The organism is Bacillus sp. AK25 (genome assembly GCF_048270685.1).
In the GTDB taxonomy this organism is placed as follows: Bacteria; Bacillota; Bacilli; order Bacillales; family Bacillaceae; genus Bacillus; species Bacillus altitudinis.
On sequence record NZ_JBLUWC010000001.1, the window covers coordinates 1,195,545 to 1,310,887 of the forward strand.

General features: G+C 41.1%; 120 protein-coding genes, 1 pseudogene, 7 riboswitches and 1 other annotated feature (1 of these 129 only partly in view). Of the genes and pseudogenes, 96 read left to right on the top strand and 25 right to left on the bottom strand.

Features of this window, described 5'->3' with window-relative positions; all coding sequences use genetic code 11:
• The 12 genes from ACNO7B_RS06160 to ACNO7B_RS06215 all read left to right on the top strand — a co-directional run.
• Nucleotides 1-449 carry the end of a PTS galactitol transporter subunit IIC gene (locus ACNO7B_RS06160; RefSeq protein WP_007498866.1) on the top strand. Its footprint begins 925 nt before the window's first position, so the window shows 449 of its 1,374 coding nt (coding positions 926-1,374); the start codon falls outside the window, past its left edge; the stop codon is at nt 447-449.
• A 19-nt stretch (nt 450-468) separates the two neighbouring features.
• Nucleotides 469-747, top strand: coding sequence for a PTS sugar transporter subunit IIB (locus ACNO7B_RS06165; protein WP_008346262.1), 279 nt, complete (start codon nt 469-471; stop codon nt 745-747).
• Nucleotides 748-809: 62 nt separating this feature from the next.
• Nucleotides 810-1,256, top strand: a complete 447-nt coding sequence (locus ACNO7B_RS06170; RefSeq protein WP_008346260.1) for a hypothetical protein — start codon at nt 810-812, stop codon at nt 1,254-1,256.
• Nucleotides 1,253-2,284, top strand: a complete 1,032-nt coding sequence (locus ACNO7B_RS06175) for an alcohol dehydrogenase catalytic domain-containing protein (protein WP_017367078.1) — start codon at nt 1,253-1,255, stop codon at nt 2,282-2,284. The genes ACNO7B_RS06170 and ACNO7B_RS06175 overlap by 4 nt, the downstream gene beginning before the upstream one ends.
• Before the next feature lie 180 nt (nt 2,285-2,464).
• A complete protein-coding gene (gene pdhA, locus ACNO7B_RS06180) occupies nt 2,465-3,448 on the top strand; it encodes a pyruvate dehydrogenase (acetyl-transferring) E1 component subunit alpha (protein ID WP_041092295.1) in 984 nt (327 codons plus the stop codon).
• Between the two features lie 31 nt (nt 3,449-3,479).
• Nucleotides 3,480-4,460: an alpha-ketoacid dehydrogenase subunit beta gene (locus ACNO7B_RS06185; RefSeq protein ID WP_026050078.1), complete on the top strand. Its 981-nt coding sequence runs from the start codon at nt 3,480-3,482 to the stop codon at nt 4,458-4,460.
• A gap of 18 nt (nt 4,461-4,478) precedes the next feature.
• The gene (locus ACNO7B_RS06190) at nt 4,479-5,801 is read left to right on the top strand and encodes a dihydrolipoamide acetyltransferase family protein (protein WP_268357730.1); all 1,323 of its coding nucleotides are present in this window, start codon (nt 4,479-4,481) and stop codon (nt 5,799-5,801) included.
• 12 nt (nt 5,802-5,813) lie between these two features.
• Complete coding sequence (gene lpdA, locus ACNO7B_RS06195) at nt 5,814-7,196, top strand: dihydrolipoyl dehydrogenase (RefSeq protein ID WP_250026558.1); 1,383 nt, start codon at nt 5,814-5,816, stop codon at nt 7,194-7,196.
• 31 nt (nt 7,197-7,227) lie between these two features.
• Nucleotides 7,228-7,923 carry an SDR family NAD(P)-dependent oxidoreductase gene (locus ACNO7B_RS06200; RefSeq protein ID WP_417901307.1) on the top strand — a complete coding sequence of 232 codons (696 nt, stop codon included), beginning with the start codon at nt 7,228-7,230 and terminating at the stop codon, nt 7,921-7,923.
• Nucleotides 7,901-8,686, top strand: a complete 786-nt coding sequence (locus tag ACNO7B_RS06205; protein ID WP_193804325.1) for an SDR family NAD(P)-dependent oxidoreductase — start codon at nt 7,901-7,903, stop codon at nt 8,684-8,686. Before ACNO7B_RS06200 ends, ACNO7B_RS06205 begins: the two co-directional genes overlap by 23 nt.
• Nucleotides 8,687-8,779: 93 nt before the next feature.
• A complete protein-coding gene (locus ACNO7B_RS06210; protein ID WP_007498849.1) occupies nt 8,780-9,736 on the top strand; it encodes a sugar-binding transcriptional regulator in 957 nt (318 codons plus the stop codon).
• A gap of 63 nt (nt 9,737-9,799) precedes the next feature.
• Nucleotides 9,800-10,129: a hypothetical protein gene (locus tag ACNO7B_RS06215; RefSeq protein WP_024719605.1), complete on the top strand. Its 330-nt coding sequence runs from the start codon at nt 9,800-9,802 to the stop codon at nt 10,127-10,129.
• Nucleotides 10,130-10,142: 13 nt separating this feature from the next.
• On the opposite strand, the gene ACNO7B_RS06220 is transcribed toward ACNO7B_RS06215, so the two are convergent.
• Nucleotides 10,143-11,468, bottom strand: a complete 1,326-nt coding sequence (locus ACNO7B_RS06220; RefSeq protein WP_035392321.1) for an APC family permease — start codon at nt 11,466-11,468, stop codon at nt 10,143-10,145.
• A 329-nt stretch (nt 11,469-11,797) separates the two neighbouring features.
• Here ACNO7B_RS06220 and ACNO7B_RS06225 point away from each other — a divergent pair, with 329 nt between their 5' ends.
• Nucleotides 11,798-12,748 carry a ring-cleaving dioxygenase gene (locus ACNO7B_RS06225; protein ID WP_025207212.1) on the top strand — a complete coding sequence of 317 codons (951 nt, stop codon included), beginning with the start codon at nt 11,798-11,800 and terminating at the stop codon, nt 12,746-12,748.
• 42 nt (nt 12,749-12,790) lie between these two features.
• Here the strand turns inward: ACNO7B_RS06225 and ACNO7B_RS06230 are convergent, their stop codons facing one another.
• Complete coding sequence (locus ACNO7B_RS06230) at nt 12,791-14,110, bottom strand: S1C family serine protease (RefSeq protein WP_407968854.1); 1,320 nt, start codon at nt 14,108-14,110, stop codon at nt 12,791-12,793.
• Nucleotides 14,111-14,279: 169 nt separating this feature from the next.
• Between ACNO7B_RS06230 and proG the strand changes: the two genes are divergently transcribed.
• The 10 genes from proG to ACNO7B_RS06280 all read left to right on the top strand — a co-directional run bounded on the left by proG (nt 14,280) and on the right by ACNO7B_RS06280 (nt 24,875).
• Complete coding sequence (gene proG / locus ACNO7B_RS06235) at nt 14,280-15,104, top strand: pyrroline-5-carboxylate reductase ProG (protein WP_338335412.1); 825 nt, start codon at nt 14,280-14,282, stop codon at nt 15,102-15,104.
• 189 nt (nt 15,105-15,293) lie between these two features.
• Entirely contained in the window at nt 15,294-16,118 is an 825-nt protein-coding gene (locus tag ACNO7B_RS06240; RefSeq protein WP_417901308.1) for a M55 family metallopeptidase, read from the top strand.
• Between the two features lie 18 nt (nt 16,119-16,136).
• Nucleotides 16,137-17,072 carry an ABC transporter permease gene (locus tag ACNO7B_RS06245; protein WP_008346233.1) on the top strand — a complete coding sequence of 312 codons (936 nt, stop codon included), beginning with the start codon at nt 16,137-16,139 and terminating at the stop codon, nt 17,070-17,072.
• A complete protein-coding gene (locus tag ACNO7B_RS06250) occupies nt 17,069-18,031 on the top strand; it encodes an ABC transporter permease (protein ID WP_008346230.1) in 963 nt (320 codons plus the stop codon). Before ACNO7B_RS06245 ends, ACNO7B_RS06250 begins: the two co-directional genes overlap by 4 nt.
• Nucleotides 18,032-18,038: 7 nt before the next feature.
• A complete protein-coding gene (locus ACNO7B_RS06255) occupies nt 18,039-19,052 on the top strand; it encodes an ABC transporter ATP-binding protein (RefSeq protein ID WP_025207216.1) in 1,014 nt (337 codons plus the stop codon).
• On the top strand, nt 19,049-20,668 hold the full coding sequence (locus ACNO7B_RS06260) for a peptide ABC transporter substrate-binding protein (protein WP_417901309.1): 1,620 nt from the start codon (nt 19,049-19,051) through the stop codon (nt 20,666-20,668). Before ACNO7B_RS06255 ends, ACNO7B_RS06260 begins: the two co-directional genes overlap by 4 nt.
• A 314-nt stretch (nt 20,669-20,982) precedes the next feature.
• Complete coding sequence (locus ACNO7B_RS06265) at nt 20,983-21,924, top strand: S66 peptidase family protein (protein WP_417901310.1); 942 nt, start codon at nt 20,983-20,985, stop codon at nt 21,922-21,924.
• Complete coding sequence (locus ACNO7B_RS06270; protein WP_417901311.1) at nt 21,921-23,000, top strand: dipeptide epimerase; 1,080 nt, start codon at nt 21,921-21,923, stop codon at nt 22,998-23,000. Before ACNO7B_RS06265 ends, ACNO7B_RS06270 begins: the two co-directional genes overlap by 4 nt.
• The gene (locus ACNO7B_RS06275) at nt 23,000-23,917 is read left to right on the top strand and encodes an NlpC/P60 family protein (protein ID WP_417901312.1); all 918 of its coding nucleotides are present in this window, start codon (nt 23,000-23,002) and stop codon (nt 23,915-23,917) included. The genes ACNO7B_RS06270 and ACNO7B_RS06275 overlap by 1 nt, the downstream gene beginning before the upstream one ends.
• The gene (locus ACNO7B_RS06280) at nt 23,907-24,875 is read left to right on the top strand and encodes an ABC transporter ATP-binding protein (RefSeq protein WP_039963374.1); all 969 of its coding nucleotides are present in this window, start codon (nt 23,907-23,909) and stop codon (nt 24,873-24,875) included. Before ACNO7B_RS06275 ends, ACNO7B_RS06280 begins: the two co-directional genes overlap by 11 nt.
• A gap of 62 nt (nt 24,876-24,937) precedes the next feature.
• Here ACNO7B_RS06280 and ACNO7B_RS06285 read toward each other — a convergent pair whose 3' ends face one another.
• Nucleotides 24,938-25,798, bottom strand: coding sequence for a dimethylarginine dimethylaminohydrolase family protein (locus tag ACNO7B_RS06285; protein ID WP_417901313.1), 861 nt, complete (start codon nt 25,796-25,798; stop codon nt 24,938-24,940).
• Between the two features lie 179 nt (nt 25,799-25,977).
• On the opposite strand from ACNO7B_RS06285, the gene ACNO7B_RS06290 reads away from it, so the two are divergent.
• The 5 genes from ACNO7B_RS06290 to ACNO7B_RS06310 all read left to right on the top strand — a co-directional run bounded on the left by ACNO7B_RS06290 (nt 25,978) and on the right by ACNO7B_RS06310 (nt 29,059).
• On the top strand, nt 25,978-26,499 hold the full coding sequence (locus ACNO7B_RS06290) for an acyl-CoA thioesterase (RefSeq protein ID WP_008346212.1): 522 nt from the start codon (nt 25,978-25,980) through the stop codon (nt 26,497-26,499).
• Nucleotides 26,500-26,614: 115 nt separating this feature from the next.
• Complete coding sequence (locus ACNO7B_RS06295; protein WP_417901314.1) at nt 26,615-26,941, top strand: PadR family transcriptional regulator; 327 nt, start codon at nt 26,615-26,617, stop codon at nt 26,939-26,941.
• A gap of 4 nt (nt 26,942-26,945) precedes the next feature.
• Complete coding sequence (locus tag ACNO7B_RS06300) at nt 26,946-27,698, top strand: HAAS domain-containing protein (protein WP_411237962.1); 753 nt, start codon at nt 26,946-26,948, stop codon at nt 27,696-27,698.
• Nucleotides 27,699-28,008: 310 nt separating this feature from the next.
• Nucleotides 28,009-28,497, top strand: a complete 489-nt coding sequence (locus tag ACNO7B_RS06305) for a small multi-drug export protein (protein WP_410684739.1) — start codon at nt 28,009-28,011, stop codon at nt 28,495-28,497.
• 16 nt (nt 28,498-28,513) lie between these two features.
• Nucleotides 28,514-29,059: a GNAT family N-acetyltransferase gene (locus ACNO7B_RS06310; RefSeq protein ID WP_410684738.1), complete on the top strand. Its 546-nt coding sequence runs from the start codon at nt 28,514-28,516 to the stop codon at nt 29,057-29,059.
• Here ACNO7B_RS06310 and ACNO7B_RS06315 read toward each other — a convergent pair.
• A complete protein-coding gene (locus ACNO7B_RS06315) occupies nt 29,054-30,112 on the bottom strand; it encodes a bifunctional transcriptional activator/DNA repair enzyme AdaA (protein WP_098680928.1) in 1,059 nt (352 codons plus the stop codon). The genes ACNO7B_RS06310 and ACNO7B_RS06315 overlap by 6 nt on opposite strands.
• A gap of 200 nt (nt 30,113-30,312) precedes the next feature.
• A riboswitch (guanidine-I (ykkC/yxkD leader) is annotated at nt 30,313-30,421 on the top strand.
• Between the two features lie 66 nt (nt 30,422-30,487).
• Between ACNO7B_RS06315 and ACNO7B_RS06320 the strand changes: the two genes are divergently transcribed.
• Together ACNO7B_RS06320 and ACNO7B_RS06325 are read left to right on the top strand one after the other, a co-directional pair.
• Complete coding sequence (locus tag ACNO7B_RS06320; protein WP_017367095.1) at nt 30,488-30,817, top strand: DMT family transporter; 330 nt, start codon at nt 30,488-30,490, stop codon at nt 30,815-30,817.
• Nucleotides 30,814-31,128 (top strand): DMT family transporter, encoded by a 315-nt coding sequence (locus ACNO7B_RS06325; protein WP_017359126.1) that lies wholly within the window; start codon nt 30,814-30,816, stop codon nt 31,126-31,128. Before ACNO7B_RS06320 ends, ACNO7B_RS06325 begins: the two co-directional genes overlap by 4 nt.
• A gap of 33 nt (nt 31,129-31,161) precedes the next feature.
• Here the strand turns inward: ACNO7B_RS06325 and ACNO7B_RS06330 are convergent, their stop codons facing one another.
• The gene (locus ACNO7B_RS06330) at nt 31,162-31,347 is read right to left on the bottom strand and encodes a hypothetical protein (protein WP_017359125.1); all 186 of its coding nucleotides are present in this window, start codon (nt 31,345-31,347) and stop codon (nt 31,162-31,164) included.
• 163 nt (nt 31,348-31,510) lie between these two features.
• Between ACNO7B_RS06330 and purU the strand changes: the two genes are divergently transcribed.
• From purU to ACNO7B_RS06360, 6 genes are all read left to right on the top strand, one after another.
• Nucleotides 31,511-32,413, top strand: a complete 903-nt coding sequence (purU, locus tag ACNO7B_RS06335; protein WP_007498809.1) for a formyltetrahydrofolate deformylase — start codon at nt 31,511-31,513, stop codon at nt 32,411-32,413.
• 43 nt (nt 32,414-32,456) lie between these two features.
• Nucleotides 32,457-32,675 (top strand) — a binding site (T-box leader).
• A gap of 56 nt (nt 32,676-32,731) precedes the next feature.
• On the top strand, nt 32,732-33,829 hold the full coding sequence (gene proB, locus ACNO7B_RS06340; protein WP_417901315.1) for a glutamate 5-kinase: 1,098 nt from the start codon (nt 32,732-32,734) through the stop codon (nt 33,827-33,829).
• A 12-nt stretch (nt 33,830-33,841) separates the two neighbouring features.
• The gene (locus tag ACNO7B_RS06345) at nt 33,842-35,089 is read left to right on the top strand and encodes a glutamate-5-semialdehyde dehydrogenase (protein WP_048002072.1); all 1,248 of its coding nucleotides are present in this window, start codon (nt 33,842-33,844) and stop codon (nt 35,087-35,089) included.
• 125 nt (nt 35,090-35,214) lie between these two features.
• Nucleotides 35,215-36,351 (top strand): tetratricopeptide repeat protein, encoded by a 1,137-nt coding sequence (locus tag ACNO7B_RS06350; RefSeq protein ID WP_072367674.1) that lies wholly within the window; start codon nt 35,215-35,217, stop codon nt 36,349-36,351.
• Nucleotides 36,341-36,475, top strand: coding sequence for a hypothetical protein (locus ACNO7B_RS06355; protein ID WP_008346190.1), 135 nt, complete (start codon nt 36,341-36,343; stop codon nt 36,473-36,475). The genes ACNO7B_RS06350 and ACNO7B_RS06355 overlap by 11 nt, the downstream gene beginning before the upstream one ends.
• Before the next feature lie 176 nt (nt 36,476-36,651).
• Entirely contained in the window at nt 36,652-37,080 is a 429-nt protein-coding gene (locus ACNO7B_RS06360; RefSeq protein WP_007498801.1) for an organic hydroperoxide resistance protein, read from the top strand.
• Between the two features lie 33 nt (nt 37,081-37,113).
• Here ACNO7B_RS06360 and ACNO7B_RS06365 read toward each other — a convergent pair whose 3' ends face one another.
• The gene (locus ACNO7B_RS06365) at nt 37,114-37,560 is read right to left on the bottom strand and encodes a MarR family winged helix-turn-helix transcriptional regulator (RefSeq protein ID WP_008346188.1); all 447 of its coding nucleotides are present in this window, start codon (nt 37,558-37,560) and stop codon (nt 37,114-37,116) included.
• Nucleotides 37,561-37,721: 161 nt separating this feature from the next.
• Here ACNO7B_RS06365 and ACNO7B_RS06370 point away from each other — a divergent pair, with 161 nt between their 5' ends.
• Nucleotides 37,722-38,141, top strand: coding sequence for an organic hydroperoxide resistance protein (locus ACNO7B_RS06370; RefSeq protein WP_268381661.1), 420 nt, complete (start codon nt 37,722-37,724; stop codon nt 38,139-38,141).
• 65 nt (nt 38,142-38,206) lie between these two features.
• Here ACNO7B_RS06370 and ACNO7B_RS06375 read toward each other — a convergent pair whose 3' ends face one another.
• From ACNO7B_RS06375 to ACNO7B_RS06385, 3 genes are all read right to left on the bottom strand, one after another.
• Nucleotides 38,207-38,677, bottom strand: coding sequence for a nucleoside deaminase (locus tag ACNO7B_RS06375; RefSeq protein WP_008346184.1), 471 nt, complete (start codon nt 38,675-38,677; stop codon nt 38,207-38,209).
• A 142-nt stretch (nt 38,678-38,819) separates the two neighbouring features.
• Nucleotides 38,820-41,108 carry a 5-methyltetrahydropteroyltriglutamate--homocysteine S-methyltransferase gene (metE, locus tag ACNO7B_RS06380; RefSeq protein ID WP_417901316.1) on the bottom strand — a complete coding sequence of 763 codons (2,289 nt, stop codon included), beginning with the start codon at nt 41,106-41,108 and terminating at the stop codon, nt 38,820-38,822.
• 155 nt (nt 41,109-41,263) lie between these two features.
• Nucleotides 41,264-41,456: riboswitch (cobalamin riboswitch) on the bottom strand.
• A gap of 113 nt (nt 41,457-41,569) precedes the next feature.
• The gene (locus tag ACNO7B_RS06385; RefSeq protein ID WP_025207227.1) at nt 41,570-42,529 is read right to left on the bottom strand and encodes a S8 family peptidase; all 960 of its coding nucleotides are present in this window, start codon (nt 42,527-42,529) and stop codon (nt 41,570-41,572) included.
• Nucleotides 42,530-42,989: 460 nt separating this feature from the next.
• On the opposite strand from ACNO7B_RS06385, the gene ACNO7B_RS06390 reads away from it, so the two are divergent.
• From ACNO7B_RS06390 to ACNO7B_RS06430, 9 genes are all read left to right on the top strand, one after another.
• Nucleotides 42,990-43,292 (top strand): hypothetical protein, encoded by a 303-nt coding sequence (locus ACNO7B_RS06390; RefSeq protein WP_035392292.1) that lies wholly within the window; start codon nt 42,990-42,992, stop codon nt 43,290-43,292.
• A 1-nt stretch (nt 43,293) separates the two neighbouring features.
• Complete coding sequence (locus ACNO7B_RS06395; protein ID WP_008346178.1) at nt 43,294-43,497, top strand: helix-turn-helix transcriptional regulator; 204 nt, start codon at nt 43,294-43,296, stop codon at nt 43,495-43,497.
• Between the two features lie 199 nt (nt 43,498-43,696).
• Entirely contained in the window at nt 43,697-44,383 is a 687-nt protein-coding gene (locus tag ACNO7B_RS06400; protein ID WP_008346176.1) for a response regulator transcription factor, read from the top strand.
• 3 nt (nt 44,384-44,386) lie between these two features.
• The gene (locus ACNO7B_RS06405) at nt 44,387-45,736 is read left to right on the top strand and encodes a sensor histidine kinase (RefSeq protein ID WP_417901317.1); all 1,350 of its coding nucleotides are present in this window, start codon (nt 44,387-44,389) and stop codon (nt 45,734-45,736) included.
• Between the two features lie 66 nt (nt 45,737-45,802).
• A complete protein-coding gene (locus ACNO7B_RS06410; RefSeq protein ID WP_417901318.1) occupies nt 45,803-46,492 on the top strand; it encodes a PepSY domain-containing protein in 690 nt (229 codons plus the stop codon).
• 93 nt (nt 46,493-46,585) lie between these two features.
• Nucleotides 46,586-47,104, top strand: coding sequence for a PepSY domain-containing protein (locus ACNO7B_RS06415; RefSeq protein WP_129548249.1), 519 nt, complete (start codon nt 46,586-46,588; stop codon nt 47,102-47,104).
• Between the two features lie 76 nt (nt 47,105-47,180).
• Nucleotides 47,181-47,324 (top strand): hypothetical protein, encoded by a 144-nt coding sequence (locus tag ACNO7B_RS06420; RefSeq protein WP_008346168.1) that lies wholly within the window; start codon nt 47,181-47,183, stop codon nt 47,322-47,324.
• 131 nt (nt 47,325-47,455) lie between these two features.
• Nucleotides 47,456-47,619: riboswitch (M-box (ykoK) riboswitch) on the top strand.
• A gap of 208 nt (nt 47,620-47,827) precedes the next feature.
• Nucleotides 47,828-49,186 (top strand): magnesium transporter, encoded by a 1,359-nt coding sequence (gene mgtE, locus ACNO7B_RS06425; protein WP_007498785.1) that lies wholly within the window; start codon nt 47,828-47,830, stop codon nt 49,184-49,186.
• Nucleotides 49,187-49,287: 101 nt separating this feature from the next.
• On the top strand, nt 49,288-49,686 hold the full coding sequence (locus ACNO7B_RS06430; protein ID WP_007498783.1) for a hypothetical protein: 399 nt from the start codon (nt 49,288-49,290) through the stop codon (nt 49,684-49,686).
• Nucleotides 49,687-49,806: 120 nt separating this feature from the next.
• Here ACNO7B_RS06430 and ACNO7B_RS06435 read toward each other — a convergent pair whose 3' ends face one another.
• Nucleotides 49,807-50,670 (bottom strand): LysR family transcriptional regulator, encoded by an 864-nt coding sequence (locus ACNO7B_RS06435; RefSeq protein ID WP_039170301.1) that lies wholly within the window; start codon nt 50,668-50,670, stop codon nt 49,807-49,809.
• A 204-nt stretch (nt 50,671-50,874) separates the two neighbouring features.
• Between ACNO7B_RS06435 and ACNO7B_RS06440 the strand changes: the two genes are divergently transcribed.
• Nucleotides 50,875-51,237 carry a cupin domain-containing protein gene (locus ACNO7B_RS06440; protein ID WP_007498780.1) on the top strand — a complete coding sequence of 121 codons (363 nt, stop codon included), beginning with the start codon at nt 50,875-50,877 and terminating at the stop codon, nt 51,235-51,237.
• A 247-nt stretch (nt 51,238-51,484) separates the two neighbouring features.
• Here the strand turns inward: ACNO7B_RS06440 and ACNO7B_RS06445 are convergent, their stop codons facing one another.
• Nucleotides 51,485-51,814, bottom strand: coding sequence for a MerR family transcriptional regulator (locus ACNO7B_RS06445; protein WP_008361347.1), 330 nt, complete (start codon nt 51,812-51,814; stop codon nt 51,485-51,487).
• Between the two features lie 192 nt (nt 51,815-52,006).
• Between ACNO7B_RS06445 and ACNO7B_RS06450 the strand changes: the two genes are divergently transcribed.
• The 3 genes from ACNO7B_RS06450 (at nt 52,007) to ACNO7B_RS06460 (ending at nt 53,186) form a co-directional block, all read left to right on the top strand.
• Nucleotides 52,007-52,162 carry a hypothetical protein gene (locus tag ACNO7B_RS06450; protein WP_008346151.1) on the top strand — a complete coding sequence of 52 codons (156 nt, stop codon included), beginning with the start codon at nt 52,007-52,009 and terminating at the stop codon, nt 52,160-52,162.
• A 38-nt stretch (nt 52,163-52,200) separates the two neighbouring features.
• Complete coding sequence (locus ACNO7B_RS06455; RefSeq protein ID WP_008346148.1) at nt 52,201-52,365, top strand: hypothetical protein; 165 nt, start codon at nt 52,201-52,203, stop codon at nt 52,363-52,365.
• A 356-nt stretch (nt 52,366-52,721) separates the two neighbouring features.
• Nucleotides 52,722-53,186, top strand: coding sequence for a MarR family winged helix-turn-helix transcriptional regulator (locus ACNO7B_RS06460; protein WP_088004396.1), 465 nt, complete (start codon nt 52,722-52,724; stop codon nt 53,184-53,186).
• A 30-nt stretch (nt 53,187-53,216) separates the two neighbouring features.
• Here ACNO7B_RS06460 and ACNO7B_RS06465 read toward each other — a convergent pair whose 3' ends face one another.
• Nucleotides 53,217-55,640, bottom strand: a complete 2,424-nt coding sequence (locus ACNO7B_RS06465) for an EAL domain-containing protein (protein ID WP_417901319.1) — start codon at nt 55,638-55,640, stop codon at nt 53,217-53,219.
• Nucleotides 55,641-55,888: 248 nt separating this feature from the next.
• Between ACNO7B_RS06465 and ACNO7B_RS06470 the strand changes: the two genes are divergently transcribed.
• The 4 genes from ACNO7B_RS06470 to ACNO7B_RS06485 all read left to right on the top strand — a co-directional run bounded on the left by ACNO7B_RS06470 (nt 55,889) and on the right by ACNO7B_RS06485 (nt 59,737).
• Nucleotides 55,889-56,503: a DedA family protein gene (locus tag ACNO7B_RS06470; RefSeq protein ID WP_007498772.1), complete on the top strand. Its 615-nt coding sequence runs from the start codon at nt 55,889-55,891 to the stop codon at nt 56,501-56,503.
• Nucleotides 56,504-56,581: 78 nt separating this feature from the next.
• Nucleotides 56,582-56,688: riboswitch (yybP-ykoY riboswitch) on the top strand.
• A gap of 96 nt (nt 56,689-56,784) precedes the next feature.
• Nucleotides 56,785-57,576, top strand: coding sequence for a TerC family protein (locus ACNO7B_RS06475; protein WP_060781003.1), 792 nt, complete (start codon nt 56,785-56,787; stop codon nt 57,574-57,576).
• Nucleotides 57,577-57,791: 215 nt separating this feature from the next.
• Nucleotides 57,792-58,547, top strand: coding sequence for an RNA polymerase sigma factor SigI (gene sigI, locus ACNO7B_RS06480; RefSeq protein ID WP_008346139.1), 756 nt, complete (start codon nt 57,792-57,794; stop codon nt 58,545-58,547).
• Nucleotides 58,544-59,737: an anti-sigma factor domain-containing protein gene (locus ACNO7B_RS06485; RefSeq protein ID WP_417901320.1), complete on the top strand. Its 1,194-nt coding sequence runs from the start codon at nt 58,544-58,546 to the stop codon at nt 59,735-59,737. The genes sigI and ACNO7B_RS06485 overlap by 4 nt, the downstream gene beginning before the upstream one ends.
• A gap of 39 nt (nt 59,738-59,776) precedes the next feature.
• Here ACNO7B_RS06485 and ACNO7B_RS06490 read toward each other — a convergent pair whose 3' ends face one another.
• Nucleotides 59,777-59,971, bottom strand: coding sequence for an alpha/beta-type small acid-soluble spore protein (locus ACNO7B_RS06490; protein ID WP_008346135.1), 195 nt, complete (start codon nt 59,969-59,971; stop codon nt 59,777-59,779).
• Between the two features lie 123 nt (nt 59,972-60,094).
• Entirely contained in the window at nt 60,095-60,811 is a 717-nt protein-coding gene (locus ACNO7B_RS06495; RefSeq protein ID WP_058213831.1) for a DUF1836 domain-containing protein, read from the bottom strand.
• Between the two features lie 279 nt (nt 60,812-61,090).
• Here ACNO7B_RS06495 and htpX point away from each other — a divergent pair, with 279 nt between their 5' ends.
• From htpX to ACNO7B_RS06520, 5 genes are all read left to right on the top strand, one after another.
• The gene (gene htpX / locus ACNO7B_RS06500; protein WP_007498762.1) at nt 61,091-61,990 is read left to right on the top strand and encodes a protease HtpX; all 900 of its coding nucleotides are present in this window, start codon (nt 61,091-61,093) and stop codon (nt 61,988-61,990) included.
• A 143-nt stretch (nt 61,991-62,133) separates the two neighbouring features.
• Nucleotides 62,134-63,480 (top strand): TrkH family potassium uptake protein, encoded by a 1,347-nt coding sequence (locus ACNO7B_RS06505; RefSeq protein WP_007498761.1) that lies wholly within the window; start codon nt 62,134-62,136, stop codon nt 63,478-63,480.
• Nucleotides 63,481-63,778: 298 nt separating this feature from the next.
• Nucleotides 63,779-64,306 (top strand): DUF421 domain-containing protein, encoded by a 528-nt coding sequence (locus ACNO7B_RS06510; protein ID WP_417901321.1) that lies wholly within the window; start codon nt 63,779-63,781, stop codon nt 64,304-64,306.
• Nucleotides 64,303-64,467, top strand: a complete 165-nt coding sequence (locus tag ACNO7B_RS06515) for a hypothetical protein (protein WP_008346124.1) — start codon at nt 64,303-64,305, stop codon at nt 64,465-64,467. The genes ACNO7B_RS06510 and ACNO7B_RS06515 overlap by 4 nt, the downstream gene beginning before the upstream one ends.
• Nucleotides 64,460-64,642, top strand: coding sequence for a hypothetical protein (locus ACNO7B_RS06520; protein ID WP_008346122.1), 183 nt, complete (start codon nt 64,460-64,462; stop codon nt 64,640-64,642). Before ACNO7B_RS06515 ends, ACNO7B_RS06520 begins: the two co-directional genes overlap by 8 nt.
• A gap of 32 nt (nt 64,643-64,674) precedes the next feature.
• On the opposite strand, the gene ACNO7B_RS06525 is transcribed toward ACNO7B_RS06520, so the two are convergent.
• Nucleotides 64,675-65,694 carry an acyltransferase family protein gene (locus ACNO7B_RS06525; protein ID WP_007498757.1) on the bottom strand — a complete coding sequence of 340 codons (1,020 nt, stop codon included), beginning with the start codon at nt 65,692-65,694 and terminating at the stop codon, nt 64,675-64,677.
• Nucleotides 65,695-65,987: 293 nt separating this feature from the next.
• Between ACNO7B_RS06525 and ACNO7B_RS06530 the strand changes: the two genes are divergently transcribed.
• From ACNO7B_RS06530 to ACNO7B_RS06540, 3 genes are all read left to right on the top strand, one after another.
• A complete protein-coding gene (locus tag ACNO7B_RS06530; RefSeq protein ID WP_410684716.1) occupies nt 65,988-68,183 on the top strand; it encodes a PAS domain S-box protein in 2,196 nt (731 codons plus the stop codon).
• Nucleotide 68,184: 1 nt separating this feature from the next.
• Complete coding sequence (locus ACNO7B_RS06535) at nt 68,185-68,676, top strand: methylated-DNA--[protein]-cysteine S-methyltransferase (RefSeq protein ID WP_410684715.1); 492 nt, start codon at nt 68,185-68,187, stop codon at nt 68,674-68,676.
• An 89-nt stretch (nt 68,677-68,765) separates the two neighbouring features.
• Nucleotides 68,766-68,900, top strand: coding sequence for a hypothetical protein (locus ACNO7B_RS06540; protein WP_017359454.1), 135 nt, complete (start codon nt 68,766-68,768; stop codon nt 68,898-68,900).
• A 24-nt stretch (nt 68,901-68,924) separates the two neighbouring features.
• Here the strand turns inward: ACNO7B_RS06540 and mtnA are convergent, their stop codons facing one another.
• Both mtnA and mtnK read right to left on the bottom strand, forming a co-directional pair.
• Nucleotides 68,925-69,986 carry an S-methyl-5-thioribose-1-phosphate isomerase gene (gene mtnA, locus ACNO7B_RS06545; protein ID WP_417901322.1) on the bottom strand — a complete coding sequence of 354 codons (1,062 nt, stop codon included), beginning with the start codon at nt 69,984-69,986 and terminating at the stop codon, nt 68,925-68,927.
• Nucleotides 69,987-69,992: 6 nt separating this feature from the next.
• Nucleotides 69,993-71,186, bottom strand: coding sequence for an S-methyl-5-thioribose kinase (mtnK, locus tag ACNO7B_RS06550; protein WP_417901323.1), 1,194 nt, complete (start codon nt 71,184-71,186; stop codon nt 69,993-69,995).
• Nucleotides 71,187-71,265: 79 nt separating this feature from the next.
• Nucleotides 71,266-71,429: riboswitch (SAM riboswitch) on the bottom strand.
• A 163-nt stretch (nt 71,430-71,592) separates the two neighbouring features.
• Between mtnK and ACNO7B_RS06555 the strand changes: the two genes are divergently transcribed.
• From ACNO7B_RS06555 to ACNO7B_RS06580, 6 genes are all read left to right on the top strand, one after another.
• Nucleotides 71,593-72,783, top strand: coding sequence for a pyridoxal phosphate-dependent aminotransferase (locus ACNO7B_RS06555; RefSeq protein ID WP_417901324.1), 1,191 nt, complete (start codon nt 71,593-71,595; stop codon nt 72,781-72,783).
• Nucleotides 72,784-72,827: 44 nt separating this feature from the next.
• Nucleotides 72,828-72,929: riboswitch (SAM riboswitch) on the top strand.
• Between the two features lie 99 nt (nt 72,930-73,028).
• On the top strand, nt 73,029-74,246 hold the full coding sequence (gene mtnW, locus ACNO7B_RS06560; protein WP_417901325.1) for a 2,3-diketo-5-methylthiopentyl-1-phosphate enolase: 1,218 nt from the start codon (nt 73,029-73,031) through the stop codon (nt 74,244-74,246).
• On the top strand, nt 74,247-74,942 hold the full coding sequence (locus ACNO7B_RS06565; protein ID WP_017367123.1) for a 2-hydroxy-3-keto-5-methylthiopentenyl-1-phosphate phosphatase: 696 nt from the start codon (nt 74,247-74,249) through the stop codon (nt 74,940-74,942).
• On the top strand, nt 74,906-75,538 hold the full coding sequence (locus ACNO7B_RS06570; RefSeq protein ID WP_025207241.1) for a methylthioribulose 1-phosphate dehydratase: 633 nt from the start codon (nt 74,906-74,908) through the stop codon (nt 75,536-75,538). Before ACNO7B_RS06565 ends, ACNO7B_RS06570 begins: the two co-directional genes overlap by 37 nt.
• Nucleotides 75,539-75,554: 16 nt before the next feature.
• Nucleotides 75,555-76,085 carry a 1,2-dihydroxy-3-keto-5-methylthiopentene dioxygenase gene (locus tag ACNO7B_RS06575; protein ID WP_024719646.1) on the top strand — a complete coding sequence of 177 codons (531 nt, stop codon included), beginning with the start codon at nt 75,555-75,557 and terminating at the stop codon, nt 76,083-76,085.
• Between the two features lie 301 nt (nt 76,086-76,386).
• Nucleotides 76,387-76,629 carry an aspartyl-phosphate phosphatase Spo0E family protein gene (locus ACNO7B_RS06580; RefSeq protein ID WP_008346101.1) on the top strand — a complete coding sequence of 81 codons (243 nt, stop codon included), beginning with the start codon at nt 76,387-76,389 and terminating at the stop codon, nt 76,627-76,629.
• A 52-nt stretch (nt 76,630-76,681) separates the two neighbouring features.
• Here the strand turns inward: ACNO7B_RS06580 and ACNO7B_RS06585 are convergent, their stop codons facing one another.
• Entirely contained in the window at nt 76,682-78,181 is a 1,500-nt protein-coding gene (locus tag ACNO7B_RS06585; protein WP_008346092.1) for an ATP-binding protein, read from the bottom strand.
• 204 nt (nt 78,182-78,385) lie between these two features.
• Here ACNO7B_RS06585 and ACNO7B_RS06590 point away from each other — a divergent pair, with 204 nt between their 5' ends.
• Nucleotides 78,386-78,841, top strand: a complete 456-nt coding sequence (locus ACNO7B_RS06590) for a MarR family winged helix-turn-helix transcriptional regulator (protein WP_003211701.1) — start codon at nt 78,386-78,388, stop codon at nt 78,839-78,841.
• A 186-nt stretch (nt 78,842-79,027) separates the two neighbouring features.
• Here the strand turns inward: ACNO7B_RS06590 and motB are convergent, their stop codons facing one another.
• The 3 genes from motB to ACNO7B_RS06605 form a co-directional block, all read right to left on the bottom strand.
• Nucleotides 79,028-79,792: a flagellar motor protein MotB gene (gene motB / locus ACNO7B_RS06595; protein WP_017367125.1), complete on the bottom strand. Its 765-nt coding sequence runs from the start codon at nt 79,790-79,792 to the stop codon at nt 79,028-79,030.
• Nucleotides 79,785-80,579 (bottom strand): flagellar motor stator protein MotA, encoded by a 795-nt coding sequence (gene motA, locus ACNO7B_RS06600; protein ID WP_008346088.1) that lies wholly within the window; start codon nt 80,577-80,579, stop codon nt 79,785-79,787. The genes motB and motA overlap by 8 nt, the downstream gene beginning before the upstream one ends.
• A 563-nt stretch (nt 80,580-81,142) precedes the next feature.
• Nucleotides 81,143-83,248 (bottom strand): AAA family ATPase, encoded by a 2,106-nt coding sequence (locus tag ACNO7B_RS06605; protein WP_417901326.1) that lies wholly within the window; start codon nt 83,246-83,248, stop codon nt 81,143-81,145.
• A gap of 245 nt (nt 83,249-83,493) precedes the next feature.
• Here ACNO7B_RS06605 and ACNO7B_RS06610 point away from each other — a divergent pair, with 245 nt between their 5' ends.
• The 6 genes from ACNO7B_RS06610 to ACNO7B_RS06635 all read left to right on the top strand — a co-directional run bounded on the left by ACNO7B_RS06610 (nt 83,494) and on the right by ACNO7B_RS06635 (nt 87,624).
• Nucleotides 83,494-84,537: a hypothetical protein gene (locus ACNO7B_RS06610; RefSeq protein WP_410684704.1), complete on the top strand. Its 1,044-nt coding sequence runs from the start codon at nt 83,494-83,496 to the stop codon at nt 84,535-84,537.
• 71 nt (nt 84,538-84,608) lie between these two features.
• Nucleotides 84,609-84,653: riboswitch (PreQ1 riboswitch) on the top strand.
• A 159-nt stretch (nt 84,654-84,812) separates the two neighbouring features.
• On the top strand, nt 84,813-85,469 hold the full coding sequence (queC, locus tag ACNO7B_RS06615; protein ID WP_008348090.1) for a 7-cyano-7-deazaguanine synthase QueC: 657 nt from the start codon (nt 84,813-84,815) through the stop codon (nt 85,467-85,469).
• Nucleotides 85,470-85,910, top strand: a complete 441-nt coding sequence (gene queD, locus ACNO7B_RS06620) for a 6-carboxytetrahydropterin synthase QueD (RefSeq protein WP_366963252.1) — start codon at nt 85,470-85,472, stop codon at nt 85,908-85,910.
• Complete coding sequence (gene queE, locus ACNO7B_RS06625; protein ID WP_024719652.1) at nt 85,903-86,634, top strand: 7-carboxy-7-deazaguanine synthase QueE; 732 nt, start codon at nt 85,903-85,905, stop codon at nt 86,632-86,634. The genes queD and queE overlap by 8 nt, the downstream gene beginning before the upstream one ends.
• 15 nt (nt 86,635-86,649) lie before the next feature.
• The gene (gene queF, locus ACNO7B_RS06630) at nt 86,650-87,147 is read left to right on the top strand and encodes a preQ(1) synthase (protein ID WP_003211403.1); all 498 of its coding nucleotides are present in this window, start codon (nt 86,650-86,652) and stop codon (nt 87,145-87,147) included.
• Between the two features lie 258 nt (nt 87,148-87,405).
• Entirely contained in the window at nt 87,406-87,624 is a 219-nt protein-coding gene (locus ACNO7B_RS06635; RefSeq protein ID WP_025207245.1) for a hypothetical protein, read from the top strand.
• A 124-nt stretch (nt 87,625-87,748) separates the two neighbouring features.
• Here the strand turns inward: ACNO7B_RS06635 and ACNO7B_RS06640 are convergent, their stop codons facing one another.
• Nucleotides 87,749-87,937 carry a YkvS family protein gene (locus tag ACNO7B_RS06640; protein WP_003211747.1) on the bottom strand — a complete coding sequence of 63 codons (189 nt, stop codon included), beginning with the start codon at nt 87,935-87,937 and terminating at the stop codon, nt 87,749-87,751.
• Nucleotides 87,938-88,104: 167 nt separating this feature from the next.
• On the opposite strand from ACNO7B_RS06640, the gene ACNO7B_RS06645 reads away from it, so the two are divergent.
• From ACNO7B_RS06645 to ACNO7B_RS06725, 17 genes and pseudogenes are all read left to right on the top strand, one after another.
• A complete protein-coding gene (locus ACNO7B_RS06645; protein ID WP_008348081.1) occupies nt 88,105-88,299 on the top strand; it encodes a hypothetical protein in 195 nt (64 codons plus the stop codon).
• A gap of 306 nt (nt 88,300-88,605) precedes the next feature.
• The gene (locus tag ACNO7B_RS06650; RefSeq protein WP_417901327.1) at nt 88,606-89,265 is read left to right on the top strand and encodes a cell wall hydrolase; all 660 of its coding nucleotides are present in this window, start codon (nt 88,606-88,608) and stop codon (nt 89,263-89,265) included.
• A 113-nt stretch (nt 89,266-89,378) separates the two neighbouring features.
• Nucleotides 89,379-90,695 (top strand): polysaccharide biosynthesis protein, encoded by a 1,317-nt coding sequence (locus ACNO7B_RS06655; protein WP_417901328.1) that lies wholly within the window; start codon nt 89,379-89,381, stop codon nt 90,693-90,695.
• A gap of 54 nt (nt 90,696-90,749) precedes the next feature.
• On the top strand, nt 90,750-91,238 hold the full coding sequence (gene stoA, locus ACNO7B_RS06660) for an endospore biogenesis thiol-disulfide oxidoreductase StoA (protein ID WP_060781633.1): 489 nt from the start codon (nt 90,750-90,752) through the stop codon (nt 91,236-91,238).
• Between the two features lie 294 nt (nt 91,239-91,532).
• On the top strand, nt 91,533-93,452 hold the full coding sequence (locus tag ACNO7B_RS06665; protein WP_417901329.1) for a heavy metal translocating P-type ATPase: 1,920 nt from the start codon (nt 91,533-91,535) through the stop codon (nt 93,450-93,452).
• A gap of 103 nt (nt 93,453-93,555) precedes the next feature.
• Nucleotides 93,556-94,650 carry a M24 family metallopeptidase gene (locus tag ACNO7B_RS06670; protein WP_060781014.1) on the top strand — a complete coding sequence of 365 codons (1,095 nt, stop codon included), beginning with the start codon at nt 93,556-93,558 and terminating at the stop codon, nt 94,648-94,650.
• A 292-nt stretch (nt 94,651-94,942) separates the two neighbouring features.
• Nucleotides 94,943-95,932 carry a LacI family DNA-binding transcriptional regulator gene (locus ACNO7B_RS06675; protein ID WP_417901330.1) on the top strand — a complete coding sequence of 330 codons (990 nt, stop codon included), beginning with the start codon at nt 94,943-94,945 and terminating at the stop codon, nt 95,930-95,932.
• A gap of 55 nt (nt 95,933-95,987) precedes the next feature.
• Nucleotides 95,988-96,842, top strand: coding sequence for a glucose PTS transporter transcription antiterminator GlcT (glcT, locus tag ACNO7B_RS06680; RefSeq protein WP_017359435.1), 855 nt, complete (start codon nt 95,988-95,990; stop codon nt 96,840-96,842).
• A gap of 202 nt (nt 96,843-97,044) precedes the next feature.
• Nucleotides 97,045-99,144, top strand: a complete 2,100-nt coding sequence (gene ptsG / locus ACNO7B_RS06685; protein WP_417901331.1) for a glucose-specific PTS transporter subunit IIBC — start codon at nt 97,045-97,047, stop codon at nt 99,142-99,144.
• A gap of 93 nt (nt 99,145-99,237) precedes the next feature.
• Nucleotides 99,238-99,504, top strand: coding sequence for a phosphocarrier protein HPr (locus ACNO7B_RS06690; protein WP_003211078.1), 267 nt, complete (start codon nt 99,238-99,240; stop codon nt 99,502-99,504).
• The gene (gene ptsP / locus ACNO7B_RS06695; RefSeq protein ID WP_417901332.1) at nt 99,504-101,222 is read left to right on the top strand and encodes a phosphoenolpyruvate--protein phosphotransferase; all 1,719 of its coding nucleotides are present in this window, start codon (nt 99,504-99,506) and stop codon (nt 101,220-101,222) included. The genes ACNO7B_RS06690 and ptsP overlap by 1 nt, the downstream gene beginning before the upstream one ends.
• A gap of 98 nt (nt 101,223-101,320) precedes the next feature.
• Entirely contained in the window at nt 101,321-101,563 is a 243-nt protein-coding gene (locus ACNO7B_RS06700) for a transcriptional regulator SplA domain-containing protein (RefSeq protein WP_034646394.1), read from the top strand.
• Nucleotides 101,564-101,643: 80 nt separating this feature from the next.
• Complete coding sequence (gene splB, locus ACNO7B_RS06705; RefSeq protein WP_007498710.1) at nt 101,644-102,672, top strand: spore photoproduct lyase; 1,029 nt, start codon at nt 101,644-101,646, stop codon at nt 102,670-102,672.
• A 115-nt stretch (nt 102,673-102,787) separates the two neighbouring features.
• Nucleotides 102,788-103,810: pseudogene (locus tag ACNO7B_RS06710) on the top strand (cache domain-containing protein); the annotation flags it as partial.
• On the top strand, nt 103,802-104,749 hold the full coding sequence (locus ACNO7B_RS06715; RefSeq protein WP_370529227.1) for a methyl-accepting chemotaxis protein: 948 nt from the start codon (nt 103,802-103,804) through the stop codon (nt 104,747-104,749). The pseudogene ACNO7B_RS06710 and the gene ACNO7B_RS06715, both read left to right, overlap by 9 nt.
• A 76-nt stretch (nt 104,750-104,825) precedes the next feature.
• Nucleotides 104,826-105,611: an SDR family oxidoreductase gene (locus tag ACNO7B_RS06720; RefSeq protein ID WP_007498705.1), complete on the top strand. Its 786-nt coding sequence runs from the start codon at nt 104,826-104,828 to the stop codon at nt 105,609-105,611.
• Nucleotides 105,612-105,624: 13 nt separating this feature from the next.
• Nucleotides 105,625-106,497 carry an NAD(P)-dependent oxidoreductase gene (locus ACNO7B_RS06725; RefSeq protein ID WP_074042060.1) on the top strand — a complete coding sequence of 291 codons (873 nt, stop codon included), beginning with the start codon at nt 105,625-105,627 and terminating at the stop codon, nt 106,495-106,497.
• A gap of 114 nt (nt 106,498-106,611) precedes the next feature.
• On the opposite strand, the gene ACNO7B_RS06730 is transcribed toward ACNO7B_RS06725, so the two are convergent.
• On the bottom strand, nt 106,612-107,409 hold the full coding sequence (locus tag ACNO7B_RS06730) for a CAP domain-containing protein (RefSeq protein ID WP_017359431.1): 798 nt from the start codon (nt 107,407-107,409) through the stop codon (nt 106,612-106,614).
• A gap of 336 nt (nt 107,410-107,745) precedes the next feature.
• Between ACNO7B_RS06730 and ACNO7B_RS06735 the strand changes: the two genes are divergently transcribed.
• Entirely contained in the window at nt 107,746-109,869 is a 2,124-nt protein-coding gene (locus tag ACNO7B_RS06735; RefSeq protein WP_138825662.1) for a peptidoglycan D,D-transpeptidase FtsI family protein, read from the top strand.
• 156 nt (nt 109,870-110,025) lie between these two features.
• Complete coding sequence (locus ACNO7B_RS06740; RefSeq protein WP_284725183.1) at nt 110,026-111,852, top strand: PAS domain S-box protein; 1,827 nt, start codon at nt 110,026-110,028, stop codon at nt 111,850-111,852.
• 25 nt (nt 111,853-111,877) lie between these two features.
• On the opposite strand, the gene ACNO7B_RS06745 is transcribed toward ACNO7B_RS06740, so the two are convergent.
• A complete protein-coding gene (locus tag ACNO7B_RS06745; protein WP_019743910.1) occupies nt 111,878-113,050 on the bottom strand; it encodes an aminotransferase A in 1,173 nt (390 codons plus the stop codon).
• A gap of 297 nt (nt 113,051-113,347) precedes the next feature.
• Between ACNO7B_RS06745 and ACNO7B_RS06750 the strand changes: the two genes are divergently transcribed.
• Nucleotides 113,348-114,232, top strand: a complete 885-nt coding sequence (locus ACNO7B_RS06750; RefSeq protein WP_017359428.1) for a cation diffusion facilitator family transporter — start codon at nt 113,348-113,350, stop codon at nt 114,230-114,232.
• A 65-nt stretch (nt 114,233-114,297) separates the two neighbouring features.
• Here ACNO7B_RS06750 and ACNO7B_RS06755 read toward each other — a convergent pair whose 3' ends face one another.
• The gene (locus ACNO7B_RS06755; protein WP_008348040.1) at nt 114,298-114,450 is read right to left on the bottom strand and encodes a hypothetical protein; all 153 of its coding nucleotides are present in this window, start codon (nt 114,448-114,450) and stop codon (nt 114,298-114,300) included.
• 300 nt (nt 114,451-114,750) lie between these two features.
• Here ACNO7B_RS06755 and ACNO7B_RS06760 point away from each other — a divergent pair, with 300 nt between their 5' ends.
• On the top strand, nt 114,751-115,290 hold the full coding sequence (locus ACNO7B_RS06760; RefSeq protein WP_417901333.1) for an RDD family protein: 540 nt from the start codon (nt 114,751-114,753) through the stop codon (nt 115,288-115,290).
• Nucleotides 115,291-115,343 lie beyond the last annotated feature (53 nt).

A 115,343-nucleotide genomic window follows, 5' to 3' on the forward strand; every position in this document is an offset into this window, starting at 1 on the left:
TAGCCCTTTTGATGGTGCCAATCACCATTTTGCTCGCTGTCGTTCTTCCCTACAATGGTATGCTGCCGTTTGCAGACTTATCGGTTCTGCCATTTACAGTGGTATGGGCAGTAGCTGCCGCTCGTGGGAATATTATTCGCGGCCTCATTAACAGTATTTTTACTTTAATGATTGTTTTCTTCATTGCAACGAACCTTGCACCACTCGCCACAACAATGGGAAAAGCAGTTGGTTTCGACTTCCCAGAAGGGGCAAATATGATCTCTGGTATTGATCTTGGTTCACACGTCATTCCTTGGATCATGGTGAGACTTCTTGATCCGAGCAACCCTTACTTCATTGCAGCGATTGTCTGTGCACTGGCATATGCGCTTCTTTGGTACTGGGTGCGAAATGATATTAAAAAGCAGTATGCAAAAGAAATGGGCTTAGATCAGAAAGATCAATAAATGAGCTGGAGGGATTCTCATGGCAAAAAAAATATTAGTATCTTGTGGAACGGCAGTTGCTACGTCAACGGTTGTAGCAAAAAAGGTAGAAGAGACATTAAAGGAAAAAGGATACGATGTCATCGTTGAACAGTGTAAGGCATCTGAGGTTCCGCAGAAAGCGGAGGGTGCTGATTTAATTGTGACGACAACGCCTGTTAGTGATACAAAAGGAACGCCTGTGATTCAAACGTTGTCTTTTTTAACGGGATTTGGCATTGAAGAGGATATTGAAAAAATTATCGATCATATTAAGTGAACGATGGTTGCGTGGAGGAGCTGCGAAAGCTCCTTCCATGTCATTTGAAAGGAGGAGCTCTCATGCAGCAGCATGCTTATAGCCGAACGTCTGCCATGTTTTCTATTTTCCTTCCGGCCTTGTTAATATGTGTGTTTTTTCTCTGGTCTCTTTATACGTTGATGTCGGCAGGACCTGAGCCATTAGCTGTGTTAGGTGTCTATACGCTGCCTATCCTTATGCTTTCTAGCATCACTGGCCTGAATCAGCCAACGAATATCATGATTAGTGAAGATGAGCTGAAAATAGGTGCTTTTGGCAGGTGGCACACATATGCCGTGTCCGATATTAAAGGAAAATTGTTTTTAAAACCATATCCTCATATCGGGAAAGTATATGTCAGAGTGGGACCTGCGCGAATATTTGGCGGACGCTACTGGATTTCAAGTGAGATGAGTGAGTACAAGCAGCTCGTTCAATCCTTGCAGAGTCTTGCGACATGTGATGAAAAGGAGGATGCGGCTAAATGAAATCAGCTGTCTTTTATTCTTCAGAGGACATTCGTTACGAGGAGCGGAAGCGGCCAGCCATTGGTGATGATGAAGTATTATTAAAAATGCGTGCCTGCGGCTTATGCGGGACGGATATTTATAAAGCAACACATGAGACGGTACCTCCTGGCACAGTGCTAGGGCATGAAATCGCTGGTGACATTATCGAAACAGGCCGTCACGTCACACATGTTCAAACGGGAGACAGGGTGTATGTAGCGCATCATGTCCCTTGTTTCACTTGTGACTTTTGTCAAAGAGGATTTTATACAATGTGCCCGCAATTTGCAGCCACAAATGTAGAGCCGGGCGGTTTTTCGGAATATATTCGTGTTCCTGCTTTACATGTGAAGCATACAATGGGCAAGCTCCCACATGACGTCTCATATGAACAAGGAGCGATGGTCGAACCGGTTGCCTGCTGTCTTCACGGCTTTGAAAGGGCGCCCGTTCATCCTGGAGATTCGGTCTTGATTCTTGGAGCGGGGCAAATTGGCTGCATTCAATTACAGCTTGCCAAATATTATTTGGCTGGAAAAGTGATGATCACAGACGTAAATGAGAACAGGCTCCTTCAAGCAAGAAATCTTGGGGCGGACGTCGCTTTTCATCCAGCATCTGAGCCAGTAGAAAACCGCGTCATGAAAGAAACAGATGGAAAGGGAGCGGACCTTGTCATTATTTCTGTGGGGAGCAGTGCGCTTTTAAAAGAAGCATTTCAAGCTGTTGCAAGAGGCGGAACGATTTTGGTCTTTGCTCACTTTCCGAAAGGGGATGTCTCCATTCCAGCAGAACGTTTTTTCCATGATGAAGTAAAAGTAGTCGGAGCTTATTCCTCGCATCCATACCATTATCGTGAAGCGCTAGAGCTCTTAAAAGCAAAGGTCGTTCATACAGAAAAAATGGTGACGCATCGATATCCATTAAGTCAGCTTCGTCAGGCGATAGAATGCGCTAGGCATCCAGAAGGTGAAAGCGTCAAAATCATGATGTATCCAGATGAATGAGAATGTACGAGATGGAGAGAAAGAGAAGGTCTTTGGAAAAGGGCTTTGCCTTTCTCTTTTTTTCTGAAAAAAGATGAAAACGCTTAAAAAATAAACGGAAATACTTGACTTCAATGAGAGTTAAACGTATGATAATTACAAATGTAACACATAAGAACAAATGTAAAGGGGAGAGAAGAAATGCAAAAACAAATCACTTTGCCTGAACAGATTAGTCATGAGAAATTAGCAGATTTATATAAACAAATGTGGTTAGTAAGATATTTTGATGAAAAGGTCGATCAATTCTTTGCTAAAGGATTAATCCATGGAACGACCCATTTATGTGTTGGACAGGAAGCATCGGCTGTTGGGTCTATTGCTGTGTTAAAGGATGAAGATAAGATTGTCAGTACACACCGCGGACATGGTCACTGTATTGCAAAAGGTGCAGAGGTCAATAAAATGATGGCTGAACTATTCGGACGTGAAACAGGTTACTGCAAAGGAAAAGGCGGTTCCATGCATATTGCCGACTTAGAAAAAGGAAACCTTGGGGCAAATGGAATTGTTGGCGGCGGTATTCCGCTTGCAACTGGTGCGGCGCTCACGTCCAAGATGAAAAAGGAAGGCTTTGTGGTCCTTTGTTTCTTCGGAGACGGCGCTACAAATGAAGGCAGCTTCCATGAAGCGCTGAATCTTGCTTCCATTTGGGATTTACCTGTTGTGTTTATTTGTGAAAACAACCAATACGGCATGTCTGGTCCTGTGAAAGAAATGATCAACATTGAAGACATCTCAACGAGAGCCAAAAGCTACGGAATGCCAGGGAAAACAGTTGATGGAAATGACATGGTTGAAATCATGAATACAGTAGATGAAGCGGTAAGCCGTGCAAGAGCTGGAGAAGGGCCATCACTCATTGAAATGAAAACGTATCGCTGGAAGGGTCACTCAAAGAGTGATGCGAAAAAATACCGTACACGTGAAGAAGAGACAGAATGGAGACAAAAAGACGGAATTAAACGCTTTAAGTCACTCTTAATGGAGCTAGATGTTCTGACAGAAGAACAGGCTGCTCGTTTACAAGAAGAAGCGAAGCAAGAGATCGAGGCATCTGTTGAATTTGCGAAAAATAGTAAAGAACCATCAATTGACACACTATTAGAGGATGTATACGCCTAATTAGGAGGGGAATCACGTGACAAACACGACAGTGAGAGAGATTTCATATTTAGAAGCCGTTCGAGAAGCAATGAGTCAGGAAATGAGAAAAAATCAAGATGTCTTCATTTTAGGTGAAGATATCGGCGTATACGGTGGCGCATTTGGTGTCACGCGCGGGATGATCGAGGAATTCGGTCCAGAACGCGTCCGCAATACGCCGATTTCAGAGGCTGCCATCGCAGGAGGCGCAGTCGGAGCGGCTTTGACAGGGATGCGTCCGATTTTAGAACTACAATTCTCTGACTTTATTACAATTGCAATGGATCAGCTTGTAAACCAAGCAGCGAAAACACGTTACATGTTTGGCGGAAAAGGGAAAGTGCCGCTTGTTGTCAGAACACCAGCAGGTTCCGGGACAGGTGCCGCAGCGCAGCACTCCCAAAGCTTAGAAGCGTGGATGGCTCATATTCCTGGACTAAAGGTGGTTCAGCCTTCAACAGCTTATGATGCAAAAGGACTTTTAAAAGCAGCAATGGATGATGACAACCCTGTCATTTTCTATGAACACAAGCTTTTATATAAAACAATTGGTGAAGTACCAGAAGAGCAGTACTCGATTCCTTTAGGGAAAGCGGATGTGAAGAGAAGCGGAAAGGACGTCACAATTGTCGCAACAGCCATTATGGTGCACAAAGCGCTCGAAGCAGCGAAGGAACTAGAAGCGGAAGGAATCGATGTCGAGATCATTGATCCGAGAACGCTCGTCCCATTAGATGAAGAAACCATTATTGAATCTGTGAAAAAAACAGGCAAATGTATCGTTGTGCATGAGGCAGTGAAACGAGGCGGCTACGGCGGAGAGATTGCGAGTATGATAGCGGAAAGTGAAGCCTTCGACTATTTAGATGCACCTATTAAACGACTTGGCGGTCTTGCCGTCCCAATACCGTACAACCCAACGCTGGAAAAAGCAGTCATTCCACAAGTGCCAGATATTATTGAAGCAGCAAAAGAGCTCGTGCGCTCTTAAGTAAAGGGGGAGAAGATCATGCCAAAAGAGATATTTATGCCGAAGCTAAGCAGTACGATGGAGATCGGTACCTTGCTTCAATGGTTTAAAGAAGAAGGAGATTCGGTTGAAATCGGTGAGCCTCTATTTGAGATTATGACAGACAAAATCAATATCGAGGTTGAAGCCTATGATGATGGCGTTTTTCTAAAGAAATATTACGAAGCAGATGATCAGATTCCAGTCAATGCTGTCATTGGATATATCGGAGAGGCAAATGAGCAGGTACCGAGCGAGCCGCCAGCGCAGTCAGATGAAGCATCTTCTGAAGACAGCGGAACGTCATCACCATCTGAACCATCTGTTTCGACTGACGTTGAACCAACGGTGAGTGAGAAAGTACGCGCAACACCTGCAGCGAGAAAAACGGCAAAAGATCACCAAGTTGCCATTCACGAAGTATCTGGTACAGGACCAAAAGGCAGAATTCAAAAACGGGATGTCGAAGCGGCCCTTCATACGAACGAGGAAGGCCAGCGCGTATCACCACTTGCAGGAAAAGTGGCTGCTCGTGAAGGAATCGACTTAGCGAATGTTGCTGGTTCTGGCGCTCACGGCAAAATCATGAAGAGTGATGTGACAGCAGCAGGCGCACAAAAGGCAGAAGCTGCTCCAGTGAGAACACAAAAACTAGCCGGGATGAGAAAAGTGATCGCAGATCGCATGTCACAAAGTGCCTTTACAGCACCGCACGTCACATTAACAAGTGAAATTGATATGACAAAAGCAAAAGAAGTGCGCAAACAGCTGCTCCCAGCGATTGAAAAAGAGATAGGCTACAGATTGTCGTTTACAGAAATCATCATCCATGCGGTCAGCAGTGTCCTCACGCGCCATCCGCAAATCAATATGACGTTTGAACAAAATGAGCTCCATTTCCATGAGGATGTGCACATTGGTCTTGCGGTTGCTGTGAAAGACGGCTTAATGGTTCCGGTCATCTCTCATGCAAATCAAAAAGGGCTGAAACAGCTCACAAAAGAAGCAAAAGAAATTGGTCGAAATGCACGCGATCAAAAGCTGCTGCCAGACCAGTTGAAAGGGTCTACATTTACCATTAGTAACTTAGGGATGTATGCCATTGATACGTTTACCCCAATTATTAATCAGCCGGAAGTGGCGATTTTAGGTGTTGGACGCATTCAAGAAAAACCTGTAGTGATCGATGGAGAAATTCAGGTGCGGCCAATGATGGGTGTCAGCTTATCATTTGATCATCGAGTGGTAGATGGTGCACCAGCAGCGGCCTTTTTAACAGACCTTAAAAAAGTGCTTGAACAACCATTTGAATTGCTAATGTAGGAGATGAATCGGATGACAAAAACGTATGATCTGACAGTCATTGGCGGAGGGCCTGGCGGATACACTGCCGCCCTTCAAGCCGCTGAACGTGGACACAAGGTTGCATTGATTGAAGAGGATTTTCTAGGGGGGACTTGTTTAAATCGAGGCTGTATCCCTTCAAAGACACTGCTCAAACATGCAGAAGTCATTGAATCCATTGAGAAAGCAAAAAGCTGGGGAATCGAAACAGGTGAGATGGTTCTTTCCTTCGATAAAATGAGAAAACGTAAAGATGATGTCATCGAAAAACTCAGGGGCGGAATCGCCTTTTTATTAAAGCAAGGAAAGATTGATGTATATAACGGCAGAGGCACAGCTGTCACAAAAAATCGCATTGACATTGAAAAACAAGATGGGTCAGAAACGATTGAAACAAAAGAGCTGATCATTGCCACTGGCTCATCACCTGCTATTCCGCCTATTCCAGGGCTCAAAGAGATTCAATTTGACACAAGTGATACGATCTTTGACATCCCAGATATTCCTGCATCTGTCGTCATTATTGGCGGGGGTGTAATTGGTCTTGAGCTGGCCTGTATCTTCCAGAGTCTCCAATCAAAAGTCACCATTATAGAAGCCGCTCCGTCGATTATTCCGCAGGAAGATGAAGAAGCGTCGAAATTACTAGAAAAAGAATTGAAGAAAAAAGGCATCCATATCGCAAAGAAAACGACGGTGACAGAGGTAACAGAAAGCGAAGGAGTCAAAGCGATTCATGCGACAGACGATAAAGGAGAGACGCACATCTTTACGGCTGAAAGACTGTTAGTTTGTGTCGGAAGAAGACCAAATGTATCTGCTGTCAGTCAGCTGGATCTTCAGCTGGATGGCCCTTTTATTAAAGTAAACGACGAGATGAAGACAAGTGCTGAAGGTATATATGCAATTGGCGATGTAGCCGGCGGCTATCAGCTCGCTCATGCGGCGATGGCAGAGGCAGCCGTTGCAGTTAGCAATATATGCGGCGAGCCTGAAAGAATGAATCACGACATCGTTCCTAGATGTATTTATACATTGCCAGAGGTAGCGAGTGTTGGGTTGACTGAGAAAGAGGCGAAAGCGAAAGGGCTGAACGTGCGGGCAGAGCGATTTGATTTAGCTGCAAGCGGAAAAGCGTTGGCAGCAGGTGTTCAAACAGGTTTTATTAAACTCGTGTACGATACCGTTTATGGTGAAGTCATTGGCGCTACAATGGTTGGTCCGCATGTAACGGAGATGATATCAGAGGCTTCCTCATTTATGTATTTAGAAGGAACAGCTGAAGAGATGGCCAAAATGATTCACCCGCATCCAACCATCTCAGAAGGCTTTTATGAAGCAGCTCTTGATATTGTGAGTAAGCTGAGAAAATAAATGCCAAACAAGGGATAGGGAGGAGATCCGTGTGCACGTCCAGCTTCATCAGAAAGTGGCACTTGTGACAGATAGCACAGATGGATTTGGAGAAGCCATCTGCCTGGCTTTGGCCCGGGCAGGTGCACATGTTTTCATACACGCTTTTCGTGATGAATCAAAAGCAAAGTCGATAAGCGAAGACATTGAAAAATTAGGCGGCCAATCGACTGTTGTCATCAATCCGCTTGTGACACCGCGTGATGCCACGCTGATGCTAAGACAAGTCATCGATACATGCGGCAAACTTGATATTTTAGTCAATCAAGCCGAGCAAACAGCAGATGGGGAGATTGATGACGTAAGTCCTGAGATATGGGTCGATGAAGTGGAAAGGTCCGTAAATACAGTCTTTCTTTCCAGTCAAGCCGCAGTGTGGCATATGGTGGATCAGAAGAAGGGCTGCATCATTAATATTTCCTCATCAGGCAGCATAACAGGTGATGGCGGGATCTCACATGCTACATCAAATAGTATGTTGAATGCCATGACAAAAGGATTAGCGCGCGAATTTAAAGACAAAGGCATCCGGGTATTGGCACTACTTCCGCCGCCTCTCCATTTGCTTCCTGACAAAGAGCAAATCAAGGAGACGGTGGCTCATATGACGGTTTTCTTAAGTACATCGTACGGTGCATTTACAGATGGAGCAGCGATTATGCTCGATGGGGGTGAGAGCGCTGGCTAATCAACAAAAACCAGTTCTCATCGTAGGTGGCGCCCAAGGAATCGGCAAAGAAATTGCTCAGCGTTTTTTAAAAGAAGGGCATCGTGTAGCTGTGTCAGATATAGATGAACAGGGACTTTCGCTTTTAAAACAACAGCATCCTCAGCTGCTGACGTTCCAAGCTGACGTTTCATCGTGGGAAAGTGTTCAGCAGATGGCGTCAGCAGCTGAAAGGGAGCTGGGCGGCATTGGGCATCTTGTCTATTCAGCAGGAATGACGAAATCCCTTCCTTTTTTAGAAGTTGATTTTTCACTTTGGAAAAAAACACTGGCTGTGAATCTATATGGTCTTTTCTATTGCATCAAAGCATTAGCACCCTATCTATGTGAGCGGAAAGAAGGCAGCGTCGTCATTATTGGATCAGGATCTGCGATAACAGGCTCTGGCGGCGGCATCCAGTATTACGCGTCAAAAGCCGGGGCATTTGGTCTCATGCGTTCGCTTGTAAAGGAATTGGGTTCCCATCATGTCCGCATCAATGTCATTGCACCACGCGTCATTGAATCTCAGATGCTTGATACGCTCTATCCGACTGAGCTTGAGAAAAGTCAGCTTCGATCACTTATTCCTATCGGGAGATTAGGAAAACCAGAAGATATTGCTGGAGTCACTTTATTTCTCGCAAGTGACGAGGGAAGCTATTTGCACGGACAGATACTCTTATTAGACGGCGGGAGAACGTATCAGCCTAAATATAGCGAGGGAAAAAGAGCGGAGCGTTAATCGCTCTTTTTGTCATTTTCATAACAATTGTTCCAATTAGAAACGAATGTTTGGTATACTGGTAATCATAGTATATTAAAAGGATGATGTCACATGCTGAATTGGGAAGAAAGACGACAGCTCGTCAAGGTTGCTCATCTTTATTATACAGACGGGTGGACGCAGCAGGAGATTGCAAAAAAGCTCAATGTCTCAAGACCAGTCATTTCAAAGCTCTTACAAAAAGCAAAAGATGTGGGAATCGTTGAAGTGTACATTAAAGACGAAAGTATTCATACAGTGGAACTTGAAAAGCAGCTGGAAACGACTTTTCAATTAACGGATGCTGTCGTTGTCCCAAGTGTCGGGACAATGTCTGAGATGGTCAAACGGGCAGTTGGTCAAGCGGGCGCCTATTATCTTTCTAAAAACATGAAAGGCGCTGAGAAAATCGGTATTTCATGGGGAACCACACTTGCCGAGCTCGTGAAGGAATATCCATTTGAGCGAAGAAACGATGTCAAAGTCATTCCTTTAGAGGGCGGAATGGGCAGGCAGGCAGTCGACATTCACGCGAATCAGCTGGCATATGAGCTGGCAAAGAAGATGAATGGTACGTGCTCCTATTTATATGCACCTGCGATTTTAGAAACAGAAGAATTAAAAGAGCGGCTGATGGCGATGCAGGACATAGAAGCTGTGCTTGAAGAAGGCAGAAATGTTGATATTGCCCTGATTGGTATTGGGAATCCGCATAAAGGCTCTACATTGAAAACAGTCGGTTATTTAAAAGAAGAAGATTTGTCTGGTTTAAGGCAATCAGGAGCTGTTGGTGATATTGGTTTTCGTTTCTTTGACGGGGAAGGGAAACCAGTCCAAGATGAGCTGAACCAAAAGGTGATTGGATTATCGTTAGAACAATTAAAGAGCGTGAAAAAAGTCATCGCAGTTGTGGAAGGAACCCATAAGGCTGAAAGTATTTTAGGGGCCTTAAACGGCGGCTTTATTCAGGTGCTCGTCACCGATGAATTGACTGCGGCAGCTATTTTAAAGGAAGCATCTGTCCAATAAACAGCTGACAGCCATCGTATTGTATAAAAAGAGCAACATCAAACGAGAAAGGAGCTGTGTATCTTGAAGCAAACCGAAATGGAAGCAAACCTACACTGTACTCGGTGCCAAGAAGAGACCCTCCACAGCATCGTTTATGTGAATGATCAGATGAAAAGCGTTGAGTGTACAGAGTGTCATCAGAAGATCAGTGTGCAAGTCGACATCATGAAGGAATTTTACAAAGAAGTATATGAAAAAATTGCGACAAAGCCGAAGCGGATGACGCAGGAGTATAAGGCGAATCTGAATGGATTTATTTCAAGACTCCCCATCCGGGTTTTAAGTAAGCCATACCGGCTGATGAGATATTTAAACGAATCTTATAAGGTCATTAAGCAATATAAAAAATAAAGCAGAGGCTGTCTTAGCGCTCTGCTTTATTTTGTGTTTTTTTCATGTAGTAATAAATCGGCAGTCCGGCAATGCCGATCAGCATGGAGATCAGGCAGCTTTGCCAATCGGTGATCATGGTGCTGATTAAGACAAAGAAAGAGCCGATAATCGCAATGATCGGTGTGAGCGGGTAAAGTGGTACGCTATAAGTGCGCTTCATTCCCTTGTTTTGTTTTCTTAGCTTAAAGACAGCGAAAAAGGCCATCACATAAAAGATGTAAATCATGAAAATCGAAACCTCTGACAGCTTCTCAGGATTACTGACGATCATAAACACAATGGCAATCAAAATCTGTACAAATACAGCGATCCAAGGTGTTTGAAAAGTAGGATGAATGCGTGAAATGGCTTTGGCAAACGGAATTTGTTTTCGTTCTGCCATTGCAAAAATGACACGCGGGAACGAAAGAACCTTTCCATTCAAACAGCCAAAGATACTAATGATGATTCCGATACTAATAATTTTACCGCCAATGGGACCAAAGAGCATTGTAGCAGCTGTGCTTGTGGCATTTTCACCTAGTTGAACGATTTGATCAGCTGGTAACACATGCAAAAGGGCGATGTTAATAAAGAGATAACATGCTGTGACAATTAAAATACCTCCTGCCATCGCGCGAGGAAGCAGTTTCTCTGGATTTTTCATTTCACCACCAAGCGCTGCAAGCAAAATCCAGCCATCATAGGCGAATAATGTTGCCAAAATTGCTGCACCGAAGTTCATCTGAGCGATACTCTCATTGACGGCTGTGAAAATATGTTCATTTCCTTTCCATAAGCCAAACACAATAATTGCTGCAATTGGAACAAGCTTTCCGATCGTGGTCAGTCCTTGGACAAAACCACCGTATTTCGTTCCCATGATGTTGATCACACATAAAAAAAGAACGGTGATAATGCCAATGGTTGTAGCCCATATAGATGAAAGAGAAAATAAATTAGCTAATAATGAACCAAAATAAAGACCAAGAGCACCAATAATCGCTGGTCCGTAAATAATAATTTGCACCCAGCCACATAAGTAGCCCCAAAATTCACCGTATACTTCTTCAAGATAGGCATATAAACCGCCAGTACGCGGGATTTGTGTACCAATTTCAGCGACTGTGAGTCCGCCTGCAAGGGTTAAGATCCCGCCTAACAGCCATGCGAATAAGGCGATGCCTGAGCTTCCTGAATAAGAAAGGACGTTGCCAGGCTTCATAAAAACGCCCGATCCAATAATTGTTCCGATGACAAGAGATAGGGCAAAAAATAAGCCGATGTCTTGTTTTAACGCTGGTTGTTCTTTGTTCATTACACACGACCTCCTGCATCACTTTCGTACGTTACTGTGACATGTATTTTGTTCATTGTAATACGATTTTAGGAAAACAAGAATTAAAAAAATTTTCTGATTTTCGTATTTGTATTTAAAAGTGTTCGTTTATTGGAGATATTAGGATGAATGTTATCTTAAAAACGAACAATATAATAATATTTTCGATTTAATGTTAATTTAATAGGTGAAAGCCGAACATCCAATAAAGATGCAGCCGAATGGTTGACTTTTCTTCTAAAATGACCTATTTTATTCATAAGGATATTATCTTGAATTCGAGATATTTTATAATAGGAGTGAACACAATGAAAATAAATGGGATTCACCACGTATCAGCACTAACAGCAAATGCTCAGAAAAACGTTGATTTCTACCGCCAAATCCTTGGCTTAAAACTGGTGAAAAAAACAGTCAATCAAGATGATCCATCGATGTATCATCTATTTTATGGAGATGAGGTCGCCTCACCTGGTACAGAGCTGACGTTTTTTGAAATACCGATGCTCGCCCGCCGGCTGGACGGAACAAATGCGATCTCACGCACAGGTTTGATTGTCACTTCAGAGGAGGCACTCACCTTTTGGGAAAAGCGCTTTGAAGAAAAAGGTGTAAAGAAAGAAACAGCTTCTTTAAGAGGCGGCAGACCTGCCTTGAAATTTACAGATCCAGAAGGACAGCAGCTGTTTTTGACTGTAGAACCAAGCGTGCAAGATGGAGCGAAGCCGCCAGTGCATGATGAGATTCCTGCTGATTTTGCGATCAGAGGTTTGGGACCAGTAGAATTAACAGTCGCAGAAGCAGATAAAACGATCAGTGTGTTAACGAGCATTCTTGGTTTCACAGAAAAAGCACGTGAACAATCAAATGATGGGGAAATCGTGACGATTTTTGAATCAGGACAGGGCGGAGCTGGAACAGAGATTCATGTCATTGAAAAAGCAGAAGGACCTGCTGAGCGATCTGGCAGAGGGAGTGTTCATCACGTAGCCTTTCGTGTAGCGGACGCAGAAGAGCTTGAAAAATGGCATGATAAAATAGCCAAAGCCGGTTTCACCAACTCTGGTGTTGTAGAACGTTTTTATTTTAAAGCCCTATATTTTAGAGAGCCAAACGGCATTTTGTTTGAAATCTCAACAGACGGTCCGGGATTTACAGTGGATGAAAGCGTGGATGAGCTTGGTGATCAATTAGCACTTCCACCATTTTTAGAGCACAAACGAGCAGAAATTGAACAAAGATTAGTCCCAATCAAGTGAACATGAAAAAAGCAGCTCATAAAAATTGAGCTGCTTTTTTCGTTAAGAGCTGACTTGCTTTGATTCAGATTGTGTTAATGTCACTTGTTTTGTTTCTTCTGTTCCATTACGAACGAGTGTGATGCTGACGGTATCTCCTACTTTTGCATTCGTGTAAAGCTCGTGACGTAATTCACTGCCGGTTGTCACTTTTTTACCATTGATGGCGGTGATGACATCCTCTGTCTTTAATCCAGCTTTGGCAGCAGGTGAGCCAGCAGCGATTTCTTTTACGTACACGCCTTTATCCAGCTGACTGCTTGTCAGTCCAAGCGTTTCCTTCTGATAAGCATCTGGTACTTGTTCGAGATCCAGCATGCTGATACCGATATAAGGTCGTTCGATTTTTCCTTTTGTGAGAAGCTGCTCTGCAATTGGTTTGACATCATTGATTGGGAGCGCAAACCCGATACCTTCCACACCTGTTTCAGAAATTTTCATACTGGTGATCCCCACAACCTTTCCGTCTGTTGTTAAAAGCGGCCCGCCGCTGTTGCCGGGGTTAATGGCGGCATCTGTTTGAATGACATTAATACTGCTTTCGCCAGCTGATGTATCCATAGACACTGTTCGATCGACACCGCTGACAATTCCTTGTGTCACTGTTCTTGATAAATCTTCACCAAGCGGATTTCCGATTGCAATGACGGTTTCTCCTGCACGAAGGGATGAGGAGTCTCCAAGTTCAGCGACTTTTGTAACGCCGTTGCTGCTAATTTCGACGACAGCAAGATCAGTCAGCGGGTCAGAACCGACCACTTTTCCTTCCACCGTCTTGCCATTATGCAAGGAGACTGTTAATTTATTTGCTCCTTCAATCACATGGTTGTTTGTTAATACATAGGCTTTACTGCCCGATTTTTTGAAAATAACCCCTGATCCGGTACCGCTTTCTTGCTCTTGACTGCTGCTGTTTTGATTTTGCTGTGATCCATCAAAAGGTGAGTTCATATCACCAAAATCTGTGGTTGTTTGACTTTGTGTTTGATAGTTTGTAATGCCGACGATGGCTGGTGATACGTTTTCGACCATACTGGAAATACTGCTGGTCGAATTGGATGTTTGTGACGCTGTTGTTTTTGACGAATTTGTACTTGTATCATTTGTCGATACAGCGGCTGTTTTCGTTGACGAATCAGTTGAATGATTTTCTGAATGCTGAGCATATGGAGTTAGAACGTAAACACCTAACGCTAACGTACCGCCCACAATCCCGCTGACAAATGGCTTCAGCCAGCCACTTGGCTTCTTCTGTGTTTTTTTCGGCTGTTCAATCGTTTGTAATTCATAAGAAGTGTGTTTTTCATCTTTGTGTTGTGTCATTAAGATCACTCTCTTTCATCGATTTTTACATGTATGTGTTCAAGATGTTTGACCGTATGTGGTGGATACTGACTTTATCGTAAGAAAAAAGTGTGGGATAAAAATGAAAACATTGTGGGAAATTGTTAAAATAAGTAGTGAATCTAAGCAAAATAGAGGAGATTAAACTGTGGAGACTATTGGAATCATTGGATATGGAAGCATGGCAGATATGATGGTGCAAAAATGGCTGGACAAAGGAGTACTTCATGCCAGTCAGTTTATGATCCATACAAGAAGTGAAACGGAGCGGCTGCAACAGCTGAAAGAGAAGAACCAGCATGTCAACATTTGCTCTTTAGATGACATCTCTGCATCATGTGATGTCGTGTTTGTTTGTGTACCACCGCTTGCTGTACTTGATGTCATAGATCAGCTGAGCCCCGCAAAGACATCTCTTCATATCGTATCAGTGGCAGCGGCTGTCACGTTAGACAAATTAATGCAACATACGAATCAGCCGGTTTCTAGATACATTCCCACTTTGACATCAGCCGTAGGGACGGGTGTATCCCTTGTGGCGCATGGTGAAACCGCTGGGCAGGAGGCGCAAGAACGGCTCCACCACCTGCTTTCAGCTTTTAGTATCGTCAGGGAAGTGGAAGAGGACCGGTTTGATGCGGCGAGTAATTTGACAAGCTCTTCTCCGGGCTTTATTGCAGCAATCTTTGAAGAAATGGCGAGAGCAGCTGTTCGGAATAGTGAGCTTTCTTTAGAAGAAGCCTATGAATTTTTAACATATGCGCTGCTCGGTACAGGACAAGTTCTTGTTGAACACGGACTGACATTTGCTGAAACGGTGAACAGGGTCGCAACAAAAGGCGGGATTACAGGAGAAGGCGCTGCAGTCATCCAGCAGCAGGCACCGCAAATGTTCGATGACTTGTTTACACAAACGATGAAAAAATATGCGCAGCTAAAATCGCAAATTGATGAAGCAGACAAACACCACTAAAGACATAGCTAGTGGTGTTTTTTCTGTAAAATAAATCCTTTATCATCAATTCTTTTGACCTGTATTACCTGAGTCTAATTTCCTTATTTTCAGACATTGTATTGAAAAATCAATCAAGTTCTCATATAATTTTTTAGAAAATTTAGAAAAATATACACAAATTTTAAGTTTAATTAAAGGGGGATGGGGATGAAGCTCTATTTATCAGTCGATATGGAGGGAATTACTGGTCTAGCTGATCATACATTTGTTGATAGCCGCCAGCACAATTATGAGCGCGGGAGAAAAATCATGACAGGTGAAGTGAACGCCTGTGTAGAAGCTCTTCTTACACATGGGGCGACCGATATTTTAGTGAATGATAGCCATTCTAAAATGAATAATCTGTTGATTGAAGAATTGCATGAGGAAGCATCTCTCATATCAGGTGATGTAAAGCCTTATTCAATGGTTCAAGGATTAGATCAAACGTATGATGCCGCTGTTTTTTTAGGCTACCATGCGAGGGCATCAATGAAAGGTGTGATGTCTCACAGTATGATTTTTGGTGTCAGACATTTTTACATAGATGATCATCCAGTTGGTGAAATGGGCTTTAATGCGTATGTCGCAGGCTATTATGGTGTTCCGGTCATTCTTGTATGCGGAGACGATCAAGCGGCACTTGAAGCAGAAAAGCTAATGCCTGGCGTGAAAACAGTGGCGGTGAAAGAAACCATTTCAAGATCTGCTGTGAAATGCTTAACACCAGCGAAAGTGAGCACCCTCATCTCTCAGCAAGTGGAAGCTGCCATGAAACAAATTCATCAAATGAAGCCGCTCACGCCTCCTGAGCAGCCAGTGCTGAAAATCGAGTTTGCCAATTATGGACAAGCTGAATGGGCGAATTTAATGCCGGGTACGGCCATCATTGAAGGGACAACAACGGTGACGTACCAAGCGGAGAATATATTAGCAGCCTACCAAGCGATGCTTGTCATGACAGAGCTTGCCGCACGTACAACATTTTGTTAAGCGAGGGGGAGACAGCAGATGGCCAGCTTTTTGCTCAAGCGTTTGATTGCGATGATTGCCACGATTTTAACGATTACGACGTTAACGTTTATTTTAATGAAGGTCATCCCAGGATCGCCCTTCAATGAAGAACGAAATACAAACGAAACTGTCCAGCGAAACCTCGAAAGCTACTATCACTTAGACGAACCACTCTATGTTCAATATATGATCTATTTAAAATCCATCGTTACTTTTGATTTTGGTCCTTCCATTAAAAAGCCTTCTGAAAGTGTCAATGATTTATTGGCGAGAGGTTTTCCAGTCTCATTAGAACTTGGTCTTATCTCTATTTTGATTGCTGTCATCTCCGGCATCTTGCTCGGAATCATGGCTGCCCTCCGGCATAATGGCTTGATTGATTATATCGCCATGACGATTGCTGTTTTCGGTATATCCATACCAAACTTTATCTTTGCTACCTTATTAATTCAGCAGCTTGCTGTGAATGTAAAACTCTTTCCTACAGCGATGTGGACAAGTCCAATGCATATGGTGCTTCCTACCATTGCACTGGCGGTAGGTCCAATGGCGATCATTGCCCGGTTAACGAGATCGAGCATGATTGAAGTGCTGTCGCAGGACTATATTCGAACTGCAAAAGCGAAAGGACTTTCCCCTTATAAAATTGTGTTTAAACATGCCCTGCGGAATGCGCTTTTACCTGTCGTCACGATCCTCGGCACACTTGTCGCAAGTATTTTAACAGGCAGTTTTGTCATTGAAAAAATATTTGCGATCCCTGGAATGGGAAAATACTTTGTCGAGAGTATTAATAACCGTGACTATCCTGTCATCATGGGAACCACTGTTTTTTACAGCATCATCTTAATTACCCTTCTTTTCATTGTAGATGTGACGTATCGTCTGCTTGATCCAAGGATCCAGCTGCATCAGAAAGGAGGAAAGGCATGAGTATACACCTTCAGCATGATCAAATGAATCAAGCGCATGAAGTGCCAGATGAATGGTTTGCGCCTAAAGAACAAAAGACATCTGAAGTCCATGCCATTAAAAGACCCTCACTTTCGTATTGGGCAGATACTTGGCGACGGTTAAAACAAAATAAACTCGCTATGTTTAGTTTATCGGTGCTGATTTTTCTTTTCGTCATGGCTGTATTAGGCCCACTTCTTGCGCCGAATAGTGTGACAGAACAGCGGCTTTCTATGCAAAACTTGCCGCCGTCAGCTGCTCACTGGTTTGGAACAGATGAACTTGGACGTGATGTGTTTACACGTACTTGGTACGGCGCACGCATTTCATTATTTGTGGGCGTGATGGCCGCTCTCATTGATTTTGCAATCGGTGTCATCTATGGCGGTATTGCAGGCTATAAAGGCGGGAAGTATGACCATGTCATGATGCGGATCGTCGAGGTGCTTTACGGTCTGCCGTATTTACTCGTCGTCATTTTATTGATGGTCCTGATGGGGCCTGGGCTTGTCACTATTATTGTGGCGCTCACTGTCACAGGGTGGATCGGGATGGCAAGAATCGTGAGAGGTCAAGTCCTTCAGCTGAAAAGCCAAGAATATGTCCTTGCCTCGAAAACCTTTGGCGCAAAAAGCTTGCGCATTATCCGCAGAAATTTACTGCCGAATACGATGGGACCGATTATTGTCCAGATGACGCTAACTGTACCGACAGCGATATTTGCTGAAGCATTCTTAAGTTTTCTTGGTTTAGGGATTCAAGCCCCGTTTGCAAGCTGGGGTGTGATGGCCAATGACGCCTTGCCGACAGTGCTGTCAGATAATGGTCACTGGTGGCGTTTATTCTTTCCGGCATTTTTTATTTCGCTGACGATGTTTTGCTTTAATAATTTAGGTGATGGCCTGCAAGATGCGCTTGATCCGAAGATGAAGAGGTGATGGCGTGATGAAAAAAATGCTTCGGATTATCGATCTGCATGTTAGCTTTCGGACATATGGCGGTTCTGTTCAAGCGGTACGCGGGGTGAATGTGGATGTGTATGAAAAAGAAACCCTCGCCATTGTAGGAGAATCAGGCTGCGGAAAAAGTGTGACGTCTCAATGTATCATGCGGCTTCTCCCTGCATATAGCGCACAAGTCGATCAAGGGGAAATTTGGTTTCGCGATCGCAACTTGCTGTCATTATCTGAAAAAGACATGCGAAGCATACGTGGTGTCGATATCTCCATGATTTTTCAAGATCCTATGACGGCACTCAACCCGACACTGACAATTGGAGATCAGCTGATGGAGGCTGCAAAAGTGCATCAGAAGCTGACAAAAAAAGAAGTGAAAGAAGAGGCGCTTCGTATGCTTGATTTGGTGGGGATACCGCAGCCGAAAGAGAGGCTGAAGCAATATCCGCATCAATTCAGCGGCGGCATGAGACAACGGCTCATGATTGCAATGGCTCTTATTTGTGAGCCGAAGGTGCTGATTGCAGATGAACCGACAACTGCACTAGATGTCACCATACAGGCGCAGATTTTAGAACTATTTAAAGAGATTCAGAAAAAAACAGGCGTGACGATTATTTTAATCACACATGACCTAGGGGTCGTAGCACAAGTCGCTGATCGAGTGGCTGTCATGTACGGGGGGAAAATCGTTGAAGTTGGGACAAGGCGAGATATCTTTTACAGTCCGCAGCATCCCTATACAAAAGGGCTGCTGCAATCCGTTCCAAGGCTGGATATGAAAGATGAACTCATTCCTATTGAAGGAAGCCCGCCTGATTTATTTGCCCCGCCAAAAGGATGTCCATATACCGATCGATGCCCGTCTGCGATGAAAGTGTGTGATCATATCATGCCGCATGAAACGCAGCGTTCACCTACACATGCAGTACATTGCTGGCTTCAAGATGAACGAGCGAAGCAAACGGTTTTATCTTCAACACAAAGGGGGAGTTTTTCATGAGAAAAACAGGTTGGATTCTCAGTATGTGCATTATCACAGTGATGCTGCTTGCAGGATGTACAGCCAATGAGCAAGCAGGCAAAGGATCTTCAAGCAAGGGCGAAGAGAAAGTTTTAACATTAAATAACGAAAACGAACCGACATCATTTGATCCGCCCATTGGTTTTAATAATGTGTCCTGGCAAGGGCTCAATAACTTAATGGAAGGATTAACAAGACTGAATGAAAAGCACGAACCATCTGCTGCCATGGCGGAAAAATGGGACATCTCAAAGGACGGAAAAACGTACACGTTCCATTTAAGGGACGGGATAAAGTGGTCAAATGGTGATCCAGTCAAAGCAAGTGACTTTGAATATGCGTGGAAGCGGCTGCTAGATCCAAAGACGGGCTCTTCTGCGGCATTCTTAGCTTATATGATTGAAGGGGGCGAAGCGTTTAACAGCGGAAAAGGGAAGAAAGAAGATGTAAAAGTCAAGGCTGTTAATGATCAAACTCTAGAGGTCAAGCTAGCATACCCGCAGAAATCTTTCTTAAATATGACCGCAAACCCTGCCTTTTTCCCGGTGAATGAGAAGGTAGCGGAGAAGGACCCGAACTGGGCCAAGGATGCGAAAACCTTTGTCGGTAATGGACCGTTTAAGCTGACAGAGTGGAAGCATGATGAAAGCTTTACAATGGAAAAAAGTGACACGTATTGGGACAAACAAACGGTCAAGCTAGACCAAGTGAAATGGCTCATGATCAGTGATCGAAACACAGATTACCAAATGTATCAATCAGGAGATTTAGATACGGCCTTCGTTCCGGCAGAACAAAGTGAAGACCTGTTAAAAAGCAAAGATGTGCAAATTGAAGATCAAGCAGGGCTGTTTTTTTATCGCCTAAATGTCAACATGGAGCCTTTTCAAAATAAGAACATTCGCAAAGCCTTTCAAATGGCGATCAATCCTCAGGATATTGTAGAGTATGTGACGAAAAATGAAGAGAAGCCAGCACGTGCCTTCGTTTCACCAGGAATTTTAGATTCAAAGGGTGAAGATTTCAGAGAAGCTGGTGGCGACCTTGTCAAACATGATACGAGTGAAGCTGTAAAACTATTAGAAAAAGGGTTGAAAGAAGAGAACTATTCAAAGCTGCCGTCCGTCACATTAACATATAGTACAAAGCCTGAAAATAAGAAAAAAGCAGAAGCCATTCAGCAGCAATTAAAAGAAGCGCTAGGGGTAGATGTGAAGCTTGCAAACATGGAAGCAAATGTGTTTGCAGAAGATCAAAAGGCACTCAAATTCCAATTCTCGCAAAGTTCATTTCTAGCTGACTATGCAGACCCAATCAATTTCTTAGAGAGCTTCCAAACAGGAAATGCGATGAACCGGACAGGTTGGTCAAATGATACGTATGATCAGCTGATCAAAAAGGCGAGTCAAGAAGCAGATGAACAAAAGAGAAATCGTATGCTGCATGATGCCGAGGCACTTCTGATGGAAGAAGCACCGATCATTCCCATTCATTTTTATAACCAAGTCTATTTACAAAAAGAAGGCGTAAAGGGCATTGTCCGCCATCCTGTTGGTTACATTGATTTGAAATGGGCACAGGTAGATGGAGAGTAAATGAAAAGAATGAGAGAACGGGACGCTTTGAAAAAAGCGTCTCAGCGTGTAGACAAACCCTCGCATTCGGTGTCAGTCCTGCGCTTCGGTGCTCACGAATGTCAAATTCGCTCCGCGCCGATGCTCGTCCTTCCTAGGGCTGCAAAGGTTTTCTATCACGCTGAAAAAGAAGACAAAGGGTTAAAATAAAGTTCATTTTAACCCTTTGTCAACAATCTGGGACGCTTTGAAAAAAGCGTCTGTTCCTTTATTCGTTCATGTTATGAAGAAGATGCCCATAGATTGAAAGAAACGAAGAGAAAGAGGGGATTGGCATGAACCATCTGCCAGTGGCACTTCAAACAGGAGATACAGTGGGAATCATTGCACCAGCAAGCCCGCCTGATGAGCTGAAATTAGCAAGAGGTATTTCTTTTTTAGAAAGCTTAGGGCTAAAGGTGAAAAAGGGGAAGTATATCGACTCCCAGTATGGTTATTTAGCAGGTCATGATCATGAACGAGTGGAAGATATTCATCACATGTTTCAAGATCCAGACGTGAAGGCAGTGATTTGTGCTTGCGGAGGATACGGAACAGGAAGAATTGCAGAAGCCATTGATTATGACCTCATTCGCCGGAACCCCAAAATTTTTTGGGGATACAGTGATATTACGTTTTTACATACAGCGATTCAGCAGCAGACGGGTCTTGTGACCTTTCATGGTCCAATGCTCTCCTCTGATGTGGGACTTGAGGAGGTTCATCCGTATACAAAAGATACCTTTTTACAGCTATTCACTCCGAAAGCCTTTTCGTATACGAACCACCTGTCACCTCTTCATACTTTTTATCATGGCACGGCTTCAGGCGAAATCACCGGAGGAAATCTTGCCCTTATTGTCACGACACTTGGTACACCTTTTGAAATTGATACAAAGGGGAAGCTTTTATTGATAGAAGATATTGATGAAGAACCATATAAAATCGATCGAATGATGCAGCACTTAGCATCTGCAGGAAAATTACGTGATGCGGCTGGATTTATCATTGGTGATTTTCATCAATGTGAGCCGAAAAAGAAAGAGCAGTCCTTAACGCTCGATCAGCTATGGGAGACGTATATTGTCCCGCAACAGAAACCTGCACTTGGTGGTTTTCGGATCGGTCATTCATCTCCAAACTTCGCCGTTCCAATCGGCGTGCACGCTACATTAGATGCTACAGGGAAAAAACTTCATATTTCCCCAGGTGTTGCAGCGAAAGAGGCGATCAAATGAAAATCGTAGATGTTCGCACATGCAGAACGAATGTACCGCTAAAGAAGCCTTTCAAAACAGCATTAAGAACGGTGTATGACGCCGCATCTCTTATTGTGATCATCACCTATGATCAAGGTGATGTCAGCTATGGAGAGGCAGTGCCGACATCGGTCATTACAGGTGAAACACTGGAAAGCATCGACTATGCTATTTGCGCTGTGATGAGGCCGATCTTGATTGGGGCCTCATTGTCACAATATGAACAAATCTTTTCAGCGATCGACCGTGTACTTGTAGGAAACACGAGTGCAAAGGCTGCAATAGATATGGCGATTTATGATGGTTTAGCGAAGCAGGCTGGCCAGCCGCTTTATCAATATCTTGGTGGTTATCGTGATCAGCTGGAAACGGATTATACGGTCAGTGTCAACCGTCCGCTAGAAATGGCAGAGGATGCGAAGCAATATGCAGCTGAAGGCTTTCGTACCTTAAAGATCAAAGTGGGAAAAGATGATATAGATACGGATATTCAGCGGATCAAACGGATTCGAGAAAAAGTAGGGCCGGATATTCAAATCAGGCTTGACGCCAATCAAGGCTGGACATGGAAGGAAGCGGTTGTGGCCATTCGAAAAATGGAGGCACTCGATATTGAACTAGTCGAGCAGCCAGTGCCTAAAGAAGACATCGAGGGTCTGCGCCGGGTGACGGAAGCAACAGACACATTGATTATGGCAGATGAAAGTATTTTTAGCTTCCATGATGCCATCAAGGTGTTAGAAACGAGAAGCTGTGATCTCATCAACTTAAAATTAATGAAAACAGGCGGTATCAAAAAAGCGCTGAAAATCAATAGTTTAGCAGAAGCATACGGCGTCAAGTGCATGGTTGGCAGTATGATCGAATCAAAACTAGGGATTACCGCAGCCGCTCATCTTGCTGCAAGCCAGCCGAATATTACCCGTTATGATTTTGATGCGCCGCTTATGCTCAAAGAGGACTTAATAGACGGAGGAATTATCTATCAAGGAAAAGATATTCTCTTTCCGCCGCATCATGGGTTAGGCATTCAAAGAGTGAAAGGGGTCTTATGATGTTATATGAATCAAAGGTTCCAGTCGCAAATATATGGACAGCACCGCAGTCGCCGAGAGAAATGGATCGACACGTTCTTCAAAGCTCCGTCCAGATCAAAGAATGGATTGATGAGCAAACATATGAACAGAAATTGGCCTTATGTGAAGAAAACCTTATTCAAACCCAAGTACTGCTTGGCGAACGAGTCATTGGGCTGGAGGAAACAGATGGCTGGATGAAAGTTGTCATCCCGCAGCAGGCAAGCCGGAAACACCCGCAAGGCTACCCAGGTTATATCCCTGTAAAGCAATTAAGTGAAGTATCAGAGAGTGAACCACCTGCTAGTCCCTTGATTGTTTGTCAGAAAAAAGCGGTTTTATATCAAAACGGAACACCGGATATGGAGGTTAGTTTTTTAACAGAACTAGCACCTGTTGAAGAAATGAGCGATTTCTTTGATGTTCTAACTCCAGTAGGAAGAAGAGAAATCAAAAAAGAAGATGTGCGCCGCGCTTCATCACCTTCTTCTATGAGCGGTAAGGATGCCTTAGCCATAGGAAAACAATTTATTGGACTGTCGTATTTGTGGGGCGGCATGAGCAGCTATGGCTACGACTGTTCGGGTTTTGTTTACAGCATGTACAAAGCGTGTGGATGTTTATTACCGAGAGACGCAAGTGACCAAGCAGTTCAAGGAACTCCAGTCGCATCAAATCATTTGGCGCCAGGTGATCTCATGTTTTTTGCCAATGACAATGGGAAGGGAGCAGTTCGTCACGTAGGGATGTATGCTGGAGATGGCATGATGCTTCACTCGCCTAAAACGGGCAGACAGATTGAACTTCTTACTCTTTCTGGTACGTCATATGAACAGGAATGGGCAGGAACAAGGCGGTATTTGAAAGCTGAGAGGGGGAGATGTGATGGGAAGTGATCCACTTCTGCAAGTCAACAACTTAAAAAAGCATTTTCATCTATCGAAAGGAAGAACGCTAAAAGCATTAGATGGTGTCACCTTTCAGCTGAAACAAGGCGAAACCTTTGGTCTTGTTGGTGAGTCAGGTTGCGGTAAATCTACACTTGGAAAAGTACTCATGCGGCTTTATGACCCGACAGAAGGTGAAGCTTTGTATGAAGGGAAAAGTCTCCATCACTTATCGAACCGAGAATCATTTGATTTCAATAGACAAATTCAAATGGTGTTTCAAGATCCGTATTCTTCTTTAAACCCTAGGCTCTCTGTAAAAGATATTATGCTAGAACCGATGGAGATTCATCAATTGTATGGCAGTCAAAAGAAAAGACTCGAGCGTGTGAAGGAACTGCTTGAAGCGGTGGGGCTAAGTCATGATTTTGCTACACGCTATCCTCACGAATTCAGCGGAGGACAAAGGCAAAGAATAGGGATTGCTAGAGCACTCGCCTTATCGCCAAAGTTTATTGTGGCAGATGAGCCGATTTCTGCACTAGATGTATCCGTTCAAGCTCAGGTCGTGAATTTGCTGAAAAAACTGCAAAAAGAAGAAGGATTGACGTTTTTATTTATTGCCCATGATTTATCAATGGTTAAATATATTAGCGATCGAATCGGTGTCATGTACTTAGGACATCTCGTGGAGATGACGAGCAGTGATGCTTTATATAAAACACCGCTTCATCCATATACACAAGCACTGCTGTCTGCTATCCCGATTCCAGATCCTGATGTGGAAGATAAACGCAAGCGGTTTATTTTAAAGGGAGAAATTCCAAGTCCAGTGAATCCGCCAAGCGGCTGCGTATTCCGGACAAGATGTCCTGCTGCAATGGATGTATGTGCGGACAAAAAGCCAGTATTACAAGCAGTCGAAGATGGGCATGAAGTGGCCTGTCATTTATATGATAGGAAATAGATAAAGGGAAGTAGACAAGCGTTTAAAAAGCCAGCGAGTAAAACAAGCTGGCTTTTTGGTTTTTATGAACGCCTAATAGGTAATGTACAGCATCTAAAAGAGCCGCCTGATTTAATGATTTCTGAAAAATCCACTTCAATGACGGTGTAGCCGCGTGCTGTTAATGCAGCATTTGTTTCTTGGTTGATTGGTAAGCTGATGACTTTTTTCTGACCAATGGACAACACATTTGGTCCAAGTGTGAACTGCTCTTGCTCACTTATTTCAATGAGATCATAATGCTTTTTGAGCATATGAAGATCCTTTTCCGTAAAAGCTTCAGGGTAAATTAAGATCTCATGATGAGAAAGAATATTCATCACACAATCAAGATGCAAAATGTGAGAAGGAAGATGAATAGGAATGATGTCGTGATTCGGCAATTCTTTTTTGAGCTGCTGGACGGCGGCTAGATTTGTTCTTTTGCTGACCCCCACAAATACACGGGTTTGGTCTACAAGCACATCGCCGCCTTCAATCGTTCCATCATCCAGCGTGATGGTTGTCCATCCTTTTGTCTGTGCCCATTCTTTTAAGGAATGTTCTTCTCCTTGTCTGACAGGGGCTGCCATGTTTGAAACAAATAAAGTCTGTCCAATTGTAAATCCAATATCCCGAGTGAAGACTTGTTCAGGGAAACGTTCATTTGCAGGAAGAAGGACAGGCCGGACATGATGGTTTTTCAGCGTTTGGATGAATTGCTTATGCTGCGTGAGGGCTTTGATTTGAGAAATATTTTCTCTTGCAAAATGCTTTTGGGTTTCATTGATGATCTGTTTAATTTCCATATAAATTGGACTGCATAAGAGGACTTCTTGTAAATCATCATATTCACTCATACATTGCGGCGTTTTATACACTTTCTCTGATTTCATAGAATCCATCAAAGGGCCTCCTTGTTTATCGATAGTTATATTATTCCTCCTTCTAGTAAATGTTGAAACATTTCCGAAAGAAAATCTCTCATGAGAGACTAAAGCAAAAAGTTTAGACAAACCTAATAGAATAGTGTTTAATAAAAGTCGTTCCGCATCAACGAAAACAGCAAGAAGGAGCTATGACGATGAGTGAAGAAAATTTCAAATACTGCAAGGAATCAAAAGTTGTGAAAACCAGCAGGGTATTCCCCCTCGATACGAATAACCACCAAACGTTATTTGGCGGGAAATTAATGAGTTATATAGATGACATTGCTTCCATTTCGGCAGCAAGACACAGCCGTAGTGAAACAGTCACCGCATCAATGGATTCAGTTGATTTTTTAGAGCCGATTGGACAGAAAGAGTCCGTCTGCTTAGAATCTTATGTGACATGGGTCGGTACATCTTCTATGGAAGTATTCGTCAAAGTCATTAAGGAAAACTTGATGTCTGGAGAACGCAGACTCGCAGCAACTTCATTTCTTACATTTGTCTCGCTGGATGAAAACGGGAAGCCAAAACGAGTCCCACAAGTCATGCCGGAAACAGAGGAAGAAATCATGCTTCATCAAACAGCGAAGCAGCGGGCAGAGGAAAGAAAAAGCCGCCGAAAGCATAGTAAAGCTTTGGCTGACGCACTTGGGACGGATAAGCCTTGGGCGTAAAAATCACCCTTTATGTGGTGATTTTTTTTCTAGGTCAGTATCTTGCATAGCAAGATAGTGTGTGGTAAGATCATACTATCTTGTCATGCAAGATACTGAAAGCGGAGGATCGATGATGACACAATCAACACAAATGCTAAAAGGAATTTTAGAGGGATGCCTACTGTCGATTATTTCTGAAGGTGAAATTTATGGATATGAAATGACAAAGAAGCTTGCGCACTATGGGTTTGATCAAATTAGTGAAGGTAGTATTTATCCGATCTTGCTGCGCATGCAAAAAGAACAACTGGTTCATACGTCCACAAAAGCATCAACGAGTGGGCCGAAAAGGAAATACTATACGCTCACACAAAGAGGCGAAGAAGCGCTGACGGATTTTACTATGCGATGGAATGAGCTGTCTGAGAATGTAGAGCGATTATTACATAAAGGGAAGTGAGAAGATGGTAACAAAAGAAACGAGACACATCTTATTAGAGCTACAACTCTATCTCATATCAAAAGGGAAAAATCAGGACGAGATCGACGAGGTGATGGATGAATTAACGACACACGCTGTCGAAGCTGAGAAAGATGGGAAAACAGGGGAAGATGTGTTTGGAGGAGATCCACGGGGCTTTGCTGACGAGCTAGCAAAAGAGCTCTCTAGAAATCATAAAGACTGGGTTCCGTTTGTCAGTGCTTTTTTAATTGGATCACTTTTTTACATGATGTTAGCAGATGCCATCAGTCAAAGTTTATCGTATTCTTGGTATGCACTCATTGGTTATCCGCTCATCATAGTGGCCAATGTGATCATGACCATTGTGATGTTTAGAGCTTCTGCCTTTCAAACAAGCAGGAGGGCATTCTTTTACTTTTGGATATTAGGTGTTTTTCAGATGACAGCCTTGATCACAGTGAAATTATTGGACCAAAAACTTGGTACTCCTTTACTTGTGCTGACCTCGAGCCAAAGATGGGGCGTCATTCTTCTGTTGCTGCTGTGTATTATCTTATTGAATGCCATATTAAAGGCGAATATGATGTCGCTCATTCCGCTGATCTTCTTTGGACCGCAACTCCTATTCGAATGGCTTGGATGGACATCACCTCTCATGCTTCTTTTCACAAGTCTGGTATCCATTGTGATTTTAGCCTTGCTCACAATCGCTTTTTTACGGAAAACAAACAAGAAAAATGAACATTTAATGTAAATAGAGCACATCTCTTGCGATGTGCTTCAGCGTGTAGACAAACCCTCGCATTCTTTGTCAGTCCTGCGTGCTGGTGCTCACGAATGTCAAATTCGCTCCGCGCCAGTACTCGTCCTTCCTAGGGCTGCAAAGGTTTTCTATCACGCTGAAAAGAAGACAAAGGGCTAAAATAAAGTTCATTTTAGCCCTTTGTCAACAATCTGGAGCACATCTCTTGCGATGTGCTTTTCTTTTTCTAAAAAAATGTAGATATGGGATCACATTTTTCTTTACAATGAGAAGAGGACAAAAATGAAAAGGGGTTCTGTGATTGGATATTGTATGGGGGTATGTACTCGTTTTTATATTGGCTGCTTTACCTTTCTTTGAAGTGGTTGGTGTCGTTCCGCTGGGGATTTTAAGTGGTCTGCATCCTGTGACAACGGCAGTTATTGGATTCGTCGGCAACTTTCTTACCGTCTTGCTACTCATCGTCTTCGTGGACCGATTTAAAGCGTGGTGGCTGAAGAGGAAAGAGGAGAAACATGATGAAAAAGGAGAGAAAAAACAGCTGAAAGCCAGAAAGGTTTGGGAACGGTATGGTCTCCCTGGTTTGGCACTTATCGGTCCTTTTATCATTGGCAGTCATTTAGCGGCTTTTATGTGTATGAGCTTCGGTACGAAAAGAAAACAAGTCACTGTGTGGATGACGGTCAGTTTAATCATGTGGACCGCATTAACTGCTAGTTTAACGGGTGCGGGATTCCATTACTTTGCCCCAGATTCAAATGGGTTGTTCGGGGATATTTTTAGCAAGTAAGCAAGGAGGATAAAAAATGGCATATCAAACACGGATCGTGCTCGAAACAGAGCGTCTCAGACTGAGAACAATGGATGAACACGATGCATCTTTTTTATATGAAAAGCTATTCCAAGATGAAGAGGTCATGAAGTATTATCCTTCACTAAAGGATGAAAAGCAGACAAAAGAGTGGATTGCTTGGAATCAAAAGAATGACCGCACGTACCATACATCCCTGTGGATCATTGAAGAAAAAGAAACGAAAGAACCACTTGGACAAAGCGGAATTGTTCTCCAAAACGTCGAAGGACAAACAGAGCTTGAAATTGGCTATATGCTAAAGAGATCGGCATGGGGAAAAGGATATGCTGTTGAGGCTGCAAAAGGCTGTCTTGCGTATGGTTTTGACGAAATGAAGGTGAGGCGAATGGTCAGCTTAATTCGCCCTGACAATGAAGCGTCAGTCAAGGTCGCAATGAAAATGGGGATGAAAAAAGAAAAAACCATTTCAAAATGGGATCAAATGATTGATGTTTACAGTGTTACTCGTGACGGAAAAAGCGGCTCGCTTGAATCATAAGGAGAGCCGCTTTTTCTTTTGTTCTAACTGAAGTAAATATTTCTTTCGTTCGATTCCCCCGCCATATCCGCCAAGTTCACCGCTTGTTTGAATGACTCGGTGACAAGGAATGATGATGGCCAACTGATTGGCACCATTTGCATTTCCAACTGCCCGAACCAAATGGGGATCGCCAAGCATGATGGCAAGATCTCGATACGATCTCGTTTCGCCTGGCGGAATCTGTAAGAGAAGATCCCATACCCTTTTTTGAAAAGGGGTGCCATGTATAGCAAGTGGCACAGTAAACTGCGTGAGTTTCTTTTCAAAATATAAGGCCAATTCCTTTGCTAATTGCTGATGAACGTTTGTTTCTCCAACTAAAATACGGGCATGATGTTTTTTTCTGATGTTCTCAATTTCTCTTTCTAATCCTCGCCTGTCCATAAATTCAAGCAAATACACATGGGTTGCATCTGAAATGCTAATCATCCGCCCAATCGGGGTAGAAATAAAATTCGCATGTAAAATATTGACTTGCGCCTTTTTGGGTGGATTTCCCATGATTTTCGTAAAGGCATCATTGAAGGCACTGGAAGACTCGTAACCGAAGGTGACTTGCTGATCTATGACTTTTTTTCCGTTCAGAATCTCTTTAAACGCTAACCCCATTCGGCGTGATCTAGCATATTGAACAAAGGTCATTCCATAGATTTCTTTAAATTTTCTCCGAGCTGTTGCAGAGTGAATCCCTAATTGGCGAAAGTCTTCTTCTTTCCATCGTTTCTCAGGACTCTCTTCAACTGCTGATACAAGTGTTTTGACTTCTTCTGGAATGCTGTTAGGATATGTTAAAGGCGTGCATCGCTTACACGGCCGATACCCTGCAAGCAGCGCCTCCTCTGCTGTAAAGAAAAACTCGCAGTTTTCATATTTTGGTTTTCTAGCAGTACATGTGGCATGACAGAAGATGCCGGTTGTTTTAATACCAGCAAAAAACGTGCCATCATATTGCGGATTCTTATCAACAAGTGCTTGATAAAATTCGTGTTTTTGTTCGTCGGTCATCATCATTTGATCCACCTCTTGTTTTATTATATCAGTGATGTGGTCGTTCCTCTTTCTAACATTTAGTATACTTCGCTTTCATTCACTTTCTTTCGAAAAATGAACAAGTATATTTGAAGGGGAAAAAGCAAAGTGGTAGACCGGCATATCAGGGTGTGATACACTTTTTCATACAGAATCGGCTTTACGCTAGATCTGCTTATCATGAATTGGTTTTCTAGGGTTCCGTGCGGTAGCGCAGTCTGGACCGAGAGAAAACACATAGGGTCTAGACAATAGACTGTATGGACACGGAGGGATAAAAGCCCGGGAGATTTGATCAAATGATCGATTTCCGGGCTTTTTTTATTGCTTGGAATCGGTAAGAAAGGAAGAGATCGAATGAAATGGGGAAATGTTTTGATTGCAGCCGTATTTGAAGTCGGCTGGGTAATGGGGTTGAAATATGCTGACTCTATATTGGAATGGAGCGCAACCATCGTTTGTATTGTCGTCAGCTTTTATCTACTTCTGAAAGCCACGACGGTACTTCCAGTTGGCACACTTTACGCCGTTTTCACCGGACTTGGAACAGCCGGTACGGTCATAGTAGGGATGGTCATGGGTGAGCCGGTACAGCTAGTAAAATTACTTTTGATCATGGTCCTTTTAAGCGGTGTATTAGGACTCAAATTGACCACAGGTGAAAAGAAAGGGGAGGCTGAATCGTGAGCTGGCTTTTACTCATTGGGGCAGGCATCTTAGAAATGCTTTGTGTCACCATGATGAATCAATTCCAGAAAGATCGCCATGTCAAATGGATTTTCTTCATAGCAGCTGGATTTTCGCTTTCCTTTCTGATGCTGTCTCTTGCGATGAATACAATTCCGATGGGAACGGCGTATGCGATTTGGACAGGAATCGGAGCAGCTGGAGGAGCGATTGTTGGGATGCTGTTTTATGGTGAGTCGAAAGACGCAAAACGTATTTTATTTATCGCACTGATTTTATCAGCAGCGGTCGGGTTGAAAATCATTGAATAAGAAAAGGCTGGCAATCATATGCCAGCCTTTTTGCTACATCGAATGATGATTGGAATCGTTTTCATTTTTGCGGTAAAGTTGACTCACAAGCAGAAAACACACACCAAATGTAAGTAAAGGAATGAGTCTTTCTCCGGTCATAAATAGATAAATGCCCGTGATGAGACATACGATGCCGAGCCAAAAGCTCACTTTACCAAACAAAGTCATGTTTTTCATCTCCATCACTCCTTTTGTGATAAAAGGTCTATTCATATTATATCACGCCAGGTGCAGAATTGAATGAATATTCAATAAAAAACACGACGCTTAATTGCTTTTTCTCTTTCCAGTCCAGTATAATATTTCATTAGAATGAAAAATGTAAATGAGGTCATAAGACATGAGAACATTGATTACAGAGAAACTTGAATTACACAGACAAAAGCATGAACAAAAAGGCAGGCTTTTAGTCAGTTGCCCGGATCAGCCTGGTATTGTGTCAGCTGTTTCTACTTTTTTATTTGAACATGGAGCAAACATCATTGAATCTAGTCAATACACAACAGATCATGAGAGCGGCCGGTTCTTTTTAAGAATTGAATTTGATTGGAAAGACATTTCGGCCAACTTAGATCAATTGAAAAGCAGTTTTGAGCCAATTGCGCAATCATTTCATATGACGTGGAGCATGTCGCGTGCAAGTGATCTGAAAAAGCTGGCGATCTTTGTATCCAAAGAGCTTCATTGTTTACATGAACTTTTATGGGAATGGCAAAGCGGTAATTTAATGGCTGAAATAGCGGTTGTCATCAGCAATCATGAAACGGCAAAAGATACAGTCGAAGCACTCGGCATTCCATTCCACTTCGTGAAAGCAAATAAAGACATTCGTCAAGATGCAGAAAAACAACAGCTTGCATTATTAGAAGAATATGATATTGATGCGGTTGTGCTTGCGAGATACATGCAAATTTTAACGCCAGCCTTTATCGAACAGCACCCGAACAAAATCATTAATATTCATCATTCCTTCTTGCCGGCTTTTATAGGGGCTAACCCTTACAAGCGTGCATATGAGCGAGGGGTTAAACTGATTGGTGCGACTTCTCATTATGTGACAAATGATTTAGACGAAGGGCCAATCATTGAACAGGATATTGAGCGGGTAGATCATAGAGATGATGCAGAGGCATTAAAAAATATTGGTCGCACGATTGAGCGCAGCGTGCTTGCCCGTGCTGTCAAATGGCATCTAGAAGATCGAATCATTGTCCATGAGAATAAAACGATTGTGTTTAATTGACCGCTTGACTTTTCTGAAGCAATTGGTGATAATATAAAAAAATTAACGAGCGTTGAGAAGGAATAGTAAGCAGGACCTGCTGTGTAAAGAGAGCAAATGACACGCTGAAACATTTGCCGCAGACAGCTGCTGAACCTACCCTTTGAGCCTTAGAGGAAAAATCTAAGCGCATGCCTGGCGTTACAGGAGTTGAGTGGAATAAGCAAACGTATGCTTATTCAATGAAGGTGGTACCACGGAAAATCCCTTTTTCGTCCTTTACATAAGGAGAAAAAGGGATTTTTTATGTGGTGAAAGGTATAGCGGAGGGAATCAATGATGAAAAAGCAGAGGATCGTCATAAAAATTGGTAGCAGTTCATTAACAGAGCAAAAGGGAGCCATTGATGAACAAAAAATGCAGGATCATGTCAAAGCCATTGCAAAGCTAAAAGAGGCAGGACATGAAATCATTCTCATTTCGTCAGGTGCCGTTGCGGCGGGATTTGGCAGTTTAGGATATCCGACAAGACCTGTGACCTTAAAAGGGAAGCAGGCTGCTGCTGCTGTTGGTCAAGGCTTGTTAATGCAGAAATATACAGAACTATTTTCACAGTTTCAGATGACGCCTGCACAAATGCTTTTAACACGTAATGACTTTTCAGATCGTACAAGATATCGAAATGCTTACGCAACGATGATGGAACTGCTCGAAAGAAAAATTTTACCGATCATTAATGAAAATGATTCTGTGTCCATCGAGGAGCTTACCTTTGGTGATAATGACATGTTATCAGCACTGGTCAGTGGCTTAATTCATGCAGACCAATTGATCATTTTAACAGATATCAACGGAATTTATGATGCCAATCCAAGTGAGAATCCTGATGCGAAGCGGTTTGATGTGCTGACTCACATTTCAGATGAATTGTTCTCATATGCGAAGAGTACGGGTTCAAAGGTTGGAACAGGCGGGATGAAATCTAAGCTTTCAGCTGCACAAACAGCTCTCTCCCTTGGCGTTAAAGTCTTCATTGGCACAGGTACAGGGGAAGACAAGCTTCTTCACATTCTCGCTGGTCAAGGGGACGGCACATATATTGGTGAACAAGATTTATCATCAGTCAATAACCGTCGCCAATGGATTCAATTCCACTCACCAGTCTCTGGGAAGATCATGATTGATGCGGGGGCAGAGGCGGCGATTTTGCATAATGGAAGGAGTCTTCTTCCAGCTGGTGTCATTGATGTAGCTGGTGAATTCTCTAAAGGAGAGGTCGTCGAAGTTGTTGGTCCAAACGGGTTAGTCGGTAAAGGACAAACATTGTATGATTCAGATGAGCTTCTTGGCATTAAAGGGATGCGAAGTCATGAGCTTTCTTATGAAAAACCTGAAGTCATTCACCGAGATCACTGGGTTCAGCATGTACAAAACTGAGGAGGGAAAACGATGAATGAAGTTCTAGAAAAAGCAAAAAAGGCAAGCGCAGCCAAAGATCAGCTGCTATTAAAAACAACTGAACAAAAGAATGCTGCATTAGACGCTATTGCAAAAGCATTAAAAGCATCATCGGCGTATTTAATTGCCGAGAACCAAAAAGATGTTCAGGCGGCTATAGACAAAGAGTTCACGCCATCTGTGATCGACAGAATTACATTAACTGAAGAGAGAATTGAAGCGATTGCAGACGCTACGCATCAACTCATTCAGCTCAAAGACCCAATTGGTGAAACATTAGAAACCATTCAAAAAGAAAACGGGCTTTTCATTGAAAAAGTACGTGTGCCTCTTGGAACGGTTGGGATGATTTACGAAGCAAGACCAAACGTGACAGTCGATGCGGCCACTCTTTGCTTGAAAACTGGAAATGCTGTGATTCTTCGAGGAAGTTCATCGGCCATTCATAGTAATAAAGCGATTGTGAAAGTCATTCACGAAGCGCTGCAACCAACGGATATTCCAGTAGACAGTGTACAATTGATTGAAGATACAGGCCGTGAGACGGCTAAAACCCTGTTCACTTTAAATGACTATCTAGATGTCCTTATTCCACGCGGCGGGAAACATTTAATTGATCTTGTTGTGAGAGAGTCTACTGTTCCAGTACTTGAGACGGGTGCAGGGAATTGTCATATTTACATTGATGAAACAGCCCAAAAAGAAATGGCTGAACAAATTGTTCTGAATGCGAAAACACAAAGACCATCTGTTTGTAATGCCATTGAGAGCATTGTCATTCATGAAACATGGGCAAAAGAACATGGCGCTTCGCTCTTTGAAGCACTTCAGACACATGGTGTAGAGATACGGGGCGATGAAGCAGTATGTGCACTTGCACCGAGTGCCACATTAGCTAAGGCCACTGATTTTGAAACGGAATTTTTAGCGCCGATTGTCAGTATTAAAACCGTCAAGACCATGGAAGAGGCGATACAGCATATTCAAATGTATAGCTCTAAGCATTCTGAAGCGATCATTACGGAAAACGACCAGCATGCGGCACTTTTCTTAACAGCCGTCGATGCTGCCGCTGTGTATCATAATGCATCTACCCGGTTTACAGATGGCTTTGAATTTGGCTACGGAGCGGAAATCGGCATTAGCACACAAAAATTGCATGCTAGAGGACCAATGGGTCTGCCAGCCCTAACCTCTGAAAAATTTGTCATTCGTGGGCAAGGACAAATAAGAGAATAACCAATCCAAAAAGAGAGTCTTATCGCACAAGGCTCTCTTTTTCCTTTCATTTTTGTATTTCTCCGGTCAAGTATGATAAAATATGGTAATGTTTTATATTTTGAGAAGATTGGAGAAGGCAACGTATGGCGAAAATCATTCCCTCTTCGGATATTGGAGTGAAAATCAACAAGTGGTATGAATTAATCCGCAGATTTGATTCAGAACAAGCAGAACAGTTAAAGCAGGAAATTCGCACCTCTCTTGATTCAATGGAAGAAGATCAGAATTTGCTTCTCTATTTTTCTTTAATGGAATTCAGGCATGAGGTCATGCTCGATTATTTAAAGCCATTAAAGGAAGGAAAGCTTCGCGCCAACTTTTCCGAGCTTTCGAAAGAAATAGATGAGCATCAAACGCATGTCACAGGCATGCTTGAATATTACTATCATTTCTTCAGAGGAATGTATGAATTCGGCCGGAGAGAGTACATTGCTGCCATATCGTCCTATCAAAAGGCAGAGCACAAGCTTTCTTTTGTATCCGACGATATTGAACGTGCAGAATTTCATTTTAAAATGTCAGAAATATATTATCACATGAAACAAACACACATTTCGATGCACCATGCCAAACTAGCGCTGGATGTCTATATTCAGCACGAACTATATGCGCTTCGTACCATTCAGTGTGAATTTATTGTAGCCGGTAATTATGATGATATGAGAAGGCATGAAAAGGCATTGCCACATCTCGAAAGAGCACTTGCGAGATCAAGAGACTTTCAGAATGTGCGTTTTATTGCTTCTTCTTTGTTTAATATGGGCAACAGCTATTACAGAATGGGAGACTTGAACCGCGCACTCGACTTAATGAAAGAATCCATCTCATTATTTGATCAAAACCAATCTGATCATCTTCGTCGATCGATAGACCCTCTTTATACAGCCGCTCAGATCTTATACAAACAAGGTAAAAATAATGAAGCATTATATTACAGAGAAGAATGTATGAAACGAGCAGAAGCTCTGCAGGATGACATTCATATTCAGAAGACCATTTTTTTAGAAGCATTGTACTTACGACAAGATGCAGAGCATATTAAACAGATTTTCCATTTTTTAGAATCTTCCTATGCATATCCAGATATAGAAGAGCTGGCTTTAGACACTGCAAAGTATTATAATGAAATGGAGGATTATGAAAAATCTTCCATGTTCTATGGGGAAGCGGAACATGCTCGTATCTATATTCAGAGAGGGGATTGTTTATATGAATTTTAAAAAATGGGCAGTCGTCTGTACAAGCATCACGATCTTGGCATTATGGATCACATCACCTAATGCCGACCCCGATAACAGAAACCATACGCTAGAAAAACCGAATCCGCAGCATATCACGATCTAAAAAGCCCTTTTTCAAGGGCTTTTTTTATTGACCGCTTCAATCATCGTAGGTTGCACATTCATAAAAATAAAAAATGGAGGAAAGATGAAAGTGAGTGTTTTTCATTGACTCTTGAATTTAAATTGTGTACAATTCAATTGTAGAAAATATTAATAGAGCGAAAGAGGGTTATATTCATGTCAGAAGTTTTATTTACTGCAACGGTATCAGCTGTAGGAGGAAGAGAAGGTAAGGTTGTGTCAACAGATGGTGTACTAGAGCATGATGTAGCAATGCCAGGAACGCCAAGAGCGAAAAAGCTTGAGAAAGCAACGAATCCAGAGCAATTATTCGCAGCGGGCTATTCTGCATGTTTTGATTCAGCCCTTCAAATGGTCGCAAGACAAGAGCGTATCCGTTTTGAAAGTGAAGTAACGGCACATGTAAGCTTAATCAAAGACAGTTCAGACGGCGGTTTCAAACTAGGTGTCAAATTAGAAGTAAAAGGAACTGGAATTGAGCAATCTGCACTTGATGAACTTGTTCATAAAGCACACGGCGTTTGCCCATACTCAAAAGCAACGCAAGGAAACATTGAAGTAGAATTAGTAGCTGTCGCTCAATAATAGACATCAAAAAAAGGCTGAGGGAATATTCCCTCAGCCTTTTGATTGTGTTAATTTTTGCAGAAGCTCATGTAAAGAAGCGCGAAGTGTTTTCAGCTCTTCTTCTGATCTGCCTGTTCCAGACAGCATTTGAAATGGAATCGAAGTGGCCTTCTCTTGTAAAGCTTCTCCGTATTCTGTTAAACGAATTTGGACCGAACGCTCATCTTCTTTTGAGCGTTCACGGATGATGAGTCCATTTTGTTCCATTCGTTTTAGCATAGGTGTGAGTGTACCGGAGTCTAAATATAAAAGCTCTCCCATTGTTTTCACATTTAATGTCCCATGCTCCCATAACAAAAGCAGTGCCAAATATTGCGGGTATGTGATATTCAACTCTTCTAATAATGGTTTATACTGCTTCGTCATTTCTCTTGAACTTGCATATAACAAGAAACAAAGCTGATTTTCCAACTTCATATGTTCAAATTCATTTGTCATATCTGTCACCAACTATTTTTTGTCATACTTATCATTGTATAAGATTTTCTTCCTTTTTAAAATAAATACAGACTAAAAATGAAAAATTCTTCAATGTGCCATAAATGTTTGAGCAACGAATAGAACGTGAAAGGTATAAGTAGAAGAAGGAGGAGATCAAGATGAAACCATTATTTACTGCAAAAGTAAAAGCACAGCACGGAAGAGCAGGACATGTTCGTTCTGATGATGGTGTGCTTGACCACAACATTGTGATGCCAAACGCAAAGAAAGATGGAGAAACTGGTACGAATCCTGAACAATTATTTGCAGCGGGTTATGCGGCCTGCTTCGGAGGGGCGCTTGAACAAGTCGCCAAGAAGCAAGGTGTCGAAATTGAATCAGAAGTAGAAGGACATGTCAGTCTATTAAAAGATGAAAGTGATGGCGGTTTTAAACTTGGCGTGAAGCTGATTGTTTCCGCTAAAGGGCTTGACCATGAAAAAGCGAAAGAGCTTGTTGAGGCTGCACATGAATTCTGTCCATATTCAAAAGCAACAAGAGGAAACATCGAAGTAGAACTTGAAGTGGCGGAATCATGAAAAGAAAAAAGGGCTAAAATTTAGCCCTTTCTCACTGACACCTGCTGTGGAGCAGGTGTCTTTTTTTAATATTCTTTCTTTTTGTCGTATGTGTCCCATGCTTCAAATGGAGCAAGGGTTTTTTGAAGGGTCAGCTGGTAAAATGGAATGTTTCTTGATTCGTATTCTTTGTTGATTTCTTCATAAATAAAGGAGTCATCAAAACCAGAAGTCGCTGCATCCTTGTGTCCAGCGGCAAAATATACGGCCTTTGGTCTAGCCCAATAGATAGCACCAAGACACATTGGACAAGGCTCACAACTTGTATACAAAATACAGTCTTCTAATTGATATGTATGTAGTGTTTGGCACGCCTTTCGAATGGCAGTCACTTCTGCATGTGCAGTTGGATCATTACTCGTTGTGACATTGTTGCTTCCCTCTGCAATAATCTGACCGTCTTTGACAATGACCGCTCCAAAAGGGCCGCCTGTGCCACTATTTACTCCTTCTACTGCAAGATCAATTGCGCGTTGTAAAAAAGCTTCGTGATTCATTGTCTTCCTCCCTTTGTTCGACTGACTTCTCTAGTATAAACGAATCATGATAGAAAAGGAATCATTGTAGGAGGAGATTGAACAGGACAATTTACGCATAAAAAACCCCTGCCAAATGTTCAGCAGGGGAAGAGTGAGTCCATTATGCGTGCTGCGCTAGCTTTTTACGAGCGACTTCAGCAGCTGTCACCATGTTTTTCAAAGCAGCAATGGTTTCAGGTTCTTGTCTTGTTTTCAGTCCACAGTCAGGGTTGACCCAGAATCGATCTGTCGGACATACGTTCAGTGCATCATCAATGATTTTACTCATTTCTTCAACAGATGGAACGCGCGGGCTGTGGATGTCATATACCCCAAGTCCAAGACCTTTCAAATACGGGTGTTTTTCTAAATAATCGAGGAACCCGCCATGACTGCGTGAATGTTCAATCGTAATCACGTCTGCATCAAGGTCTTCAATCGTATCAACAATATCCTCGAAGTTGCTGTAGCACATATGTGTATGAATTTGCGTTTCATTTTGAACAGACGATGTCGATAGACGGAATGACTCTGCTGCCCAGTTTAAGTATGCTGCCCAATCACTCTCTTTTAAAGGAAGACCTTCTCTTAGCGCAGGTTCATCCACTTGAATCACTTGAATACCCGCTGCTTCTAACGCTTCTACCTCTTTGCGTAAAGCAAAAGCGATTTGGAAGGCAATGTCTTTACGAGAGATATCTGTTCTTGGGAAAGACCAGTTTAAGATTGTGACAGGTCCTGTCAGCATTCCTTTGACTTTTTTCTCTGTTAAGCTTTGAGCGTAAACCGTCTCTTTCACTGTCATTGGCTCTGTAAATTCTACATCTCCATAAATGATCGGCGGCTTCACGCAGCGTGATCCATAAGATTGAACCCAAGCGAATTTTGTAAAGGCAAATCCAGCGAGTTTTTCACCGAAGTATTCAACCATGTCTGTACGTTCAAATTCTCCATGAACGAGTACATCTAAGCCAATCTCTTCTTGAATATCAATCCATCTTTTTGTTTCTTTTTTAATAAATTCATCATACTCTGCATCTGTCCACTCATTTTTGCGCCATTTTTGACGAGCACTGCGCACCTCAGCTGACTGAGGGAAGCTTCCGATTGTTGTGGTTGGAAGAAGCGGCAGTTCAAGAGATTCATTTTGAATGCGTAGTCGTTCTTCAAAAGCAACTGGACGTTTAAAATCTTTTGATGAAAGACTGTTGCGCTCTGCTGTCAGGTCCGCATTCGTTCCTTTCGCGAATTCTTTTAACGTCTGAAGTGCTTCATTTGCTGCATGGATGTCTGCATCAATGGCAGCCGCTCCTTTTGATAAGCCTTCTTTTAATAGCGTTAATTCAGCCAGCTTTTCAGTGGCATAAGAAAGTCCGTTTAATAGTTTTTCTTCAAGCTGTTCGCTCGGATGTTTTGCAACTGGGACATGTAGCAGGCTACTTGAAGGCTGCAGCCATACTTCTTTCGGCTGCACGTCAGCAATCACTTCAGAAATAAACGATAATCTTTCTCCTAGATCTGACCTCCAAATATTTCTGCCATCGATGATACCGGCTGCTAAAATTTTATCTTTTGGGAAGCCGTGTTTTTTCAATTGTTCAAGGTTTCGTCCTTGATCATGGACAAAATCAAGACCGATGGCTTCAACAGGATATGTCACAAGCTCTTCATAGGCATCTACTGAGTCAAAGTATGTTTGAAGGAGAACGTTTAAGGCAGGTACAGCTTCTTTAATCGTTTGATAGATAGCTTTTACTGCTTTCACGTCTTCACTTGAAGCTGTGACTAGAGCAGGCTCATCAATTTGAACCCATTTTACACCGGCTTCTTCAAGCTCTTTTAACAACTGAGTATAAAGCGGCACTAGGCGTTGCTGAATCTCTTTCACTTCATTGGCTTCATAGCCTTTAGAAAGAGAAACAAATGTATAAAGACCAAGAACGACAGGTTTTGTTTCAACACCAAACGCTTTTTTCACCTTTTCGTATGCTTCAAGCGGTTTGTTATGTGTGAGTTTGAATTCTGTGCTTTTTTCGTATTCTGGAACGATGTAGTGATAGTTTGTATTAAACCATTTTGTCATTTCACTTGAGACAGCATCTTTTGTTCCTCTTGCCATCGCAAAGTATGTATCTAGCGGGTCTTTCAAGCTGCGGAAGCGCTCTGGAATCCAATTGAACATAACGGCAGTATCCAGCACATGATCATAGAAGGTGAAGTCGCCAGAAGGAACAACGTCAATTTGTTGATCAATTTGAGTTTTAATAGCGGCTAAAAATTGTTCATCGAGTGTGCTTAAGAGGGTTTCTCTGTCAGTTTGACCTTTCCAATAAGACTCAAGTGCTTTTTTCCATTCTCTGTTTAAACCAATTCGCGGGAAACCTAGATTACTTGTTTTAACAATTGTCAATTCCAATTCCTCCTCTAAATATAAAAAGACACTCACACTCATGATCAAGATTGATGAGGGCAAATGTCTGGTTTAAAAAGACAAAATGTGTGTGCGAAAGAAGGCGTAAGTATCAATGACGAACGCTTTTCCGACATCTCCTATCAACCGTAGGGGGTTTGATGTGATAGAGCGGCTGGTATCCTGGCTAGTGAATCTGCAAGCTTTTCATCCTTCCCATCCTCATGACAGTGGATTATTAACGAAAAGCTCTCCTCACTTACAGTGGCGGGACCGCGCCGGATTTTCACCGGTCTTCCCAATTAAAATTCGACGTGTGATCGAATTACCGACTCTCAAACTATGAATTTATTGTGTTCGATTATATAACGTTCACTTCATTTCGTCAAAGTAAATTTTGAATAATTTTAATTAAAAAAATCCTGAGAAAATTCTATCTTTTCTCAGGACCTAACATGTACCTATAGAGACAAAAGTTCTGCTTCCAATGTTTTCTCAAGAAGCACATCTGGTGCAGTTAAATATAAAAACCCGTTTCCTACAAGGGTTTTCGTTTGTTTTAGCGGAAGAGTTCTCCGTACGAGCTGAGCATATACCTCAGGTTCTGTCAGTTTACGCTGGAACGCTTCTTCTTCGGCATTTTTAATAATGGCGAGTGCACCGCTCACATGAGGGGCAGCCATGGAAGTGCCTGTTAGTCTTCCGTATTTATGGTTAGGGAGAGTGGATAAAATGTCTTCACCTGGAGCGACGAGGTCGATTTCTTTATTCGCATTGGAGAATTCAGAGGATTCTCTTGCAAGAGAGACAGAGCCGACGGCAATGACCTCGTTGTATGCAGCTGGGTAGGAGAACTCTTCAGTACGCTCGTCTCCGTCACCTTCATTTCCTGCTGCGCAGACAACAAGCACACCGCTGCTTACCGCATGTTGGATGGCCTTTTGCAGTTCTGGTTCATTGCTTGGCCCACCGAGAGACATGGAAATGATATCAACCTTCTGCTCAACCGCATAGTTAATGCCATTGATAATCCATTCGTATTTCCCGCTGCCATTTTTCCCTCCAAGAACTTTTACGATCAACAGCTTGGCTTCAGGTGCAACACCTAAAATGCCGCCATTTTGATCCGTTGCTGCAATCGTTCCTGATACATGGGTACCATGCCCGTTGTAGTCTTTTACATTCTCAGCATCTCCATTGTCATCATCGGTAAAGTTTTTTCCTCCGATAATCTGATCTTTTAAATCGGGATGCTCCGTGTCGCAACCTGTATCAAGGACAGCAATGGTTATGCCTTTTCCTTTGAAGCCACTTGACCAAAGTTCGGGTGCTTTAATCTCCTGAATACTTTCCGGCGTCTCTTTCGCTTCCATCACATTGGCTTTTACTTCATACGGAATTAAGCGAATTTCACCTTTCATAAGAAAGCCCTCCTTATTTTGTTTTCAAAGTAGATTCAGGTTGCGTAATGTTATTGTATAAAACAAATGTTTGATCGGAAAGGGTCAATTGTAATAATTTTTCAAATAATCAAATAATTATTTATTGTGCAGTTCTCCTCATATCTTGCCGAAAGAAGTCACCTTTTGAAGAAAACTCTTAGTATCATATGAAAAAGAAGCAAATGCTGCATAGTGAGCTTGCACCTGTACAGATGAAAATGGGTGAAAAGAACTAAAAAAGGCAGATCGAAAAAACAATCATATAAGGAGATAGAGGATGACAGAAAAGAAAAAGGTACATGCCATGTGCAGATGATTGTTTTTTCATTATAATGATCGAAAGAATATAGAATGTAAAAAGTATTTGACATTTTTTAAGCGGATGATATAATCAAAATGTAAAAAGTATTTGACATTTTGATTGGGAGGGGACTAACCGTTGGATGTTGTAAAAGTTGTGTATTCAGTCATCTTATTAGTGGTCGGACTATTCATCTTTATTGCGCCTATGATTCAAAAGGGTGATGAAAGAAAGAGATTTATCTACTCAAAAGCGCAATCGTATGCATTTATGGTGGTCATTGGTATGCTTATATTAGAAGTCGCACAGTCCATATTTTTAACGATCCAAGGGAACCATTCTGATAAGGGGTTTGGGATTTCTCCCATCATGTTCCTAACTGTGATTTCGGTCATTTATTTAGTTACATTACTCATATACAGAAAAAAATATGGTGATTAAATTGCAAAATCATATAAGAGAACTAAGGAAATCCATTAAATTATCCCAAGAAGAACTTGCTAAACGGTGTAAGGTCTCGAGACAAACCATCAATGCCATTGAAAACGATAAGTACGACCCTACTTTACAATTAGCCTTTGACATCGCCTCTGTTTTGAATACGACTGTAGATGAGCTTTTTGTCAGTCAACCTAAAAAGAAGTAAGGGACCAGCCTCAGAAAAGAGGCTTTTTTTGTTGATTTGTGTAATGTGAAAGGATCAGCTGAAAATAAAAATCAACCATATTACATAACAATTCCTCATTCATGAAAAATAAGATATGAAGATTGTGACTGTTCCAATGGAGAAAGGCAACATATAATAATGGAAAGACAAGCTTGCCTTTTAGATAGGAGAGATAGAGATGAACAAAGGGAAGATACTCGTGGTCGAAGATGAAAAGAAAATTGCAAGAGTGCTGTCATTAGAACTTGAATATGAAGGATATGAGGTCACAGTCCAAGATACAGGGATGAAAGGACTCCAGGCGCTCGAGGAGGAGAGTTTTGATTTAGTGCTTCTAGATGTCATGCTTCCAGAATTAAGCGGACTTGAAGTGCTTAGAAGGGTTCGAAAGACAAATACGGCAACACCGATCATTTTGATTACCGCAAGAGGAAGTGTTCCCGATAAGGTCAGCGGTCTTGATCTTGGGGCAAACGATTATATTACAAAACCCTTTGACATAGAAGAATTATTAGCGCGAATTCGTGCACAGCTGAGGTTCAATCACAATGCGCAAGAGGAAAAGGAAATTGAGCTAAGTATTGCAGATTTAACGGTGAATGAGAAAACAAGAGAAATTCAAAGAGGCGGTCAGACGCTTGAGCTGACACCGAGAGAATATGACCTGCTTGTTCATTTATTGAAACATCAGCAGCAAGTGCTCACAAGAGATCAGCTTTTAACAGCTGTCTGGGGTTTTGATTATTTTGGTGACACGAACGTGGTTGATGTCTATATTCGCTATTTAAGGAAAAAAATCGATTACCCGTTTGAAAAACAATTGATTCACACAGTGAGAGGTGTGGGTTATGTGATGAAAGGATAAAGCATGAGATTAAAAAATAAGATCCAGCTTTATACATCGTTGTCCTTGTTTTTAATGGTGCTACTGTTTCATACAGCGATTTATTTTATTTTTTCAATGACCTTGACGCAAAAAGATATGTCCAGACTGTCGGAAGTAGCTGAAAATATTGCGATTGCACTAAAGAAGTCAGAAGAAGAGGGCCTTCCATCTTCAGAGCTTCTGAAAGCGTATCTGCCTCAAAATGGTATGATCCGTGTCGTCACAGAGAAAGGTGAATCAAAGCTGACCGTCACGAAGGAATCTACGTTCAGCTCACTTCCTTTTACATACGAATCTGGTCAGACAGCAGAAATTCAAGAATACAATAAGCAGATGATTGCGTTTGCGGCTATCCCTGTCATTTGGACAAATGGGGACATTGTGTCGCTGCAAGTATATGAAGAAATTGAAAATACAGAAGAGAACTTGGCGTTATTAAAAATGATTTTAATCACTACTGGCGTTTTGTTTATTGTGCTTTCTTATTTTGCAGGCCACATTTTAACGAAACAAATTGTCCGCCCAATTAGTAGAATGACCAATACGATGAAAGCAAGTATGAGAGAAAAGGCATTTAAACGAATTGAATTAACAGGCGATTCAAAGGATGAACTGTATCAAATGGGTCAAACCTTTAATGAAATGGCCGAAATTCTCGAGAAACATTATGAGAAAGAGCAGCAATTTTTACACGATGCTTCTCATGAATTGAAAACACCCATTACCGTCATCATGAGCTACAGCAATTTACTAAAACGCTGGGGGCAAAGCCGGCCAGAGGTCGTAGAAGAATCCTCTCAAGCCATTCATGATGAGGCAAAAAAAATGAAAAGGCTGACAGATCAACTACTCACACTGGCGAAAAATGGGCAGCCGCTTTACTTGGACATGAAGCCGGTTGATCTTGGTCAATTGTGTAGCCAAGTCGGCCATACACTTGAAGTGGCAACCAATCGAACCATCCTTACTCATATACAAACAGATCAGCCTGTGATTGCTGAAGGGGACGAAGAGAAGATCAAACAGCTTTTGACCATCTTGATTGATAATGCGGTTAAATATAGTGCAGAGCCAGTTGATGTGAACTGCGGACGAGCAGGAGAGAAACCGTTTATTTCGGTTGTTGACAAAGGTATTGGCATAAAAGAAGAGGATCTGCCGAAAATCTTTGACCGCTTTTTCCGTGTGGATGAAGCGAGAAACAGTGAGACGGGCGGAACTGGACTTGGTCTGTCAATTGCGAAGCAAATTTCTGAAGAGCATGGGGCTGAGCTAAAGGTAGACAGCCGTATCGGTGAAGGAACCGTGATGACCATTCTTTTTCAGAAATAAGTAGGTCTTTTCTCATCAATTTCTCATTTCCTCCTTATAAAATAGGAAATAGGAAGGAGGCGCTGCATGTCTAGAAAACTGAAAATGCTGCTTGCGCTTGCAGGATGTCTTTTCATTCTTGTGGCTTTTGCAATGCTCATGATTCAAACCATTGACAAAAAAATATTAAGCGAAGCAGACATTAAAAAAATCATCGCAAAAGACTACAATGGAAACATCACAAATATTGATCTGATCAATCATAAACAGGACTATACATTGACGCTTGAAAATTCAAATGGCATCTATCAAATCATTGCATCTTCCTCAAGCGGTCAAATGAAAGAGATGAAACAGTTAAAGAGCTATCAAAAACCAAATGAGAAAAATGCCGAACTTCAAGCAGAAGAAGCGGCAGTGAAAAAAGTGAAGGGTACTGTGATTCAAAAGAAAGAAAAATCGGATCGCTTTATCTTTACGATTCAATCAAAAAAAGAACTGTATCAAGTGGATGTTGAGAAAGACACGTTCAAGGTGATTGAAGCAGAAAAGAAAAAGCCAACCTCTAAAGAAAAGAAGCTGACAAAAATAACGGTAGAAGAAGCCATTCAGATTGCCGTAAAAGAAGTGGGTGGCACAGTGGATGATGCAGATCTTGAAACTTTTAGCGGAATGCTCGTGTTTGAGGTAGAGCTCGATTTGCCGGATGGAAGAGAGGCAGAGGTCTTAGTGAATGCCTATACAGGAGATATTGAAGGCATTACGTACGAAAACTAATCATTTTCTCATGATTTTCTCATCTTCCTTTCCTTCCTTTATCATCTTGTTTTTTTAAGATAAAGGAGAAATCAAACAGAGGAGGAATGAAATATGATAAAAAAAATACTAGTCGCTACAGCATTCACAGGAGCCCTTGTCGCAGGTGGTTTCACCCTTCAAGCGCAAAATACAAATCAAACGGCAAATGCCGAACAAGTGGTGCAAAAGAAATCTTCATTTGTCTCAAAGAAACAGGCTGAAAAAGCAGCATTAAAAGTTGTGAAAGGCTATGTAGATGATGTAGATCTTGAGCGTAAAAAAGGAAAATGGGTATATGAGGTCGAGATTAAAAAAGGCGGCTTTGAATATAAAGTATATGTCGATGCCAAAACAGGCAAAGCGCTCAATGATCCAGTCAAAGAAAAGAAACAAAATGTAAAAATCACCAAAAAACAGGCTGAACAAATTGCTCTTGCAAAGGTAAAAGGAACAGTCACAGATTCAGAATTAGATAAAGAAAATGGTGTGTACTTGTATGAAATTGAAATTACGACACCAAGCGGTGAAGAAGTTGATTTTGAGATTTCCGCTAAAACAGGCAAAATCCTCAAGCAAGAATGGGACGATTAAGGTATAAATGAACCTTACACTTTTATGTGTAAGGTTTTTTCATTGGGACAAACTACTGGAAAGGAGGCGAGAGAATATGATGAAGAAAAAAGAAGAAGAACAGACGATGGATCGTGCGGAATATGTTCCCCATCCTGATGGAGAAGGATATGCTTTGTTTTTGCATGATTCCTTTCATCTCCTCTCCCAAGAGGATATGAATCAGCCAGAAGAGGAATAGAAGACATGAAAGGGCGATGGTCAACTTGTCTATCGCTCTTTTTTTGAAAAGTAAGCGAATACATCAGGAAACTTGGCATCTTGCTTATTGACATCATTGCGCTTTTTCTGTAATCTCAGTGTGTCAACAATATGAGACTTCGTTAGGTGAGGCTCCTGTATGGAGATACGCTGCTGCCCAAAAATGTCCAAAGACGCCAATGGGTCAACAGGAATCATCGACATAAGGTGATTTTTAATGCAGCTGGATTAATCCTATGCCATACAGTGCTAAAGCTCTACGATTGAAGGAGCAAGTGTTTATTTGTCATGCTTACAAAGCGCCTTCATTCGGTTGAAGGTGCTTTTTTATGAGAAAAGGAGGTGTGGGGATGGATCATCCCGATTCGAGACACATAGAGAGTATGTCAAAAGATCAGATTGACACATCAGATAGAGGAGATCCTGACCCCCCGCACAATCTAAGGGATTCGGGTATCTCCTGATTTTGGGGAGGTAACAGCGATGATACAGAACATTACGTACGATGAACTCATTTTACGCATCATTATTTTACTAAGAGATGGAAAACGTAAAGAATTTAAAAACATTATGGAAGAACTGCAGCCTTATGATATGGCCTACTTATTCAAGGAGCTTCCAGAAAAACATCGCGGCCGCTTTCTCAGCTTTTTAACAGTCGATGACGTGACGGAAATGATGGGTGAACTGGAGCGGGAATATCAAGAGATTGTTCTTGAAAAAGTAGGGAAAGACAAAGCCACCTTCGTCACAAACAAAATGGATAACGATGACCTTGCCAACTTGTTTGATGAGATGGAGGATGAGCTGAAGGATCAGCTTTTATCTAACATGGAGGCAGAGGAATCCAAAGCCGTCCAGCTTCTCATGAATTACCCTGCTGAGACAGCAGGCCGGATCATGACCAACCGGTACGTTTGGATTCCGCAGCATTATACGGTTCAAGATGCCGTGGTGAAGCTGAAAAGCTTTGCTGAAATTGCCGAATCGATCAACTACTTATATGTCATAAATGATCAAAAACAGCTTGTAGGGGTACTCTCATACAGGGATCTTATTTTAGGTGAACCGGATGAAAAAGTGCAGGATCTTATGTTTACAAGAGTCATTGCCGTTGGTGCCTTTCAAGACCAGGAAGAAATCGCAAAGCTCATTGAGCGATATGATTTCCTTGCCATCCCCGTTGTAGAAGAGAACAATGTCTTAGTCGGAATTGTGACAGTCGATGATATCATTGATGTTGTGATTCAAGAGGCAGGAGAAGACTATGAAAAGTTTGCTGCCTCTGGTAAAGATATCACGTTCGACACACCGGCATTTGTGGCGGCATACCGCCGTCTTCCATGGCTCATTTTGCTCCTATTCATTGGGCTGATTTCAGGCAGTATCTTGAATTATTTTGAAGATACCCTGCAGCAAGTCGTTGCTTTAGCATTCTTCATGCCGATGATTGCAGGTATGACAGGGAATACAGGGACACAGTCTCTAGCGGTTGTCATTAGAGGATTGTCAAAAGAAGAATTAACGAAAAAAACCATTATGCGCTTGATTTTCAGAGAGCTGAGAACAAGTATTTATATTGGGATTGTTTGTTCAATCATTATTACGGTCGTTGCCATGGTATGGCAGGGCAATATGATTTTAGGTTTTGTTGTTGGTTCCTCGCTTCTTGCAACACTGATTATTGGGACAATGGCAGGTACGGTCGTACCGATTATTTTACACAGATTAAACGTGGACCCAGCCATTGCATCTGGACCACTGATCACAACATTGAACGATATTTTATCCTTACTCATCTATTTTGGAATTGCAACAGCATTTCTTCATACACTGATGTAGTCAAAAGACTGTAAAATGTAACGTTTTACAGTCTTTTTTGAATAAAGATTGCATATAGCGCTTCCATCCTTTACATTTTAAGGAGAAGGTGGGAGAGAAAAATGAAGAAGTTTTTATTCATTTTCATGTGCATTGTTTTGCTAAGTGCATGTTCAAGAGAAGACGAGGGAAAAGACAGAAGACTGGTAGCATCAGAGCATATGCTTGAAGCGATAACTGAAGGAAATAAACGAAAAATGGACAACGTCTATGTCGAAGGCGCAGTCCCAAGCCCAAGTGACATTCTTAAATCGAAAAAGGAATGGGGAATTGAGACGCTTTCTTATGAAGATTTTCAATTGGAAGAAGCCAGCATCCACGTCTTTCATGCAAATTATAAAGATGCAAACACTGGAGAAAAAAAAGCGCTTGCCTTTCGGGTGAAAGAAGATCCTGAAAAAGGCGGCGTACGAATTGACTTTGTAGGGGTTGTTGAAGGAACTGATGCTTCATCTAAATAAAAAGAATCGTTCATATGCTTGGCATAAGTTGAGATAATGTAAAAGGATAGAAGAGCTGAAAGAATGTCGCTCTCTCTATCCTCTTTTTTCTTATTAACGAAAACAATGATCTGTCTCAGATCACATATTCGTAATGCCTATTAACTCCATAAATTGTGAGAGAGCACTGGTCATGTACGAATCACGTCGCCTGATCAACACAGTGGGCACGATTCGATGTGGTTCTGGTAATGGATGACAGGTGAATTTGCCTTCTCCCCGAGATTCAACCATAGATTTTGGTAATATAGTCACTCCCAGCCCGCTTTCAACACATTTAAGGACGCCCTCTAACGTACCATATTCCATGACCTTCATAGGAGGATAGCCATTGTTCTCTAGCCACTTTTGCCATCGTCCTAAATAAATACAATGGGCGAATGATGAGAGCAACGGCTCATGTAAAATAGATTCTACCTGGAATTGCTCCGTGGAGTAGCTTGTAATGAGAACGAGGGATTCTTCCAATACAGGATACTCGATGATTTCTGGATGAAGAATTGGCCCATCTACCAACGCGCTGTCTACTTTGTAGTTGAGGATAGCGCTAACTTGGTCCACTGTAGGTGCCATATACAAGCTCAATTCTACTTGTGGGAATTTTTTGTGATATTCTGTGAAAATGCTGGGCAATCTTGTAGATGCGGTGGACTCTATAGATCCAATGTGTAAAGATCCCCGCGGAGTAGAGGAAAGCTTTACTGCTTCTATCGCTTCTTCGTAATCGTATAGTAATTTATTTACATAGGGAAGCAGTTCACGTCCTGCAGGCGTTAAAGATATTTTCTTATGATATCGATAGAGAAGAGGTACACCTAACTCTTGTTCAAGACGTTGGATTCTTGCGGTGACATTGGACTGCACATAATTTAATTTTTGAGCAGCTTTTGTGATGCTTTGTTCAATGGCAACGGCTTTAAATACTTCCAAAGATTTAATATCCAAACTAACTCTCCTTTTTTGCATCACGAATTGTGATGATCTATATGCTATTTTTTGATTTTACGTGATCCAACGAAGTATGTAAACTGAATGATAGAGAGGTTGATGCTCATTGCGTCGCTTTTACTTGATCGAGAGGAGAAAATGAGAATTTTTTAGCTGTGGCAATTAAAATAGCCGTTTCCATTTAATAAGGAGGGTAATCCATTGATTTCAAAGGTAAATATCGAAGAAAAATTTTCGCAAATAAATGATTATTGGAATCCTAGAATAGGTGGAGAGTTGAATGACTCATACATGAAAATGGTGAAAATTAAGGGTGAATTCATTTGGCATCACCATGATGATGAGGATGAAATGTTCTTTGTGTGGAAAGGCAATCTAGTCATCCGTTTTAGGGATAGGGAAATAACGCTTAATGAAGGAGAATTTCTTGTGATTCCAAAAGGAGTTGAACATCAGCCAATTGCTGAAGAAGAAGTTCACTTGCTCTTAATAGAACCCAAAACGACGCTAAACACGGGGAATGTGCTCAATGAACGAACTGTTTCGATTCCTGAGCAAATTTGAAAAACTAAATCGTTAAAGATCAAGTATCTTAGGTGATAAATAGTTGAATGGTTGTTTTAGCTAATAACGAGGCTGCAATTGCTGCCTCGTTTTGTTGCATCAATGATTCAAGATGAGCTGTAACGCATTTGCTTTCGCGACTCTTCAGCAAGAATCAGTCTTTGGATCAGTTTGTGCTTTCATCGTTTCATATTCAGGGCGATCAGATGCTAAGTCTATTTTGCCGAGTAAGGGATTGTTATTTAGTTCATCGATTTTTGTACCGGAAGTGTGCGTTGATCTGTCCTTCCAGCATTTTTTTCTTAAATTGACCACTTTTTAATGCCTGTTCTTTTTTCTTCATGTCTTTTAAAATTTCCGCTGTCTGCACACCATCTTCCCGTTTATTGGCGATATCCATTAAACGTTCTACATCAGAAAAAGAATATTTCCGTGTGCCTCTTGTTGAGCGCTGGGGGTAGATGAGTTTCCGTTCCTCATAATATCGGATTTGCCTGACGGAAAGTCCTGTTAATTCACTGACAATCCCGATTGAAATGACTTTTTTATCTTTATAAGATACATCTTCCTGTGTCATATCCTCACCCCTGCAAGTCTTTTCTTCATATTATATCGAACAGTCAGTAAAAAAACCTAACGTTTGTTAGATAATATAACACAAAAATGAATAAAGTGAAAAACAATGGAAGGAAAATTAACATATAAAGTGCAAAACATATCACGTGAACATATGATAAGAAAAAGAAAAAATGAGGAGGAGGCGCACTTGATGGAGAAAACACAGATCATCCGTATGGCAAAAGAAATCATCGCATTAGATGTGAAGAGGGATGAACTGCTGGAGCAGTTCATGCAGGCTGCGGGTCAGAATGCACATGCTCTTCTTAGAGCCGTACAAAATGATTTGTATAAAAAGTCCTCATAAGCACCCGATCCATATCCATTGATAGGAGGGGAGATGTCGTGCGGCGTATATTAAAAGAAGCTTTAGCGAAAGAAAGACATTATTATACGAAGCAGCTTTGCTCACTTGGGGTGTATAGCCCTGATATGACCAAGAACATGACAATTAGTGACTTAAAAAAAGAGTATCATTTCTTTTTCAACAAAACCGATCGCTATCTTTAACATCCCTTATCATGTGCGTTGTCACATGAAGGGTCTTTTTTTGTGTGTTTAATATTATAGCAATATTGAATTTTGTAGAAATTTGACGAATCAAATGTAAGAAAATATAGAGCCTTTACAGATTATGTTAAAATTTGTCGTAACATGATGGTTTGCTGGAAAAGCTTTTTTTCGAGATGATTGTGAAAAATAAGAAGGATTTTAAAAGTTTATATCGAAATCTTATACATAACACGAATGGAGTCACTTATGTGGTTGAAAGGGTTTTCAAAAACGTACTTCTATTTTTTACGAAAGGCTCCAACTGCACCGCAAGAAAGCCTTGAAGTTAAAAAAATATTATAAGAGGTAGATATGTGATGAGACTATCGTTTAATGAAGAAGAAGTAGAACGTTCAATGACGCTTTACAAAGTTTTTGCAAGGGCATTTAAAAGCGTTTCCGAACACAGTATTAGAGACAGCAAGGAGCATGGATTCAATCCAACTGAATTTGCCGTTCTCGAATTACTGTATACGAGAGGTGCTCAAAAACTTCAGCAAATCGGCTCAAGACTCCTGCTTGTCAGCGGGAATGTGACGTACGTAATTGACAAGTTAGAACGAAATGGTTTCATTGAAAGAGAACAGGACCCAAAGGATAAGCGGTCAGTTTATGCCCATTTAACGGATAAAGGGCGCAGTTATCTGGATAAAATTTATCCAATCCATTCTCTTCGAATTGCGCGGGCGTTTTCTGGTCTTTCGCGTGAAGAACAGGAGCAATTAATTAGTCTGCTGAAAAAAGCAGGTATTCACAGTCAGCATTTGTTATTTAGATAAAACGAAAAGGTGCCATGGTGGGCACCTTTTTTATGTATCCAGCTGATGGGCAGGATAGGCGATAAATTTTTCAATATCACTAGCCGGAAGTGGCTTGGCATAATAAAAGCCTTGTAGATCGTCACAGCCCTGCGCAGATAAAAGTTGCGCTTGTGCAAAAGTTTCAACACCTTCAGCAATGACTTCTAGAGATAGCTGGTGCCCCATTGCAATAATAGCCCCTGTAATTTGCTCAGACTTTGAATCGCTCAAAATATCCTCGATAAATGATTTATCAATTTTCAGACGGTGAATCGGCAAATCCTTCAAATAGCTTAAAGAGCTATGGCCTGTACCAAAATCATCAATACTAATACGGACGCCAAGTTGTTTTAGAGACGTCAGTACCTGTTTTGACTGCTTGATGTTGTCCATTGTCATGCTTTCTGTCACTTCAAGCTCAAGAAGTGATGGTTGAAGGTCGTATTTTTTTAGCGTTAGTTTGATCAAATCAATTAAGTCTTCAGAGTTAAACTGCTTAGCAGATAAATTGACCGCTACAGGGATTTTCAATTGCTTGTCATACCACAATTTTGCCTGCTGACATGCCGTGTCAATGACCCACCTTCCAATATCGATAATCAGGCCCGATTCTTCAGCAAGTTCAATGAAAGCCTCGGGTGATTTTAGAGAACCGTCTGGTGCTTTCATTCTTAAAAGGGCTTCAACACCTGTCATCTGTCTTGTTTTGGCGCTGATTTGCGGCTGATAATGAAGCACAAACTGCTTTCTTTGAATGGCATCTCGTAGCTCCAGTTCGCGATTGAGTCTGTCCTCACTCAATCTCTCCATAGATTCAGTAAAGAATTCATAGCGGCTTTGTTTATGTTTCTTTGATAAATACATGGCCATATCTGCTTTTCTCATCAATTCCATACCATTCTTTCCGTTTTGCGGAGAGATGGCGATTCCAATACTAATGGATGTAATGAGCTGATGGTTTTGAATGAAAAAAGGACGTTCAAATTGGTGAATGATGTTTTTCAAAAGCTGTTCAATTTTATGTGTGTTATGCTCCATGTGAGGAAAGATCATTAAAAATTCATCCCCGCCAATTCTTGCAATAAAGCCATTGTCAGGCAAACATTTGGTTAGTCTGTTTGCGGCGGCTTTCAACAGCAGATCGCCTATGTTATGACCAAGGGCATCATTAATAATTTTAAACCGATTTAAATCAAGAAAAAGAACTGCCGTTGACGTTTTTGTCTCTTCTTGAGCGGATAAAACATCATTTAAATGATTAATTCCGTGACGACGGTTCGGAAGTTCAGTTAATGCATCATAATGTGCCATCACATGAATTTCTTTTTCAGCAATCTTCTGCTGGGTTAAATCCTTTAAAACGAGATAAATGCTGTCAAGTGTATGGTTGACGTGTACGGGTATGTATGTAACATGATAATAATAAAAACGATCTGCTGCTTTCAGTTCTGCTTCACGCGTAATTGCTTTTTTAGATTGATAAATAAAGTCTTCCCACATCTCAGTCGGCATGACGTATTGACTCACATCATCACCGATCCAGGAATTGCACATTTTCAAAATGTGTTTGCCTTGGTCATTCGCAGATATCACTTTTCGATCAACAGATAACACGATAATCCCATCTATATTATGTTTGATCAGTGATTGGAACCGCTGTTCATTTTCTTTTAGCTGATCGGATTGTGACATAATCCGGTGATCAATATAGGCGCCGTAAATCATGAGTGATTGGACGATAAGTGTCATCAGGCCGATGAAAATGGACAGGCTGAATGGTGACATTTCAAGAGAACCACCCGCAGCGACCTGACCATCTGAATGAAAAAACATCGTCGAAGACGCCATGCCAGTGTAATGCATACCCGCAATAGCAACGCCCATCATCAGAGCACCCGCTATTTTTAACAGCTGATCCTCCCGCCTTTTCTCAGAGCGATGGAGCCGGAAAAAAAGGTGTAATGAAAAGAATGAAGCGAGCGCACCAATAAAAAACGAAAGAAAAAAGAGAACAGGGTCATAGCTGATGGTGACATTGGCCATTGATTCCAATCCGAGGTAGTGCATGCTGCAAATAGCTGAGCCCATCGTGATCGAACTAATCAAAAGTCGTCTTGTAGAAAGTTGCTGCTGAATACATATTGAAAAAGCAATGAAAGAACCGATAAAAGAGGCCAAAATCGATAAAATGAGTAAGGGTGTTTCATATGTGATACCAGAGCGTAGATGAAACGCCATCATGCCAATAAAATGCATTGACCATATTCCCATCCCCATGATCATCGCACCAATGATCAACCATACTCTTTTCTTTGCGCCGCTCGACTGGATCACCCGGCTGGCTAATTGAAGAGCTGAGTAGGAGGCGACAGCGGCGACAGCGACTGACAGAAAGACAAGCCATCCGTTGTAGCTTCCTGTTAAATGTGTCATGTAAGAAAACCTCCTGTATCTAAAAACAGACATATACTTAATATATCGGATCAAGTGGCGCCTGTGTTCACTTTTCCTTTACTTAAAAAGGGCATTCAGCATTTTTTTTGAACATTTTTTATAGTAAAATCAAATTTAATGTAAAAAAACGAAGAAAAGTGAATCGTTTTTGGTTTTAAATTCGTTTAATAGGTGGCATGGTACGATTTGCAAGCATAGCCTGTCAAACTGATTATGTGTGAAAGGGATTGATAAACATCGAAGATTTTATTATTTCATTAGCTGATGCCTTTAAGAATTTGTCGTACTTCGGCATCTTTCTTGCATTATGCATTGAATTTGTTCCTGCTGAAGTGGTGTTGCCTCTTGCAGGTTACTGGGTTTCAAAAGGGGACATGGCCTTCATTGGTGTTGTGGCTGCCGGTTCTATTGGCGGTGTTGCAGGCCCCTTGACCTTGTACTGGTTAGGGCGTTATGGAGGGAGACCCTTTTTAAATAAATATGGGAAGTATTTCTTTGTGAAACCTGAGTCACTTGATAAATCAGATGCCTTTTTTGAAAAACATGGCGGGTTTGTTGCGTTTAGCGGCCGGTTTATTCCAGGGGTCAGAACCCTTATTTCCATTCCGTGTGGGATTGCGAAGATGAACGTGTGGGTTTTTTGCCTGTATACGTTTTTGGCGATTACGCCGATTACATTTGTATACGTGTATCTAGGATTTGTCCTTGGGGAGAACTGGCAAGAGGTTGGAACCATTTTAGAACCATATGTATTGCCGATTGGAATTGGTATGCTCTTATTGTTTGTTCTCTACGTGTGGCTGAAACGAAGAAAAAGAAAAACAGAAACACCAACGGCTTAATCAATGGGTGGAGATAAAAAGTCACCTGTTGACAATCCGGGGTCTGTTGATTATGATATAAGTAATCTAAATATTCTTAATCCCACCAAAGGGGAGTAGCGTCCGGTTATCACCGGAAACAAAGTCGTCATTACATGGAACCTCATTCCATCGGCTTTGTTGGCATGATTTACATATCACATGTCTAGCAAGACCTTTGCCATTTCAGGCAAAGGTCTTTTTTGCATTCATAAGCCTTTGTCTGTTGTGGGACAATAGATAAAAAATAAGGAGGAATGATGATGGATGCAGCAATTATTTTAGAGTACGGGTGGGTTCTTCTCGTATTGATTGGATTAGAAGGGATTTTAGCAGCTGATAATGCGCTGGTTATGGCTGTGATGGTCAAACACCTTCCTGAAAAACAAAGAAAAAAGGCATTGTTTTACGGACTTGCGGGAGCATTTGTCATGCGATTTGGTTCTCTTTTTCTTATTTCGTTTTTAGTAGATGTGTGGCAAGTTCAAGCCATTGGCGCAATTTATCTTCTATATATTTCGATTCACCATATTTTAAAATCGCACGTATTTAAGAAAAAGGAAGCAGACACAAACATGAAACAAAGCGGCTTTTGGGCAACCGTCGTGAAAGTTGAGCTTGCTGACATTGCATTTGCAGTAGATTCTATTTTAGCAGCTGTTGCATTAGCTGTGACTCTGCCAGCAACAAACCTTCCACAAATTGGCGGGCTTGATGGCGGTCAATTTATTGTCATTCTATTGGGCGGTATCATTGGTCTAGTGATCATGAGGTTTGCGGCGACTGTATTTGTGAAACTGCTTAAAACGAGACCAAGCCTAGAAACAGCGGCATTTGTCATTGTCGGATGGGTTGGCGTGAAGCTGACGCTCTATACACTTTCTCATCCAGCCATTGGGATCGTGTCCTCTCATTTCATTCATTCAACATTATGGAAAATCATTTTCTGGACGGTCCTTCTCGCGATTGCAGCATTTGGCTGGTTTTTATCAAGTCCATCAAGAAAAGGTGGCCAACAAAACGAGGAAAAACAAGAGAAGCGGCTGGAAGAGTAGGTTTTTTGAAAGAAATATCATTTCATTTTCATAACACGTATATTACAAAAAAGGGGGGGATACCCCCTTATTTCTTTGCTTTTAAACGAAACGTTGTAAAGTAGATAAAGAAATACATGTCACAATTGAGTAACAGGAAATGAATTCCTCATTTCTTCCTTTGCGCTTCCCTCATAAATTAGCTATCATAAATGAGTAATATAGGGAGAACTGAGGTGAAACCATTGCTTAGCCTTTTGTTTAAAAAGGGAAAGAAAAAGCAAACATTAGAGCAGTCGGCAATCAACATCCAACAGGGTGATACCGAGCTGCAAAATGCATTAATAGAGCAATACAAACCATTTGTCGCTAAGACGGTTTCATCCGTTTGTAAACGATATATAGATGAAAAAGATGATGAATTTAGCGTAGGCTTAATTGCCTTTAATGAAGCGATAGAAAAATACTCTGCCGAAAAAGGCAACTCACTCCTTGCATTTGCGGAGTTAATTATTAAAAGAAAAGTAATCGACTATATTCGAAAAGAAGCAAGAAACGCGCCAACGGTTCAAATGGACCTTCAAGAAAGTGAGAATGGCGAATACTCGCAAAGCATGATTGAAGCAGAGCTTTCTGCAAATGAATATAGGCGTTTAATTGAACAAGAACATAGAAGAGAAGAGATTGAACATTTTAAAGAACGATTGAAAGTATATGGTCTTACGTTTCAAGAACTGCTTGAGCATTCACCAAAGCATGCGGATGCGAGACAAAATGCCATTAAAGTGGCCCATACACTCGTTAAGCACGATGAACTGAGAACCATTTTATTTCAGAAAAAACAATTGCCAGTCAAACAGCTGGAAAAGCTAGTGGAAGTCAGCCGCAAAACGATTGAGAGAAATAGAAAATATATTATTGCGATGGCGATCATTATGACAGGTGATTATGTGTATTTGAAAGATTACCTTAAAGGGGTGCTTAATTCATGAGAAGAGGCATTATAGTAGAGAAAAACAAAAAATATGTCACACTGCTGACCCCTGATGGACAATTTCTGCGGACAAAGTATGAACAGCAAGACTATGAAATCGGTCAAGAAGTGACGTTTCCGAATGAATCACGTCTCGAAAGAAAAAGAGCCGGTTTTTTTGACCTGCTTCGTTTACGTCCGTTAAATGCAGGAATTCTATCAATTGCAGCAATTATTGTCGTGATTTTCACTATGATGCCATCTTTCTCAAGTCAAAAAGCATATGCATATATGACGATTGACATTAACCCAAGCTTTGAGCTGAAACTCGATCACAATTATCAAGTGATCGGTGTCACTCCGCTGAATAAAGATGCGAAGCAAGTACTGGCCAGTATGAAAGATTTAGAAAAAAACGACATGACCAAAGTCGTGCAGGAAATCATCGATGATTGTGATAAAAAAGGATACGTGAACCACTCTAAAAGCATTTATATTTCAACTGTTTATGAAAACAAGCGGGATCATACATACAAAACAAACGTAAAAAGTAAAATCAGCACCATCTCGGGGGAATATCAAAAGCGCAATTATAAGCTGGAAACTGTGGAAGGTGACCTGGAAACAAGAGAAAAGGCACAAAAAGCAGGCATCTCAACAGGAACTTATATTAGAAATCAAGAAATGCAAGAAAACGAACAAGAGGACGTTAAAAAAGAAGATGAAGATTCAGCAGATGACGAGGCTGTCAAAGAAGAAGAGCCGAAAAATGCTGATGAAGATCAAAAAGACGAAGACAAAAAAGAAGACATAAAGACAGACGATAGCGATGAGATGCAGCCTGATAAAGAAGCTCCTGAAGGCGAAGACAAAGAGCAGAAGGAAGTTGAGAGGGAAGAGCAAGGAGCTGTTCAAAAGCCTCACCAAACAAGCCCTAATCTTGACAACAAAGAGAAAAAGGGAAAAGAAGACAAGGACCGCCCTTTTGAAAAAGACAAAGAGCAAAAAAAAAATCACTCAACTGATCCAGATGAAAAAAAACATCCAAACGGCACATCACGTGGTGATACTGAAAAGCATGTAAAAAAAAACGACAGTGGTCAGAATCGTCCGTACGGCGAACGTAACAGAGATGGCGTCAAACAAAAAGGAAAAAACACACCGCCCTCATACCGTGAAAACCGGGATGAGCCTACATATGAACAGTAAAAAAACGCCAGAATAGATCCGGCGTATTTCACCATGTCTTTATTTAGTTGAATGGCCCATTTGAGATTGCGCCTGCTGTACGAGTCTTTTTGTCATCTCGCCGCCAACAGAACCGTTTGAACGTGCGACTGTATCTGAACCGAGATTCACGCCAAATTCTTGAGCGATCTCGTATTTAAATTGATCTAAAGCTTGTTCTACTCCAGGAACAAGAAGTTGATTTCGATTTGCCATCACATATTCCTCCTTTCACCTCATGTTTGTTGCGCCTTCTTATTTTGAAAAAAACAGCCTGCAATTATGCTGGCAATTGCTGCACAAAAAAGCCGAGGTGATGAAGGTCACCTCGGGCTCAGTTTAAGCCTTTTTCAGCTGAAGCGTATTCAACATCATTTCTTGCGCTGTGCTTTGCAAGTGAGAAGTGAAAACGGAGAAAACGGTAGAACTGATAATGCCTTTAATCAAATGCCATTGCGGCTTCGACAATTCTGTAAACTCTTCGTGGAGCTTGTCCGTCTGCTCTTCTGTCATTTCTCGTAAATTCGTTTCCTTTAATGGAAAATGTGTATGGTGATAAATAAAATCAAGGACGTGCGCATATGCTTCATAAAAACGGATGGGGCTGATAATATCATCCGTTCGATCTGTGATCGTATTAAATAAGGCAGATAAGATCGTACGAATAGAATCAAAATCAAATACTGATTTTAAATCCCGGACAATTAATAAAATAACGACTTGATCAATGGAGTACTTCTTGCCAAGCTCTGGATGGCCGATCATATCTTTAATATCGCGCTTGATCCAGTTTTGAATGGCTGTCGATTTAAGTGAAGTCAGCTCACACAAGTTGCCAAGCTCAACGATTTCGTTCGTTGAAAGCCCGTGCTCTGATTTTTGCTTCCGCCGTTCGAGTTTTTCAAAAAACGAAGGGATTTTTAATTCATCATATTCATGTTCCTTATCGCTTTTTACAGATAAATTCAAAAGCTGAAGCGGAGTCAGATCTCCCTCGCCTTTTAGAGAATACAGAAGTCTCGTCATGTCAATTCTCGTTAATTTAAAAGTCACCATGTTCCACCTCATTTTGTACGTCAAAAACGTGATTATTGATCTAATTCAACATCATAATCTCTTTTTAATGAAAATGCAAAATAAACTAAAATAGGACCGGTGCGTCACAATTTGTTCACTTGTTTGCGGATGCAAGTAGCGTAATCATTGAAATGACGAGGTTTTAGCCAGTATGATAAACATAGAAAACGATTCCTTTTTCCTTGCAATTTGAGACGTTTATTTTTATAATTTTATTAATAAGTTCAAATGAACTTAATATGACAGCGGAGGTTATGTATGGGTAAAAGAATATTTCTGTTTATATTAACGAACATTCTTGTTATCACTACGATTGGTATTGTCCTATCGGTTATTAGTGCAGCAACTGGTGTTGGTTCTTATATAGGAGCAGACGGAAGACTTAATATCCTTTATCTTCTTGTATTCAGTGCAGTTGTTGGTTTTGTAGGCTCGTTTATGTCACTAGCGATGTCTCGCTGGATGGCAAAAATGATGATGGGTGTGCGTGTGTTAAATCCAGAAAAGGATTCTTTAACATATGATGAGCAGCAGCTTGTTGACCGCGTTCACAGACTATCAAGAGCAGCAGGCCTTTCTAAAATGCCTGAGGTTGGTATTTACCAATCATCTGAAGTAAATGCATTTGCGACAGGTCCTTCTAAAAGAAGATCGCTTGTTGCTGTATCAACTGGATTGCTTCATGAAATGGATGATGCAGCAGTTGAAGGGGTTATCGCTCACGAAGTCGCTCACGTAGCGAACGGTGACATGGTTACAATGACGTTACTTCAAGGAATCGTCAACACGTTTGTTGTCTTCCTTTCAAGAATTGCGGCATGGATCGCAAGCCGTTTCGTTCCACGTGAAGAGCTTGTGCCGATTGTTCACTTTATCGCTGTGATCGTCTTCCAAATTATTTTCTCTATCTTAGGAAGCCTTGTCGTATTTGCTTACTCTAGACATCGTGAATTCCATGCAGACCGCGGCGGTGCGGACCTTGCAGGAAAAGATAAAATGATTCATGCGCTTCGTTCACTAGAGGCGTATACATCAAGAATTAAAGATGATGATCAAACAGCTGTTGCTACACTGAAAATCAGTGGTAAAAGAAAAGCTTCTCTTTTCTCAACACACCCTGATTTAAACGAAAGAATTAGAAGACTCGAAGCAAAATAAGAAAGATCAAAAGACATTCTGCGTAAGGATGTCTTTTTCTTTTTGATGAAAAAGTAAATAAAGCACAAAATACCTTTAAAATCTTCTCTCTTTTCATTAAAATGATATAGTATTCGAAAAGAAAGATAAAAGAAGGAATAACCATGAATCCAATGAAAAAACTAATCGACCGGCTGTCGGCTTTTCAGCTGATTGCCCTTTATTATTTTCTTGCTGTGACCGTGTCGTTCATACTACTCAGTCTGCCAGTGGCCCACCAAGAAGGAGTCAAATGGACATTTATTGATGCGCTGTTTACAGCTGTGAGTGCTGTCAGTGTCACGGGTCTGACTGTTGTCGATACGTCACAAACATTTAGTGTGACCGGGATGTGGATCCTTGCATTTGTTTTGCAAATCGGCGGTATCGGCATTATGACCCTTGGTACATTCGTCTGGCTGGTTATGCGAAAAAGGATCGGCATTAAAGAAAGAAAATTAATTATGGCAGACCAAAACCAGAGCAACTTATCAGGAATTGTAAAACTCATGAAGCAGGTCTTATATTTAATCTTGCTGATTGAGTTTGTAGGCGGTCTGATTTTAAGTATGTATTTTCTAAAGTATTACGATGTGCAAGGCGCTTTTTTACATGGATTTTTCTCTAGTATCAGTGCAACAACCAATGGAGGCTTTGATATTACAGGGAATTCGTTAATTCCTTATAAAGATGACTATTTCGTTCAATTTATCACGATGCTGCTCATCATTTTTGGCGCTATTGGCTTTCCGGTACTTGTCGAAGTAAAGGATTATTTATTCAATCAAGACCGAAAACATGCATCGTTTTCATTGTTTACGAAAATTACAACGATCACGTTTGGCCTCCTTGTTGTCGTTGGGGCAATTGGGATTTATGCACTTGAAGCCCGGTTTACTTTTCTAGGGAAGAGCTGGCATGAAATCTTGTTTTATTCTTTGTTTCAATCAACAGCTACCAGAAGTGGCGGGCTTTCGACATTAGATATTACGCAATTGACAGAGCCGACACTGTTATTTTTATGTTTGCTGATGTTTATCGGGGCATCTCCAAGCTCGGTAGGGGGCGGAATTCGGACAACCACGTTTGCCCTTAATTTACTTGCTCTGTTTCATTTTGCGAGAGGAAATAAGTCCATTAAAATCTTTAAAAGAGAGCTTCATCAAGCGGATATTAATAAATCCCTCATGGTGACGATGATGGCCTTTATTTTAGTGTTTGGTGCTACGTTTCTGTTAACTTTATCAGACCATCATACACTTCTTGAAACTTTATTTGAAGTTTGTTCTGCCTTCGGAACAACAGGACTGTCGCTCGGAATTACGTCTGACTTGTCCGTATTTGGTAAGTGTATTATTATGGTCGTCATGTTTATAGGACGGATTGGAATTCCAAGCTTCTTGTATTTAATTGGCCGCCGGGAAAGTGAAGCGAATTATCATTATCCGAAAGAGCGTGTGATCATCGGCTAACCAGCATTCCTACTGAATGCTGGTTTCAGCGTGTAGACAAACCCTCGCATTCGTTGTCAAATCTGTGCTCCGGTGCTCACGAATGTCAAATTCGCTCCGCTCCGGTGCTCGACTTTCCTAGACTGCAAAGGTTTTCTATCACGCTGAAAAGAAGAAGAGCTAAAATAAAGATCATTTTAACTCTTTATCAACAATCAGACCAGCATTCCTACTGAATGCTGGTTTTTTTTATTTCCATTATATAACTGGCTAAATCACAAGGGATGTTCGCAATCTATAGGTAAGAGGTGAAAGAGACGTGCTGGATGTGTTATGGAAAGCAATTGTAATGCTACTCGTTGGTACCTTGCTGCTGAGAATAGCAGGACCTAAATCCATTAGTCAATTAACGGTTCAACAGACAGTCATCATGATTTCAATTGGATCGATTATTATCCAACCCTTCATTGAGCATAATTTACTTGAAACCATTTATGCAGCGACCATCTTTATTGTGGCACTTGTGGTGATGGAAAAGCTGTCAATTCGGTTTGATTTCTTTGAAAAATTGGTTTCAGGGAAGTCTGTGGTGATTTTAGAGGATGGAGAAATGCTTGATCACAAGCTGAAAAAAACGCGTCTGACAAGGGACGAATTCAAAATGCGCTTAAAGCAGCAGGGCATCGCAGACATCAGCAGTCTCAAAAAAGCAACGCTAGAAGCGAATGGGCAAATTGGATATGAGTTAAAGCCTGAGGAAAAACCAGTGACAGTCAAACAAATGAAAGAGCTATTTGATCAATTGAGCGAAGAACTAAACATGTTAAAAAGGAATGATGACAAATGAAAAGAAAAACAGCAAAAAATGAAGCTCTCACGAATAATATGACGCCTACAGAAAGCATGGCACACGATCAAGGACAAACACAATTTGACGAGCAATCAGAAGACCGCCAGGCGAACCGAAATTCTCATCAAGGGAAACAGGGGGGAGCATCTCGTGACTAAAAAACATGTGAAAAGTAAAGATATGAAAGACCATAAAAAACCGATGAACCCCGATATCTTGGAAGAGGAATTTGGCAGCGAGCTGGGAGATATAAACAGCAGTAAATGGATTGATACCTTAATGAAGCCTAAAAAAAACGATGAATGTCACACTGAACAGAAAAACAAAAAATAAATAGAAAAAACGATCCAGAGAGATCGTTTTTTCTATTTAATATAACTGTTTTGTCTGCCAGTAATGGTTCGCATCAGACTGGTCATTTTGAGCTCGATGACTGGTTGTGCAACAGTTTTAACAAATGTACTAGATAGGGTAAAGGTTAAGAGGACCGTAAGCAGCAATAGAATCAATACACTTGCCGTATTTAGTGCCCAATCATCAAACCAAGTCGTTCTTAAAAGCTTAATCACAAAGCCATGAAGTAAATAGACATATAAAGTTCTTGTGCCCCATTTGGTAAAAAAGAACCGGCGGGTTGGGACTAATGCAAAGAAACTAAAGGTAGCAGCAAATGCAAGTAAATACCATGCCATTCGTTTCATCGCTGCAATGAGTCCTTCATCTCCAAGAGAAGCGTACGATTGTGATCCAAATAAAAAGGAATAATCGAATTCATAAAAATAGCAAAACATGAACACGGCCATCAGTACAAGAAGTGCAGTCAGTTTCCCTTTGCTTGTTCGGATAAATTCAAAGTGCTGCTTTTTTAAATAAAAGCCAGCTAAAAACATCGGCAAAAAGACAAACGTACGAGATAGGCTGAGCGTATCACTAATGCTGTCCACGTAACCGACAAGTAACGCCATCGATAAACTGACGATCATTGCCCAGTGGAATGGCAGTTTTGAAAAAGGAATGAGTAGTAAGTTCCAAAAGAATAAACTGATTAAAAACCATAAAGACCATTGTGGATCAATCGGATTTAAGTTAGAGATGCTTTGATCCTGTAAGAAATAATAATACACAGAATAGATGACCTGAAAAATCAAATATGGGATGATCAGCTTAACTGCGACTTTTTTCATAAAACCTGGTTTTCTAAAACCTTTGGCAAAGAAGCCAGACACCAATATAAAAGCGGGCATATGGAATGTATAAATAAATTTATATAAGTAGAGTATCCAGTCATTATCATGTATGAATGACCGTAACAAATGACCAAAAACAACTAGAAAAATCAGAAGAAATTTTGCATTATCAAAATAACTGTCTCTCGTTGACGTCATAACATCACCTTTCCTGCTTCATTTCGAACATAAACGTTCTAAGTGCACTGTTCCCTCATTTGCCCCATTTTAAAATACAAATTAGCTCATTTCGCTATTTGATGTGAAATTGTAGAACGGTTGTAAAAGAAGCGTAAGAAAAGAGAATCGTTATACAATCGTGTCATCCAAATGAAACAAATGAAGCAAGCCTCGTGTAAAAAGTTCTCTTTTTTTATGAGTCGAATGAAGGAACAATGAAAATCTTGTAGAAATATTGTAGAGGAATGAGGCTGGAAAAGGAGTGTAAGAGAATGACTGAAACGCTCGATGGCGCAAAAAATATCAGAAAATTAGAAAAAGAGAACGAATATTTGCGAAATGAATTGATACAGCACAAAATGCTGTTAAATAAGACGTTAGATGCCATTTTTATATTTGATCAGCACCTCAACATTATTCAAGCCAATGAAGCGACATGTAGGCTTGTGCAAACACCGAAAGAAGACCTCCTCAATAAATCCGTTCTAGATTTCCTATACGGCATCCCGAAAAACAAAATTGACTGCTCACTTGAGATTTTTTTTCGAAAAGGAACGTTAAAAAGAGAGATCTCCATTCAACTTGAAAATGGAGAGACAAAATATATTGAATTTGTGGCGGAGCACGACGTGGTGAATCAACAATATATTGTCGTCATGCGTGATATTTCTTCAAAGAAAATATTAGAGCGAGAACGTTCGATGAATGAGCAGCTGTTTAAAGATTTATTTGATCGAGCGATTGACGGCATGGTCATTTTTGATCAGGATGGTTGTATGATTGACGCCAATCACTCTTTTTGCCAGAGCTTTGAACTTCAAAAAACAGATTTAACAGACCGCTATTTAAATGAATTTGTTGAAGAAGAAAACCTTCCATCGCTCCAGCAGCTATTAACTTCATTGAAAGAAACAGGGAAAGCAAAGGGAGAACTTCCTGTTACCCTTCAATCTGGGCAACACAAATTATTCGAACTGACCATCACATCCAATGTGATGAGTGGTTTTTACATGTCCATCATGCGTGATATTACAGAAAAAAGATTAATGGAAGAAAAACTGCTAAAAAGTGAAGAACGTTTTAGAGAAATATTCGAAAATGCGATGGATGCCATCATCATTTGGGCGGATGATGGAGAAATTGTCAGGGCAAATGAATCCGCCTGTCGAATTTTTGAATTACCGATGCATCAGCTAATTGGCAAGAAACTCATGGATTTTCTAGTCAAATCTGATCGCAGATACCGGCCGACAAGAAGACGGTATATCAGGAATCTTGAAATCAGAGAAGAACTCCTCTTTAGAATGGCGAATGGCCAATTCAAAGAGCTTGAGTTCACCTCTAAGCATGCGGTATTAGAAGGACAGCACTTAACCATTTTACGGAATGTCAGTGACAGAAAGCGAATGGAAGAGGAGCTGCGAGAAAGTGAGCTCAAATTCCGTAAAGTATTTAATGGCTCTATGGATGGCATTGTTCTTTTCGATAATCAATACCGGATTATTGATGTGAATCCATCCGCAAGTGAACTGCTTGGCCTCAAAGATGATCACTTAACGGAAATGAATCTTTTTCATATCCTTGCGCCATATCAAATTGAAAATTTGGCGCAGCCAGCTCAGGCGATGTCATTAGATGAGATGGACAATGAAGTTCCCTTTGTGCTGAACCATCCAGATCAACGTATTTTGGAGTTTTCTTTTAAACGAAATATTATTCATAACATGAATTTGGCCATCTTTAGAGATGTGACTGAACGCAAGGAATTAGAGGAGCGGGTAAGAAAATCGGATACGCTTCATGTTGTCGGAGAGCTTGCCGCTGGAATTGCTCATGAAATTAGAAATCCAATGACGGCTTTAAAAGGCTTCATTCAGTTGCTCAAAGGAAACATTGAAGGGGAGTATTCGCTCTATTTTAATGTTATCACATCAGAGCTAAAAAGAATCGAATCCATCATTACAGAATTTTTGATTTTAGCGAAACCGCAGGCCATCATCTATGAAGAAAAAAATGTCGTGCAAATTGTCAAAGACACGATGGACCTTCTTCACGCACAGGCCAATCTTGGCAATGTACAAATGCATTTAGATGTGCTCGATGATATTCCGCTCATCTACTGTGAACAAAATCAGTTAAAGCAAGTCTTTATTAACATTTTGAAAAATGCGATTGAAGTAATGCCTCAGAAAGGAAATGTATACGTGACCATTCAAAGGAAGGGGGAGGAGCACATTGTGATTTCTCTCCGTGATGAAGGCTGCGGCATGACAGAGGATAAACTAAAGCGTCTCGGAGAACCATTTTATACAACAAAAGAAAGAGGCACTGGACTTGGGTTAATGGTTAGTTATAAAATTATTGAAGAGCATCAAGGAACCATTGAAGTAGAGAGTGAAGAAGGGGTCGGAACAGTGTTCCATCTCACGCTTCCACTCCGGCAGCAGAAACAAGAAGGGGAGCTTTAATGTGTATTATACAGTCTATACCGCACCAATCGGGGCATTATACATACTAGAGAAAGATGGTACCATCATTGAAGTGAAGTTTGATGATGAATCGTTTTTGGTCAAAGAACAGAGAGACCATTTTAAACAAGAAGACACGCCTGTATTAAAAGAAGCGAAAAAACAGCTGGATGAATATTTTAAGGGCGATCGGAAAGTGTTCGATCTCCCGCTCAAGCAAGCAGGCTCTCCGTTTCAAGAGCAAGTGTGGGAGGCACTTTCTACTATTCCGTATGGTGAATCAAAGAGCTATGCTGATATTGCAGAAGTGATCGGTAATCCAAAGGCTGTCAGAGCCATTGGACAAGCTAATAGACGCAATGCATTGCCTATTTTTATCCCGTGTCACCGGGTCATTGGAAAAGACAGGACTCTGACTGGTTATGCAGGGACGAAGACAGGGATGAAAGCGATCCTGTTAGAATTAGAAGGCATCCCATTTGTTCAAAAATAAATGAATTGACCTGTTCCAAATGTTTAGTGAGCGACATATCCTTTTATTAAGCTAAAAAAGTTGGTCTAGGGAAAAAGGAGGCAGCTAACATGTTATGGGGCAAGAAAGATAAAATGTACGCCGTCACATCACTATGTGTCAAAATGAACGTGTTGACAGAAGAACAGAAAAAAGAAATATTAGCAAAAACGAACGAAACAAAAAAGCGCGGTGCTCTTAAATGATAAGAACTCCGCGCTTTTGTTTGATTAAAGTGACGCGCTTTCGGTGAATAGTGCATCAATTTCTTCTGTATAGTTGGAAGTGATAATGCCTTTTTCTGTAATGATTCCGGAAATGAGGTGGTGAGGAGTGACATCAAAGGCAGGGTTAAATACCTGCACGTCAGGAGGCGCAATTTGGATGCCGTTTAATTCCTTTACTTCCTGCGGGTCGCGTTCTTCAATCGGAATATCTGACCCATCCTGAGTTGACACATCAAAGGTCGAAAGAGGCGCTGCCACAAAAAATGGAATTTGAAAGTGTTTAGCTAAAATAGCCAGACTTAACGTTCCAATTTTATTTGCTGTATCACCGTTTCTAGCGATTCGATCTGCACCAACAATAACGGCAGAAATTTGTTTTTCTTTCATCGTATGGGCTGCCATATTATCCGTGATAAGCGTCACATCTACGCCGCCCTGCATCAATTCCCATGTCGTCAGACGAGCGCCTTGAAGGACAGGACGTGTTTCACATGCGTAAATATGAAGATCGAGGTTTTTCTTTTTCGCTAAATAAAAGGGTGCAAGCGCTGTTCCGTACCGGCTTGTGGCAATGGAGCCTGCGTTACAAATGGTCATAATTCGATCACCAGATTTAAAGAGCTGAAGAGCATTTTGACCGATTTGCCGACATGTTTCTTCATCTTCGATTTGAATTTGAATGGCTTCATGGACAAGATCAGTTTTGGCTGCATTCACCGAAGCAGCACGCTCAATACGCTGATAAAGCCGGTCTAATGCCCAGGCAAGATTCACAGCGGTTGGACGAGCACTGTTTAAATATTCTTTCAGGCGAGCGACTTCTCGCTTAAAGAGATCAATGTCTTCTGTATCAATCTCTTGTGAACTCAGTGCGAGCCCAAAAGCCGCTGTAATGCCAATAGCAGGTGCTCCGCGCACTTTTAGCGTCACAATGGCATCATACACATCTTCTTTTGTATATAAATGCTCAAACACGGTTTCAGCGGGTAATTTTTGCTGATTCAAAATGTTGATACGGTTTTCTTCCCATTCGACGGAACGGGGAACTTCAAATTCTTTAGACAAAACTCGTCACTCCTTTACAGTTTGCTGGAATAATGCGACGAGGTCAGACGCTGTTTCCACTGCTTGATATTGTTTGATGAATGTTTTTCCTAGTGTAAGTGCTGCTTTTTTCTGCTGAAGCCTTCTAGAATGTGATGGAATCGCATCGAGATCAGCCGCATGCGCAAGACCGATGGTTCGGCGAACAAGCTCACAGCCAGCAAAGCCGGTGGCTTCTTTTAAAATACGGTCAAAGGTTGTTTCTAAAAAGCTGTCCGATACACTAAACGCTTCAATACTGTCTTCTTTCCATGCTTTTGTGAACACTTCTTTGAATGTTGCCCACACATTGACGACATGATCAAAAAGGTGCTGCTGATCCTCTTCATTCTCATGAGATAAAGCATTGATGAACAGATTGGCAATAAAGTGACCGATATCGAATCCGAAAGGACCGTAAAAAGCGAACTCTGGATCAATGATTTTCGTTTCCGTTTCGTTTGCAAAAATACTGCCTGTATGAAGATCTCCATGTACCAGTGTTTCAGCAGAGGTTAAGAAGATCCGTTTCAATTCTGCTGCTTTTGCTTGCAGTTCAAGATCAGCCCATAGTGCTTGTGCCTCTTCTCTTAATTCCTCTTCGAAGTCATTCGTTTCGCTGTCAAAGAAAGGATCTGTGAAGACGAGTTTTTCTGTAATGTCACAAAGATCAGGGTTTGTAAACTGCTTCACGAATTGTTTTTTGATTTTAGGATTTGTGGCAAAGTCAGACGTGTAAAATAGTGTTTTGCCTAAAAATTCTCCGACATGATCTGATAAATACGGATAATGTTTTCCGGCAATTAGCCCTTTTCTGACGATTTCAAGGTGTGATAGATCTTCCATTGCTGTGACAGCAAGAGCTGTATCCGAATAATAGACGGCTGGTACAAGATGAGGTGCATACTCTGATTGCTTGATGAGTGCTGCACTTTCAATTCTTGCGCGGTCTAATGTCAGCGGCCAGCTTTCTCCAACGACCTTTGCGTAAGGAAGGGCCTGCTTGATAATCAGTCCTTTTGCTTGTTTGTGATCATAAATATGAAAGACGTAATTTAAATTTCCGTCGCCAATTTCAGTACATGTCAAATGACTGCTCTCTTGAATTAAGCCAAGTCTAATGGCAAGTGCAACTGCCGAACTTTCTGTTAATTCTTCATATGATGCCGTAAGTGTAACCAATTGTTTCCCCTCCAAATCATATAAAAAAGCCTCTTTCTCCTGAGAGAAAGAGGCTTGATGGCGTGTATGCTCGAAGCCTCTCTTATCTCTCAGCACATACGTCTGATGGAATTAGCACCGTGCCCTATAAGACAATGAATTGTCTTGGCGCTGTTCTTGCTGCGCCCCACTTCACAATGGTATTAACGGTCGGTTGCTGTTGGGGTCAAAAGGCCAAATCCCTCGCCCAACTCTCGATAAGAGAAATCAATATGTAATTGTTTCATGTCTGCTTGCATTTCTTAATTCTAGATATTATCAGAGCTGCAGTTCACATGTCAATCTTTTTTCAAAATTGCTTTACAATTCATAAAACAATCCATTACAGTGATTGTATTGTCACGTAACTTGAATAGAAGGTGAAAAAATGGAATTCCAGCAATCAGATGTATTGAAACATTTACCGAAACAATTTTTTGCGTCGCTTGTTCAAAAAGTGCAGAAGAAAATGCAGGAAGGGGCAGATGTGATTAATTTAGGTCAAGGAAATCCTGATCAGCCCACTCCTCCACATATTGTGAAAGCGATGCAGGAAGCGGTAGCAAAACCTGAAAATCATCAATACTCCTCATTCCGCGGGACAGCGAAACTAAAAAAGGCCGCAGCTGCTTTTTATGAAAGAGAATATGGCGTCACGCTTGATCCAAAGACAGAGATTGCCATCTTATTTGGAGGAAAAGCGGGACTAGTCGAATTGCCGCAATGCCTACTGAATCCAGGTGATACGCTGCTTGTTCCAGATCCAGGATATCCTGATTACTGGTCAGGCGCTGTGCTTGCCGGAGCTCGCATGGTCACAATGCCTCTTCTTGAACAAAATGATTTTTTACCTGACTACCACCAACTGTCTGAGGAAGATAAGAATCAAGCAAAATTGATGTACTTAAATTACCCAAATAATCCGACTGGTGCGACTGCAACCCGGACATTTTTTGAAGATACTGTTGCGTTCGCGAGTGAAAATAAGATGTGTGTTGTCCATGATTTTGCATATGGCGGCATAGGATTTGACGGCGAAAAGCCCCTCAGTTTCCTGCAAATAGACGGAGCAAAAGAGACAGGTATTGAAATCTATACATTGTCCAAAACGTATAATATGGCTGGCTGGAGAGTCGGTTTTGCAGCAGGGAATGCCTCTGTAATCGAAGCCATTGAGCTTTATCAGGATCACCTGTTTGTGTCACTGTTTAAAGCAACTCAAGATGCAGCAGCAGAAGCACTTTTAAGCGATCAAACGTGCGTCCAAGTACAAAATGATCGGTACGAAAAAAGACGAAACACTTGGATTGCTGCATGCAAAGAGATTGGCTGGGACGTCAGTGCGCCAAAGGGCTCGTTTTTTGCTTGGTTAAAGGTGCCTGAAGGGTATACATCGGAAACTTTTTCTGATGTATTATTAGAAAAAGCACATGTTGTTGTGGCACCGGGAAATGGCTTTGGTGCTCACGGTGAAGGCTACGTCAGAGTCGGTCTTTTAACAAGTGAGGAGCGACTAAAGGAAGCCGCTGATCGTATCGCTGCCTTGCAGTTATTTGAAAAAAAGCCATTGACAACGTAAAAAAATGGTGCGATAATTCAGGCAATATTTAAGAAAATTGAATATTCTTATCAAGAGTAGGCAGAGGGACTAGCCCAATGAAGCCCGGCAACCGACTTCGATGAAGCACGGTGCTAATTCTTGCAGCAAGCGCTGAGAGATAAGATTCGGATGAATGAGACGAAACCTCTTTAACGCGCTGATCAAGCACTTAAAGAGGTTTTTTTATTGACCATATACAGGACGCAATCGAAAGGGGATTCCTAGTGAGTGAACTACTGGCAACATACGTACTAACACATCGAGAGGATGAACAAATAGACCGAAAAGCAGAGCAGATCGCACTTGGGTTAACGGTCGGGTCATGGACGGACTTGCCGCAGCTCAAAAAGGAGCAGCTGAAAAAACATAAAGGCCGTGTGGTGAGCGTAAAAGAACAGTCCCCCGCAAATGGTGGTCTGTATCAATCAGAGGTGACCATTGCTTATCCTGAGGCGAACTTTTCAGCTGATATACCAGCGGTGTTGACGACGATTTTTGGAAAGCTTTCACTGGATGGGAAAGTAAAGCTCGTCGATATTGAATTTTCGGAAAGGTTTAAACGCTGTCTGCCAGGACCGGTATTTGGCATTGAGGGGCTACGAAAGAAAGTAGGCGTGTTTGATCGGCCGCTATTGATGAGTATTTTTAAAGGCGTGATCGGCCGTGATATGGAGGATTTAAAAGAACAGCTCCGCTTACAGGCTTTAGGTGGAGTAGACTTCATCAAAGATGATGAGATTTTATTTGAAAGCCCATTAGCGCCTTTTGAAGATCGAATCAAGGAAGGAAAAAAGATATTAAAAGAAACATATGAAGAGACAGGACATCGCACGCTTTATGCTGTTAATTTAACTGGTAAAACTTTTGATTTGAAAGATAGAGCAAGAAAGGCAGCCGAACTCGGGGCTGATGCGCTTTTATTCAACGTTTTTGCCTATGGACTTGATGTCATGCAAAGCTTGGCTGAAGATCCAGAGATCCCATTGCCGATCATGGCACATCCGGCAGTGAGCGGTGCAATGACATCCTCTCCAGACTATGGATTCTCGCATTCCCTTCTTTTAGGCAAATTAAATCGATATGCTGGCGCTGATTTAAGTCTTTTTCCCTCTCCTTATGGATCAGTCGCCCTTCCGAAAAAAGATGCCATGGGCATTTTCGAAGCATGTGTGAAAGAGGATACAGTTCAACAAACATTTCCTGTTCCTTCAGCAGGCATTCACCCGGGTATGGTGCCGATCTTAATCAAAGATTTTGGACTTGATCATGTCATTAATGCAGGCGGGGGAATTCACGGACATCCGCGGGGAGCAATCGGAGGAGGGAAAGCCTTTCGTTCAATCATTGATGCGGTGGTCAAAAAAGAGTCTATCGAAGAAAAAGCATCAACTTGTCAAGACTTACAAGCAGCACTTGATCTTTGGGGAAGGGTAGCAGAATAAATGAAAAAACCAATTGTATGTTGTGATTTTGATGGCACGATTACGAAAAATGATAATATCATTCGCATCATGAAGCAGTTTGCTCCAAAAGAATGGACGAAATGGAAGGATGGTGTTCTAGCAAAAGAGATCACGATCCAAGAAGGCGTCGGACAGATGTTTCAGTTACTGACGAGTGATCAGAAAGAAGCCATTCGGTCATTTATTTTAGAGGATACAGAGATTCGTGAAGGATTTGAACAGTTTGTCGATGATGTCAAAAAAGCAGACATTCCTTTCTATGTACTCAGCGGCGGTATGGACTTTTTTGTCTATCCCATCCTTGAAGGGATTGTCGAACAAGAGAATATTTATTGTAACCATGCATCATTTAAAGAAGACCATATTCAAATTGAATGGCCGCATGCCTGTGATTCAGAATGCCAAAATGGCTGTGGCTGCTGCAAGCCTTCCATTATTCGAGAGCTGACGCAGGAAGATGATTTTATTATCATGATTGGTGATTCAGTGACTGATATTGAGGCAGCGAAACATGCGGATCTCACGTTTGCGCGTGATTATTTACTGAACGAATGTAAAGAGCTAGGGCTCGTACATAAAGAGTATGAAACATTTGTTGATCTAAAAGCGCAATTTGATCAAATAAAGGAAGTGAAGGAATGGCAGACGAGAAGAGTAAACGCTGGAAGGAACTAGCAGACGTCAAACGTGAATTGGCACAAAGAGACTGGTTTTACGGAACGAGCGGCAATTTATCGATAAAAGTGTCGGATGATCCCATCACGTTTTTGGTGACGGCAAGCGGCAAAGATAAAAGAAAAGAAACCGACGAAGATTTTGTTCTTGTTGATGCAGCAGGTCAGCCGGTTCATCCGAATCAGCCGCTCAGGCCATCAGCTGAAACACTGCTTCACACATACGTTTATGAGCGGACGAAAGCAGGATGTTGTCTTCACGTCCACACGATCGATAACAATGTCATTTCTGAGCTGTATGGCGATAAAGGAGAAATTCGTTTTAAAGGCAACGAAATCATCAAAGCGCTTGGTTATTGGGAAGAGGATGCAGAAGTTACTGTTCCTATTATTGAAAACCCAGCTCATATTCCGCACCTTGCAGAGCAATTTGCAGTGCACCTGACGGACGATGCTGGTGCTGTACTCATTCGTAATCATGGCATCACCGTTTGGGGGAAAACCGCATTTGAAGCCAAACGAGTCTTAGAGGCTTATGAATTTTTATTTACCTATCATTTGAAAGTAGCGCTTTATCAAAAGCAGCTTGTTAAATAAAAAGGAGGAAACACACATGGCGACCATTTACATTCATAATGAAGAGAACACGTTACTTGAGAACGAACAAGAGGTCCAGGCGTATTTAGAACAGCAAGGGGTCATTTATGAACATTGGGATATTGAAAAACTACCAAAACAGTTATCAGAAAAGTACGATTTAACAGATGATGAAAAGGAAGAAATTTTAACTGTGTTTCAAGAGGAAATAAAGAGTATTTCCGAGCGAAGAGGATACAAAGCGCAGGATGTGATTTCATTATCAGATGCGACTCCTAACCTGGATGAACTGCTTCAAAACTTTAAACGTGAGCATCATCATACGGATGATGAAGTCAGATTTATCGTGAGCGGTCATGGAATCTTTGCCATTCAAGGCAAAGACGGCGTCTTTTTTGATGTGAGACTGAATCCAGGTGATTTAATTTCTGTGCCTCCGAATATTCGTCACTACTTTACACTTCAAGAAGATCGTCAAGTCGTCGCCGTTCGCATATTTGTCACAACTGAGGGCTGGGTGCCAATTTACGAAGAAGAAACGGTTTAATAGTGGGAGCTGATCATTTCGCATGAGGCGGAAGATCAGCTTTTTTTTAGGAAAATAGACATAAAATGAGAGAGAAAATAGTTGATTTTGGTCTTCTGCATAGGATAAAATTCTGTTTAATCAATGTGTCAGTCCTGTCCAATTTTGAAGTTTACCCCCAGAATTCATTGGGTAAAAGGTCTTTAGGCTGTAAAAAATTAAATAAAATAAGCATATTTAATTTAATTTACAAATAAAGTATAATTTTGGTGTCGGATCATTTAGAGCGTAGACAGACGAATTCAGAGCGGGAGCTGAGATCATGAATATTTATGTACGGAAAGAACAGCTATTAATGTCAATTGATGAAAAGAGAAGACAAATGGTAGAAGCTGCTCAAGTAGAAGGCTATACAGGTGAGACGACAATTAAATATAGTCAAGAACTGGACAACCTGATGAATGAGTATCAGTATCTTCTTTTTCATGAACAACAATCTGTTGCTTCCTTTCATGATCTTGTATCACAAATGAGTCTCCTTTCTGTCAATCGTCCTTCTTATTGACATCAAAAAAACCGGTCTTGCCATTAGCAAAACCGGCTGAATGTTTCAGCTATTAGTGTGCAGAAGGGAGCATGATGATCACGGTTGTTCCTTTATTCACTTCGCTCTCAATATCGATTGTCCCCCCATACATCGAAATGATCCGTTTACACACAACAAGCCCAAGACCTGTTCCTTTTTCCTTCGACGTAATAAAAGGGAGGAAGATATGTTTCAGCATCTCTTCTGGTATACCTTCACCTGTATCTTTCACTTTTATGATGACCTGTTCTTTTTCAGCCTCAATGACAATCTTCAAATGACCGCCATTTGGCATCGCTTCTAACGAGTTTTTCGCTACATTCAATACCACTTGTTTAATGTGATCCTTCGTGCAATACACGCCAACATCTTGAATGGTATTGATTTGTAAATCAACCTCGACATTATAAAGGTTCGCCTCAGAAAATACAATTGGCATGATCTCGCTCACAATTTCTTTCACAGAATTATTTTGCCACTTTTCAGCCGTTGGTTTTCCTAGCACAAGAAACTCACTGACGATTTGGTTAATCCGTTTAATTTCTTCCTCGATGACAGAAAAATAAAGCTGATCCTCTTCTGAACGATACTTCTTTTGCAAAAGTTGAATAAACCCGCTAATGCCTGTTAATGGATTGCGAATTTCATGCGCTGTACTTGCTGCGAGTGTTCCAATAAGTTCAAGTTTTTGTGCTTCATTTTGGTGGCGTTCCTGCTGGGTTTGTCGTCTTAAAATGATATATTGGACGAGTGTGAATAAGATATTTAAGAGAATAAATGCACTGGATAAAGGAAACAGCATCACAGACAGGACTTCACTTGTTGTCGCACGCTGCGGAAAAACCTCCAGCTTCCAGCTGTTTTCATCTAAATATGTAGACACGGTACTATCACTTTCAGATGCTGGCTGTGGACCACTTGTAAACACGACGTCTCCATTTTGATTCAGCATCTTAAAATGAAGCTCTGGGTTTAATACATTCATAATATTTCTTAAATAATCAATTTGAATCGCAGCGACTAGCACATCCGTGACTTCGTCGTTTTCATTCAAAACAGGGACACAAATGGAGAGAATCCGCTGCTTAGTAATGCGGCTTACATAGTTATCTGTGATGACGGTCTGTTTTGTGACTTGAATACGTTTAAAGTAATCTCTAAATGACAGGTTGATTTTTTCCTTTAATGGTGTGGTGCTGGCTGTGACATTTCCTTTTTGGTCTAGGAGATACAGGCCTGAAAAACGAGGTTCTTGTTTATAGATTTTCTCTAGGATGTTTTGTACTCTTTTCGTTTCAAGCGGCTGGTCAAATCCCATGGCAAGGGAAGTTAATCTTGCTTCTGTTTCACTGATTAAATAATTCATTTGGTTTTTGTGAATATTTAACATAAGTGTAGCGGTTTGTTTGTTTTTTACATCAATTTTCTCAGTTTCTTTTTCGTAGATAAAATAACTAATGATGAGGGTTGGAATCACGACCAAAATAAGGTAAAGCTTGATCTTCTTCCAAAACCCTTTCAGTATACTCATGATTCATCGCTCCAACGTATTACCTAATAGACTTATTATAGCATTGAACCTATCTTTATTACGATGACTTGTGAGATTTTTAAAAAATTAGGTGATTCGTTCTGGTCTCTTTTTCATGCTAAAAATGGTTCAACATGTTGACATTTTACTTATTGTTTATTAATGTCACATTAGTGGGTTGCATTTCATAAAGGATGATAAAAAATGGAAAATCATAATGTTGAGAAATCTTTGAAATTATTTATTGTACTATCACGTGCCTATCGCTCCATTAATCACCACATGAACAAACATATTGTGAAGCACGGTCTGAATCCGACTGAATTTGCTGTATTAGAATTGCTGTATCATAAAGGTGATCAGCCGCTTCAGCAAATAGGTGATAAGATCTTACTCGCAAGCGGAAGCATCACGTATGTGGTTGATAAATTGGAGAAAAAAGAACTCCTTAGCCGGAAAGCTTGTGCAGAAGACCGCAGGGTGACATTTGCACATATTACGGAGCAGGGAAGAGCTTTGCTTGATGACATCTTCCCAGATCATGCAAAAGAGATTCACGAGATGATCAGTGTGCTTAGTGAAGAGGAAAAGGATGCCTGCATCGATATGCTCAAACATGTAGGGCTGCGTGCCAAGCATTTATATGATCATAAAGAATAAACACATAAAAAAGGAAGCCGTTGGCTTCCTTTTTAGTATGTAGACTAATCCTCGCATATGGTGTCAGTCCTGCGCACCGATAAACGACAAGCGCTTTCAATCGCGCTCATAAGAAAAACAAAGGACTAAAATAAACATCATTTTAGCCCTTTGTCATGATCTGAAAGGAAGCTGCTGGCTTCCTATTTATTTTGCTTTTTTCTCAATTGGCAAAATAAGAACTTCGACGCGTCTGTTTTTACTTCTGCCTTCAGCGGTATCGTTAGAGGCAATCGGTTTAAATTCACCGTAACCTTTTGTGCTAAAGTTCTCTTGGTCTAGGTTGCTGTTTTCAAGGAGAATATTTAAAAAGTTGACCGCACGAATGGCGCTTAAATACCAGTTGGATTCAAATTCAGAATTCCGAATCGGAACGTTATCTGTATGTCCGCTAATAACGATATCACGAGCAGGGTTAATGACGAGCAGCTTTGATATTTCTTTGGCTAACGGAACATCCTGCGAGCGGATCACCGCTCGCCCAGAATCAAAGAAGATGCTGTCTTCAATTGTAATAAGCAGACCTTCATCCGTCAGCTTTGTTTCAAGCTTCGAACCAAGTTTTTTATCCGCAATGAATGAATCTACTTGCTTTTTAACCTTTGTTAATACCGCTTGGTCACGAGCTTTCGCTTTTGCTTCTTCTTCATCTTCTGCTGATTTTTTGGTTTGATTGCTGTTTTCTGTTTCTTCGGTGCTCTGCATGCTTGATTGGTCCATTACGCCAGTGCCGCCAGTAAAGACAACATTAAACGATTTAGCCATCTGTTCATATTTTGCCGCATCAATGGAGCTAGATGCAAACAGCACAATGAAGAGGGCGAGAAGAAGCGTAAGAAGATCGGCGTAAGGGATCAGCCAAGACTCATCTACATGGTCTTCATGATCATGTTTTTTACGTTTCCTAGCCATTCTGTTTTTCTCCTTCTTCAATGACAAGATTTGCACGTTCTTTTGCTGGTAAGTACATCAGAAGTTTTTGCTCAATGACCTTTGGAGACTGGCCTTCAAGGACAGAAAGGATCCCTTCAATCATAATGAGACGAAGCTTTACTTCTTCCTTTGATTTACGCTTCAGCTTGTTGGCAAATGGATGCCACAACACATACCCTGTAAAAATCCCTAGCAGTGTGGCGACGAAGGCAGCACTAATTGCATGTCCAAGTGCTTCAATGTCTCCCATGTTTGCAAGTGCGGCAATAAGTCCGACAACGGCACCAAGTACCCCTAGAGTCGGAGCGTATGTACCAGCTTGTGTAAAGATTAATGCGCCTGACTGATGTCTCTCCGACATGGCATCGACTTCTTCTGTTAAGACGTCACGAATAAATTCAGCACTTTGACCGTCAACCGCCATGCTTAAGCCGTTCTTTAGAAAATCGTCATCGACTTCCTCAAGATTTGCCTCTAATGCCAAAAGACCTTCACGACGAGCAATTTGTGCCCAGTTTGAAAATAGAGGAATCATTTCTTGTATCGTTGGAAGCTTGCTATCTTTGAAAATTTTGCCGAATAATTTTGGTGTCTTCTTAATTTCACTAGATGGGAAGGCAATGACAACAGCTGAAATTGTCCCAACCACAATGATCAATATAGCCGCCGGGTTGATAAGAGCGGTTAGACTCACACCTTTCAAAACCATACCGACACTCAGTGCAATAAATGCTAAAATAATACCAATTAACGATGTTTTGTCCATTATCTCACCAAATCCTTTAACTATCTTTTTCTATAGTTAATATCGGTGTCTTCTAGAAGGGTTTTAGTCAGAATATAAAATTAAGACATTTTATGTGAAGAAATTTTGACGAAAGCGCTTTCTGGAAGCCGTAAAAAAAGAAACTCCCTCATATAAAAGGGAGTTTTCAGCGTGTAGACAAACCCTCGGATTCTTTGTCAGTCCTGCATGCTGGTGCTCACGAATGTTACATTCGCTCCGCGCCAGTACTCGTCCTTCCTAGGGCTGCAAAGGTTTTCTATCACGCTGAAAAGAAGACAAAGGGCTAAAATAAAGTTCATTTTAGCTCTTTGTCAACAATCTGGAAACTTCATCTTTTTTGAGCTGTTTCATCTAAGAGCAATTCTTTTAATTTTTCTTCATGTATGATTTTGATCAAATCGTAGTTCCAATTGATCATGTGATCCATGTGATCCACCTCTTTTTCTTTTATCGTAAAGGAAAAGAGGCGGGGGAGCGTCGGCGCTCAGATGGAATTTAGACACTGCCACATGATGGAGCTGAAGATCCTCCTTAGGATGTACTTAGCTCTTTTTCACAACAATTTCGTCATGTTCAACATCGACTGTAAATCCAGTAAGTTGTTCTTCTTCAAGCAAGATGTCCGTCATTTGATCTTCAACATGCTCTTGAATCGTTCTTCGTAACGGACGAGCCCCAAATGCTGGATGATAACCAAGTTCACCGATTTTTTCTTTCGCTTCGTTTGTGACGTGAACAGTTAGATTTTGTTCTTTTAATTGCTCTGACAAATCTTTGAGCAGAAGATCCACAATTTTGACTAAATCGTCTTTATCTAATGAATCAAACTGAATGATGCTGTCAAAACGGTTCAAGAATTCCGGTTTGAAATAAGCGCTCAGTGAATCAATCAATGATTGTTCTTCGATGGCTTCTTCTTGTTCAGACTGGAATCCGACTTTGACTGCTTTTTTATCTGTGCTGCCAGCGTTACTTGTCATAATGATAACTGTGTCTTTAAAGCTGACGGTTCTGCCTTGACTGTCTGTTAGACGGCCATCTTCCATGATTTGAAGGAACATATGCTGGACATCAGGGTGCGCTTTTTCGATTTCATCGAGCAAAATGATGCTGTATGGTTTTCTGCGAACCTTTTCCGTGAGCTGTCCGGCTTCATCATGTCCAACGTAACCAGGAGGAGAACCGATGATTTTGGACACGGAGTGTTTCTCCATGTACTCACTCATATCTAAACGAATGATCGCTTCTTTTGAGCCAAATAATTCTTCCGCTAATGTTTTAGACAATTCGGTTTTCCCGACGCCTGTTGGCCCAACGAAAAGGAAGGAGCCAGTTGGTCTGTGTTTTGATTTTAAGCCGGCTCTGCTTCTTTTTACGGCTTTCGCCACTTTTTCAACCGCATGTTCCTGACCAATGACGCGGGCTTTTAAGCGGACATCAATTTCTTTCATTTTTGTTTGTTCGTCTGCTTGCAGTTTGCCGACAGGGATACCTGTTTTTTGTTCTACAATTGACTGAATGTCCTCAGCTGTGACGACATGTTCTTTGACATTTGTTTTGTTTTGCAATCTCGCTTCAATCGCTTCTTCTTCGTCTCGAAGCTTCGCTGCTTTTTCATATCGTTCTTCATTTAAAGCAGCTTGTTTTTCAGCGGCGATTTGCGCAAGACGGTTTGTTAATTCATCTTCACTTGCTGCATCAATGGAGAGATTCGCTTTTGAACCTGCTTCATCCATTAAATCAATGGCTTTATCTGGCAAGTGGCGGTCTTGAATATACCGCGAAGATAATTGAACACACGCTTTAATGGCTTCGTCAGAATAGGTGACGCCATGATAGGCTTCATACTTATCTTGAATGCCTTTTAATATCTCGAATGCTTCATCTTGTGTTGGCTCATCAACGATGACGGGCTGGAACCTGCGTTCAAGGGCAGCATCTTTTTCAATCTGGCGATACTCTTTTAATGTTGTTGCGCCTACTAGCTGCAATTCCCCTCGAGCTAGAGCTGGTTTCAAAATGTTTCCGGCATCCATTGACCCTTCGGCAGAACCTGCGCCTACAAGAAGATGAATTTCATCAACGAATAAGATGATATTTTTACGGCTTTGCAATTCTTTGATTAATTGCTTCATCCGTTCCTCAAATTGACCACGTATACCTGTGTTTGCCACAAGTGAAGAGACATCTAATAAATAAACTTGTTTGTTCTTTAATTTATTTGGTACATCTCCATGTGCAATTTTTAGTGCTAGTCCTTCGGCTATGGCCGTTTTACCAACACCAGGTTCACCAATGAGGACAGGATTGTTTTTATTTCTTCTATTTAAAATCTCAATGACTCTTGTGACTTCTTCATCACGGCCAATGACAGGATCGATTAAACCAGCATGTGCGCCATCCGTTAAGTTCCGGCCAAGCTCGTCTAATAAGCCTTTTTGTTTAGGCTGCTCTTGGCTCGTCGCATGTCCTGCTTGCTCAGAGAAGAATGAGCTGCCTCCGAAAAGGTTAGGACCCATTTTCATTTTTGACTGTTCCATCAAAGAGGTATAGCAGTCTTCACATAAAACCATTTGGCTACGGGACGAATTTACTTGCATATTCAGGCGAATAGTTGCTTCATTTACTTGACAATGTTGACAAAGCATGAGCCATGACCTCCTTAAAATAAAGTTTGACTTTATTTGACCAATAAATGTTAAATAAAATGGTCTGTTGTTTGACCATCTTTGACTATAGTATACTCTGACCTATTTTGACTTTCAACTGTTTTGCTCATCGCTGAATGAAAAATCCTTTTTTGCATTTAATCATGGTTTGTCCTTCTTTTCAAGAAACTTGTCTCATAGGATAAAAAAGAGACAATCGAAAGTGATGGGTGCGGAGGGGTCATATGAAACGTTCAAATGAATCCGCTTTTCAGCTTGCCTTTGTATATGTAGGAACAGTGGTTGGAGCTGGGTTTGCGACAGGAAAAGAAATCGTAGAATTTTTTGTTCGTTTTGGCTGGATTGGATTGATCGGGATTTTGATTAGCGGTGTTATTTTTACCGGCCTTGGCGCAAAAATGATGCTGATTTCCAAACGAATTGAAGCGGAGTCTTATCAAGATATGAATCGGTTTTTATTTGGAGCTGCTGCGAGTCGATATATTAACATCGTCATGTTTTTTATATTACTAGGTGTTACGTCAGTGATGATTTCTGGCGCAGGCGCTATTTTTGAAGAACAACTTGGCATCTCAAAAGAATATGGTATTTGTTTAACGATTATTTTAAGTGTTATTGTCCTTTTTAAAGGGTCAAAAGGGTTATTTGGTGTCAATGTACTTGTCGTTCCAATGCTGATTTTCTTTTCGCTTATTGTGTTTCTAGACTCATTTGTGTTTAGTAGCGGTGAAAGCCACGTTCTGGGGCTGCAAATGGGAGAGGGCGAATGGATGTTGTCTGCGATTTCATATGGTGCATTTAATTTAGCGTTGTCTCAAGCTGTATTAGTGCCGGTCGCAAACGAAATGACATCCGAAGCCGTGATCAAAAAAGGAGCGGTGCTTGGGGGACTAATGCTGACACTCATTCTGCTCGCCTGCTTTTTATCCCTTTCTTCATTAGAAATGCTGGAGGCGTATGATATTCCGATGGCCCAAGTGGTGTATCAAGTCGCAAACTCCATTCATCTCATCTATTTATTCGTGATCTTCGGTGAAGTCTTTACATCCGTTATAGGGAATTTATACGGTCTCGAAAGACAGGTGAGGGCGTATATCCGATTGAACAGTACGTATACGATATCCTTTATTCTGCTTTGCTGTTATGTGATCAGTAAAATTGGATACGGCACACTCATTTCAACGGTTTACCCTGTTTTTGGCTATGTCAGTATCTTTTTTATCCTCTTTCTTTGTCTGAAAAAAGTGCCTGCATCAGGTGATAAGTAAAGAAGGGATAGCTTGTACACCAATTATGTGGTACACTATCCTCTGTGAAAATTGAACAAAAATCCGTGAAAACGGGAGAGGTTCTAGCAAAACCCTCTATAAAAAACTAAGGACTTGCCGTATCCTTGGATGTGGCATTTTTTATTTTTTATGGCTGGGACACCTCATACACATGTAAAGGTGTCTTTTCTTTTGAGAAAAATAGGGGTTTTCATGAACCTTTCAGATGCAGCTTTGTGCGGTGGTACGGGGCTGCAAAAGGAGGAAAAGGAAAAATGAAAAATGAAAAAGCGGTCGTTGTCTTTAGCGGGGGACAGGACAGTACGACATGTTTACTATGGGCACTTCAACAATTTAAAGAGGTTGAAACGGTAACCTTTCATTATAATCAGCGTCATCAAGAAGAAATTGATGTCGCCAAAAGAATTGCTGACAAGCTAGGTGTGAAAAATCATCTATTAGATATGTCTCTTTTAAATCAGCTTGCACCCAATGCCTTAACAAGAGATGACATTGATATTGAAGAAAAAGAAGGAGAACTGCCTTCCACATTTGTTCCAGGGAGAAACTTAGTTTTCTTATCCTTTGCATCCATTCTTGCGTATCAAATTGGAGCACGTCATATTATCACGGGTGTGTGCGAGACAGACTTTAGCGGGTACCCAGATTGCCGAGATGAGTTTGTGAAATCTTGTAACGTCACGGTGAATTTGGCAATGGAAAAACCATTTGTCATCCATACGCCGCTCATGTGGCTGAATAAAGCTGAAACGTGGAAGCTGGCTGATGAACTGAATGCGCTAGATTTTGTGAAAAATGAAACGCTCACTTGCTATAATGGCATCATTTCTGATGGCTGCGGGGAATGTCCTGCATGTAAGCTTCGGAAAAATGGCTATGACACTTATATGGACATGAAGGAGGCGAACTAAATGCTTTCTCAAATCTATCCACAGACGAATCATCCATTTTCGTTTGAATTAAATAAAGATATGCATGTATCGGCAGCACACTTTATCCCAAGAGAAGATGCTGGCGCCTGCAGCCGTGTACATGGTCATACGTACACCATCAATATAACCATTGCTGGAGATGACCTAGATGAATCCGGTTTCCTTGTCAATTTTAGTACATTGAAAAAACTTATTCATGGTAAATATGATCACACGCTGCTCAATGATCATGAGGAATTCTCCTCAACCGATCCATACGCGATGCCTACTACAGAGGTTGTGGCAAAGACAGTCCATGACAAAGTCGCAGCATATTTATCGACTTTAGCGAACAAACCAGTATGTGTTCAAGTTTTTGTCAGAGAGACACCAACAAGCTACTGCATTTACCGTCCGAAACGAGTTGAGCTCAATGACTAAAGCGATTCCTGTCTTAGAAATCTTTGGTCCAACCATTCAAGGAGAAGGAATGGTCATTGGCCAAAAAACCATGTTTGTCAGAACGGCTGGCTGTGACTACTCTTGCAGCTGGTGTGATTCATCTTTTACATGGGATGGATCAGCGAAGCATGATATTCAGTGGCTTCAGGCAGAGGACATTGTAAAAGAGCTGAAGAGAATAGGTGGAAAGGCATTTTCTCATGTCACCATTTCAGGTGGGAATCCTGCGCTTTTGAAACAAATGGAATCACTTATTGATTTATTGCATGAAGAAGGAATTGATACGGCGCTTGAAACGCAGGGAACGATGTATCAAGATTGGTTTTTGAAGATAGATGATTTAACGATTTCTCCAAAACCACCAAGTTCAAATATGAAAACAGATTTTACGAAACTTACACGTATCATAGATGAATTGAAAAATGGAAACAGATTGCAACATGCAAGCCTGAAGGTCGTCATCTTTGATGATCTTGATCTAGCCTATGCAAAGGATGTCCATGCGAAATACCCAGAACTTCCTTTTTATTTGCAAGTTGGAAATGATGATACAACAACAGCTGATGATGCGTACTTATTAACGCACTTATTAAAGAAATACGAAATGCTTGTAGATCAAGTAGCGCAAGATCCTGATTTGAATCGTGTGAGAGTCTTACCACAGCTGCACACGCTATTGTGGGGAAATAAACGAGGCGTATAGAAAGGAAGAAACAAAATGACGACAAGAAAACCAGAAGAATTAGAAGGTGTCACTTTACTAGGAAATCAGGGGACCAATTACTTGTTTGACTATGCACCACAAGTGCTTGAAACGTTCCCGAATAAACATACGAATAGAGATTATTTTGTGAAATTCAACTGCCCAGAATTCACATCACTTTGCCCGCAAACAGGGCAGCCAGATTTTGCGACCGTGTATATCAGCTACATCCCAAATGAAATCATGGTCGAAAGTAAATCATTAAAATTATATTTGTTCAGCTTCCGTAACCACGGTGATTTCCATGAGGATTGTATGAATATTATCATGAACGACCTCATTGAATTAATGGACCCAAGATATATCGAAGTATGGGGCAAATTTACACCAAGAGGCGGTATTTCAATTGATCCGTATACGAACTACGGAAAACCTGGGACAAAGTATGAAGAGATGGCATCGTATCGTATGATGAATCACGATATGTATCCAGAAACGATTGATAATCGCTAATAAATAAGAAAAGACATGTGGATGACATGTCTTTTTTTATGGAATAGATTATGATGGCACATAAAAAAAGAGAAGAGTCATGTCACTCTTCTCATACCAATAGGAATAGAACTTGCTAGGACGGCTGGGGGCTACCAGCTCGTATGTATAGTATACACGACAGAACGTATGTTTGTAAAGGTGTATCGTGCTTTTATTCTTCATATATTTACTTTAAGATAAAATTGAAACGAGCGAATGAAAATGGAGGCGTTTGTGTTGGCAAACAAAGAAGACAAAACAGAGAAGCTGCTAATGGAATTAAGGGAAGAGCTTCAGGTGCTTGAACATCAAAACAAAGAACGATATAAATGGAGTGCCTCCACATTACTTGGAGTGATCGCCCTTTTAATTGATAAAGGCGTGATAACACCTGAAGAAGTTGATATGTACAAAACAAAAGCGGAAATGCAAACCTTTCACGCGCAAAAAGACTGACGCCACTTTATATGGTTGTCAGCCTTTTTCATATGTGATGGTCAAAAGAGAACAGAGCTGTCACACGAGTCAGCTTTGCTGTGTATATCTTTATGTAACGGTAGTCTGAATTGAGGATTGCAAATTAATGTACGGAGTCTTTGATGATTTTATAGTTTTTATGATTAACGACTGTTAGTGAATCCAGTTCTAAATCTCTATAGTTGTCCATAATAGTGACATCCACAATAACAGAGTTTTCATTCACTTTTTCAACTACACCTGTTAAACCATTTCTAAATTCGATCACATTCCCAATTTTTGCAATCTTCAACCGATCCCTCTCCTTTAAAAACAGATTTCATTCCCTATTAAAAAGTATTTTGCAATATTTTCATACCAATGTAAAGGATAAAGACGTTTTTCTTTCGTTTTCGTTGTACGCTTTGAAAACGAATGGTATATTTAATATTTGATCAAGGCTGAAAAGGAGCGGTTTTTTTGACTGAAGAACACATCAACACAATACTAGAATCATTACGGAATGGAACTGAAAAACAAGTGACCATTCAAAAGGATGATTTTTTAACATTTCGTTCTGTATTGGTCAATCAAGATGATTTTAAACATTTTCGCGGAATCGCCAAGCATGGTGGAGATGTTATTTTTGAATATCTTAAAGAAGCAAGAAGCTAAAGCTTTTTCTCATGAATGAGAAAAAGCTTTTTATTTTGGTTCTTTTGTCACACTTCAAACCAGCTTGATACATATGAAAAGAAAATGTAATAACCCATAATCAGGAGCATAAGGATGATTATAGGCTAAAAAGAGACTATATTAAACGCTTACATTACCAGTTCGTGCGTATTTCAACTAGGACATGCCATTTAATGACGGAATTTGGACAGGCATGAAAATCTTTGTGCGTGAAAATAGAAGAAGCTCTTGTTAGAGTGGACAAGTATCTTACGGCCTACATTAATTAAGGGAGGAATGAGGCGAATGATCAAAATTCATACAGCTCTTTTTGCCATCCTTATGCTCATCTCAGCGATCAAGATGGACAATATACAAGAGCAAGAAGGCACATTAAGTCAGAAACTTGAACAAGCACCTGTAAAGCATCAGCTTTCATATATAGATCAAGATGAAAAGCATACCGTGATCCCAGCGTTTTCAGAGGAGAAACATCAGCCGAAAGTGAAAATGCTAAGCACTTCAACAGAGGAGAAGGCATCAAAACCGAAGCCGAAGCCGAAGCAAAAGGAAACGGCAAAGACAGCAAGCTCAAGAAATCAATCACACTATTCTAATGAAGAAATGGACTTGCTTTCTCGGTTGGTACATGCCGAAGCAAAAGGTGAATCTTACGCCGGGAAAAAAGCGGTAGCAAGCGTCGTCTTAAACCGAGTGGAACACCGCTCTTTTCCTGACAGTGTCAGAGGCGTGATTTATCAGCGAAATGCCTTCCAGCCCGTATCAAATGGAAGTATCAATGATAAGGCAGACCAGGATTCCGTAAAAGCTGTGAAGCAGGTTGTCAAAGAAGATGACAGAACAACAAAGGCGATTTATTTTTATAATCCAAAAACGGCGACAGATAACTGGATTCGTTCTCGTAAAATTGTAGAACGCATTGGCCGTCATGTGTTTGCAGTGTAAAGAAAAGCAGCGATCAATCAGTCGCTGTTTTTTTGTCTTCAATTATTAAAATATTTTCAGGACTTGTCTCATAGAATGTGAAAAGAATTTGCTTTTAGACAAGGGGAGGCTACATGAATCGATTTGTAAAAGGGGTCATTCTGCTATCTGTCGCAGCTTTCATTGCTGAGTGTATCGAGTTTTTAGTCAATATGATTTTAGCGAGAGAGCTTGGAGAACATGGAATGGGTTTATATATGAGCATCCTTCCCATCATCATGCTTGTGCTTGTGATCGCCAGCTTAGAGCTGCCAGTCTCCATTTCAAAATTCATTGCAGAGTCGCATGAGCGGCTTCATAAAAGTATGCTTCGCCATGCATTTAAAATGACGCTTGTGGTGACATGCACCACAACGGCAATAGCAGCCATTGTACTGCCTTTCATTTCTGTATTTCAATCGTATCATCCGCTGATGAAGGGCTTGGTTCTGTCACTCATTCCAATCATCGCATTTACTTCCATTGCACGCGGCTATTTTATGGGCAAGCAGCAAATGGGCAGAATTGCTCTAGCCAATATGCTGAAAAAAACGATTCAGCTAATCTGTTTGTTCTTGTTTTTTCATTGGTATTCGTTTGATATTGAAACAGCAGTGCTTATCGCGATTGGTGTGATTGTTGCAAGTGATCTCGTCGTCTTTATCTATTTATATTCCCAATACGTCATGGCAAAAAATGCTGTGAATGTCAGATCGGTTGAGTTAAGAGGGATTGACGTCAGAAAACGTTTGTTAGCAGTCTCCATTCCGACAACAGGTATGCGTATCTTTCATGCCATTGCCAATGCGATTGAACCGTTTTTAATCAAAGGAGCCCTCGTTGCAGCGGGCATTTCTGGTACGCTTGCTGTTGATCATTACGGAATGCTTGCTGGCGTAGCGATGTCGATTGGTTTTTTTCCGGCGTTTATCGCTCATTCCATTATGATTGTGATGATACCGAATGTATCAGAAGCCTATGCCTTGGGGCAGTATGATCTCGTGAAAAAACGTGTCAGACAAGCGATTCTCATTACGTTTGGATACGGGGTGCCAGCCGTGATGATCATGTATTATTTCGCTTATCCGCTCACGCAGCTCTTTTTTGACTCACCTCAAGCAGCCGTCTACTTGCAGCTGCTATGGCCATACTTCTTATGCCACTTGTTCGTGATGCCGTTTCAAGCGTGCTTAATTGGTATGGGTCTTATTAAAGATGTGTTCCTACATAATATATGGGTGCACGTGGTGTCGTTCTCTATGGTGTATTTTCTAGGATCCATCGAATCCTTAAATATGATGGGCGTTATCTTAGGAATGAACACGGGGATGCTGCTATTAACGGCTTTGCATTATGCGACGATTTGCAAGGAACTCGGCGTCTCCATGTTTCTTACATTGAAAAAAGCTTGAATGTCATGTGCAGCTAGCGGGCAAGCTATAGGAAAATCAGGAAGGAAGATGCTGATGAATCGTAAATATCTACCCGCCAGTCTTCTCGTGATGACCCTTCTTTTATTTCTGATGAACATAGAGGCTGAAGCAAAAGAGCCTGTCATGGCGCCGAGGATAGAAGCTCCTACATTAACAGGTGAAACGCAGGTGATCCCGGTGAAAGGGAAGCGGACCATTCTGCATTTTTGGACAACGTGGTGCCCATCCTGCAAAATGGAGCTTCCAGCCTTTGAACAGATTGTGAAAGAAAATCAAAGTGATGTAGACATACTGACTGTGAATTTACTTGGTGCTGAGCAAAGCAAGCATGCTGTTGCCCAATTTGTGAAAGACAGAAAGTTTACATTTCCGATCGTTCTCGATGAACACGGCGAAATGATGAAGAAATACCAAATCATGACGATCCCGACGACCTTTTTCATCAATGAAAAGGGTGAAGTGGTCAAAAACCATGTAGGTCCGCTGACGAAAAAACAAATCAAAGAGTGGACAAATTCATAGAACACAAGCTTTCTGTAAGAACCAATGGTCGATCCGTTGGTTCTTTTTTGTGTTCAATCACCTTTCAGATGAATAAAATGTGCTCAGAAAGAGGAAGGAATATCGGATGCTAATAATGATAATTATTATCAAGAAGAAATTATAATAATTATTAATTGAAAATTGATCAGAACCTGTTATAATGAGTTACAGACCTATAAAAAGCTTGAAATAGCAGAAAATATAGATGATAAACGGAACGGGCAACGATTGATAATGTGAAAATCATTATCAATTAGAGAGGAGAAAGTAATCATGAATGAGAATACAGTACTTTATCAAACGACAGATCAAAAGGGATCCAACTCGCTCTTTCATAAATGGGCACAGCACGGAGAATTAATCGCAGCAGGCATTTCGGGGATTCTCATCTTGATTGGATGGTTTCTAAAGGATGAAACGATGTGGAGTATTCCTCTTTTCATTCTTGCTTTTGTTATTGGTGGTTTTGCAAAGGCAAAGGAAGGAATTGAAGAAACCATTTCATCCAAGACATTAAATGTAGAACTTTTAATGATATTTGCTGCGATAGGCTCAGCGATCATTGGCTACTGGGCAGAGGGCGCCATTTTAATTTTTATTTTTTCGCTCAGCGGTGCGCTAGAAACGTATACGTCAAATAAAAGTAAAAAAGACTTAACGGCTTTAATGAGTATCGCTCCAGATGAAGCCACTTTAATTGAAGAAGATGGCACCACCATCCAAATCGCTGCTTCTTCACTTACGCCAGGCGACCGTATTTTAATCAAAGCGGGCGAACGAATTGCAGCAGATGGTGTGATCATGAGCGGAAGAACAAGTGTAGACGAATCTGCCTTAACGGGTGAATCGGTGCCTCAGGAAAAAGGGCAAGGGGAAGATGTGTTTGCAGGAACAGTGAATTTAAATGGTTCATTAACAGTAGAAGTAACAAAACATAATGAAGAAACACTTTTTCATAAAATCATTAAGCTGGTGGAATCTGCACAAGAAAGTGTATCGCCAAGCCAAGCGTTTATTGAAAAATTTGAAGGTGCATATGTAAAAGGTGTGCTCATCACTGTAGCGATTTTAATGTTCCTGCCTCATTTTGTACTTGGCTGGAGCATGAGTGAAACGTTTTACCGTGCGATGGTGTTTATGGTGGTTGCTTCGCCTTGTGCACTTGTTGCCTCAATTATGCCAGCAGCTCTTTCACTCATCTCAAACGGTGCAAGAAACGGTATGCTTGTAAAAGGAAGTGTCTTTTTAGAAAAACTGGGCACAAGTACGATGATTGCATTTGATAAAACGGGTACGATTACAAGTGGAAAACCAGCTGTTGAAAAAGTGGTCTTGGCAAAAGGGCAAGATGAATCGACCTTTTATCAAGCGCTCTATCAAATTGAAAGTCAGTCAAATCATCCATTAGCTAAAGCCATTTCTGATATGGCAAAAGAACATCATACAGAGCGGACAGCCCACGTAACCATTGAAGAAACATCAGGTTTTGGTGTGGAAGCACAATTAAATGAGGACACATGGCGGATTGGGAAGAAAGATTTTGCCGGAAAAGCTTCAATGGATCGTGACATTGAAGAGAATGGTGATGTTCTTTCATCCAAAGGCTATACAGTTGTCTATGTTCAAAAGAATCAAGAAGTTGTCGGCTGTCTAGGTTTGAAGGATCAAATCAGACCTGAAGCTAAAAAAATGATTCAGGAGCTGAATGATTTAGGCATCCAAACCGTCATGCTCACAGGGGATCAGCAAAAAACAGCCGAAGCGATTGCAGAGGAAGCAGGCATCCAAACCGTTGTCGCTGAATGTCTTCCAGATGAAAAGGTACACGAAGTCAATCAACTGAAAAAACAAGGTGATTCGATCATTATGGTCGGAGATGGAATCAATGATGCACCTGCACTCGCCACAGCAGATGTTGGCGTCGCAATGGGCGGAGGCACAGATGTTGCTTTAGAAACAGCAGACCTCATTTTAATGAAAAATAACTTAAACAATCTGACAAAGATGATCCGTCTTTCAAGAAAGATGAACCGAATCATTAAACAAAACATCATCTTTTCATTAACAGTTATTTGTTTGTTAATCTGTGCGAATTTCTTACAAGTTCTTGATTTACCTTTTGGTGTCATTGGGCATGAAGGCAGTACGATTTTGGTTATTTTAAACGGACTTCGTTTGCTTCGTGCTTCTTAAGCAAATCCAAAAGCGCACTGGCTTTAGGTCAGTGCGCTTTTGTGCGAAATATAGTGAAAACTGATACAATAGATCAGTAGTCAAACGTGTGAGGAGGATCACGATGAATCGAATGAAAAACTTGTCTTCTTGGCTTAAGAAAAAAGACATTCAAGGTGCATTTATACATACAAAGGAGAATGTATTCTATCTATCTGGATACTTCACAGAGCCGCATGAAAGAGTGATGGGGCTGTTTGTTTTTCAGGAAGCAGATCCATTTTTCATTTTGCCTAAGATGGAAGTTGAGCAAGCAAAAAATGCGGGATGGGCTGGAGATCTCATTGGATATGAAGACCATGAAAACCCCTTTGATTTCATACAAAAGGCACTAGGAAAACGAGGAGTAAAAGCGACTCGCCTAGCGATTGAAAAAGAATCCATTCCTTTGCAAAGAGCAGAGCAGCTTCAAGCTGTCACTGGGGCAGAAACATTCGTCCGGGCAGAAGATGTGCTCAATCAGCTAAGACTAATTAAAGACGAAGCTGAAATTGAAACATTGAAAAAAGCTGCTCAATTGGCAGACGAAGGCGTCAAAATTGGGGTACATGCCCTAAAAGAAGGGGTGACGGAAACCGAAGTTCTTGCTGTCATCGAATATGAACTGAAGAAAAAAGGCATTCAGGGCATGTCCTTTTCAACCATGGTACTATTCGGAGAAAAATCAGGAGAACCTCATGGAAATCCGGGGCAGGCAGCCTTGAAAAAAGGTGATTTTGTTTTATTTGACCTTGGCGTGATTGTGGATGGCTATTGTTCAGATATTACAAGAACCTTCATCTATCAAGAAGCGTCTGAACAACAAAAGGATATTTACAACACCGTCTTGAAAGCCGAATTGGCAGCACTTGATATGAGCCAGCCGGGTGTGAGAATTGGTGACCTTGACTTAAAAGCAAGAGGGTTGATCGCAGAAGCAGGGTATGGCGAATACTTCCCGCATCGTCTAGGGCATGGACTCGGGGTTTCTGTTCATGAGTTCCCTTCTATGAGTCAAGCAAATGATGACCTTCTAAAAGAAGGGATGGTCTATACGATCGAGCCGGGTATTTATGTACCAGGAGTCGGCGGGGTTAGAATTGAAGACGATGTTCTCATTACAAAAGATGGCCCAGTCACCTTAACCAATTATCCAAAAGAGTTGACGATCATCAAGTAATGAAAAAAATCACGATGAACGTCCAAGTATTGGGAGCGTCATCGTGATTTTTTTGTCACTCTTTGCGATCCTTATCAACAAAAAAATCATCAATTGATTGAAACGGCTTGATTTTATGTTCTTTTCCTAAAGGATGTAGTGCGAATCGAGCAGAAAACAAAATAGTCAAACATAATATGATCCATATGATAATACCCATCTTGAATTCCCCTTTCCACCCAGTGATTTGTTCAGCTCACATACATCTTAAAGTATGAAACGCTTACCATATCAAGAGAAAGTAGGAGAAAAAATGCCTAACATAAGGGATATTGCGAAAAGAGCGGGTGTATCTGTTACCACCGTATCACGAGTGATGAATGATCATCCATATGTCAAAGAAGAAAAGCGAGAGCGCGTACTTAGTGCGATGAAAGAGCTCGAATATACACGGAATATTCAGGCAGTGCATTTAGCAAAGGGCTATTCCAATATGCTTGGAATTGTACTTCCGACAATTGATCACTCCTATTTCAGCGGAATTGTCACAGGGATTGCAGAGAAAGCACAGGAGTGCGGAATGCATTTTGCCTTGTTTCAAACAGGATATGACCCAGTAAAGGAAAAAGAAGCATTAATGAGCTTAAAAGAGCAACGTGTGGATGGTTTAATCTTTTGCTCAAATGCGTTAAGTGATCGAGACATTTTAAAGTGGCAGGAATCTGGTCCTATTATCTTTTGTCATCCTACTCCGCATGATCCATGTTCATCGGTATCGATTGCGCATGATCAGGCTTTTAAGGAAGGGCTTGAACACTTAGCGGCATGTGGTCATGAGCGAATCGCAATCGTTCTTGCTAGAACAGAAGGGGAGAATAGCCAAGTTCGCATTCAGACTTATCAAGAAATGATGCGGTCGCTTGGGCAGGACATTGATGATGAATGGATCATTGAAGGAAAACTGACCATTTTTGATGGCAAGCAATTATTTACAGAATGGAAAGAGATGAAAAATCGTCCGACAGCCTTACTGATCACAAACGATGATGTATCAGCAGGTTTTTTACTAGAAGCACAGCGTCACCACATAAACGTTGGAGAATCACCAGCCATACTTGGCTTTCAAAACGATCAATTGAGTGAAGCATTGGGGATTTCTAGTATAGACATTCCCCTCAAACAAATGGGGCAGGAAGCATTTGACTTGTTCAAGCAAGCATTACAAGGTGAGGCACCAGAAAAAAGAGTGCTGTCATATCGACTCGTTGAGCGCACAACGACTATTTTGAAAAACAATCGTTGACGCACGTTTCATCTGTTTTGTACGATAAGAAGGATTGAATAAGAAGGAGGTGGGGATGTTCATGGAATCCTTCACCGTTGATAAAGCGTTAAATAATAATGTCATCATCGCAAAACACCCTTCTTTAGGCGAAGTGGTCCTGATTGATAAAGGGATCGGCTTTGGGAAAAAATCGGGTGACGTTCTCGATCAAGCGGCATTTGAGAAAATGTTTGTGTTAAAGAATACAAAAGAGCAAACAGAATACAAACAATTGCTGCACCACATTAATGAGGACATGATTGAGCTTGCCAATGACGTCATTTATCATATACGAGAAAAAATGGGTCATCGTTTAAATGAGCATATTCATATTGCACTGACAGATCATATTGCCTTTAGTTTTAAACGAGTTAAGCAAGGCTATGATATCACCAATCCTTTTATGCTTGAAACGAAATCCTTATACCCGAAAGAATACGAGGTCGCAAAGGAAGTCGTGGAACTGATAAATGCGCGGCCAGATGTTGAAACGAAGCTGCCCGAAGGAGAGATTGGATTTATTGCGCTCCACATTCACTCTGCTTTAACGAACCGGCCTTTATCCGAGGTCAACCGTCATTCGCAGCTCATGACACAAATGGTCCAAGTGATAGAAGATGCATTTCATATGAAAGTAGATAGAGAAAGTATTCATTATTTACGCTTACTGCGCCATATTACGTTTTCGATTGAGCGTATTAAACGGGAAGAATCATTAGAGGAGCCAGAAAAGTTGCTTCATCTATTGAAAAATGAATATCCTTTATGCTACAATACTGCTTGGAAAATGATCAAAATTTTGCAACATGCATTGAAAAAGCCTGTACAAGATGCCGAAGCTGTCTACTTGACACTTCACCTGTACAGATTGACGAATAAAATTTCATAGTTTCCTTGAAACGTGTAACTGATTCGATCAGGCATGAGTGACTTAAGGTAAATACAGGATAAGATCCTGTTATTTGCGCAACCTTATATCACCATGCCTTTTTTGTGTTCTGAAAGTGAAATGTAAACGGTTAATTATGAAATGTACGTCAATATGTGATTGAAATGTATGTTGTAAGCGAAAACAAAAGGAGGTTCAACCAGTGTTTAAATCACTTTTTGGTGTGTTGCAAAAAATTGGACGAGCACTTATGCTTCCAGTTGCGATCCTTCCTGCTGCTGGTATTTTACTAGCACTCGGAAATGCGATGCAAAATCCGCAGTTGATTGATGTCGCTCAATTTTTAAGCAATGATACAATTCAGCTTGTTGCTAGTGTTATGGAGAATGCGGGGAATATTGTCTTCTCGAATCTTCCACTCCTATTTGCTGTAGGGGTTGCCATCGGTCTTGCCAATGGAGACGGTGTGGCAGGGATTGCCGCGATCATCGGTTACCTTGTCATGAACGTGACGATGAGTGCCGTATTAATGGCCAACGGTTCTATTCCATCCGATTCAGTCAAATTGGCTAAGTTCTTTAAGGAAAGTCATCCAGCATATGTGAATATGCTCGGCATACCGACCTTGTCTACCGGCGTGTTTGGCGGGATTATTGTCGGGGTATTAGCCGCTTATATGTTTAATAAATTTTACAAAATTGAGCTCCCGCAATATCTTGGCTTCTTTGCTGGTAAGCGTTTTGTTCCAATCGTTACGTCGATTTCAGCACTTATTTTAGGGCTATTGATGCTCGTCATTTGGCCGCCAATCCAAGGTGCATTGAACTCATTTTCAACAGGACTGCTTGCAGCGAATGAGCCGCTGGCTGCCTTTGTATTCGGTGTCATTGAACGGTCATTAATTCCGTTTGGTCTGCACCACATATTCTACGCACCATTCTGGTATGAATTTTTTAGCTATAAGAGCTTATCAGGAGATATTATCCGTGGTGACCAGCGTATTTTCATGGCGCAAATCAAAGATGGTGTTCAGCTGACAGCCGGGACATTCATGACAGGGAAATATCCGTTCATGATGTTTGGACTTCCAGCAGCAGCACTTGCGATTTACCATGAAGCAAAACCTAAGAATAAAAAACTTGTAGCAGGAATTATGGGGTCAGCGGCCCTTACTTCTTTCCTAACAGGGATCACTGAACCGCTTGAATTCTCATTCTTGTTTGTTGCACCGATATTATTTGCGATTCACTGTGTATTTGCTGGATTATCCTTTATGATAATGGATATTCTAAACGTGAAAATCGGGATGACATTCTCAGGAGGGTTAATCGACTTCTTCCTATTTGGTATCCTGCCAAATAGAACCGCTTGGTGGCTTGTTATTCCAGTCGGTCTCGTACTGGCTGTGATTTACTACTTCGGATTCAGATTTGCGATTCGCAAGTTTAATCTGAAAACGCCAGGACGAGAAGATGAAGCAGCTGACGGTGCAAGCAGCGCTCAATCTGGAAAAGGCGATGACTTACCTTATGAAATTCTTGAAGCAATGGGTGACCAAGAAAACATTAAACACCTAGATGCTTGTATTACACGTTTACGTGTCACTGTAAATGATCAGAAAAAAGTGGATAAAGACCGCTTGAAAAAGCTTGGCGCTTCAGGTGTCCTTGAAGTCGGGAATAACATCCAGGCCATCTTTGGTCCACGCTCTGATAATTTAAAAACACAAATGCAGGACATTATTGCAGGGCGCACACCTCGACCAGCGAAAGACCCTTCTGCAAAAGAAGAAGTCAGCCAGCAGGTTGAAGAAGTCATTGCAAAACCGCTTCAAAACGAACAAGGGGAAGAAATGTTTGCTTCACCAATTACAGGGGAGCTACATCCAATTACAGATGTGCCAGATCAAGTATTCTCAGGGAAAATGATGGGTGACGGTTTTGCTATCTTGCCAAAAGAGGGAATAGTGGTTTCACCAGTAAGAGGAAAAATCTTAAATGTGTTCCCAACAAAACACGCCATCGGCCTCCAGTCTGATGGTGGACTTGAAATCTTGATTCACTTCGGGATTGATACAGTCAGCCTCAAAGGAGAAGGATTTGAAGCATTTGTACAAGAGGGAGATCAAGTAGAAATCGGTCAAAAACTTTTAGAGGTTGATATTGATAAAATTAAGTCAGAAGTACCATCTTTAATGACACCAATTGTATTTACAAACTTAAGTGAAGGACAATTTATTGACCTTCAAGAATCCGGTGAAATCAAAGCTGGCCAAGAAAACATCATGAAAATTTCAAAATAATTTTCATAACTGCCGTTCTTGTTAGATGACAAGCTCGGCAGTATGATATAATATTGTGGATGTATGAAATGTATAAAAAGGAGATTGATAAAAATGGCTCAACAAACATTCAAAGTAACTGCAGATTCTGGAATTCACGCACGTCCTGCAACAGTTCTTGTACAAACTGCTAGTAAATATGATGCTGATATCAACTTAGAATATAATGGTAAAACAGTGAACCTGAAATCTATTATGGGTGTAATGTCTCTAGGAATTGCGAAAGGTGCTACAATCACAATCTCTGCTTCTGGTTCTGATGAAAATGATGCACTTGCTGCACTAAAAGACACAATGAAAAGTGAAGGCCTAGGCGAGTAATGCAACAACTGAAAGGAATCGGTGCTTCAGCAGGCGTTGCGATTGCAAAAGCATATCGTCTAGAAGAACCAGATTTAACAGTTCACCAAAAAGACATCAATGATCCAGAGACAGAAGTGAAACGCTTTGAAGAAGCAATTCATGTTTCAAAGCAAGAACTTGAAGCAATTAAAGAGCATGCGCTAAAAGAACTTGGCCAAGATAAAGCGGATATTTTTTCTGCACACCTTCTTGTGTTAAGTGATCCAGAGCTGCTCAACCCAGTGAAGGATAAAATCACATCGGATAAAGTAAATGCTGAATTTGCTTTAAAAGAAACAGCAACAATGTTTGTTACAATGTTTGAAGCAATGGACAATGAATACATGAAGGAGCGTGCAGCGGATATTCGCGACGTTACAAAACGTGTCACTGGTCATTTGCTAGGCGTTGACATTCCAAACCCAAGTATGATTTCTGAAGAAGTCATTATCATTGCTGAAGATTTAACACCTTCTGATACAGCTCAGCTGAACAGACAATTCGTCAAAGGTTTTGCGACAGATATCGGTGGTCGTACTTCTCACTCAGCGATTATGGCAAGATCAATGGAAATTCCAGCAGTTGTTGGGACAAAAGAAGCAACAAAAACGGTGAAAAACAATGATCTGATCATTGTTGATGGTATTAGCGGAGACGTCATCATTCAGCCTTCTGAAGATGAAGTGAAAGCGTATCAAAAAAAGCATGAAGACTACTTATCTCAAAAAGCGGAATGGGCGAAACTTGTTGACCAGCCAACGGTCACAAAAGACGGCGTTCACGTAGAGTTAGCTGCGAATATTGGAACACCTGAAGATGTGAAAGGTGTACTTGAAAATGGCGGCGAAGCAGTTGGATTGTACCGTACAGAATTTTTATACATGGGCAGAGATCAGCTCCCAACAGAAGAAGAGCAGTTCGATGCGTATAAAACCGTTTTAGAGAAGATGGAAGGCAAGGCTGTGGTTGTCCGCACACTAGATATTGGTGGCGATAAAGAACTTCCTTACTTGCAGCTTCCAAAAGAAATGAACCCGTTCCTTGGCTATAGAGCGATCCGCCTTTGCCTTGAAGAGCAGGAGATTTTCAGAACACAGCTACGCGCGTTACTTCGTGCAAGTACATATGGAAACTTGAAAATCATGTTCCCTATGATCGCGACGTTATCAGAATTTAGAGAAGCAAAAGCTATTTTACTTGAAGAAAAAGAAGCATTGGTTGCTGCTGGTACAGAAGTATCTGATTCCATTGAAATCGGAATGATGGTAGAAATTCCATCAACAGCTGTTATCGCAGATCAATTTGCAAAAGAAGTAGATTTCTTCAGTATTGGAACAAATGATTTGATTCAATACACAATGGCTGCTGATCGAATGAACGAACGAGTGTCTTATCTTTACCAGCCATACAATCCAGCTATTTTACGCCTCATAACGCTTGTGATTGAAGCAGCGCATAAAGAAGGTAAATGGGTTGGCATGTGCGGTGAGATGGCAGGAGATGAAATCGCAATCCCGCTCCTACTTGGATTAGGATTAGATGAATTTTCAATGAGCGCAACATCGATTCTTCCAGCAAGAACGCAGTTAAGCAATCTTTCTAAGGAAGAGGCTGCATCATTTAAAGAGCATATCTTATCACTGAGTACAACTGAAGAAGTGGTTGATTTCGTGAAAAAAACGTTTCAACATAACTAGGTGATGTAAACCAGACAGGTCAAACTGTCTGGTTTTTTTGTCGAATTTTATCATAATCAGTCATATCGCTTGCAGAGAAGGGCATCCTAACATAAAAAATGGAGGTGACCAGTTTGTCTTTCTCTAACTATAAGCCAGGTGATCAAGTATATGTCATTTATCGAAATCCACATGCAGCCAATGTCGCACAAATTAAAGAAGCGGAAATCGTTTCACATCCTTACAATGAGCAAGAGCTTGCGCTATTTCTACTTGAAACATATCACCCATTAGCCCCTGATGATGCCGTATTTCCAACATACGAAGAAGCAGAAGCCCTTTATCAAGATCTGTTTGAATAAGGGAGATTTTAGAAAGGATAGAAGCCATCCTGAGAGGTTAAAGTAACGGTATGAACCTATAAGGTAAGGATGTGCTAAATATGATCAAACCGTTCGTTCCTCAGCTTGTGTATATTGAACCTCGGGCGCTAGAGTACCCATTAGGACAAGAGCTGAAAGAAAAGTTTGAAGGTATGGGAATTGAAATTAGAGAAACAACCTCACACAACCAAGTGAGAAATATTCCGGGGAAAAATGATTTGCAAAAGTACCGTAATGCAAAGTCGACGCTCGTTATCGGCGTGAGAAAAACCTTAAAATTTGATACATCTAAACCATCTGCAGAGTATGCCATTCCGTTTGCGACAGGATGCATGGGGCATTGCCATTATTGCTACCTGCAAACGACGATGGGGAGTAAGCCGTATATTCGTACGTACGTCAATGTAGAAGAGATCTTAGATCAGGCGGAACAGTACATGAACGAGCGTGCACCTGATATCACGCGATTTGAAGCTTCATGTACATCCGATATCGTAGGAATTGACCATTTGACTCACACACTCAAACGAGCGATTGAATACTTTGGTCAAACCGATCTTGGCAAACTGCGCTTTGTTACGAAATTTCATCATGTAGACCATTTGTTAGATGCAAAACACAATGGGCGAACAAGATTCCGCTTTAGTATCAATGCCGATTATGTCATTAAATATTTCGAACCCGGAACATCACCACTCGATCAGCGGATTGAAGCGGCTGTAAAGGTAGCAAAAGCAGGCTATCCACTTGGCTTTATTATTGCCCCTATTTACATTCATGAAGGGTGGCAAGAGGGCTATAAAGTCCTATTTGAAAAACTCGATGCAGCTCTCCCTGAAGAAGTGAGACAAGATATCACCTTTGAAATGATTCAGCACCGTTTTACAAAACCGGCGAAGCGTGTCATCCAAAAAAACTATCCGAAAACAAAACTAGAACTAGATGAAGAAAAGAGAAGATATAAGTGGGGTAGATATGGAATTGGAAAATATATCTATCAAAAAGATGAAGAACAAGAACTTAGACAGACATTAGAATCATATATCGAACAGTACTTTCCGTCTGCAAAAATTGAATATTTTACTTAAAACAAGTCATTATGGCTTGTTTTTTCTATTTAAATTTTCTTACAACTATTGAATGCGGTACCAATTTTGCCGATATACACATTAAGATGCGAAAGTAGGATGTAGGGGTGATGAGATGTTTAAGAAACTTCAAGTGAGAATAGCTGTTTTCATCTCAGTTATTTTAATTTTAACCGTTGTCGCAGTTCAAGTGGGTTCCAATTTAGTATTAAGACCACTGATTGAACGAGATGCGAAAACAACGACAGCAGCAACGGCAGAAAGCATGAGAGACATCATAGCACTAAAGCTTGAGAATTACGGTGATACGATTAACCAATTGGCAACAAGTACACTTACTGAAGAATTTGCACAGAAACAAACAAAGCAGACATTGGCATTTGAAAACGATGAATTAAAAGGATTGCAGGAGCAGGATGAACTCATCTCGCTTGCCTATATAGGAACAAGTGATGGTAAAATGTTTGCTTTCCCGGAGTCCGATTTTGGTGAAGGGTATGATCCGTCTAAACGAGACTGGTATATTCAAGCGGCTGAAAAGCCTGACGAAGTCCTATGGACAGATCCGTACATTGATAAAGCAACAAGTGAAATGGTCGTTTCAGCCACGAAGGCGATCGTACGAAATGGGAAAGTAGTCGGTGTCGCTGGACTTGACTTGAAACTGGCTTCCATTCAGTCCTTTATAAATGAACAAAAGATTCCTTACATGGGAACGGCTTTCTTAGTTGACGGCACAGGGACCATTTTGGCACATCCAACAGAGCAAGGAAAAAATATCTCAAAAGTCGCTTCTGTAAAAAAAGCGATCGATAACTCGGGTATTGATGATGACAAACAGCTGACCGTCATCTCAAAAATTAAAGAGGCAAACTGGACGATCGGTGTGAGCTTCGAGAAAAAGAAACTTCTTTGGATCACTGAACAAATGAATCAGACAAGTATCATTATTTCTGTCATTGCCATTATACTTGCCATGATTCTAAGCTACTTATTGGCTAGAAGCATTACAACACCAATTAAACGCCTCATCGAGCATGTTCGTAAAGTGTCTGAAGGCGATTTAACCAGCTCGCTTGAGTCGAAGTCTCAGGATGAGATAGGTTTCCTGACGAAAAGCTTTAATCAAATGACTGAAGGTATCAGGGACTTAATTGAAAAAGTGAAAGAGTCTTCAGATCAGGTTGTGAAATCAACGGATGAAGTGACCCAAATTTCAAACGAGACCTTGCTGTCTAGTGAACAGATTGCAACGGCTATTCAAGAGGTCGCTGTAGGAGCGACGAAACAAGCATCAGAAGCGGAAACCATTAATGAAAAATCAGAGCATTTGTATGAAAAAGTTCGTCATATGGGTGAGCTTGCCACGCAAATGCAAACCAATTCAAAATCATCGGAAGATGCAAGCTATAGAGGACTTGATGCTCTTGGTCTGCTCGTCCAAAAATCAACACAAGCGAATGAAGAATCGAAGAAGGTAGAGCAAATGCTGCTTGACCTTGAGCATAAAACAAAAAATATTGAAAACGTCGTAACAGCGATTTCTGAAATCTCAGATCAAACGAATTTACTCGCACTGAATGCAAGTATTGAAGCAGCGAGAGCAGGAGAAAGCGGAAGAGGATTTGCTGTTGTTGCAGAAGAAGTCAGAAAGCTGGCTGAACAATCTGCGGAATCAACGAAACATATTAGTGAAACCGTAAAACTCATTCAAGATGAATCGAAAAAGGCAGCTGAAGCGATGACAGCAGCAAGCAAAATGAATGAAGAACAAGGTGATGCCATCAATTCAACAGGAGAGGCACTCAGCAGTATCACAATGGAAATGCAGGCACTTGTCGGCTCCATTGACAGCATTCATACACAAATCAATGAAATGACTGAAGAACAGCAGAAAATGAATGATTCCATTCAAAGTATTGCGGCCATTTCACAAGAATCCGCCGCTTCAGCTGAGGAAGTACATGCTTCCACAGACGAACAAGTACAAGCTTTAGAAAGAACGAAAACATCAACAGAAATGTTGAACGAATCAAGTCAGGCACTGCGTCAGGCAGTCAATCGGTTTAAACTATAATCTTGCAGAAAAGTACCTTGCCATGTGAGCAAGGTTCTTTTTGTATGATAAAATATGAACAGAGGAGGGTGCCAACATGCATGTTAATCTATCTGGCAAAAAAGCATTGGTCGCAGCAAGCAGTCAAGGTATCGGTAAAGCCATTGCCTTTCATCTTGCAAAAGAGGGAGCAGATGTGATGCTCTCGGGAAGACATGAGCAAACGCTGCAAGAAGCGGTCAAAGAATTATCCCCGCTTGTAAAAGGGAAGCTGACGTATCAAGTATGTGATGTATCTGACGCCGAGCAAATTAAAGCGCTTGTCGTCGCAGCAGCAGGTGATGAAAAACGTCTTGATATACTCGTGAACAATACAGGCGGTCCTCAAACAGGAACACTTGAAACCTTAACAGATGAAGATTGGATGGAATCATTTCAGCTTCATTTACTCAGCTATATTCGGTTATTAAAAGAAGCCTTGCCGTATTTAAAAAAACAAGGTGCACGCGTGTTAAATATTGCATCTATGTCGGTCAAAGAACCAATCCCAGGCTTGATGCTGTCGAATACATTTAGACCGGCCATTACCGGCTGGACAAAAACAGCTGCTCAGGAGCTTGCCAAAGATGGCATTTTGATCAATACCTTAGCCCCTGGGAAAATTGAAACAGAGCGCGTGAAACAGTTAGACAAACACCGTGCACAAGAGGAGCAACAATCGGTTGAAGAGATCAAAGCACAAGCTGAACGTATGATTCCGCTGGGCCGTTACGGACAGCCAGAGGAATTTGCAGCATATGCGGCTTTTCTTTTATCTGAAGCCAATACATATATGACAGGTCAAACCCTCATCATTGATGGTGGATTGACAAAGTCTCTATAAGGAGGAATTCTTGATGGCGCAAATCAAAACAGTTGGTTTTATTGGAATTGGTGTAATGGGACGTAGTATGGCAGGGCATTTAATGAATGCTGGCTACGAAGTTCTCGTTTATACAAGAACAAAAGCAAAGGCAGACACATTGATTCAAAAAGGTGCTCTTTGGAAATCGACCGTAAAGGAGATCGCAAAGGAGGCAGATGCCGTCATCACAATGGTCGGGTATCCATCAGATGTAGAAGAAGTCTATTTAGGAGAAGATGGACTCGTGGCACATGCTGCGCCTGGTACATACCTCATTGATATGACCACATCGAAACCTCAGCTAGCAAAAGAAATTGAAGCGAAAGCGAAGGAAAAAGGACTATTTGCATTAGATGCGCCGGTCTCTGGCGGAGACGTTGGAGCCCAAAATGGCACGCTTGCCATTATGATTGGCGGAGAAAAAGCAGCCTATGAAGCGTGCCTGCCACTATTTCAGCAAATGGGAGAAAATATTCAATATCAAGGACCTGCGGGAAGTGGTCAGCATACAAAAATGTGCAACCAAATTGCTATCGCAGCAGGGATGGTAGGTGTGGCTGAGGCAATGGCCTATGCTGAAAAATCAGGACTTGATCCAGAGCAGGTACTTAAAAGCATTACAACAGGAGCAGCCGGCAGCTGGTCTTTGTCAAACCTTGCACCAAGAATGCTGAAAGGTGATTTCGAGCCAGGATTTTATGTGAAGCATTTTATCAAGGATATGGGCATTGCACTTGAAGAAGCAGAGCTGATGGGAGAAGAGATGCCAGGCCTTTCACTAGCGAAGTCATTATACGAAAAACTCAGCGAACAGGGCGAAGAAAACAGCGGAACACAAAGCATCTATAAATTATGGGTGAAATAAAAAAACTGCCCCGCCTAGGTGGAACAGTTTGTATCGTGTAAACAAGCCCTCACATGGCTGAAAAAAGAAGACAAACTAAAAACCTGTCCCAAATAGAGACAGGTTTTTTTGATCTTATTTTCCGATGAATTGCTGCGTCCAGTAGTTACCAGATTTTACATAACCTACACCGATATGTGTATAGTTTTTGTTTAAAATGTTCGCTCTGTGACCTTCACTGTTCATCCAAGCTGTTACTACTTCTTGAGGTGATCTTTGACCTTGCGCAATGTTTTCACCTGCTGTTTTGTACGTGATACCAAATTGCTTCATTTGATCAAATGGAGATCCGTAAGTTGGGCTTGTATGAGAGAAATAGTTTTTATCTTTCATATCTTGTGATTTAGCGCGAGCAGATTTGCTTAATTTAGAATCAACAGAAAGAGCTTTTAAGCCTTGTTTTGCACGCTCTTTATTTGTCAACTCAACCACTTCTTGTTCAAATGCATTTAAGCTGCTGTCTGCTTTTGTTGCAGTTGTGTCTTTTTGATCAGATTTTGAGCTGTTGTTCGTTGTGTTTTCTTTTGCTGGTGTGCTTGGTTTAGAAGTAGCTGGTTTTTTCACTGATTCTTGTTTTTGCTCATTTTTTGCTTTGTTTACTTCTTTCACCACTTTTGTACCAGTAACAGGTTGACCACTTTTGATCAGCTTGTTTAATAGAGCTTCGATCTCTTTTTGATTTGAAGTGCTTAGCTTGTTTACATCTGAAGAGATATGTAATTTTGCAGCTAATGTATGAAGATCAATGGCTTGATGCTGTACGTTTATGACTTGTTTCAGGTTAAGCTCTTTCGCATCAGCTGAATGCCCTCCAGTGAACGTGATCAATGCAGCAGCTGTCAGCGCTGAAAAAATGAATGATTTCTTTTTCATTTTGTAACTCCTCCTAAAATCTTTGTTTTGTTTTCTCACAGAAAATCATAACATGGACTTTTTGTTATAAACGTACCAGCATCCTCCATTGACAACGCCCATTTGTCATTTTTGTTAAAGTCATAGAAAGAATCTCCTCATATCAATGAATGGAGAATCTTTCTATTTAAAGAAAACGACATAAACATACCAATATTTTAAAGTGTTAGTATATTTTTTTGCAGAATAGGGATTGACAGCTTTTTTTCACTTGTTTCGCTGTAACAACTATTACAAAAGTGTTACAATAATGAGTGGTAATTGTAAAAGATTGAAAGGATGAGAGGAGCTACATAAGTGGGAGAGAAACAGCATCAAGGTGCTGCCGAGCAGAAAAAAATGAAGCGCCGGAACGCCTGGAGAATTAATCTCTTTTTCTTCGCTGTATTTAGTTTATTTGCTGGACTTGTCATCAAGCTCGGTGTGCTGCAAATCGTCAATGGTGAGGATTATAAAAAGCAAGCCAACCGAACTGAGGTCAAAACAGCATCATACCCGTCTCCAAGAGGAAAAATGTATGACGCGAGAGGAAGAGTCGTTGTTGATAACGAAAGTGTTCCTGCCATCGTTTATACATCAGAAAGCGGTGTGAAAGCGGAGGATAAGATTAAAGTAGCAAGAAAACTTGCGACTTATATAAAAATGGATACAGATTTTTTGAGAGAGCGTGACATTCGAGATTTTTGGCTGGCAAGCCATCCGGAAGAAGCGGATAAGCTCATTTCAAAAGCAGAGCAAAAGAATCTTAAATCAAAAGATGTCTATCCACTTCAAGTAGAGCGTGTGCCTAAGAAAGAAGTCAAGGCGATCGAAAAAGATGCAGAGGAAAAAGCAGTTGCAGCGATCTATCGCAGGTTTACAGGCGGATATGCCTTTGAACCTCAAATCGTGAAAGCGATGGACCCGAACGAAGAGAAAAAAGGGGACGAAAAAGTTGCGCTGCTTGATGAAACTAAAGAATCAAAACAGACATCATCCGTAAGTTTGACATACGAAGAGATCTCACTTGTATCAGAGCATCTTGATGAACTGCCTGGTGTAAATGTCATCAATGACTGGACAAGGAAATATCCGTATGAAAAAACCCTTTATAATGTCCTTGGCGGTGTCACCACCCCAGAGCAAGGCATTATAAAAGAGCGTGAAGATTACTATATGGCAAGAGGTTACTCGCGAAATGACCGAGTAGGAAAAAGTTATTTAGAATATCAATATGAGGATTTTCTCAATCCAGAAAAAGCAACTGTTCAATATACACAGGTCGGCGGCAAACTGCTTGATGAAATCAAGCGGACAGAAGGACGAAGAGGACTTGACCTTGCACTCACATTTGATATGGAGCTGCAAAAGGAAGTCGACAAAATCGTTGAATCAGAGCTAAGATCCGCTAGTGCAAGAAACTATATGATGGACCGTGCCTTTGTTGTGATGATGGACCCAAACACAGGTGATGTTCTCGCGATGTCAGGGAAGAAAATGGACGGCAGAGACGTCACAGATTATGCGATCGGAACATTTACGACACAGTATGAAATGGGCTCTGTTGTCAAAGGAGCTACTGTCCTCTCTGGTTATCAAGATGGTATGTCACACAACCAATCCTATACGGATACACCGCTGTATTTTGCGGGAAATGGAAAACCGAAGAAATCATATAGCAATCTTGGCTGGGTTAATGATCTTCGAGCGCTACAAAAAAGTTCAAACGTCTATATGTTTCATGTAGCGATGAGAATGGCAGGAATCACCTACCAAAAGAATGGCCCGTTACCAGCAAGACCTGAACACTTACAAAAAATGAGAAACTACTATGCGCAATTCGGTCTTGGCGTGAAAACAGGCATCGACTTGCCGCAGGAATCAAGTGGAATGCAGACGCATCCTCAGACAGTCGGCGGACTCTTGCTTGATGAAGCGATTGGTCAGTATGACACGTATACACCACTTCAAGTCGCACAATACATGTCGACCATCGCAAATGGAGGTAACCGTATTCAGCCAAGAGTGGTGAAAAGTGTTCACTTTCCAACGAATAAGGAAGAAGTAGGCCCTGTTGTGAAGAAATATGAGCCGAAGGTGCTGAACACCATTAACAACTCGAAAGCAGATATTGACCGTGTCAAAATGGGACTAAAAATGGTCACATCAACAGGCGGGACTGCCGCTGGCCGGTTCGGTCAGCATGATGTCGCAGGGAAAACGGGTACAGCCCAAACCTTCTACTATGGTGCCAACCGGAGCTGGTGGGGGAATGCCACGTACAACTTAACCTTTGGAGGATATTATCCTTCTTCCAATCCGAAAGTGGCATTTAGTGTCGTCACACCGTATGTATCAGATAAAGATCCTGTCATTAAAACCATTCCAAGTAAAATTGTTGATAAGTACGTTGAATTACAAAAGAAATATGAAAAGCAATAAACAGCAGGGAGCACAGCAAGAGAAAGTGCTCCCTTTTTGCTGAAAATATGGACGTTTCACACGAGATTGGGAGGAAAATACGGTTTTTCTAGCGAATCCTTTTTATACATCAAACTAAGGACAACCCTAAAAAAATTAAAGGAGGGTCGGACGACGATGGAACAAAAAATGAAAGATTCGAATCAGCTGTACTCGAATATTGATTTACATGCCGTTCTTTCTTCTAATGGCCGCTTTCTCTACATTTCTTCCAATTGTAAGCAGCTTTTGCTCTATGAACAAAAGGATTTACTAGGGTGTTTTTTGAAAGACTTTGTTCATACCGAAGATCAATTTCTCGTCGAAAGTTATTTCTATAATCAGCACATGCTAGAGATTTGCCACTTTAGACTGCTTAGAAGTGATCTTACAGCTGTATGGGTAGAAGCAAGCATTGATTTTGTTGCTTGTGATGGGTTAGACAACGAATTAAGTAGAGAAATGATCCTGAAAATGAGGGTAATGAATACAGAGCCTCAAAAAGCAGCATTTCAACCAACAGAAGTGTCAGAACAGTCGTTAGGCAGTCTACCGGCTTTCCAAGATGTCAGTGAAGCTGAAAATCTGATTGCCATGCTGCCAAATCCGTTATGTATTACGGCGCTTGGGAAAATTGTGTACGCCAACGATGCGATGCTGCAATTAATGGGTGTATGTACAAAAGATGAAATGATCGGCAAGTCTGCGTTTGATTTTATTGCCGAGGAGTACCATGACATTGTGAGAAGCCGAATCAAAAGACTGCAGCAAGGCCTTCCAGTCGGAATGATTGAACAAATATGGAAAAGGAAAGACGGGAGCATGATTCATATTGAAGTGAAGTCATCTCCGGCAATTTATCAAAATCAACGGGCAGAACTTTTACTATTAGTGGACATCTCTTCCCGTAAAAAATTTCAAACCGTTCTTCAAAAAAGTAGAGAGCGGTATCAGCTGCTTATCCAAAATTCCATTGATACCATTGCCGTCATCCACGATCATAAATGGGTATTTATGAATGAATCAGGTATTAAATTATTTGAAGCCGAACATTACGATAAATTAATCGGAAAAGATATCTTTCATCAAATCCATTCATGTGATCAGCAAAAAGTGAAAAAGAGCTTATCACGTATTATCGAAAGAGCATCAGATTCTGAGATTGTGACGATGAGCTGCCATACGTTTAAACACCGGTTGATTTATACAGAAATGGTTTGTATCCCTACCACATTTTTTGGTGAAACAGCCGTTCAAATTATTTTAAGAGATATATCTGAACGAAAACAGACAGAAGAACTCATGCTGCGCTCTGAAAAATTATCAATCGCAGGTCAATTGGCAGCAGGCATTGCACATGAAATAAGGAATCCGCTGACGGCGATTAAAGGCTTTTTACAGCTCATTAAACCAAAAACAAAAGACCGTGATCAATATTTTGAAATTGTCTTCTCTGAGCTGAGCCGGATTGAAATCATCTTAAGTGAGCTACTAATGCTTGCGAAGCCGCAGCAAACGGCATCCATGCAGACGCTTGATTTGAAAAAAATCATTAGCGAAGTCACCGCTCTGTTAGAAACACAGGCCAACTTAAATGGAATTTTGATGAACACAAGTGATATCGAGGAGGATCTCCTGATGAATGGGGATCAAAACCAGCTGAAGCAGGTGTTTATCAATTTAATCAAAAATGCCGTCGAATCCATGCCGGACGGAGGGAAGGTAGACATTACCGCCAAAGCCGAAAAAGAAGGGATACTTGTCACGATTAGAGATGAAGGAATTGGTATTCCTGAATCGGTCATGAAGCGGATTGGTGAACCTTTTTTAACGACAAAAGAAAAGGGAACAGGGCTTGGGCTCATGGTGACATTTAATATTTTAGAAAATCACAACGGAACCATCCGGGTAGATAGCCACCCTGAGAAAGGGACTGTGTTTCACATCATGTTTCCCGCAAAATAAAAACAACGGCAAGAGAGCCGTTGTTTCATCCGTCTGTTGATTGTATGGAACGCTTTTCAAGTACAAATTGTTCGAGACGGTCAAGTCCTTCTTTTAACGTTTCAAGTGAATATGCATAGGAAAGGCGCACATATCCTTCGCCGAGTGAAGAGAAAGCAGAACCAGGTACGACCGCAAGTTTTGTACTTTCTAACAACTCCATGCAAAAATCAAATGAACTCATCCCAAACGATTCAATGGAAGGGAAAATATAAAAAGCGCCGGAAGGTTTAATGACCGGAAGCCCCATAGAAATGAGCCGATCATATACATAGTCGAGTCTTTTCTTATATTGCTCTCTCATAATCAGTGCATCATCCACACCATTTGTCACTGCTTCAAGTGCCGCCTTTTGTGAGATAGCCGAGGCACAAGACACGTTATATTGATGTACTTTTAATACATGTTTAGCAATAGGAGCGGAAGCAAATAAAAAGCCGATTCTCCATCCGGTCATGCTATGAGATTTTGACAGTCCATTGATGACAATCGTCTGTTCCTTTAAGAAAGAAGCAATGGAATGATGCGGACGATCAAATGTCAGCTCACTATAAATTTCATCAGATAGAATAAAAATATCCTTTCCTTCAAGAAGCTGTGCAATTTCTTTCAATTCCTCTTCTAATAGCGTGACCCCAGTTGGATTTGAAGGGTATGGAAGGACAACACACTTTGTCTTTTCCGTTAATGCATCTTCAATCAGCTTGGCATTTAATTTAAAACCGGCATTGGTTGTGTCGATATGCACAGGCACCGCACCACACATCCGAATGATCGGTTCATAGCCAGGGTACACAGGGCCGGGCAGAATGACCTCATCGCCTTCAGTCAAAATGGTTCGAAACGCAGCATCAATTGCTTGACTCGCACCTGTTGTCACAATGATTTCTGTCTCTGCATCATAATCAAGATGGACTTTCTTTTTGATGTATTGCTGGATCGCTTGTCTTAGCTCTAAAAACCCAGCGTTATGAGTATACGAGGTGAAATTCTCGTCAATGGCTGTTTTGGCAGCTGTTTTGACATGATGCGGCGTATAAAAATCGGGCTGACCTATGGTCAATGAAACGACATCCTCATATGAAGATACGAGATTTGAAAATGTTCGAATGCCTGAAATTTCAATATCCTTTACTCTTGGATTCAGCAAATGCTCCATTTCTCATCACCTTAAAAATAATTTATGTTTTTATCCTATTTTACCATTCACTGCATAAATGTCACCTGCGGAAAGGCTTCGGATATCGTTATATGTAGTCTATTCTCCTATCCATCACAGCATGAGTGATAGATGAAGAAAGAGCAACATTTATTATAGCGTAACCTGCTCGGAAAATACAGCTCTGCTTAAGATGATTAGAATAAGGCAAAACGGTATAAACTGAAAGAACGATAGAATCAAGTCATGGGAATTGCTTTCACAGGCATACGATCTCCTGAAGGAGGACGATAATAGATGGATCAATCAGCAAAGACATCGAAAATAGCCTTTTTATCCGTCATGAGTAATACGTTTGTTGTGGTCCTTAAAATCATTGTAGGGGTGTTAACTGGATCTGTTGCGGTTTTATCAGAAGCCATTCACTCTTTTCTCGATTTAATGGCTTCTTTTATTGCATTTATCTCTGTTCGTATTTCAAGAAAGCCGGCAGATTCAAAACATCCTTATGGACATGGGAAAGTTGAGAATATTTCTGGAACGATTGAAACTTTGTTGATTTTTGTTGCTGGGATTTGGATCATTTATGAGTGTGTTCATAAATTAATGCATCCTGAGCCTGTTAAACTGCCGGTACTTGGTATTGTGGTCATGCTGATCGGCGCACTTATCAATTTTGTTGTGTCGAGAGTTGTGAACAAAGAGGCAGAGCGAGTACATTCTGTTGCCATGAAATCGAATGCACTGCATCTTTTAACAGATGTGTTTACGTCACTAGGAGTCGCCATTAGTTTATTGCTTGTTGCATTAACGGACTGGTATTTCCTCGATCCGATTATTGGAATGGTGCTAGCGCTCTATATTATGCGTGAAGCGTTTAAACTCATGAAGGAAGCCTTCCCGCCGCTTGTCGACGCCCGGTTAACCCCGGAAGAAGAACAAGCGATAGAGGCCATCATTCAAACATTCAGTCAAGAATTCATTGAATATCATGACTTTCGAACAAGACGATCCGGTGCTGAAGAATATATTGACTTCCATTTGATTGTTCATGGAAAAACAACCATTGAAGATGTTCACCAATTATGTGATCGAATTGAAGAGAACATTCAGCAGGCGTTTCCGCATGCACAAATCTTTATTCATGTAGAACCTGAAAGTGAAAGAAGCACACAAACGTAAAAAAGGCGATACCACCTCTTTTTAGGTGGTATCGCCTTTTTTTACGCTTCATCTATGAAATGAAATCAATATCCATAAGCAGTATCGTAATCTTCATACCAAGAGATATAAGCAGTATCTTCATTAGATAAACCATGTTTCATATCTAAAAAATCAGCTTCGCAAATATCTTCAATCACAGTCATTTCGTTGTTCTTTAATAGTACGACAGTTCCCATCATGAACACCTTTCTTTAAAAAATCCTTGACTATTGTACCATGTGAAACGTGATTGTCAACAGAAGAATCGAAATGAGACGAAAATATCACAAAATGTTAAAAAATCAGGCGTTGAAAGAACTAGATGCGCCATAATTTTCGTGAATTTTCAGTATTTATTCACATAAATCATCATTGAAAAATGATCTAAAATTCATGTAAAAATGTAAAGCTCCATTGATCTTGCGATATTCATAAGATATAATAACGAATGATTATAAGAAATTTATAGAAAACATACATAATAAAGGAGAAATAGGATGGAAACAAACATGTCAGAAGCACCTATTCAAGAAGAAAAACATCCTGAACTAGCTGGTGTAGGTTATCGTTTTCTTGCTCATCTTTTAGACGGTGTCATTATTAGTGTACCATTTTCAATCATTGTATTTATTCTCGCAACACTCTTTTTTGTCTCAAGCCCTGAGGCGGCATTTTTAATGTATGATGATAGCTATTACTATTCTTCAACGGTGATCACGGATGAAGAATGGGCAGTGATAATGGGCTTTCTCTTTTTCTATGGCGTAACGATTTTAGTCGGTATCGCGGTGACTTGGCTGTATTATGCGATCATGGAATCATCAAAGCTGCAAGGAACTCTTGGCAAAATGGCTCTTGGCATCAAAGTGACAAAAGTAACGGGTGAAAAAATAACATTTGGGCGCGCGACAGGCCGCTTTTTTGCAAAAGGCTTTTTGTCCCCAATCTTATTCATTGGCTACATCATAGCGTTTTTCACAGAAAAAAAACAAGCACTTCACGATTTGATTGCAAGTACCATTGTCGTAAAGAAATAATGAAAAGAAGCACCTCTGCTAAATAGTACGGGGTGCTTTTTGTATAGATTGCT

Coding starts and splice junctions, on each gene's coding strand:
- purU (WP_007498809.1), top strand. CDS start 31,511: ATGAGAACATTGATTACAGAGAAACTTGAATTACACAGACAAAAGCAT.
- ACNO7B_RS06525 (WP_007498757.1), bottom strand. CDS start 65,694: ATGACGTCAACGAGAGACAGTTATTTTGATAATGCAAAATTTCTTCTG.
- ACNO7B_RS06555 (WP_417901324.1), top strand. CDS start 71,593: ATGGAATTCCAGCAATCAGATGTATTGAAACATTTACCGAAACAATTT.
- splB (WP_007498710.1), top strand. CDS start 101,644: ATGATCAAACCGTTCGTTCCTCAGCTTGTGTATATTGAACCTCGGGCG.
- ACNO7B_RS06485 (WP_417901320.1), top strand. CDS start 58,544: ATGAGAAGAGGCATTATAGTAGAGAAAAACAAAAAATATGTCACACTG.
- ACNO7B_RS06410 (WP_417901318.1), top strand. CDS start 45,803: ATGTCTAGAAAACTGAAAATGCTGCTTGCGCTTGCAGGATGTCTTTTC.
- ACNO7B_RS06465 (WP_417901319.1), bottom strand. CDS start 55,640: ATGACACATTTAACAGGAAGCTACAACGGATGGCTTGTCTTTCTGTCA.
- ACNO7B_RS06570 (WP_025207241.1), top strand. CDS start 74,906: ATGGCAGACGAGAAGAGTAAACGCTGGAAGGAACTAGCAGACGTCAAA.
- lpdA (WP_250026558.1), top strand. CDS start 5,814: ATGACAAAAACGTATGATCTGACAGTCATTGGCGGAGGGCCTGGCGGA.
- motA (WP_008346088.1), bottom strand. CDS start 80,579: ATGGACAAAACATCGTTAATTGGTATTATTTTAGCATTTATTGCACTG.
- ACNO7B_RS06605 (WP_417901326.1), bottom strand. CDS start 83,248: ATGCTTTGTCAACATTGTCAAGTAAATGAAGCAACTATTCGCCTGAAT.
- ACNO7B_RS06415 (WP_129548249.1), top strand. CDS start 46,586: ATGATAAAAAAAATACTAGTCGCTACAGCATTCACAGGAGCCCTTGTC.
- ACNO7B_RS06270 (WP_417901311.1), top strand. CDS start 21,921: ATGAAAATCGTAGATGTTCGCACATGCAGAACGAATGTACCGCTAAAG.
- ACNO7B_RS06420 (WP_008346168.1), top strand. CDS start 47,181: ATGATGAAGAAAAAAGAAGAAGAACAGACGATGGATCGTGCGGAATAT.
- ACNO7B_RS06430 (WP_007498783.1), top strand. CDS start 49,288: ATGAAGAAGTTTTTATTCATTTTCATGTGCATTGTTTTGCTAAGTGCA.
- ACNO7B_RS06575 (WP_024719646.1), top strand. CDS start 75,555: ATGGCGACCATTTACATTCATAATGAAGAGAACACGTTACTTGAGAAC.
- stoA (WP_060781633.1), top strand. CDS start 90,750: ATGAATCGTAAATATCTACCCGCCAGTCTTCTCGTGATGACCCTTCTT.
- queE (WP_024719652.1), top strand. CDS start 85,903: ATGACTAAAGCGATTCCTGTCTTAGAAATCTTTGGTCCAACCATTCAA.
- ACNO7B_RS06495 (WP_058213831.1), bottom strand. CDS start 60,811: ATGGTGACTTTTAAATTAACGAGAATTGACATGACGAGACTTCTGTAT.
- ACNO7B_RS06165 (WP_008346262.1), top strand. CDS start 469: ATGGCAAAAAAAATATTAGTATCTTGTGGAACGGCAGTTGCTACGTCA.
- ACNO7B_RS06750 (WP_017359428.1), top strand. CDS start 113,348: ATGGATCAATCAGCAAAGACATCGAAAATAGCCTTTTTATCCGTCATG.
- htpX (WP_007498762.1), top strand. CDS start 61,091: ATGGGTAAAAGAATATTTCTGTTTATATTAACGAACATTCTTGTTATC.
- mgtE (WP_007498785.1), top strand. CDS start 47,828: ATGATACAGAACATTACGTACGATGAACTCATTTTACGCATCATTATT.
- ACNO7B_RS06475 (WP_060781003.1), top strand. CDS start 56,785: ATGGATGCAGCAATTATTTTAGAGTACGGGTGGGTTCTTCTCGTATTG.
- ACNO7B_RS06665 (WP_417901329.1), top strand. CDS start 91,533: ATGAATGAGAATACAGTACTTTATCAAACGACAGATCAAAAGGGATCC.
- ACNO7B_RS06310 (WP_410684738.1), top strand. CDS start 28,514: ATGGCATATCAAACACGGATCGTGCTCGAAACAGAGCGTCTCAGACTG.
- ACNO7B_RS06450 (WP_008346151.1), top strand. CDS start 52,007: ATGGAGAAAACACAGATCATCCGTATGGCAAAAGAAATCATCGCATTA.
- ACNO7B_RS06540 (WP_017359454.1), top strand. CDS start 68,766: ATGTTATGGGGCAAGAAAGATAAAATGTACGCCGTCACATCACTATGT.
- ACNO7B_RS06280 (WP_039963374.1), top strand. CDS start 23,907: ATGGGAAGTGATCCACTTCTGCAAGTCAACAACTTAAAAAAGCATTTT.
- ACNO7B_RS06250 (WP_008346230.1), top strand. CDS start 17,069: ATGAGTATACACCTTCAGCATGATCAAATGAATCAAGCGCATGAAGTG.
- ACNO7B_RS06730 (WP_017359431.1), bottom strand. CDS start 107,409: ATGAAAAAGAAATCATTCATTTTTTCAGCGCTGACAGCTGCTGCATTG.
- ACNO7B_RS06760 (WP_417901333.1), top strand. CDS start 114,751: ATGGAAACAAACATGTCAGAAGCACCTATTCAAGAAGAAAAACATCCT.
- ACNO7B_RS06650 (WP_417901327.1), top strand. CDS start 88,606: ATGATCAAAATTCATACAGCTCTTTTTGCCATCCTTATGCTCATCTCA.
- ACNO7B_RS06405 (WP_417901317.1), top strand. CDS start 44,387: ATGAGATTAAAAAATAAGATCCAGCTTTATACATCGTTGTCCTTGTTT.
- ACNO7B_RS06265 (WP_417901310.1), top strand. CDS start 20,983: ATGAACCATCTGCCAGTGGCACTTCAAACAGGAGATACAGTGGGAATC.
- ACNO7B_RS06275 (WP_417901312.1), top strand. CDS start 23,000: ATGTTATATGAATCAAAGGTTCCAGTCGCAAATATATGGACAGCACCG.
- proB (WP_417901315.1), top strand. CDS start 32,732: ATGAAAAAGCAGAGGATCGTCATAAAAATTGGTAGCAGTTCATTAACA.
- ACNO7B_RS06375 (WP_008346184.1), bottom strand. CDS start 38,677: ATGAATCACGAAGCTTTTTTACAACGCGCAATTGATCTTGCAGTAGAA.
- ACNO7B_RS06295 (WP_417901314.1), top strand. CDS start 26,615: ATGACACAATCAACACAAATGCTAAAAGGAATTTTAGAGGGATGCCTA.
- ACNO7B_RS06345 (WP_048002072.1), top strand. CDS start 33,842: ATGAATGAAGTTCTAGAAAAAGCAAAAAAGGCAAGCGCAGCCAAAGAT.
- ACNO7B_RS06590 (WP_003211701.1), top strand. CDS start 78,386: ATGGAAAATCATAATGTTGAGAAATCTTTGAAATTATTTATTGTACTA.
- ACNO7B_RS06190 (WP_268357730.1), top strand. CDS start 4,479: ATGCCAAAAGAGATATTTATGCCGAAGCTAAGCAGTACGATGGAGATC.
- ACNO7B_RS06675 (WP_417901330.1), top strand. CDS start 94,943: ATGCCTAACATAAGGGATATTGCGAAAAGAGCGGGTGTATCTGTTACC.
- ACNO7B_RS06210 (WP_007498849.1), top strand. CDS start 8,780: ATGCTGAATTGGGAAGAAAGACGACAGCTCGTCAAGGTTGCTCATCTT.
- ACNO7B_RS06445 (WP_008361347.1), bottom strand. CDS start 51,814: ATGACACAGGAAGATGTATCTTATAAAGATAAAAAAGTCATTTCAATC.
- ACNO7B_RS06585 (WP_008346092.1), bottom strand. CDS start 78,181: ATGAGTATACTGAAAGGGTTTTGGAAGAAGATCAAGCTTTACCTTATT.
- ACNO7B_RS06350 (WP_072367674.1), top strand. CDS start 35,215: ATGGCGAAAATCATTCCCTCTTCGGATATTGGAGTGAAAATCAACAAG.
- ACNO7B_RS06205 (WP_193804325.1), top strand. CDS start 7,901: ATGGGGGTGAGAGCGCTGGCTAATCAACAAAAACCAGTTCTCATCGTA.
- ACNO7B_RS06230 (WP_407968854.1), bottom strand. CDS start 14,110: ATGACACAACACAAAGATGAAAAACACACTTCTTATGAATTACAAACG.
- ACNO7B_RS06720 (WP_007498705.1), top strand. CDS start 104,826: ATGCATGTTAATCTATCTGGCAAAAAAGCATTGGTCGCAGCAAGCAGT.
- ACNO7B_RS06490 (WP_008346135.1), bottom strand. CDS start 59,971: ATGGCAAATCGAAATCAACTTCTTGTTCCTGGAGTAGAACAAGCTTTA.
- ACNO7B_RS06300 (WP_411237962.1), top strand. CDS start 26,946: ATGGTAACAAAAGAAACGAGACACATCTTATTAGAGCTACAACTCTAT.
- ACNO7B_RS06565 (WP_017367123.1), top strand. CDS start 74,247: ATGAAAAAACCAATTGTATGTTGTGATTTTGATGGCACGATTACGAAA.
- ACNO7B_RS06220 (WP_035392321.1), bottom strand. CDS start 11,468: ATGAACAAAGAACAACCAGCGTTAAAACAAGACATCGGCTTATTTTTT.
- queF (WP_003211403.1), top strand. CDS start 86,650: ATGACGACAAGAAAACCAGAAGAATTAGAAGGTGTCACTTTACTAGGA.
- ACNO7B_RS06330 (WP_017359125.1), bottom strand. CDS start 31,347: ATGAAAAACATGACTTTGTTTGGTAAAGTGAGCTTTTGGCTCGGCATC.
- ACNO7B_RS06700 (WP_034646394.1), top strand. CDS start 101,321: ATGGAGGTGACCAGTTTGTCTTTCTCTAACTATAAGCCAGGTGATCAA.
- ACNO7B_RS06320 (WP_017367095.1), top strand. CDS start 30,488: ATGAAATGGGGAAATGTTTTGATTGCAGCCGTATTTGAAGTCGGCTGG.
- ACNO7B_RS06370 (WP_268381661.1), top strand. CDS start 37,722: ATGAAACCATTATTTACTGCAAAAGTAAAAGCACAGCACGGAAGAGCA.
- ACNO7B_RS06360 (WP_007498801.1), top strand. CDS start 36,652: ATGTCAGAAGTTTTATTTACTGCAACGGTATCAGCTGTAGGAGGAAGA.
- ACNO7B_RS06715 (WP_370529227.1), top strand. CDS start 103,802: ATGACTGAAGGTATCAGGGACTTAATTGAAAAAGTGAAAGAGTCTTCA.
- ACNO7B_RS06505 (WP_007498761.1), top strand. CDS start 62,134: ATGAATCCAATGAAAAAACTAATCGACCGGCTGTCGGCTTTTCAGCTG.
- ACNO7B_RS06365 (WP_008346188.1), bottom strand. CDS start 37,560: ATGACAAATGAATTTGAACATATGAAGTTGGAAAATCAGCTTTGTTTC.
- ACNO7B_RS06740 (WP_284725183.1), top strand. CDS start 110,026: ATGGAACAAAAAATGAAAGATTCGAATCAGCTGTACTCGAATATTGAT.
- ACNO7B_RS06400 (WP_008346176.1), top strand. CDS start 43,697: ATGAACAAAGGGAAGATACTCGTGGTCGAAGATGAAAAGAAAATTGCA.
- ACNO7B_RS06725 (WP_074042060.1), top strand. CDS start 105,625: ATGGCGCAAATCAAAACAGTTGGTTTTATTGGAATTGGTGTAATGGGA.
- ACNO7B_RS06285 (WP_417901313.1), bottom strand. CDS start 25,798: ATGGATTCTATGAAATCAGAGAAAGTGTATAAAACGCCGCAATGTATG.
- ptsP (WP_417901332.1), top strand. CDS start 99,504: ATGCAACAACTGAAAGGAATCGGTGCTTCAGCAGGCGTTGCGATTGCA.
- queD (WP_366963252.1), top strand. CDS start 85,470: ATGCTTTCTCAAATCTATCCACAGACGAATCATCCATTTTCGTTTGAA.
- ACNO7B_RS06385 (WP_025207227.1), bottom strand. CDS start 42,529: ATGAAAGGTGAAATTCGCTTAATTCCGTATGAAGTAAAAGCCAATGTG.
- ACNO7B_RS06655 (WP_417901328.1), top strand. CDS start 89,379: ATGAATCGATTTGTAAAAGGGGTCATTCTGCTATCTGTCGCAGCTTTC.
- ACNO7B_RS06290 (WP_008346212.1), top strand. CDS start 25,978: ATGAGTGAAGAAAATTTCAAATACTGCAAGGAATCAAAAGTTGTGAAA.
- motB (WP_017367125.1), bottom strand. CDS start 79,792: ATGGCTAGGAAACGTAAAAAACATGATCATGAAGACCATGTAGATGAG.
- ACNO7B_RS06240 (WP_417901308.1), top strand. CDS start 15,294: ATGAAGCTCTATTTATCAGTCGATATGGAGGGAATTACTGGTCTAGCT.
- ACNO7B_RS06245 (WP_008346233.1), top strand. CDS start 16,137: ATGGCCAGCTTTTTGCTCAAGCGTTTGATTGCGATGATTGCCACGATT.
- queC (WP_008348090.1), top strand. CDS start 84,813: ATGAAAAATGAAAAAGCGGTCGTTGTCTTTAGCGGGGGACAGGACAGT.
- ACNO7B_RS06515 (WP_008346124.1), top strand. CDS start 64,303: ATGAAAAGAAAAACAGCAAAAAATGAAGCTCTCACGAATAATATGACG.
- ACNO7B_RS06170 (WP_008346260.1), top strand. CDS start 810: ATGCAGCAGCATGCTTATAGCCGAACGTCTGCCATGTTTTCTATTTTC.
- ACNO7B_RS06255 (WP_025207216.1), top strand. CDS start 18,039: ATGAAAAAAATGCTTCGGATTATCGATCTGCATGTTAGCTTTCGGACA.
- ACNO7B_RS06530 (WP_410684716.1), top strand. CDS start 65,988: ATGACTGAAACGCTCGATGGCGCAAAAAATATCAGAAAATTAGAAAAA.
- pdhA (WP_041092295.1), top strand. CDS start 2,465: ATGCAAAAACAAATCACTTTGCCTGAACAGATTAGTCATGAGAAATTA.
- ACNO7B_RS06610 (WP_410684704.1), top strand. CDS start 83,494: ATGAAACGTTCAAATGAATCCGCTTTTCAGCTTGCCTTTGTATATGTA.
- glcT (WP_017359435.1), top strand. CDS start 95,988: ATGTTCATGGAATCCTTCACCGTTGATAAAGCGTTAAATAATAATGTC.
- ACNO7B_RS06690 (WP_003211078.1), top strand. CDS start 99,238: ATGGCTCAACAAACATTCAAAGTAACTGCAGATTCTGGAATTCACGCA.
- ACNO7B_RS06580 (WP_008346101.1), top strand. CDS start 76,387: ATGAATATTTATGTACGGAAAGAACAGCTATTAATGTCAATTGATGAA.
- ACNO7B_RS06260 (WP_417901309.1), top strand. CDS start 19,049: ATGAGAAAAACAGGTTGGATTCTCAGTATGTGCATTATCACAGTGATG.
- ACNO7B_RS06745 (WP_019743910.1), bottom strand. CDS start 113,050: ATGGAGCATTTGCTGAATCCAAGAGTAAAGGATATTGAAATTTCAGGC.
- ACNO7B_RS06175 (WP_017367078.1), top strand. CDS start 1,253: ATGAAATCAGCTGTCTTTTATTCTTCAGAGGACATTCGTTACGAGGAG.
- ACNO7B_RS06670 (WP_060781014.1), top strand. CDS start 93,556: ATGAATCGAATGAAAAACTTGTCTTCTTGGCTTAAGAAAAAAGACATT.
- ACNO7B_RS06355 (WP_008346190.1), top strand. CDS start 36,341: ATGAATTTTAAAAAATGGGCAGTCGTCTGTACAAGCATCACGATCTTG.
- ACNO7B_RS06315 (WP_098680928.1), bottom strand. CDS start 30,112: ATGATGATGACCGACGAACAAAAACACGAATTTTATCAAGCACTTGTT.
- ACNO7B_RS06225 (WP_025207212.1), top strand. CDS start 11,798: ATGAAAATAAATGGGATTCACCACGTATCAGCACTAACAGCAAATGCT.
- ACNO7B_RS06755 (WP_008348040.1), bottom strand. CDS start 114,450: ATGGGAACTGTCGTACTATTAAAGAACAACGAAATGACTGTGATTGAA.